This is a genomic window from Chitinimonas lacunae (assembly GCF_042650885.1).
GTDB lineage: Bacteria > Pseudomonadota > Gammaproteobacteria > Burkholderiales > Chitinimonadaceae > Chitinimonas_A > Chitinimonas_A lacunae.
In genome coordinates, this window is sequence record NZ_JBHSBU010000001.1 from 2,183,567 (window position 1) to 2,296,783 (window position 113,217).

The 113,217-nt window shown below is 62.0% G+C and carries 108 protein-coding genes, 5 tRNA genes, 1 pseudogene and 1 CRISPR repeat array (2 of these 115 only partly in view); of the genes and pseudogenes, 39 read left to right on the forward strand and 75 right to left on the reverse strand.

The annotated features are described in order from the left end of the window. A protein-coding gene (locus ACFOW7_RS08910) for an exo-alpha-sialidase (protein ID WP_378163260.1) crosses the window boundary here: on the forward strand, positions 1-770 show its 3' portion. It extends 685 nt beyond the left edge of the window; only the last 770 of its 1,455 coding nucleotides appear in the window; its start codon lies beyond the left edge, outside the window; the stop codon is at positions 768-770. Between the two features lie 209 nt (positions 771-979). Here the strand turns inward: ACFOW7_RS08910 and aspS are convergent, their stop codons facing one another. From aspS to ACFOW7_RS08925, 3 genes are all read right to left on the reverse strand, one after another. Further along, complete coding sequence (gene aspS / locus ACFOW7_RS08915) at positions 980-2,758, reverse strand: aspartate--tRNA ligase (RefSeq protein ID WP_378163262.1); 1,779 nt, start codon at positions 2,756-2,758, stop codon at positions 980-982. A gap of 80 nt (positions 2,759-2,838) precedes the next feature. Next, positions 2,839-3,501 carry a DUF502 domain-containing protein gene (locus ACFOW7_RS08920; RefSeq protein ID WP_378163264.1) on the reverse strand — a complete coding sequence of 221 codons (663 nt, stop codon included), beginning with the start codon at positions 3,499-3,501 and terminating at the stop codon, positions 2,839-2,841. A 14-nt stretch (positions 3,502-3,515) separates the two neighbouring features. Next, positions 3,516-3,785, reverse strand: coding sequence for an FmdB family zinc ribbon protein (locus ACFOW7_RS08925; protein ID WP_378163266.1), 270 nt, complete (start codon positions 3,783-3,785; stop codon positions 3,516-3,518). Positions 3,786-4,081: 296 nt separating this feature from the next. On the opposite strand from ACFOW7_RS08925, the gene ACFOW7_RS08930 reads away from it, so the two are divergent. From ACFOW7_RS08930 to ACFOW7_RS08940, 3 genes are all read left to right on the forward strand, one after another. Then, the gene (locus tag ACFOW7_RS08930; RefSeq protein WP_378163268.1) at positions 4,082-4,762 is read left to right on the forward strand and encodes a TetR/AcrR family transcriptional regulator; all 681 of its coding nucleotides are present in this window, start codon (positions 4,082-4,084) and stop codon (positions 4,760-4,762) included. 60 nt (positions 4,763-4,822) lie between these two features. After that, a complete protein-coding gene (locus ACFOW7_RS08935) occupies positions 4,823-5,587 on the forward strand; it encodes a sulfite exporter TauE/SafE family protein (RefSeq protein ID WP_378163270.1) in 765 nt (254 codons plus the stop codon). 152 nt (positions 5,588-5,739) lie between these two features. Further along, entirely contained in the window at positions 5,740-6,399 is a 660-nt protein-coding gene (locus tag ACFOW7_RS08940; RefSeq protein ID WP_378163272.1) for a DUF2726 domain-containing protein, read from the forward strand. Between the two features lie 277 nt (positions 6,400-6,676). Here ACFOW7_RS08940 and ACFOW7_RS08945 read toward each other — a convergent pair. Together ACFOW7_RS08945 and ACFOW7_RS08950 are read right to left on the reverse strand one after the other, a co-directional pair. Further along, positions 6,677-6,752: transfer RNA gene (locus ACFOW7_RS08945), tRNA-Thr, on the reverse strand. Between the two features lie 61 nt (positions 6,753-6,813). Then, positions 6,814-7,836 carry a CDP-6-deoxy-delta-3,4-glucoseen reductase gene (locus ACFOW7_RS08950; RefSeq protein WP_378163274.1) on the reverse strand — a complete coding sequence of 341 codons (1,023 nt, stop codon included), beginning with the start codon at positions 7,834-7,836 and terminating at the stop codon, positions 6,814-6,816. 53 nt (positions 7,837-7,889) lie between these two features. On the opposite strand from ACFOW7_RS08950, the gene ACFOW7_RS08955 reads away from it, so the two are divergent. Beyond that, positions 7,890-8,765 (forward strand): NAD-dependent epimerase/dehydratase family protein, encoded by an 876-nt coding sequence (locus ACFOW7_RS08955; protein WP_378163276.1) that lies wholly within the window; start codon positions 7,890-7,892, stop codon positions 8,763-8,765. Between the two features lie 511 nt (positions 8,766-9,276). Here the strand turns inward: ACFOW7_RS08955 and ACFOW7_RS08960 are convergent. From ACFOW7_RS08960 to ACFOW7_RS08985, 6 genes are read right to left on the reverse strand one after another with little or no spacing between them, the layout of a single operon-like run. After that, on the reverse strand, positions 9,277-10,044 hold the full coding sequence (locus ACFOW7_RS08960) for a flagellar brake protein (RefSeq protein WP_378163278.1): 768 nt from the start codon (positions 10,042-10,044) through the stop codon (positions 9,277-9,279). A gap of 44 nt (positions 10,045-10,088) precedes the next feature. Continuing rightward, the gene (locus ACFOW7_RS08965) at positions 10,089-10,745 is read right to left on the reverse strand and encodes an SCO family protein (RefSeq protein WP_378163280.1); all 657 of its coding nucleotides are present in this window, start codon (positions 10,743-10,745) and stop codon (positions 10,089-10,091) included. Beyond that, the gene (gene cyoE, locus ACFOW7_RS08970) at positions 10,723-11,637 is read right to left on the reverse strand and encodes a heme o synthase (RefSeq protein ID WP_378163282.1); all 915 of its coding nucleotides are present in this window, start codon (positions 11,635-11,637) and stop codon (positions 10,723-10,725) included. Before cyoE ends, ACFOW7_RS08965 begins: the two co-directional genes overlap by 23 nt. A gap of 25 nt (positions 11,638-11,662) precedes the next feature. Then, complete coding sequence (locus ACFOW7_RS08975; protein ID WP_378163285.1) at positions 11,663-12,634, reverse strand: COX15/CtaA family protein; 972 nt, start codon at positions 12,632-12,634, stop codon at positions 11,663-11,665. Between the two features lie 2 nt (positions 12,635-12,636). Beyond that, positions 12,637-13,221: a hypothetical protein gene (locus ACFOW7_RS08980; RefSeq protein ID WP_378163287.1), complete on the reverse strand. Its 585-nt coding sequence runs from the start codon at positions 13,219-13,221 to the stop codon at positions 12,637-12,639. Next, positions 13,200-13,877, reverse strand: coding sequence for an SURF1 family protein (locus ACFOW7_RS08985; protein ID WP_378163289.1), 678 nt, complete (start codon positions 13,875-13,877; stop codon positions 13,200-13,202). The genes ACFOW7_RS08980 and ACFOW7_RS08985 overlap by 22 nt, the downstream gene beginning before the upstream one ends. A gap of 64 nt (positions 13,878-13,941) precedes the next feature. On the opposite strand from ACFOW7_RS08985, the gene ACFOW7_RS08990 reads away from it, so the two are divergent. Then, positions 13,942-14,142 carry a twin transmembrane helix small protein gene (locus ACFOW7_RS08990; protein ID WP_378163291.1) on the forward strand — a complete coding sequence of 67 codons (201 nt, stop codon included), beginning with the start codon at positions 13,942-13,944 and terminating at the stop codon, positions 14,140-14,142. 90 nt (positions 14,143-14,232) lie between these two features. Here ACFOW7_RS08990 and ACFOW7_RS08995 read toward each other — a convergent pair whose 3' ends face one another. From ACFOW7_RS08995 to ACFOW7_RS09085, 19 genes are all read right to left on the reverse strand, one after another. Then, entirely contained in the window at positions 14,233-15,096 is an 864-nt protein-coding gene (locus ACFOW7_RS08995) for a cytochrome c oxidase subunit 3 (protein ID WP_378163293.1), read from the reverse strand. A 39-nt stretch (positions 15,097-15,135) separates the two neighbouring features. Beyond that, complete coding sequence (locus tag ACFOW7_RS09000; protein WP_378163295.1) at positions 15,136-15,336, reverse strand: DUF2970 domain-containing protein; 201 nt, start codon at positions 15,334-15,336, stop codon at positions 15,136-15,138. Then, positions 15,333-15,884: a cytochrome c oxidase assembly protein gene (locus tag ACFOW7_RS09005; protein WP_378163297.1), complete on the reverse strand. Its 552-nt coding sequence runs from the start codon at positions 15,882-15,884 to the stop codon at positions 15,333-15,335. The genes ACFOW7_RS09000 and ACFOW7_RS09005 overlap by 4 nt, the downstream gene beginning before the upstream one ends. Position 15,885: 1 nt before the next feature. Then, positions 15,886-15,996 (reverse strand): cytochrome oxidase small assembly protein, encoded by a 111-nt coding sequence (locus tag ACFOW7_RS09010; protein ID WP_378163299.1) that lies wholly within the window; start codon positions 15,994-15,996, stop codon positions 15,886-15,888. A gap of 12 nt (positions 15,997-16,008) precedes the next feature. Continuing rightward, entirely contained in the window at positions 16,009-17,655 is a 1,647-nt protein-coding gene (ctaD, locus tag ACFOW7_RS09015) for a cytochrome c oxidase subunit I (protein ID WP_378163301.1), read from the reverse strand. A gap of 17 nt (positions 17,656-17,672) precedes the next feature. After that, the gene (coxB, locus tag ACFOW7_RS09020) at positions 17,673-18,824 is read right to left on the reverse strand and encodes a cytochrome c oxidase subunit II (protein ID WP_378163304.1); all 1,152 of its coding nucleotides are present in this window, start codon (positions 18,822-18,824) and stop codon (positions 17,673-17,675) included. 209 nt (positions 18,825-19,033) lie between these two features. Beyond that, positions 19,034-19,711, reverse strand: coding sequence for a dethiobiotin synthase (gene bioD / locus ACFOW7_RS09025; protein WP_378163307.1), 678 nt, complete (start codon positions 19,709-19,711; stop codon positions 19,034-19,036). A 17-nt stretch (positions 19,712-19,728) separates the two neighbouring features. Continuing rightward, positions 19,729-20,610 (reverse strand): malonyl-ACP O-methyltransferase BioC, encoded by an 882-nt coding sequence (gene bioC, locus ACFOW7_RS09030; protein WP_378163310.1) that lies wholly within the window; start codon positions 20,608-20,610, stop codon positions 19,729-19,731. Further along, positions 20,607-21,248, reverse strand: coding sequence for a DedA family protein (locus ACFOW7_RS09035; RefSeq protein ID WP_378163312.1), 642 nt, complete (start codon positions 21,246-21,248; stop codon positions 20,607-20,609). Before ACFOW7_RS09035 ends, bioC begins: the two co-directional genes overlap by 4 nt. Before the next feature lie 69 nt (positions 21,249-21,317). Continuing rightward, the gene (gene secF, locus ACFOW7_RS09040) at positions 21,318-22,352 is read right to left on the reverse strand and encodes a protein translocase subunit SecF (protein ID WP_378163314.1); all 1,035 of its coding nucleotides are present in this window, start codon (positions 22,350-22,352) and stop codon (positions 21,318-21,320) included. Between the two features lie 22 nt (positions 22,353-22,374). Next, entirely contained in the window at positions 22,375-24,204 is a 1,830-nt protein-coding gene (secD, locus tag ACFOW7_RS09045) for a protein translocase subunit SecD (protein ID WP_378163316.1), read from the reverse strand. A gap of 70 nt (positions 24,205-24,274) precedes the next feature. Further along, complete coding sequence (gene yajC, locus ACFOW7_RS09050; protein WP_378163318.1) at positions 24,275-24,601, reverse strand: preprotein translocase subunit YajC; 327 nt, start codon at positions 24,599-24,601, stop codon at positions 24,275-24,277. A 162-nt stretch (positions 24,602-24,763) separates the two neighbouring features. Further along, complete coding sequence (locus tag ACFOW7_RS09055) at positions 24,764-25,201, reverse strand: hypothetical protein (protein ID WP_378163320.1); 438 nt, start codon at positions 25,199-25,201, stop codon at positions 24,764-24,766. Positions 25,202-25,642: 441 nt separating this feature from the next. After that, the gene (locus ACFOW7_RS09060) at positions 25,643-28,612 is read right to left on the reverse strand and encodes a Tn3 family transposase (RefSeq protein ID WP_378163322.1); all 2,970 of its coding nucleotides are present in this window, start codon (positions 28,610-28,612) and stop codon (positions 25,643-25,645) included. Between the two features lie 2 nt (positions 28,613-28,614). Beyond that, a complete protein-coding gene (locus ACFOW7_RS09065) occupies positions 28,615-29,175 on the reverse strand; it encodes a recombinase family protein (protein WP_378163324.1) in 561 nt (186 codons plus the stop codon). Positions 29,176-29,402: 227 nt separating this feature from the next. After that, complete coding sequence (locus ACFOW7_RS09070) at positions 29,403-29,966, reverse strand: cob(I)yrinic acid a,c-diamide adenosyltransferase (RefSeq protein WP_378163327.1); 564 nt, start codon at positions 29,964-29,966, stop codon at positions 29,403-29,405. A 65-nt stretch (positions 29,967-30,031) separates the two neighbouring features. Next, positions 30,032-30,472, reverse strand: a complete 441-nt coding sequence (locus ACFOW7_RS09075; protein WP_378163330.1) for a hypothetical protein — start codon at positions 30,470-30,472, stop codon at positions 30,032-30,034. 13 nt (positions 30,473-30,485) lie between these two features. Continuing rightward, positions 30,486-30,974: a Cys-tRNA(Pro) deacylase gene (ybaK, locus tag ACFOW7_RS09080; RefSeq protein WP_378163332.1), complete on the reverse strand. Its 489-nt coding sequence runs from the start codon at positions 30,972-30,974 to the stop codon at positions 30,486-30,488. Between the two features lie 49 nt (positions 30,975-31,023). Further along, positions 31,024-31,728 (reverse strand): 4'-phosphopantetheinyl transferase family protein, encoded by a 705-nt coding sequence (locus ACFOW7_RS09085; RefSeq protein ID WP_378163334.1) that lies wholly within the window; start codon positions 31,726-31,728, stop codon positions 31,024-31,026. A 350-nt stretch (positions 31,729-32,078) separates the two neighbouring features. Here ACFOW7_RS09085 and ACFOW7_RS09090 point away from each other — a divergent pair, with 350 nt between their 5' ends. Then, on the forward strand, positions 32,079-33,539 hold the full coding sequence (locus tag ACFOW7_RS09090; protein ID WP_378163336.1) for a protein adenylyltransferase SelO: 1,461 nt from the start codon (positions 32,079-32,081) through the stop codon (positions 33,537-33,539). Between the two features lie 6 nt (positions 33,540-33,545). Here the strand turns inward: ACFOW7_RS09090 and ACFOW7_RS09095 are convergent, their stop codons facing one another. The 5 genes and pseudogenes from ACFOW7_RS09095 to pdxR all read right to left on the reverse strand — a co-directional run bounded on the left by ACFOW7_RS09095 (position 33,546) and on the right by pdxR (position 37,468). Continuing rightward, positions 33,546-34,022, reverse strand: a complete 477-nt coding sequence (locus tag ACFOW7_RS09095; protein ID WP_378163338.1) for a GNAT family N-acetyltransferase — start codon at positions 34,020-34,022, stop codon at positions 33,546-33,548. Positions 34,023-34,352: 330 nt separating this feature from the next. Then, the gene (locus ACFOW7_RS09100) at positions 34,353-35,123 is read right to left on the reverse strand and encodes an EAL domain-containing protein (protein ID WP_378163340.1); all 771 of its coding nucleotides are present in this window, start codon (positions 35,121-35,123) and stop codon (positions 34,353-34,355) included. A 94-nt stretch (positions 35,124-35,217) separates the two neighbouring features. Next, complete coding sequence (locus tag ACFOW7_RS09105) at positions 35,218-35,484, reverse strand: hypothetical protein (protein ID WP_378163342.1); 267 nt, start codon at positions 35,482-35,484, stop codon at positions 35,218-35,220. A gap of 304 nt (positions 35,485-35,788) precedes the next feature. Continuing rightward, positions 35,789-35,905: pseudogene (locus ACFOW7_RS09110) on the reverse strand (IS5/IS1182 family transposase); the annotation flags it as partial. Positions 35,906-35,995: 90 nt separating this feature from the next. After that, positions 35,996-37,468 (reverse strand): MocR-like pyridoxine biosynthesis transcription factor PdxR, encoded by a 1,473-nt coding sequence (gene pdxR, locus ACFOW7_RS09115; protein WP_378163344.1) that lies wholly within the window; start codon positions 37,466-37,468, stop codon positions 35,996-35,998. Positions 37,469-37,549: 81 nt separating this feature from the next. Between pdxR and ACFOW7_RS09120 the strand changes: the two genes are divergently transcribed. The 3 genes from ACFOW7_RS09120 (at position 37,550) to recQ (ending at position 41,123) form a co-directional block, all read left to right on the forward strand. Continuing rightward, positions 37,550-38,164 carry a pyridoxamine 5'-phosphate oxidase family protein gene (locus ACFOW7_RS09120; protein ID WP_378163346.1) on the forward strand — a complete coding sequence of 205 codons (615 nt, stop codon included), beginning with the start codon at positions 37,550-37,552 and terminating at the stop codon, positions 38,162-38,164. A 300-nt stretch (positions 38,165-38,464) separates the two neighbouring features. After that, a complete protein-coding gene (locus tag ACFOW7_RS09125) occupies positions 38,465-39,046 on the forward strand; it encodes a hemerythrin domain-containing protein (protein WP_378163348.1) in 582 nt (193 codons plus the stop codon). A gap of 277 nt (positions 39,047-39,323) precedes the next feature. Further along, positions 39,324-41,123 carry a DNA helicase RecQ gene (gene recQ / locus ACFOW7_RS09130; RefSeq protein WP_378163350.1) on the forward strand — a complete coding sequence of 600 codons (1,800 nt, stop codon included), beginning with the start codon at positions 39,324-39,326 and terminating at the stop codon, positions 41,121-41,123. Positions 41,124-41,145: 22 nt separating this feature from the next. Here recQ and ACFOW7_RS09135 read toward each other — a convergent pair whose 3' ends face one another. Then, complete coding sequence (locus ACFOW7_RS09135; protein ID WP_378163352.1) at positions 41,146-42,552, reverse strand: RtcB family protein; 1,407 nt, start codon at positions 42,550-42,552, stop codon at positions 41,146-41,148. 192 nt (positions 42,553-42,744) lie between these two features. On the opposite strand from ACFOW7_RS09135, the gene ACFOW7_RS09140 reads away from it, so the two are divergent. The 6 genes from ACFOW7_RS09140 (at position 42,745) to ACFOW7_RS09165 (ending at position 48,084) form a co-directional block, all read left to right on the forward strand. Then, positions 42,745-43,290, forward strand: a complete 546-nt coding sequence (locus tag ACFOW7_RS09140; RefSeq protein ID WP_378163354.1) for a riboflavin biosynthesis protein RibA — start codon at positions 42,745-42,747, stop codon at positions 43,288-43,290. 347 nt (positions 43,291-43,637) lie between these two features. Next, positions 43,638-44,111 carry a transcriptional repressor gene (locus ACFOW7_RS09145; protein WP_378163357.1) on the forward strand — a complete coding sequence of 158 codons (474 nt, stop codon included), beginning with the start codon at positions 43,638-43,640 and terminating at the stop codon, positions 44,109-44,111. A gap of 110 nt (positions 44,112-44,221) precedes the next feature. Beyond that, on the forward strand, positions 44,222-45,010 hold the full coding sequence (aztA, locus tag ACFOW7_RS09150) for a zinc ABC transporter ATP-binding protein AztA (protein WP_378163359.1): 789 nt from the start codon (positions 44,222-44,224) through the stop codon (positions 45,008-45,010). An 8-nt stretch (positions 45,011-45,018) separates the two neighbouring features. After that, positions 45,019-45,891, forward strand: coding sequence for a metal ABC transporter permease (locus ACFOW7_RS09155; protein WP_378163361.1), 873 nt, complete (start codon positions 45,019-45,021; stop codon positions 45,889-45,891). Between the two features lie 13 nt (positions 45,892-45,904). Then, positions 45,905-46,786 (forward strand): metal ABC transporter substrate-binding protein, encoded by an 882-nt coding sequence (locus ACFOW7_RS09160; RefSeq protein ID WP_378163363.1) that lies wholly within the window; start codon positions 45,905-45,907, stop codon positions 46,784-46,786. 755 nt (positions 46,787-47,541) lie between these two features. Further along, positions 47,542-48,084 carry a hypothetical protein gene (locus ACFOW7_RS09165; protein WP_378163365.1) on the forward strand — a complete coding sequence of 181 codons (543 nt, stop codon included), beginning with the start codon at positions 47,542-47,544 and terminating at the stop codon, positions 48,082-48,084. Positions 48,085-48,181: 97 nt separating this feature from the next. On the opposite strand, the gene pgeF is transcribed toward ACFOW7_RS09165, so the two are convergent. Beyond that, positions 48,182-48,931 carry a peptidoglycan editing factor PgeF gene (gene pgeF, locus ACFOW7_RS09170; RefSeq protein ID WP_378163367.1) on the reverse strand — a complete coding sequence of 250 codons (750 nt, stop codon included), beginning with the start codon at positions 48,929-48,931 and terminating at the stop codon, positions 48,182-48,184. Between the two features lie 108 nt (positions 48,932-49,039). Further along, on the reverse strand, positions 49,040-50,038 hold the full coding sequence (rluD, locus tag ACFOW7_RS09175) for a 23S rRNA pseudouridine(1911/1915/1917) synthase RluD (RefSeq protein WP_378163369.1): 999 nt from the start codon (positions 50,036-50,038) through the stop codon (positions 49,040-49,042). On the opposite strand from rluD, the gene ACFOW7_RS09180 reads away from it, so the two are divergent. The 6 genes from ACFOW7_RS09180 (at position 50,037) to ACFOW7_RS09205 (ending at position 52,680) form a co-directional block, all read left to right on the forward strand. Further along, positions 50,037-50,822: an outer membrane protein assembly factor BamD gene (locus ACFOW7_RS09180; RefSeq protein WP_378163371.1), complete on the forward strand. Its 786-nt coding sequence runs from the start codon at positions 50,037-50,039 to the stop codon at positions 50,820-50,822. The genes rluD and ACFOW7_RS09180 overlap by 2 nt on opposite strands. 89 nt (positions 50,823-50,911) lie before the next feature. Next, positions 50,912-50,987, forward strand: a tRNA-Ala gene (locus ACFOW7_RS09185). Positions 50,988-51,026: 39 nt separating this feature from the next. Beyond that, positions 51,027-51,102 (forward strand) — tRNA-Glu (locus ACFOW7_RS09190). Between the two features lie 62 nt (positions 51,103-51,164). Beyond that, a tRNA-Ala gene (locus ACFOW7_RS09195) sits at positions 51,165-51,240 on the forward strand. Between the two features lie 39 nt (positions 51,241-51,279). Next, positions 51,280-51,355 (forward strand) — tRNA-Glu (locus tag ACFOW7_RS09200). A 110-nt stretch (positions 51,356-51,465) separates the two neighbouring features. Then, positions 51,466-52,680 carry a hypothetical protein gene (locus tag ACFOW7_RS09205; RefSeq protein ID WP_378163373.1) on the forward strand — a complete coding sequence of 405 codons (1,215 nt, stop codon included), beginning with the start codon at positions 51,466-51,468 and terminating at the stop codon, positions 52,678-52,680. Positions 52,681-52,942: 262 nt separating this feature from the next. On the opposite strand, the gene nfi is transcribed toward ACFOW7_RS09205, so the two are convergent. Beyond that, positions 52,943-53,617, reverse strand: a complete 675-nt coding sequence (gene nfi, locus ACFOW7_RS09210) for a deoxyribonuclease V (protein WP_378163375.1) — start codon at positions 53,615-53,617, stop codon at positions 52,943-52,945. Positions 53,618-54,237: 620 nt separating this feature from the next. Here nfi and ACFOW7_RS09215 point away from each other — a divergent pair. Next, a complete protein-coding gene (locus tag ACFOW7_RS09215) occupies positions 54,238-54,897 on the forward strand; it encodes a hypothetical protein (RefSeq protein ID WP_378163377.1) in 660 nt (219 codons plus the stop codon). A 232-nt stretch (positions 54,898-55,129) separates the two neighbouring features. Here the strand turns inward: ACFOW7_RS09215 and ACFOW7_RS09220 are convergent, their stop codons facing one another. Together ACFOW7_RS09220 and ACFOW7_RS09225 are read right to left on the reverse strand one after the other, a co-directional pair. Continuing rightward, positions 55,130-55,909, reverse strand: a complete 780-nt coding sequence (locus ACFOW7_RS09220) for a ferredoxin--NADP reductase (RefSeq protein ID WP_378163379.1) — start codon at positions 55,907-55,909, stop codon at positions 55,130-55,132. 188 nt (positions 55,910-56,097) lie between these two features. Further along, positions 56,098-57,294, reverse strand: coding sequence for a pyridoxal phosphate-dependent aminotransferase (locus tag ACFOW7_RS09225; RefSeq protein WP_378163381.1), 1,197 nt, complete (start codon positions 57,292-57,294; stop codon positions 56,098-56,100). A 224-nt stretch (positions 57,295-57,518) separates the two neighbouring features. Here ACFOW7_RS09225 and ACFOW7_RS09230 point away from each other — a divergent pair, with 224 nt between their 5' ends. Next, positions 57,519-57,827, forward strand: a complete 309-nt coding sequence (locus ACFOW7_RS09230) for an STAS domain-containing protein (RefSeq protein ID WP_378163383.1) — start codon at positions 57,519-57,521, stop codon at positions 57,825-57,827. A gap of 53 nt (positions 57,828-57,880) precedes the next feature. On the opposite strand, the gene ACFOW7_RS09235 is transcribed toward ACFOW7_RS09230, so the two are convergent. Both ACFOW7_RS09235 and uvrA read right to left on the reverse strand, forming a co-directional pair. Further along, positions 57,881-58,372: a hypothetical protein gene (locus ACFOW7_RS09235; protein ID WP_378163385.1), complete on the reverse strand. Its 492-nt coding sequence runs from the start codon at positions 58,370-58,372 to the stop codon at positions 57,881-57,883. Between the two features lie 64 nt (positions 58,373-58,436). Next, positions 58,437-61,283, reverse strand: coding sequence for an excinuclease ABC subunit UvrA (gene uvrA / locus ACFOW7_RS09240; protein ID WP_378163387.1), 2,847 nt, complete (start codon positions 61,281-61,283; stop codon positions 58,437-58,439). A gap of 353 nt (positions 61,284-61,636) precedes the next feature. On the opposite strand from uvrA, the gene ACFOW7_RS09245 reads away from it, so the two are divergent. Together ACFOW7_RS09245 and ssb are read left to right on the forward strand one after the other, a co-directional pair. Further along, positions 61,637-63,001, forward strand: a complete 1,365-nt coding sequence (locus ACFOW7_RS09245; RefSeq protein ID WP_378163390.1) for an MFS transporter — start codon at positions 61,637-61,639, stop codon at positions 62,999-63,001. A gap of 122 nt (positions 63,002-63,123) precedes the next feature. After that, on the forward strand, positions 63,124-63,636 hold the full coding sequence (gene ssb, locus ACFOW7_RS09250; RefSeq protein ID WP_378163392.1) for a single-stranded DNA-binding protein: 513 nt from the start codon (positions 63,124-63,126) through the stop codon (positions 63,634-63,636). Between the two features lie 318 nt (positions 63,637-63,954). On the opposite strand, the gene hemB is transcribed toward ssb, so the two are convergent. Beyond that, positions 63,955-64,986, reverse strand: coding sequence for a porphobilinogen synthase (hemB, locus tag ACFOW7_RS09255; RefSeq protein WP_378163394.1), 1,032 nt, complete (start codon positions 64,984-64,986; stop codon positions 63,955-63,957). 222 nt (positions 64,987-65,208) lie between these two features. Between hemB and ACFOW7_RS09260 the strand changes: the two genes are divergently transcribed. After that, positions 65,209-67,674, forward strand: coding sequence for an alpha/beta hydrolase family protein (locus ACFOW7_RS09260; protein WP_378163396.1), 2,466 nt, complete (start codon positions 65,209-65,211; stop codon positions 67,672-67,674). 163 nt (positions 67,675-67,837) lie between these two features. Here ACFOW7_RS09260 and moaC read toward each other — a convergent pair whose 3' ends face one another. From moaC to ACFOW7_RS09280, 4 genes are all read right to left on the reverse strand, one after another. After that, positions 67,838-68,326 carry a cyclic pyranopterin monophosphate synthase MoaC gene (gene moaC, locus ACFOW7_RS09265; RefSeq protein ID WP_378163398.1) on the reverse strand — a complete coding sequence of 163 codons (489 nt, stop codon included), beginning with the start codon at positions 68,324-68,326 and terminating at the stop codon, positions 67,838-67,840. A gap of 103 nt (positions 68,327-68,429) precedes the next feature. After that, a complete protein-coding gene (gene moaE / locus ACFOW7_RS09270) occupies positions 68,430-68,948 on the reverse strand; it encodes a molybdopterin synthase catalytic subunit MoaE (RefSeq protein WP_378163400.1) in 519 nt (172 codons plus the stop codon). Between the two features lie 2 nt (positions 68,949-68,950). Then, the gene (locus ACFOW7_RS09275) at positions 68,951-69,205 is read right to left on the reverse strand and encodes a MoaD/ThiS family protein (protein WP_378163402.1); all 255 of its coding nucleotides are present in this window, start codon (positions 69,203-69,205) and stop codon (positions 68,951-68,953) included. A 34-nt stretch (positions 69,206-69,239) separates the two neighbouring features. Next, the gene (locus ACFOW7_RS09280; RefSeq protein ID WP_378163404.1) at positions 69,240-69,575 is read right to left on the reverse strand and encodes a hypothetical protein; all 336 of its coding nucleotides are present in this window, start codon (positions 69,573-69,575) and stop codon (positions 69,240-69,242) included. A 160-nt stretch (positions 69,576-69,735) separates the two neighbouring features. Here ACFOW7_RS09280 and ACFOW7_RS09285 point away from each other — a divergent pair, with 160 nt between their 5' ends. After that, positions 69,736-70,848, forward strand: a complete 1,113-nt coding sequence (locus tag ACFOW7_RS09285) for a GGDEF domain-containing response regulator (protein ID WP_378163406.1) — start codon at positions 69,736-69,738, stop codon at positions 70,846-70,848. 254 nt (positions 70,849-71,102) lie between these two features. Next, entirely contained in the window at positions 71,103-73,688 is a 2,586-nt protein-coding gene (locus ACFOW7_RS09290) for a TonB-dependent receptor (RefSeq protein WP_378163408.1), read from the forward strand. 157 nt (positions 73,689-73,845) lie between these two features. On the opposite strand, the gene ACFOW7_RS09295 is transcribed toward ACFOW7_RS09290, so the two are convergent. From ACFOW7_RS09295 to ACFOW7_RS09305, 3 genes are all read right to left on the reverse strand, one after another. After that, positions 73,846-75,459: an NAD+ synthase gene (locus ACFOW7_RS09295; protein WP_378163410.1), complete on the reverse strand. Its 1,614-nt coding sequence runs from the start codon at positions 75,457-75,459 to the stop codon at positions 73,846-73,848. A 229-nt stretch (positions 75,460-75,688) separates the two neighbouring features. Then, positions 75,689-76,408, reverse strand: a complete 720-nt coding sequence (locus tag ACFOW7_RS09300; RefSeq protein ID WP_378163413.1) for an SAM-dependent methyltransferase — start codon at positions 76,406-76,408, stop codon at positions 75,689-75,691. Next, positions 76,405-76,995, reverse strand: coding sequence for a Maf family nucleotide pyrophosphatase (locus ACFOW7_RS09305; RefSeq protein ID WP_378163415.1), 591 nt, complete (start codon positions 76,993-76,995; stop codon positions 76,405-76,407). Before ACFOW7_RS09305 ends, ACFOW7_RS09300 begins: the two co-directional genes overlap by 4 nt. A gap of 54 nt (positions 76,996-77,049) precedes the next feature. Here ACFOW7_RS09305 and ACFOW7_RS09310 point away from each other — a divergent pair, with 54 nt between their 5' ends. The 6 genes from ACFOW7_RS09310 (at position 77,050) to ACFOW7_RS09335 (ending at position 82,752) form a co-directional block, all read left to right on the forward strand. Continuing rightward, positions 77,050-77,565 carry a YceD family protein gene (locus ACFOW7_RS09310; protein ID WP_378163417.1) on the forward strand — a complete coding sequence of 172 codons (516 nt, stop codon included), beginning with the start codon at positions 77,050-77,052 and terminating at the stop codon, positions 77,563-77,565. Positions 77,566-77,626: 61 nt separating this feature from the next. Beyond that, positions 77,627-77,806, forward strand: a complete 180-nt coding sequence (gene rpmF / locus ACFOW7_RS09315) for a 50S ribosomal protein L32 (RefSeq protein WP_378163419.1) — start codon at positions 77,627-77,629, stop codon at positions 77,804-77,806. A 123-nt stretch (positions 77,807-77,929) separates the two neighbouring features. Further along, positions 77,930-78,979: a phosphate acyltransferase PlsX gene (gene plsX, locus ACFOW7_RS09320; RefSeq protein ID WP_378163421.1), complete on the forward strand. Its 1,050-nt coding sequence runs from the start codon at positions 77,930-77,932 to the stop codon at positions 78,977-78,979. A gap of 135 nt (positions 78,980-79,114) precedes the next feature. Then, positions 79,115-80,074, forward strand: a complete 960-nt coding sequence (locus ACFOW7_RS09325) for a beta-ketoacyl-ACP synthase III (RefSeq protein WP_378163423.1) — start codon at positions 79,115-79,117, stop codon at positions 80,072-80,074. A gap of 394 nt (positions 80,075-80,468) precedes the next feature. Continuing rightward, positions 80,469-81,419, forward strand: a complete 951-nt coding sequence (locus ACFOW7_RS09330; RefSeq protein ID WP_378163425.1) for a ParB/RepB/Spo0J family partition protein — start codon at positions 80,469-80,471, stop codon at positions 81,417-81,419. Between the two features lie 343 nt (positions 81,420-81,762). Further along, a complete protein-coding gene (locus ACFOW7_RS09335) occupies positions 81,763-82,752 on the forward strand; it encodes a hypothetical protein (protein WP_378163427.1) in 990 nt (329 codons plus the stop codon). 513 nt (positions 82,753-83,265) lie between these two features. Here the strand turns inward: ACFOW7_RS09335 and ACFOW7_RS09340 are convergent. The 11 genes from ACFOW7_RS09340 to ACFOW7_RS09390 form a co-directional block, all read right to left on the reverse strand. Continuing rightward, on the reverse strand, positions 83,266-84,498 hold the full coding sequence (locus ACFOW7_RS09340; RefSeq protein WP_378163429.1) for an EAL domain-containing response regulator: 1,233 nt from the start codon (positions 84,496-84,498) through the stop codon (positions 83,266-83,268). A 10-nt stretch (positions 84,499-84,508) separates the two neighbouring features. Continuing rightward, entirely contained in the window at positions 84,509-85,642 is a 1,134-nt protein-coding gene (locus tag ACFOW7_RS09345) for a protein-glutamate methylesterase/protein-glutamine glutaminase (RefSeq protein ID WP_449252220.1), read from the reverse strand. A gap of 32 nt (positions 85,643-85,674) precedes the next feature. Further along, complete coding sequence (locus ACFOW7_RS09350; RefSeq protein ID WP_378163432.1) at positions 85,675-86,172, reverse strand: chemotaxis protein CheD; 498 nt, start codon at positions 86,170-86,172, stop codon at positions 85,675-85,677. After that, positions 86,169-86,990, reverse strand: a complete 822-nt coding sequence (locus ACFOW7_RS09355) for a CheR family methyltransferase (protein WP_378163434.1) — start codon at positions 86,988-86,990, stop codon at positions 86,169-86,171. Before ACFOW7_RS09355 ends, ACFOW7_RS09350 begins: the two co-directional genes overlap by 4 nt. Continuing rightward, positions 86,987-87,529, reverse strand: a complete 543-nt coding sequence (locus tag ACFOW7_RS09360) for a chemotaxis protein CheW (protein WP_378163436.1) — start codon at positions 87,527-87,529, stop codon at positions 86,987-86,989. Before ACFOW7_RS09360 ends, ACFOW7_RS09355 begins: the two co-directional genes overlap by 4 nt. A 44-nt stretch (positions 87,530-87,573) precedes the next feature. Next, positions 87,574-89,286, reverse strand: coding sequence for a methyl-accepting chemotaxis protein (locus tag ACFOW7_RS09365; RefSeq protein ID WP_378163438.1), 1,713 nt, complete (start codon positions 89,284-89,286; stop codon positions 87,574-87,576). Beyond that, on the reverse strand, positions 89,283-91,523 hold the full coding sequence (locus ACFOW7_RS09370) for a chemotaxis protein CheA (protein ID WP_378163440.1): 2,241 nt from the start codon (positions 91,521-91,523) through the stop codon (positions 89,283-89,285). Before ACFOW7_RS09370 ends, ACFOW7_RS09365 begins: the two co-directional genes overlap by 4 nt. Continuing rightward, complete coding sequence (locus ACFOW7_RS09375; protein ID WP_378163442.1) at positions 91,520-91,846, reverse strand: STAS domain-containing protein; 327 nt, start codon at positions 91,844-91,846, stop codon at positions 91,520-91,522. The genes ACFOW7_RS09370 and ACFOW7_RS09375 overlap by 4 nt, the downstream gene beginning before the upstream one ends. Positions 91,847-91,851: 5 nt before the next feature. Further along, the gene (locus ACFOW7_RS09380; protein WP_378163444.1) at positions 91,852-92,223 is read right to left on the reverse strand and encodes a response regulator; all 372 of its coding nucleotides are present in this window, start codon (positions 92,221-92,223) and stop codon (positions 91,852-91,854) included. A gap of 377 nt (positions 92,224-92,600) precedes the next feature. Next, positions 92,601-93,092: a hypothetical protein gene (locus ACFOW7_RS09385; protein WP_378163446.1), complete on the reverse strand. Its 492-nt coding sequence runs from the start codon at positions 93,090-93,092 to the stop codon at positions 92,601-92,603. Beyond that, entirely contained in the window at positions 93,070-93,660 is a 591-nt protein-coding gene (locus ACFOW7_RS09390) for a hypothetical protein (RefSeq protein ID WP_378163448.1), read from the reverse strand. Before ACFOW7_RS09390 ends, ACFOW7_RS09385 begins: the two co-directional genes overlap by 23 nt. Before the next feature lie 192 nt (positions 93,661-93,852). On the opposite strand from ACFOW7_RS09390, the gene ompR reads away from it, so the two are divergent. Beyond that, positions 93,853-94,578: an osmolarity response regulator transcription factor OmpR gene (gene ompR / locus ACFOW7_RS09395; RefSeq protein WP_378163451.1), complete on the forward strand. Its 726-nt coding sequence runs from the start codon at positions 93,853-93,855 to the stop codon at positions 94,576-94,578. A gap of 83 nt (positions 94,579-94,661) precedes the next feature. Here the strand turns inward: ompR and gspK are convergent, their stop codons facing one another. The 12 genes from gspK to ACFOW7_RS09455 form a co-directional block, all read right to left on the reverse strand. Next, positions 94,662-95,594, reverse strand: coding sequence for a type II secretion system minor pseudopilin GspK (gspK, locus tag ACFOW7_RS09400; RefSeq protein ID WP_378163453.1), 933 nt, complete (start codon positions 95,592-95,594; stop codon positions 94,662-94,664). After that, complete coding sequence (gene gspJ, locus ACFOW7_RS09405; protein ID WP_378163455.1) at positions 95,591-96,178, reverse strand: type II secretion system minor pseudopilin GspJ; 588 nt, start codon at positions 96,176-96,178, stop codon at positions 95,591-95,593. The genes gspK and gspJ overlap by 4 nt, the downstream gene beginning before the upstream one ends. After that, positions 96,168-96,563: a type II secretion system minor pseudopilin GspI gene (gene gspI, locus ACFOW7_RS09410; protein WP_378163457.1), complete on the reverse strand. Its 396-nt coding sequence runs from the start codon at positions 96,561-96,563 to the stop codon at positions 96,168-96,170. The genes gspJ and gspI overlap by 11 nt, the downstream gene beginning before the upstream one ends. Continuing rightward, the gene (gspH, locus tag ACFOW7_RS09415) at positions 96,544-97,038 is read right to left on the reverse strand and encodes a type II secretion system minor pseudopilin GspH (protein ID WP_378163459.1); all 495 of its coding nucleotides are present in this window, start codon (positions 97,036-97,038) and stop codon (positions 96,544-96,546) included. Before gspH ends, gspI begins: the two co-directional genes overlap by 20 nt. Then, positions 97,035-97,466, reverse strand: coding sequence for a type II secretion system major pseudopilin GspG (gspG, locus tag ACFOW7_RS09420; protein ID WP_378163461.1), 432 nt, complete (start codon positions 97,464-97,466; stop codon positions 97,035-97,037). The genes gspH and gspG overlap by 4 nt, the downstream gene beginning before the upstream one ends. Next, complete coding sequence (locus ACFOW7_RS09425) at positions 97,466-97,813, reverse strand: nucleotide pyrophosphohydrolase (RefSeq protein WP_378163464.1); 348 nt, start codon at positions 97,811-97,813, stop codon at positions 97,466-97,468. Before ACFOW7_RS09425 ends, gspG begins: the two co-directional genes overlap by 1 nt. 6 nt (positions 97,814-97,819) lie before the next feature. Continuing rightward, the gene (gene gspF / locus ACFOW7_RS09430) at positions 97,820-99,028 is read right to left on the reverse strand and encodes a type II secretion system inner membrane protein GspF (protein ID WP_378163466.1); all 1,209 of its coding nucleotides are present in this window, start codon (positions 99,026-99,028) and stop codon (positions 97,820-97,822) included. A 1-nt stretch (position 99,029) separates the two neighbouring features. Beyond that, the gene (locus ACFOW7_RS09435) at positions 99,030-99,626 is read right to left on the reverse strand and encodes a hypothetical protein (protein ID WP_378163468.1); all 597 of its coding nucleotides are present in this window, start codon (positions 99,624-99,626) and stop codon (positions 99,030-99,032) included. A 22-nt stretch (positions 99,627-99,648) separates the two neighbouring features. Next, positions 99,649-100,029: a hypothetical protein gene (locus tag ACFOW7_RS09440; protein WP_378163470.1), complete on the reverse strand. Its 381-nt coding sequence runs from the start codon at positions 100,027-100,029 to the stop codon at positions 99,649-99,651. Positions 100,030-100,307: 278 nt separating this feature from the next. Continuing rightward, positions 100,308-101,477: a GGDEF domain-containing protein gene (locus tag ACFOW7_RS09445; RefSeq protein ID WP_378163472.1), complete on the reverse strand. Its 1,170-nt coding sequence runs from the start codon at positions 101,475-101,477 to the stop codon at positions 100,308-100,310. 18 nt (positions 101,478-101,495) lie between these two features. Further along, positions 101,496-102,350, reverse strand: a complete 855-nt coding sequence (purU, locus tag ACFOW7_RS09450) for a formyltetrahydrofolate deformylase (RefSeq protein WP_378163475.1) — start codon at positions 102,348-102,350, stop codon at positions 101,496-101,498. A 201-nt stretch (positions 102,351-102,551) separates the two neighbouring features. Beyond that, positions 102,552-102,968: a MaoC family dehydratase gene (locus ACFOW7_RS09455; protein ID WP_378163477.1), complete on the reverse strand. Its 417-nt coding sequence runs from the start codon at positions 102,966-102,968 to the stop codon at positions 102,552-102,554. Between the two features lie 360 nt (positions 102,969-103,328). Here ACFOW7_RS09455 and ACFOW7_RS09460 point away from each other — a divergent pair, with 360 nt between their 5' ends. From ACFOW7_RS09460 to ACFOW7_RS09470, 3 genes are all read left to right on the forward strand, one after another. Further along, positions 103,329-104,078 carry an electron transfer flavoprotein subunit beta/FixA family protein gene (locus ACFOW7_RS09460; protein ID WP_378163479.1) on the forward strand — a complete coding sequence of 250 codons (750 nt, stop codon included), beginning with the start codon at positions 103,329-103,331 and terminating at the stop codon, positions 104,076-104,078. Then, positions 104,079-105,017 (forward strand): electron transfer flavoprotein subunit alpha/FixB family protein, encoded by a 939-nt coding sequence (locus ACFOW7_RS09465; RefSeq protein WP_378163481.1) that lies wholly within the window; start codon positions 104,079-104,081, stop codon positions 105,015-105,017. It begins immediately after the preceding gene. Between the two features lie 141 nt (positions 105,018-105,158). Then, positions 105,159-106,943 (forward strand): acyl-CoA dehydrogenase, encoded by a 1,785-nt coding sequence (locus ACFOW7_RS09470; protein ID WP_378163483.1) that lies wholly within the window; start codon positions 105,159-105,161, stop codon positions 106,941-106,943. A 188-nt stretch (positions 106,944-107,131) separates the two neighbouring features. Next, a CRISPR array of direct repeats spans positions 107,132-112,800; the repeat unit is 28 nt; unit sequence GTTCACTGCCGAATAGGCAGCTCAGAAA. 46 nt (positions 112,801-112,846) lie between these two features. Here ACFOW7_RS09470 and ACFOW7_RS09475 read toward each other — a convergent pair. Next, positions 112,847-113,217: the final stretch of an IS5 family transposase gene (locus tag ACFOW7_RS09475; RefSeq protein ID WP_378163485.1), read on the reverse strand. It continues 583 nt past the right edge of the window; only the last 371 of its 954 coding nucleotides appear in the window; its start codon lies beyond the right edge, outside the window — the gene reads right to left on this strand; the stop codon is at positions 112,847-112,849.

Below are 113,217 nucleotides of genomic sequence, written 5' to 3' on the forward strand. Positions count from 1 at the left end.
GCGATGGCGGCGTCAGCTTTGTGCGCGATGGCGTGGTGCTGTCGGATCAGGCCAATGTGCCCGATCTGCTGCTCGACGACGAAGGCCGATTGTTTGCCTTCTATACCGGCTGGACCGTGGGGCGTCTGCAAAACACCAATGCGGTGATGGTGTCGGACGATTGGGGCCGGACCTGGGCCTTCAAATACCTCAAGCGTATCGGCGCCGAAACGGTATTCAATTTTGTCGATCCCGATGTGGTCAAACTGGCCGGTGGTGGCTATCGGATGTACTACACCGGCAACCTCCACGGCACCACGGCCGATGCACGGCGAATCCGCATCTTCTATGCCGACAGTCCCGACGGCATCCACTGGACCCAGGGCGGCATCGCTTATGAAGACAGCAGCCGCGATATTCGTGACTCGACCACCGCGCTGATCGGCAATACCTGGCATATGTATGTGCTCGAAGGCGATCACGCCGTCTCAAGCGACGGCAAGACCTTCACCAAGCAAGGCATGGCCTCGGTCACGGCCGATGGCAAGCCCTATGTGCTATCGAACGAGCTGACGGCGGGCAGCCAGTGGCGCTACTACGGCTTTCAGCTTGCCAATCGTGACATCCGCTCGTTCCTGACCAGCGACGGCGTCAGCTTCACGGCCGAGAGCGGGACGCGGCTGCGCTGGGAAAGCAGCCACAGCAGTGAGGGAAGCTATATCAAGGACCCGGCGCTACAGCGTCTGCCGGATGGGACGGTATTGATGCTCTACGTGAGCGTTATTCCTTAGTTGGAGGAAATGAATATTTCCAGCATAGTTGGTGTCAATAACAAATCTGGAAATAAAAGGAAATCATATAAAAGTGCCAAAACCCTATCATCCTGGAGAGCATTGGCCGCAACGCCGTGTTACTCCTCCTCTCCCCGAGGCACAGAATCGACCCCATGAAACGACAACGGGACGCCGCAGCGTCCCGTTGAGTCAGACAGCACAGACGATCAATCGACCTTGATCGGGTTGCGCAGCTTGATATGGAGTTCGCGCAACTGGCGCTCGTCCACCAGGTTCGGTGCCTGGGTCAGCATGCACTGGGCACGCTGGGTCTTGGGGAAGGCGATCACGTCGCGGATCGACTCGGCACCGGTCATCAGCATCACCAGACGGTCGAGACCGAAGGCCAGGCCGCCGTGGGGCGGTGCGCCGTACTGGAGGTTTTCCAGCAGGAAGCCGAACTTGTTCTGGGCTTCTTCGGGCGAAATGCCCAGTGCATCGAACACGGTCGACTGCATATCGGCGCGGTGGATACGTACCGAACCACCACCGATTTCCACCCCGTTCAGCACCATATCGTAGGCGCGTGCGCGGCACTTGCCCGGATCGGTCTTGAGCAGCTCGATATGCTCGACCTTGGGACTGGTGAACGGATGGTGGCAGGCGACCCAGCGCTTGCCTTCATCGTCGTATTCGAACATCGGGAAGTCGACCACCCACAGCGGCTTCCACTGGCCTTCGGCATGGCCCTTCTCATGGCCGATCTTGATGCGCAGTGCACCGATGGCGTCGTTGACCACCTTGGCGCGGTCGGCGCCGAAGAAGATCAGGTCGCCGTTCTGGGCACCGGTACGCTCGATCACGGCCTTCAGTGCCGCTTCGGTCAGGTTCTTGACGATCGGCGATTGCAGACCTTCTTCGTTGATCTGGCTGACATCGTTGACCTTGATATAGGCCAGACCCTTGGCGCCGTAGATCGCCACGAATTGGGTATAGGCATCGATTTCCGAACGGCTGAGGCTGGCACCGCCCGGCACGCGCAGACCGACCACCCGGCCATCGGCCATATTGGCCGCGCCCGAGAACACCTTGAAGGGCACATCCTTCATCACATCGGTGAGTTCGGTGAATTCGAGCTTGACGCGCAGATCGGGCTTATCGGAACCGTAGCGGAACATCGCCTCGTCGTAGCTCATGCGCGGGAATTTGCCGAGATCGACGCCGATCGCTTCCTTGAAGACGTGGAGCGCCATGTCTTCCATGATATTCATGATCTCTTCTTCGCCGAGGAAGGAGGTCTCGATATCGATCTGGGTGAATTCGGGCTGACGATCGGCGCGCAGGTCCTCGTCGCGGAAGCACTTGGTAATCTGGTAGTAGCGGTCGAAGCCGGCCACCATCAGAAGCTGCTTGAACAGCTGGGGCGACTGCGGCAGGGCGAAGAAGTGGCCGTCGTGCACCCGGCTCGGCACCAGATAGTCGCGGGCGCCTTCGGGGGTCGAACGGGTCAGCATCGGGGTCTCGATATCGATGAAACCACGGCTGTCGAGGAAGTTTCGGGTCAGCAGCGCCACCTTGTAGCGCAGCATCAGGTTCTTTTGCATCTGCGGACGACGCAGATCGAGCACGCGGTGTTGCAGACGGGTGGTTTCCGACAGGTTGTCGTCGTCCATCTGGAACGGCGGGGTGGCCGAGGCGTTCAGCACCACGATTTCCTTGGCCAGCAGCTCGATCTCGCCCGAGCGCAGATCGGCGTTGACCGTGCCTTCGGGACGGGCACGCACGATGCCGGTGATTTGCAGCACATATTCGCTGCGGACCGAATCGGCGATGGCAAAGGCGTCCTTGGTGTCGTTATCGACCACCACCTGAAGCAGACCTTCGCGGTCGCGCAGGTCGATGAAGATCACGCCGCCGTGGTCACGACGACGATGGGCCCAGCCTTGCACGGTGACGGTCTGGGAGAGATAGCGCTTGTCGATCAAGCCGCAGTAATCGGTACGCATTGCGAATGTCCCTCGTTGGGATGGCGTTATTCAGTGGAAATCGGAAGGAAAAAACGGGTTGGGCTAAGCCGGGTGGCGGCTTAGCCCATCTGATTTCGGTCGTTCTTGCTGGCTGCCGCAGCGGCTGCGGCGATGGCTGCCGGCCGGGGCCCGGGGGCGACGACCCCCATGGAGATCACATATTTGAGCGCTTCATCGACGCTCATGTCCAACTCCACCGTGCTCGCGCGCGGCACCACGATGAAATAGCCGGAAGTGGGGTTGGGCGTGGTCGGTACGTAGACCGAGACATATTCGCCGTCGAGATGGCGTGCCAGCTCAGGGGCCGGGTTACCGGTGAGGAAGGCGACGGTCCAGGAATCGGGATGCGGATAGCGCACCAGCAGCGCTTTACGGAACGCCTGGCCTGAATCGGACAGTACCGTATCGGAAACCTGCTTGACGCTGCCGTAGATCGATTTCACCACCGGGATGCGGTGCAGCAGGTCTTCCCAGAAGCGCAACAGGCGCTGACCCAGGATATTGGCGGCAAACAGGCCGGTGCTGAGCACCGTGGCCACCACCAGGATCACGCCAAGGCCAGGAATATGAAAGCCGATCAGATCGATCGGCCTGCTGCCTTGCGGCAGCAGGTTGAGCAGACTATCCATGGCCCCGACCAGGGTGCTGATCACCCACAGGGTGATGCCCAGCGGCACCCAGATCAGCAGGCCGGTAACAAAATAACGTCGGATCAGGAGCATCAAGCGGCTCGTCTTCAGGCGCAGCTACCGCAGCCGCCGGTGCCACAGGCGTGGGCCGGGGCTTCGGACTTGCTCTCGGTCGGTGCAGGGCTGCTGCTCGAGCCGCCTTTGAAATCGGTGGCATACCAGCCCGAACCCTTGAGCTGGAAGCCCGCGGCCGACAACTGCTTGCTGAACGCTTCGGCGTGGCAATGCGGGCAGTTGGTCAGTGGAGCGTCGGAGATCTTCTGCAATACATCGGCACGATGGCCGCAGGCCGAGCAATGATATTCGTAGATCGGCATGATGGAACTCCTGCGTCAAAGAGGCGGACCGAGGGTCGCGCGCTGGTTTCACACGTTCAAAGCTGTCCATTATAACAGGGTGGCACGGCGCTTTGCTTGGCGTAAGATGACGGCTGTGACAACGCGTTTCAAGTCCTTATCGGATAACAGAAGCGCCGCGATCACGGAGGAGGGATGGGTAACAAACTGGTTGTTGACCCGAGTCTGTGTGAAAGTTACCCTTGATTTTCTAATAACTTAGAAAAAACACACGGACAAACAAGAAGGTAGATAAGAAAGTGGTTTCAGAAGCAGTGATGATCGAGCCTGTTGAAGAGGTGGTGGAACCCCGGCGTCGCAAGATTCGGCCCAAAGGAGAGCGCTCCCGCCAAGCCATTCTGGACGCCACCCTGGTCGTGATAGCCAAGCGCGGCCTCCATAGCGTCACACACCGGGCCATCGCGGCCCAGGCCAATGTGCCGCTATCGCTCACTACCTATTTCTTTAAGAACCTGAACGACCTCATTGGCCAGGCGTTCGATTACTTTGCCGAGCGCGCCCAATCCGACAACAGTCGGATGCTGCTGGAAATCGCCGACTACGTTGGCGGCATCCTGCCCGATACGCTCAGCAGGATGGAAAACCGGATCGCCATTCGCGACGAACTCGCAAACCGGCTGACCGATTTCATCGTCTTCATGGCTGTCGAACACTCAATCGGTGTGGCAGTGGAAGTCAACTTCCTCTACCTCTACCGACTTGAGCCCGAACTACGACAGAAGGTCGTCGCCTACCGCGATGCCATGACGGCCAGCATCGCAGCCTTGATCCGACCGCTCGCCCCCGATCCGGAAAGCGCCGATGTAGACGCTGCCCTGATTCTGGGTCTGGTTCACCGGTTGGAATTCGAGTGCATGAACCATCCGGAAAAGTTGCCGCGCGACCAGGTTTACGCGGAAGTTTCGCGTCAAGTCGGATATATTCTTGCGCTACGGTAAACTTGCCCGCCTGGGATATCGACGCCTCCCCCTCGGGAGGCGTTTTTCATTGCAAGCGCCATGACACTCGACCTGCTTTCCCTGATCGGCATCGCCTTCACTGCCGGCCTGATCGATGCCGCCGTCGGCGGTGGCGGACTGATCCAGCTTCCCGGCCTGTTCGCCACCCTGCCCCAGCACGCGCCGGCCACGCTGTTTGGCACCAATAAGTTCTCTTCGCTGTTCGGCACCGTGGTTGCCGCCTGGCGCTACGGCCGCCAGATCGATATGGCCTGGAAGCTGGTGCTGCCGGCCGCGGCTACCGCCTTCGTCTTCTCCTTTCTGGGCGCCTCGGTTGTCAGCCATATCCCCAAGGATGCGATGCGGCCGCTGGTGCTGATTCTTTTACTGCTGATGCTGGGCTATACGCTGTGGAAGAAGGATTTCGGCGCTCTGCACCGTCCAAGCACGCTGGGCCGGCGCGAGCTGGTCATCGCTTTGCTGATCGGCGGCGCGATCGGCTTCTATGACGGCTTTTTCGGGCCGGGCACCGGCAGCTTCTTGATCTTTCTGTTTATCCGCTGCTTCGGCTTTGACTTCCTGCGCGCCTCGGCCGCTGCCAAGGTAGTCAATGTCGCTACCAACTGCGCGGCGCTGGCCTTCTTTATTCCGACCGGCCAGGTGCTGTACGGCTTTGCCGTGCCGATGGCCGCCGCCAATATCGTCGGCAGCCTGGTCGGCGCCCGGCTCGCCATGCAGGGTGGGGCGCGGCTGGTGCGGATTCTGTTCGTCCTGCTGGTCAGCGCGCTGATTGCCAAGATGGCCTACGACATGGGCTTTGCCTAAGTTCGACCCACTGGCCCCCTGGCGACATAAATCAAATATCCAGCCAACCGTCTGCAAGACTAGTTGCACCGTATATCCATAAAGTACAATAACAAGACTTTTATATAACAACGCCGGCGCCCGGTTCGGAACGCTGGCGTCAATGATTTCCTATGCCGACTGCCATCCTGTTATCGCTCAGCCTGGTGCTGGCCCCCGCTCCCGCTCTGGCCGAGCACTCGCTGACCCCTCTCACCACCCTCGTCTCCCCCACGTCTCCGCCCGCGGCCTCGCGCGCCCTGCCCTGCAAGACTTCGATCTCCACAGAACCCGCCCCGGTTGTTCAGGACAGTTGGATTGCCCGACTCAAATCAAGCTGGCTGGGCATCGTGCTGGTATTGCTGCTGCTGGGCAGCGCCGTATTGCTGCTGCGGTATATGGCGCAGCGACGCGAACCGTTCCTGACCCAGCGCCCTTTGCTGACGGCGCGCGAACAGAAGATGTACTGGCGAATTCAGGAAGCGCTGGCGGGTCAGTATGTGATTCTGGCCCAGGTGGCTTTCAGTCAGATGGTGCAAGCCAAGGGCGGCACGGCCAAGGAGCGTTTCGCCCTGTTTGCCCGGGTACGGCAGAAGGTCGCCGACTATGTGATTTGCCGCAGCGACTTTTCGATCGTTGCGGTGATCGAACTCGACGACAGCAGCCACGACCATAAGCTCGACAAGGATGCCGAACGCGACGCCTGCCTGCGCGAAGCCGGGATCCCGACCCTGCGTTGGCGCAGCCTGCCCAGCGCGGCCGAAATTGCCAAACAGGTGAAGGCGCTTGATTGAGGAGGCAGATATAGCAACGAGGACTGTGGAGGGATGAGGTTGGAGCGGTTGAATAAGCGCTCCCGCTCCGCCTCACCTCTCGTCAAAAGCGCCCTGACTTGTACAGGCAAGGAAGCCATTACCGGGCTTGCCGAAGTTGGCGGAATGAGCGTCGATTGAGAGGGTACAGCGCCATGCCCGCCTGTCAGCCGACCCTCTGCTTGAGTGCACCGCGATGACAGACTTCCGGTACAGACAAAACAAAGCCCGCCAGAAGGCGGGCTAGGTCATTGATTCTTGGTGCCGGCGATCCGAATCGAACGGACGACCTGCTGATTACAAGGCAGCTGCTCTACCGACTGAGCTACACCGGCGAAGGTGCGGGATTATACAAGCATCTGCTTGTCTTGCCACCCCCTACAGCAATTTTCTTACCTAGGCCTTGCCGACATCCTTCGAGGTGAAGAAGGCGTCGGAATAGAAGGCTTCGCTGGGCAGGCCACGGCCGGTGAAGGTGCCGTGGGCGGCTTCGACCATCACCGGGGCGCCGCAGGCGTAGACCTCGTAGCCCGACAGGTCGGCAAAGTCATGCAGCACGGCTTCGTGTACCAGACCGGTGCGGCCTTGCCACTGGTCTTCGGGCTTGGGTTCGGACAGCACCGGGATAAAGGTGAAGTTCGGATTCTCCTGCTGCCACTGCGACGGCAACTGCGGCATATACAGATCGCCCAGGCTGCGGCAGCCCCAGTACAGCACCATCTCGCGCTGGATACCCTTCTTCAGTGCATGCTCGACGATGCTCTTGATCGGCGCAAAACCCGTGCCGCTGGCCAGGAAGATGATCGGCTTATCGCTGTCTTCGCGCAGGAAAAACGAACCCAGCGGGCCGGTGAAGCGCAGGATCTCGCGCTCGCGCATCTGGTGGTAGACGTATTCGGAAAACGCCCCACCCGGCACCAGCCGGACATGCAGTTGCAGGAAATCCTCCTGATGCGGCGGGTTGGCCAGCGAGAAACTGCGCTTCTTGCCGTCCTTGGTATGGATATCGATATATTGGCCAGCCAGGAAATGCAGCCGCTCATTGGTCGGCAGCTTGAGCGACAGGACCGCCACATCGTGCGATACCCGGTCGATCTTCTCGACCCGGCAGGGCATGGTGCGGATCTGGATATCCTTGGTCGCGGTGATTTCACGGCATTCGATGGTGACATCGCCTTCGGGTTCGGCGCAGCAGAACAGGGCCAGGCCCGAAGCCATTTCGGTCATATTGAGCGCGGAGGTCGAATGCTCGCGATGCTTGACCGAGCCTTCCAGCACCTTGCCTTTGCAAGCGCCACAGGCGCCGTTGCGGCAGCCGTAGGGCATATTGAAACCGGCGCGCAAGGCGGCGTCGAGCAAGGTTTCACCGGCTTCGACGGCGATTTCCTGATGGCTCGGTTCGATGGTGAGCTTGGACATGCGGAATTTCCTGCTGCTGGCGATAAACGGCGCGGCCGAACTAGAATCGCGCCATGCAAAGACTATTGATCGTGGGGTGCGGCGACGTGATGCGTCGGGCGCTGCCCTGGCTATGCCGCCGGTTTCGGGTCTATGCGCTTGCGCGCTCGGCTGAACAGGCGGCGATTCTGCGCAGTCTCGGTGCGATCCCGCTGCAAGGCGACCTCGATCGAGCCACCAGTCTCAGGCGTCTTGCCGGGCTGGCTCATCGGGTGATCCACAGCGCTCCGCCTGCCGCAAGCGGCAATGACGACCCGCGTACCCGCCGCCTGCTGGCGGCGCTGGCGCGCGGCGCGATTCTACCACGCACACTCGTCTATATCAGTACCACAGGCGTCTACGGTAACAGTGCCGGCGCCTGGATCGACGAAAGCGCCCCACTTCGCCCCGAATCCCCCCGAGCCCTGCGCCGCGTGGCCGCTGAACAGCGTTTGCGCCAGTTCGGCCGCCGTCACCGCTGCCGCGTCGCGCTGCTGCGCGCGCCCGGGATCTATGCCGAGGAAAGACTGCCCTTGGCCCGTCTGCGCGCCGGAACGCCGGCGCTGATCGAGGCCGATGACGGTTACAGCAACCATATCCACGCCGACGATCTGGCCCGGGCGGCCTGCCTTGCCCTGTTCCGTGGCCGCGGTGGCCGGGCGTTCAATATCGTCGATGACAGCCGCTGGAAAATGGGCGAGTGGTTCGACCAGGTCGCCGATGCCGCCGGATTGCCGCATCCACCCCGCCTGCCGCGCGAAGCGGCACAACAGGCGGTCGATCCGGCGCTATGGTCCTTTATGCGCGAATCGCGCCGCCTGCGAAATGGTCGAATGAAGCGGGAATTGAAGCTGCGGCTTGCCCACCCTACCCCCACCGCCACGCTGCAACGGCTACGCGCAGCCCGCTGAAGCGGACTTCAACCAACATGGCATCGGGCCCGGAGATCGTGAAGACAGCGCTCAACTCAGCGTCCAGGCCGCCATCCTCCAGACCCAAAACGCATAAGCCACCAGGGTCTCCACTGTCCTCTTCCGGACCGCTGGAGACCGCAGTGCATCACACCACCTCCGCGAGTCAGGCTGAGGTGGCCGGTCAAATCCGAGCCAAGCGCAGAGACGATCAAATCGAGAGGCCGGCTCTGCTACCTCGCCTCATCGAGCACCCCGGTATCCGAATCGACCAATCGGTAGGGTGCCGTCAGAGCATTGCCAGCCCATTCGGCGTCAGCGTGTCCGGACCGCAACGCCCAGGCACGTCACAATCAAGCAGGCTTGGCGGCAGCTCCGGTTTAAGCGGAAATGCGCCAGGCAGTGGGGAACAGAGAAGCCGGGGAAAGATCTTGGACGTTATTTTTTAAAAATTGCTCATTTTCTGCCATACATCTTGTATGCATATTGCAGATTTTTTACAAACCAAGATCTACTTACGCAGCAACTGATGCCGTTCACGCTCCAGTTGCGCCATATAGCGTTGCAGGATGTTTTCGGTCTGGCGGGGCAGATTGACGAAGCGGCAGCCCAGCATGGTGAGGGTGGAGCCGTTGCGTTGGGTGACGCGGCGCTTGGCGCGGATTTCGAGCGAGACGCTGATCAGGCCGAAGGTGGCCAGATCAATCTGGCAGTTGTGGAAGATATCGAGGATCTCGACATTGGGGGCATTGCCCGGATACCACAGGCCAATGCCGCCAATCGAGATATCGTGCAGGGTCAGATCGAGCGCGCGGCCGCTTGGGTGGGGCAGCTTGCAGACCAGCGGCTTGCCGACCGGGGTTTCGAGGCGGAAGAATTCGCGCCGTTGCAGCTTGATCATATCGGCCGGGAAATCGGCCACGAAGGCTTTCTGGCCTTCAAACTCGTCGAATTCGATATTGCCGTCGAGAACGAACTGCACCTTGACACCTTCGGGTGCTGCGGCGAATACCACCCGGTCGGCTCGCAGCAGCGAACGGTTGATGGCATCGCTGCTGCTGACATCGAACCAGAAGCGCATCGCCTTGCTGTCGGCATCGAGCAAGGTGGTCAGCATCGAATTGTGGCCGTGGTCGAAGTAGACGGTGAACAGCTCCGACTTCTGCGCCATGGTACGCAGCACATAGCCGATTTCGAGCGGGGTACGTAACAGATAGGCGCTGACATCCACGCCTTCGGGAATCAGGGCGATCGCCTGTTGATCGTTGGTGTCTGCCACAGTTCTCGTCGCGCTCCGCAGTCTAGGCTTGATCCGGGGATGGGCTAGCTTTTCAGTAGCAGCCCGATATCGTGCGCGAATACCTTGGCTCCCGCACCATAGCTGACGAAAAGCCGCAGTTTGCCGGTCTTGTCGAAAATATAGCTGCCGGCGCTGTGATCGACCGTGTAATTTTTCTCATCGCTACCGTTGACCTTCTGATAGACGATCTTGAAGCGATCGGCCACCGACTTCACCTCGGCCGGGCTGCCGGTCAGACCGATGAAACTCGGGTCGAAGGCCGGCACATAGCGTGCCAGCAGCTCAGGCGGATCGCGCTCGGGGTCAACGCTGACAAACAACACCTGAACCTCGCGCGCCTGCGGGCCAAGCTGCTTCATCGCACTGGCCAGCTCCGACATGGTGGTCGGGCAGACATCGGGACAGTGGGTATAGCCAAAGAACAGCACCACGACCTTGCCGCGGAAATCCGCCAGCGAACGCGGCTTGCCGTGGTGGTCGGTCAGGGTCAGGAAAGGCGACGATGCACTGCCTTGAGCGGGATCGCTGCCAATCGGCGCCCCGGTGATATCGGTCGATTGGAAAGGCGTGGGAGCCGCGCCGGAGCTGCCCGACACCTGGCCGTTGTCACCGCAGGCGGCCAGCATCAGGGCAAGAAACAGGGTGCCCAGGCTGCGCCTAGGCCAGAGGAATACGGACATAGTGGTCAACCAGAAGCGCTGCAAACAGCAGCGACAGATAAAGAATCGAATAGCGGAAGGCACGACGCGCCAGCTCGTCACTGTACTGCCGCCACAGCCGCCAGGCATAGCCCAGGAAAACCGCATCGAGCAGCAAGGCCGCCACCAGATAGATCGCCCCGGCCATCGAGGTGGCAGCCGGCAGCAAGGTGATGGCACACAGGATCAGCGTATAGAACAGCACATGGAGCCGGGTGAACGCGTCGCCATGGGTGACCGGCAACATCGGCAGACCAGCCCGGGCGTAATCGGCCTTGCGGTAGAGCGCCAGTGCCCAGAAATGCGGCGGAGTCCAGGCGAAGATGATCAGAAACAGCAGCATCGCATCGTGGCTGACCTCACCGGTGACGGCGGCCCAGCCCAGGATAGGCGGCATCGCGCCTGAAGCGCCGCCGATCACGATGTTCTGCGGGGTGGCGGGCTTGAGCACCACGGTATAGATAATTGCGTAGCCGACAAAGGTCGCCAGCGTCAGCCACATGGTCAGCGCATTGACCTGCCAGTAGAGCAAGGCCAGCCCGGCGCCGCCCACCACCAGTGCAAACCCCAGCGTCTGTCCCGAGGTCACCTGCCCGCGCGGCAGCGGCCGGGCGCGGGTGCGGGCCATCAGGGCATCGATCTTCTGCTCCACCAGACAGTTGATCGCGGCAGCCGCGCCCGCCACCAAGGCAATACCGAGCGTGGCGGCGGCCACCGTCACCGCATCAGGCAGCGCTGGCGTTGCCAGGAACATGCCGATCACGGCACAGAACACGATCAGCGCGACCACGCGCGGCTTGGCCAGGGCCAGGAATTCGCGCAGCCGGGCATTCAGGCCCGCTGGCGGTTTGGCCAGGGTGGTGACGGTCGTCATAAAGCCTCCTCGGATATCGCTCGCGTCAGGTCTGAGCCAGACGGTAATTGAGGGCCACCGCCACGCACAGCAGCAGCGCGGCACCGGCGTTATGGGCCACCGCCAGTCCCAGCGGCAGTTGCAGCAGCACATTGGCCACCCCAAGCAGCAGTTGCAGCAGCAGGGCCCCCATCAGCAGCAGGGTCAAGCCGGGCAGCAGACGGGCCCGCCACAGGCGCCAGCTCAACCAGCTCAGATAACAGAAAGTCAGCAGCGCCCCGACCCGGTGCAGCCAGTGAATCGCCGTCAGATTGGCCATGCTGAGCAGCTGGCCATCGGGTGTCTGCCCAAGTTCGCGCACCAGATGGAAGGCATCACGGAAATCCATCTGCGGCAGCCACGCCCCCTGGCAGGTCGGAAAATCGCTACAGACTGCCGCGGCGTAGTTGGTGCTGACCCAGCCGCCCAGAATGATCTGGCACGACACCACCGCCAGTCCGAGCAAGGCCCACGGCCGCAGCGCAGCGGCAGCACGGCCCGGCGACGGCCAGCGCTGCTGGCGCATCGCCAGCCAGACCAGCAGTCCCAGCGTGGTCAGACCGCCGATCAGATGGCTGGTGACGATGGCCGGCTTGAGCAACATGGTGACCGTGAGCGCCCCCAGCGCCCCCTGGATGCAGACCACCACCACCAGACCCAGCGGCAATGCCGGCGACTGATCCAGGCGGCGGCGCCACACCACCGCGAGGACCGCCAGACCGATCAGCAGCAGGCCCAGCAGGCTGGCGGCGTAGCGATGGACCATTTCCTTCCACGCCTTGGCCATGCTGACATTGCCATGCGGCGCCTCGGCATGGGCGGCGCTGATCTCCTCGATCGCATGCAAGGGTGTCGGCTTGCCATAGCAGCCGGGCCAGTCGGGACAGCCAAGTCCGGCGTCGGACAGTCGTACATAAGCGCCCAGGACGATCAGACCGAAGGTCCACAGCAAGGCAAGCAGGGTAAGTTTCTTGAACACGGCTAACCCAACGATTCGTTGTTCTTCAGGAAACGGACCAATTCCTTGATCACCCGCCCGGTTTCGGCGTCGCGCGGATAACGGACCACCTGGTTGCCAAGCGGATCGATCAGATAGATGCCGCGCTGGAGTTCACCGGGCAACGGCACCGGGGCCAGTGCGCGGCGGATCGCCGCACCATCGGCCTGCCGCAGCGCCGCCGCGGACGGCTGGCCCTCGCCCGTCACCAGCCATAGCCGCTCGATCCGATGCATTTCCTTGCCTTGGGACAGACGGTATTGGCGCAGCGCGAACAGGGCGTCCATGCAGTCCTTGCCGCAGGCGGCATCGTCGACCATCACCAGCAGCCATTTGCGGCGGAATTCATCGAGCCTGGCCGGTTTGCCGTCCAGGCTCGCCAGCGGGAAATCGGGCAGCGGCCGGACTTCGAGCAGCTGGCCATAGCTGCGGCCGCCAGAAGGTTTCCAGACGTAGTAGGCCAGATAGGACAGCACCACCGGTGCCAGGGCGACCGCGATCAGGGCGATCAGGGTCAGACGGTTGCGGCCGGGCTGGACCGGCGGCTTCAGTTGGGCTTGCGCTTCCAATGCATCACTCCGAACAGCACGATGGCCAGACCGGCGAACAGAAACCATTGGCCGGCATAGCTGTAATGTTTGTCGACCCCCGAGCCGGGCTCGGGCCACTCGCGGACCAGACTGTCGTGGCCGTCGAGCTGGTAGGCCAGCGCGGCCACGGGGGTGGTCCTGACCAGTTCGCCATAACGGCGCCAGTCGAGGTTCTGCCAGACGGGGCCGGCCGTATCCGGCCCCAGTTCGATATAGCGTTGCTCAGGCGCCGTCAGCCGCACCGTGAGCCGTACCGGCGCTGTCGGCAGCGACTGCGCCGGCGGCTGGGCCGACCAGAGCAGCCAGCCACGGTTGACCAGCAACAGGCGCCCGTCGTCGAGCCTGAGCGGGGCCAGCGCATGAAAGCCTGGCCGGCCACGCTGCACCCGATTGGCCAGCAGAATGGCGCCCTCGGGCTGCCAGCGGCCGGTCACCACAAAGCGCCGATCCCAGGCCAGCTCGCCCAATTCGCCGCGCCAGGGCTGCGGCGGCAGTGCCAGACGGGCGTCGCGCTGCTGCTGCGCGGCCGCCTTGCTGCGGCCGCGTTCGAGCTGCCACCAGCCAAGCCGCAGCGTGACCGCCACCAGCAGCAGGGTCAGCAAACACGGAATCAGACGGGGTCGTTGGAAGGGCATACGGACGGTGACGAGGCGGGGACGGCTCGGCTAGACTGGGTTTTTTTCGCGAACGCCGTCGCTTATGAAACTTCTGGTCCTGATCCTTATCATCGCCATCCTTGCCGCCCTCGGCAGCGCCATGCTGGCGCTGATCCGGCATCGCGGCGCCAGCGACCGGGTGGTACGGGCGCTGACCCTGCGTGTGGCGCTGTCGATCGGTCTGTTCCTGTTGCTGATGCTGGCTTACTGGCTGGGGTGGATCCAACCGCACGGCCTTCATTAAAGAACGGCAGTTTTGTTTTTATTATTTTTAAAACCGGCAATGCTTCTTGCGAGCATTTTGCCGGTTTTTTTATTAAGACTGCAACGGCGATTAGAGCCAGTAGACGAAGACGAACAGAATCAGCCACACCACGTCCACAAAGTGCCAGTACCAGGCGGCAGCTTCGAAGGCGAAATGGTGGTCGGCATTGAAATGGCCACGCGCCGAGCGCAGCAGCATCACGGTCAGCATGATGGCGCCGATCATCACATGGAGGCCGTGAAAGCCAGTCATCATGTAGAAGGTGGCGCCATAGACGCCTGAGGCGAGCGTCAGATTCATCTCGTCGATGGCGTGGTGGTATTCATACATCTGCAGGCCCAGGAACAGAAAGCCCAGCGCCACCGTGACGGTCAGGCCCAGCACCAGATGCTTGCGCAGATTCTTGACCAGCCCCCAGTGCGCCCAGGTCAGGGTGGCGCCCGAGGTCAGCAGGATGATGGTGTTGATGGCCGGTAAGCCCCAGGCACCCATGGCCTGATAGGGCTCGACTTCACCGGGTGCCACGCGCAGCGGCCAGCTCGGGATGAAGTCCTGCCACAGCAGCTTGTGGGTCATGTCACCAAGTTCGGGCACCGAAATCATCCGCACATAGAACAGCGTGCCGAAGAAGGCGCCGAAGAACATCACTTCCGAGAAGATGAACCAGCCCATCCCCCAACGGAACGAAATATCGACCCGCTTGGAATAGACGCCCTTCTGCGATTCGCGGATCACATCGCCAAACCAGCCGAACAGCATATAGAGCAGGATGGCCACCCCCAGCGCCAGGGCACCGTAGCCCAGGCCGACCTGGTTGATGCTGAGCGCAGCCCCGAGGCCAATGAAGAACAGCGCAAACGCCCCCACCAGCGGCCATTTCGATGGCTCGGGCACGAAGTAGTCGGGTTGATCAGTCGCCATATGCGTTGCCATGATGGTCTACTCCCTTCTCTTTCTTGTGTTCTGTTTCCGTCAATTGACGATGCTGCGCACCAAGGTCAGCAGACCGCCGATCAGCAGGGCTGCGCACAGCAGCCCTGCGATAATGATCTGATAGGGCCGCAGCCGGCTCAGATCAGACTGGGAATCCTTACCGCGACGAATACCGCTGAAAGCCGACAGCACGGCGCCGATGGCCTGCAAGATGCCTCGTACACCGTGCCGCTCGCTCATGAGGAACGCTCCGCCGGGGTTTTCGGGGCCGTACCGGCCACTTCAAAGAAGCTGTAGGACAGGGTGACGGTATTGACGTCGGCCGGCAGCTTCGGGTCGATCACGAACACCACCGGCATCCGCCGCGTCTCGCCGGCCTTGAAGGTCTGCTGGCTGAAGCAGAAGCAGTCGAGCTTGTTGAAGTAGGCGCCGGCGAGCCCCGGGGCATAGCTCGGGATCGCCTGGCCCACCACGCTGCGCGGCGCCAGGTTTTCGATGTCGTAGTAGACCTGCACCAATTGGCCCGGATGCACCTGCATCCGGGTCCGCTCGGGCGTGAAGCGCCAGGGCAGGCCACCACGCACATTGGCGTCGAACTCGATGGTGAGGGTGCGGTTGCTCACCACCTGGGTATTGCCGACGCTGTCGGCCTTGAGCAGGTTATTGATGCCGGTGACTTCGCAGATCTTCTTGTAGAACGGCACCAGGGCAAAACCGAAGCCGAACATCAATAAGGCGATCACCACCAGCTTGTGCAGGGTACGGCGGTTGTCGCTGCGCATATCCATATCAGCCACCGAACAGGCCAAGCCGGATCATCACCCCGACAAAGAATGCCAGGGCGATCGATCCCAGGATCAGGCCAAGACGGCGGTTGCTGCGGCGGGTATTGGCATCCATCGCAAGCTCCGCTCAGTGCAGCTTCTGCTGGGCCGACAGTTCATCGACCAGGGCTTTGGGCGGCGGGGTTTCCCAGGTATGGAACGGCGCGGGCGACGGCACTTCCCATTCGAGCGTATTGCCGCCTTCCCACGGCCGCTGCGGCGCCGGGCCCGTGCCGCCCCGGATCGTGCGGATCACGTTGTAGAGGAAGATCAGTTGACCAAGGCCGAAGCAGAAGGCACCGATCGAGGCAATGGTATTGAACTCGGTGAACTGGACGGCGTAGTCGGGAATCCGCCGGGGCATCCCGGCCAGGCCGAGGAAGTGCATCGGGAAGAAGGTGACGTTGAACCAGATCATCGACCACCAGAAGTGGAATTTACCCATCTTCTCGTCGTACATATAACCGGTCCACTTGGGCAGCCAGTAGTAGGCGGCGGCAAACAGCGAGAACAGCGCGCCCGCCACCAGCACATAGTGGAAATGGGCCACCACATAGTAGGTATCGTGGAGCTGGATATCGACGGCGGCAATCGACAGGATCACGCCCGACAGGCCACCCACGGTAAACAGGCAGACAAAGCCGACCGCGAACAGCATCGGCGTCTCGAAACTCATCGCGCCGCGCCACATGGTGGCAATCCAGTTGAACACCTTGACCCCGGTCGGCACCGCAATCAGCGCCGTGGCGTACATGAAGAACAGCTGGGCGGTGGCCGGCATGCCGACCGAGAACATATGGTGGGCCCACACCATAAAGGACAGGATGGCGATCGAGCTGGTGGCATACACCATCGAGTGGTAGCCGAACAGCGGCTTGCGCGAGAAGGTCGGGATCACCTGACTCACCACGCCGAAGGCGGGCAAGGCCATGATATAGACCTCGGGGTGGCCGAAGAACCAGAAGATATGCTGGTACAGCACCGGGTCGCCACCGCCTTCGGCATTGAAGAAGTTGGTGCCGAAATGGCGGTCGGTCAGCACCATCGTCACGGCCCCGGCGAGCACCGGCATCACGGCGATCAGCAGGTAGGCGGTGATCAGCGACGTCCAGACAAACATCGGCATGCGCATCAGGGTCATGCCGGGCGCACGCATATTGAGAATCGTGGTGATGATATTGATCGCGCCCATGATGGACGAGATACCCATGATATGGATGGCGAAGATGGTCAGGTCCATCCCCATCCCCATCTGGGTCGACAGCGGCGCGTAGAGCGTCCAGCCTGCCGCAGCCGCCCCGCCCGGCACGGCGAACGAGATCAGCAGCAGCAGGGCTGCCGGCGGCAGCAGCCAGAACGACCAGTTGTTCATCCGGGCAAACGCCATATCGGGTGCGCCGATCATCAGCGGGATCATCCAGTTGGCCAGACCCGTGAAGGCCGGCATGATGGCGCCGAACACCATGATCAGACCGTGCAGCGTGGTGAACTGGTTGAACAGATCAGGCCGGAAGAATTGCAGGCCCGGGCTGAACAGTTCAAGCCGGATACACAGCGCCAGCACCCCGCCCGAGATGAACATCACAAAGGCAAACCACATATAGAGGGTGCCGATGTCTTTGTGGTTGGTGGCGGTCAGCCAGCGGCCCAGGCCGGTGGGCGCGTGATGATGATGGTCGTCGTGCCCGCCGTGAGCCGGCTGCTCGGCGTGCTCGGGAGTATGGATAGTGGTCATGTCAGCTCCTCACCTGCTTATTTGGCCGTCCGGGCGGCCTTGATCTGCGCCGGCTGGACCAGTTGTCCGGTCTTGTTGCCCCAGGCATTGCGCTCATAGGTGACGACGGCCGCGATTTCGGTGTCGTTGAGCTGCTTGCCCCAGGCCTGCATGGCCGGATTCTTCTTGCTGCCATTGAGCACCATATCGATATGGGCTGGCAGTTGGCCGGCTTCGATCGCCATCTTGGAGCCGTCGAGTGCCGGGAAATTGCCCGGGATACCCTTGCCCTCGGCACCGTGGCAAGCCACGCAGTTGGCCTTGTAGACGGCCTCGCCGCGCTTCATCAGATCGGCCAGCGTCCATTGCTTGGTCGGGTCGTCCTGATTGGCGGCCGCTTCCTTCTTTTTCTGTTCGACCCAGGCGGCATATTTCTCCTGGCTTACCACCTCGACCACGATGGGCATAAAGCCATGGTCCTTGCCGCACAGCTCGACACACTGGCCGCGATAGATGCCTTCCTTCTCGGCACGGAACCAGGTATCGCGAATAAAGCCGGGAATGGCGTCCTGCTTGACGCCAAAGGCGGGTACGCCCCAGGAGTGGATCACGTCGTTGGCAGTCAGCAGCACCCGGATCTTCTTGTTGACCGGTACCACCATGCGCTTGTCGACTTCGAGCAGATAGTCGGGATTCTTCTTCTCGCGCTGCTCGGCCGGGATGCCGTAGTTCTCATATTGAGTCTGCGGGGTGGCCAGGCGGCTGTAGAAACCGATGCCTTCACCAAGGTAGTCGTAGCCCCACTGCCATTGGTAGCCGGTCACTTTGATGGTGATATCGGCGCCGCGCGTGTCTTTCTGCTCCAGCACCATCCGGGTGGCAGGCCAGGCCATGGCGATCAGGATCAGCAACGGAATGATGGTCCAGACCAGCTCGACCGTCGTGCTCTCATGAAAGTTGGCAGCTTTATGTCCGACCGATTTTCGATGTTTGAAAATCGAATAGAACATCAGGCCGAACACCACGATAAAGATAATGGCGCAGACAAACAGCAGGTAATCGTGCAACCCGTAGATATCGCGGGCGATTTGCGTGACGGGTGGTTGTAGATTGGTCTTGTAATCGGCGAGACAGGCGCTGCTCGCGACGAGCGAGAGCGCAGCAAGGTATTGCTGTGCGCTTCTTTTCATAGTGTCCCCTTCACGATACGCAGGTGCGTTGCCAACCTGCGCCGTTTCCCTCTGCGCCGAATTGTTACCGGCGTCGTTAGTGGTCGCTCGTCAAATAGCCCTGAAAGTAGCCCAGAACCGGTTTGCGGCGATTTGTCGCAGCGAATGGTATCAGACCGAACAGGAAAAATTCAACTGAAGGGAAAACTTTGAAAATCGTCTTTAAATCATTAATTAATAATGGATTTTAGTGCAATATCGAGTCTTTGCTCGAACAGCGGTTCGAGTTTTTGCTCTGGGCTGTGGAAATAGGGCAACACCCCAAGGCAAGGTCCGGGTAAGCAGCGTGTCAGATAGTCGATATTTTCCTCGGCAGCGGCCATTGCCGGGTCGATCCGGTTGCCGATCCAGCCGGCGAAACGACAACCGGCTGCCTCGATCGCGGCCGCACTCAAACGGGCGTGGTTGAGACAGCCGAGTCGCAGGCCAACCACCAGGATCACCGGCAGATCGAGCAAACGGGCCAGATCGGCCATACTGCGCGTTTCATCGAGCGGTGCCAGCCAGCCGCCCGCTCCTTCGACCAGCACCAGATCGGTCTGACTACGCAAGCCATCATACGCCTCGACCAGCCGCGCCGGCTCGACCGTCACCCCGGCCGCCCGGGCCGCCAGATGGGGCGACAGCGGCAGTTCGAAGGCGTAAGGATTGGTCCAGTGCGCCGGTGCCGCCACGCTGGCGGCACGATGGGCGGCCACATCCTCGTTGTAGAGCGAGCCGTCGGCCAGCCGTTCGCAGCCCGAGGCCACCGGCTTCATCCCGACTGCCCGCAGCCCGAGCCGGGCGGCACTGCGCAACAGGGCGACCGTTGCCACGGTCTTGCCGACCGATGTGTCGGTCCCGGTCATGAAAAAACCGTGTCCGCTCACCGATCGGTCCTCTTGGGCTGGAACTGGATCACCTGGCGACCATCGTCGCGCCGCTCGACGGGCGTCGGCTTCCAGGCATGGCCGTACACCACCTCATAGCTTGCCGGCAGCCGGCCGTCGCGGCGCAACTGCTCATAAGTGGCCATCGCCCGGCTCCAGGCCGACTTGCCCATCAGGCCGGTGCGCCGGCCCAGGGTCACGTTATGGGCACCCAGGGCTTTGAGGTCGCTCATCACGGCGCGCATGTCTTCATAGGTCAGCACGATCTTTTCCATATCCATCACCGGTGAGGCAAAGCCAGCGCGGCTGAGCGCATCGCCCAGATCGTGCATATCGATAAAGCGGTTGACGTGGGTATGGTTATCGACGCCGGCAAACGCGGCACGCAGCTCCTGTAGCGTATCGGGGCCAAACGTGCTGAACATCAGCAGACCTTCGGGTCGCAGAACCCGATGGAATTCGCGGAACGCCGCATCGGGCTCATTGACCCATTGCAGCGCCAAGCTTGACCACACCAGATCGAGCGAACCGCTGGCCAGCGGCAGCGCCTCGATATCGCCGCACACCTGCCAGGGCGCCCGGCCGAACCAGCGTCCCAGCAGCCCCACCCGCTCGCGTGCCACCGCCAGCATCGCCGGGGCCAGATCGAGTTCGAGCAGCCGGGCACCTTCATAGCGCTGGCGCAGACGCGGTCCGGCATAACCGGTGCCGCAGCCGGCGTCGAGGATATGGCGTGGTGCCAGCTTGACCCATTGCAGCCGGTCCAGCATCCGCTCGGCCACTTCGCGTTGCAGCACAGCCGCGCCGTCGTAACTGCGGGCAGCCCGGTCGAACGAGCGCCGTACTGCCTGCTTATCGGTGTAGAACGCCTCGCTCATGCCGCTCTCCGTCGCTGGCGCCAGATCTCGATCACGCCGGGCAGGATCGACAGCACGATAATCAGCAGAATCAGCTTGGAAAGATTGTCACGCACCAGCGGCAGATTGCCGAACAGATAGCCGGCATAAAGAAATCCGACAACCCAAGCCAAGGCCCCAATTACGTTGTAAGCAAAAAATCTTGAATACTGCATCTCCCCTACCCCAGCCACAAATGGGGCGAAAGTGCGCACGATGGGAACGAAACGAGCGAACACGATGGTCTTGCCGCCATGGCGCTCGTAAAAGGCATGGGTACGGTCAAGGTATTCACGCCGGAAGATGCGCGACTGAGGATTGGCAAACAGCCGCATGCCGATCCGGCGCCCGATCAGATAATTGAGCGCGTCGCCGCTGATCGCCGCGATCAGCAACAACAGGGCCAGCAGATGGACATTGAGTTCGTTGCCAGGCTGTGCAGCCAGCGCCCCCGCGACAAACAGCAGCGAATCGCCGGGCAGGAAAGGCATCACCACCAGCCCGGTCTCACAGAAGATCACCGCAAACAGCAAGGGATAGAGCCAGACACCATAGTCGCTGGCCAGTTGGGCCAGCAGGCGGTCGAGATGGAAGAACAGGTCGAGCAGGGAGAAATCCACGGGGTCTCCTTATGACTGCGGCCGGCACAAGGCCGGCCGCACGGGGAATGGTCAGGACGGCCAGGCCGCTCAGACGACGGCTTCCTCCTTGTTCTTGATCGGCTTGACCATGCTTTCGCGGGTAAGGCCGAACAGCAGCAGCAGCGGACTGGCCACCAGCACCGAGGAGTAGATGCCGAACACGATGCCGATGGTCAGCGCCAGCGCAAAGTTATGCAGCGCCGGACCGCCGAACAGCAGCATGGCCAGCACCATCATCTCGGTCGAGGTGTGGGTGATGATGGTCCGGCTCATCGTGGTGGTAATGGCGTTGTCGATGATCTCGGGCACGCTGCGGCCGCGCATCGCGCCTTTGCGGAAGTTCTCGCGGATCCGGTCGAACACCACCACCGATTCGTTGACCGAGTAACCGAGCACTGCCAGCACCCCGGCCAGCACCGCCAGGTTGAACTCCCAGCGGAAGAAGGCGAAGAAGCCCAGGATGATCACCACGTCGTGCAGGTTGGCGATGATGGCCGACAGGGCGAAGCGCCATTCGAAGCGGAAAGCCAGGTAGACGATGATGAACAGCACGGTCAGCAGCAGCGCAGTCAGACCGTGCTCGACCAGTTCGTCACCGACCGAGGGGCCGACGAAATCGACCTTGCGCAATTCGACGCAGCGGTTTTCCGGCAAGGGCTTGACCAGCGAAGGATCGGTCACGGCCTGATTGGCCTGCCGCACGGCAAGGCACTCGGCCGGCTCGCCGGCCTTGGCCACCAGCTCGGCGTAGACCTTGTTCGACAGGTCGGCACTGCTCATCCCCCGCACGGTGGGCAGCCGCACCATCACTTCGCGGGTATTGCCCAGCGCCTGGACCTGGACTTCCTTATGCTGGCCCCCAAGGTTCATCGCCTCGACCGTATGGCGCACCGACTCGACATTGGCCACCGTCGGGTAGCGCAGTTCGAGCACCGTACCGCCGGTGAACTCGATCGACAGATTGAGGCCACGCGTCACCAGGAAGAACACCGCGAGCAGGAAAGTCACGAGCGAAATGGTCGTCGTGAGCTTCCCGTAGCTCATGAACGGGATGTCTTTTTTGAAATGGAACAGTTCAAGCATGATCGGATCGGTCCTTGTCGCGTTACACCGCCAGCGACTTGAGGCCGCGACGATAACCGTAGACGAGATTGACGATAGCGCGCGACACGAACACGGCCGACACCATCGAGGTCAGGATGCCGAGGCAATGCACCCAGGCAAAGCCGCGCACCGCACCAGAACCGAACACCAACAGTGCCACACCGGCGATCAGGGTGGTGATATTGGAGTCGAGAATCGTGGCCCAGGCGTGCTCGTAACCGGACTTGATCGCCGTCTGCGGCGGCAGGCCGGCGCGGATTTCCTCACGGATGCGTTCGTTGATCAGCACGTTGGAGTCGATGGCCATACCGAGCGTCAGCGCGATGGCCGCGATACCGGGCAGGGTCAGCGTCACCCCGAGTGCCGACAGCAGCGACAGCAGGAACAGCAGGTTCACGCCCAGCGCCACGGTCGAGATCACGCCGAACACGCGGTAGTAGACCATCATGAACACGGCCACGGCGAGGAAGCCGAACAGGGTGGCCTTGAAGCCACGTTCGATATTCTCCTTGCCCAGGCTCGGGCCGATCACGCGCTCTTCGACGATATTCATCGGCGCCGCCAGCGCACCGGCGCGCAGCAGCAGGGCGGTATCGCGGGCGTCGGTACTGCTCATGGCGCCACTGATCTGCACCTGACCGCCGCCGATCTCGGAACGGATCACCGGAGCCGTCACCACCTGGCCCTTGCCTTTTTCCACCAGGATCATTGCCACGCGACGGCCGATGTTTTCCTTGCTCAGCACACGGAAGATCTCGGCACCGGCCGAATCGAGCCGGATATTGACCGCAGGCTGACCCTGGTCATCGAAGCCCTGCTGGGCGTCGTTGATATTGTCACCAGTCAGTTCGACTTCACGCCGCACCAGGATGGGCTGCACCTGGCCGTTGGGACCCAGGTCTTCCATCAATTCGGTATTGGGCGGCACATTGCCGTTGATGGCTTCTTGCAACTTGGCCGGATCTTCTTCGACTACCCGCATTTCCAGCGAGGCAGTACGGCCAACGATGTCCTTGGCCTTGGCAGTGTCCTGCACACCCGGCAATTGCACCACGATGCGCTCGGCACCTTGTTGCTGGATGGTCGGTTCGGCCACGCCCAGTTCGTTCACCCGGTTATGCAGGGTGGCCACGTTCTGCTTGACCGCATCGGTCTGGATACGGCGCAGCTCTTCGGGACGGAAGGTCAGACGCAGGCGGTTGGTGCCCGAGTCGGTGATCTGCATTGCCGGCAGCACACGTTCCAGCTCAGTGCGGGCCAGACGCAGCTTTTCCGGATCGCGCAGTTGAATTTCGATTGCGTCACCGACCCGCTTGACCGCACCCGAGCCGGAATGGGCCAGCTTCTTCTCGCGCAGGGCACGCCGGGCATCGGCAGCGGCGGTATCGAAGGCCTTGTTCACCGCCGCCTTCATATCGATTTCAAGCAGGAAGTGCACACCACCGCGCAAGTCCAGCCCCAGGGCCATCGGCTGGGCGCCCGGGACTTTCTTGAGCCAGTCGGGCACGTTGGTGACGAGATTGAGGGCGACCACATAGTTGTCGCCCAGCGCCTTTTGAATTTCTTCCTTGGCCTTGATCTGGCTGTCGGTATCTTTGAAACGGACGATCAGGCTGCCGTTTTCCAGTACGCTTCGCGTCAGCGGCAGTTTGCGTTCGGCCAGCAGTTTTTCGACCCGGGCGGTAACGGTCGGATCAACGACGATCGAGGAGCGGGCGCCCGAGATCTGCACGGCCGGACTTTGACCGTAGAGATTGGGCAGCGTGTAGAACATGCCCAGCAAGACGAGCAAGGCAATGATCAGGTATTTCCAGAGTGGGTAACGATTCATGGCGAGGTGGTATGTGCTGGCCCGCTTCGGCCAATGCGAAAACGGGGCAGCTGCTGCCACCCCGCACGAATCAGCGGTTTGCCTTGATGGTGCCCTTTTCGAGCTTGGTGGCAATGGCGCCGCGCTGCACGAGAATCTCGACGCCGTCGGCCACCTCGATGGTCAGATACTGTTCGCTGGCTTTGACCACGCGACCGAGTTCGCCGCCATTCGTCACCACCTCGTCACCCTTGGCCAGTGCATCGAGCATGGCCTTGTGTTGCTTCATACGGGTCTGCTGCGGCCGGATCATCATAAAGTAGAACAGCACGACGATAACAATCATCGGCCCGAGCTGCATCAGCAGACTGGGTTCAGCTTGGGCAGGGGCGGCCGCGTAGGCGGTACTGATGAACATGGGCTAACTTCCGAAAAACGTGGACAAAACGCGAACGGCGCATTCTAGCCGCTCACCCGGTCAAAATCCACCAAGCCGACGGCCGGGCGGAGCTGCACCCATATGCGGGCATGGCACACGAATCACAAGAGAGGAAAACAGGAAAGTCGGCGATCACACCGTTCAAGTCGCCGGCGGCTCAGGTGGGCTCGGTTCGTCGTCGGCGCGGCGATCATACACCTGGGCAAAGGTCAGGATCACTTCGCGCACCACCTTCCGCTGTGGGGCCGGTAGACGCAGAAATGCATCCAGAGTTTCACGCTCACCATAACTGAGTTCGCGTTCCCAGCGATCATGCCGTTCTTCGACCTGCTGGGACGGATCGGTACCGAAACGCAGTTGCTGCGGTGTCACCTGGAGCCATTCGGCCAATACCAGCAATTTATCCTGCGAAGGCAGCGTTTCGCCGAGCAGCCAGCGTCTCACCCCATGCAAGGTGACGCCTTTGCCCCAGTAACGCTGGTTGAACTCGCGCTCCAGCACCGAGGGCTTGGGCTCGTAGCCCATCGCCTGCATCGCTTCCCGTAATCGTTGCGCAAATTCGAGCTTGACGTTTTTCATGCCGGCAAAGTACCGACACGTCGACATCACGGCGTAACCCAAGCCAGCCGCTGGTTACGACCGCTGTTTTACTTACGCTCAACCCGGCAGGATAGCAGATCGGCCCTGTTGGGAAGAAAAGTATTAAGTAAATTTTTCTGCAAAATCTATACAAGATATGTAGCCATATATATAAGTTTTAGAAAAATTCCCTTCACACCCACTTCCCCTCCACCACTCCAGTACGACCGGACGCCCAGCCCCCACCTCCAACCCCACGTCCGCTTCAACAAGATTCCGCGCCCTCTCCCAAGCTCGATCAGCTCCATTTTCCTTGAAGAAGTCGGAAATACCGCTTGAAGCGGCTGCGGCATCGCTGTGTCCGTGGACCGACCGGCGAGGCTGAAGCGGCGCCGCTTCTAACGATAAGGGGTCAGCTCACGAAACGGAAAAAATCGTACGCTAAGCCTCGCCTGGTATTCGTAGCGGCCGGAATTTGCCTTGCTCAACCTGCTTGTTCTGCCGCCAGATGTAGTCGCCGGTCAGGTTGATGTGCTCCCAGCCCAGCGGCGAAAGATGCGGTAGCAGGCGCTCGTCGATGTTCTTTCCCGTGTCGCGCAGCGCCTGGACTGCCCGTTCCAGGTAGACCGTGTTCCAAAGGATGATTGCCGCCACCACCAGGTTGAGGCCGCTCGCGCGGTAGCGTTGGTTCTCGAAACTGCGGTCACGGATTTCGCCGAGCCGGTTCAGGAACACAGCGCGAGCCAGCGCATTCTTGGCTTCACCCTTGTTCAAGCCAATCTGCACGCGACGGCGCAATTCGACATTCTGCATCCAGTCGAGCGCAAACAGCGTGCGCTCGATGCGTCCCAACTCGCGCAAGGCTACCGCCAGGCCATTCTGGCGCGGGTAGCTGCCGAGTTTCCTGAGCATCAGCGAGGCCGTGACCGTGCCCTGCTTGATTGAGGCGGCTAGCCGCAGGATTTCGTCCCAATGGGCGCGGATGTGCTTCACGTTGACGTTGCCGCCGATCAGGCCGGCGAGCGTCGGGTACTGTTTGGCGTCGCCGTGGATATACAGGCGCTTGTCGGCCAAGTCGCGGATGCGCGGAGCGAAGCGAAAGCCCAGCAGGTACATCAGCGCAAACAGGTGATCGGTGAAACCGGCCGTGTCGGTGTAGTGCTCCTCGATGCGCAGGTCGGATTCGTGATACAGCAGCCCGTCCAGGACGTGGGTGGCATCGCGCACCGTGGCATTGATGACCTTGGTGTGAAACGGCGCGTACTGGTCGGAGATGTGGGTATAGAACTGCACGCCCGGTTCCTGACCGTACTTCAGGTTCACCTGGCCGGCAGCTTGGCCACGGCCGCCGGCCTTGAAGTTCTGGCCGTCCGATGACGACGTGGTACCGTCTCCCCAGTAGGCGGCGAAGGGTTGGCGGAACTGGGCATTGACCAGCTCGGCCAGACCCGCCGAATAGGTGTCGTCGCGGATGTGCCACGCTTGCAACCACGTCAGTTTGGCGTAGGTCACACCGGGGCAGGACTCGGCCATCTTGGAGAGGCCCAGATTGATGGCATCGGCCAGGATGGTCGTCAGCAGCAGATGCTGGTCTTCGGTTGGTGCGTCACTCTTGAGGTGCTTGAAATGGCGGCTGAAGCCGGTCCAGCCATCGACTTCCAAAAGCAGGTCGGTGATCTTCAGATGCGGCAGCAGGTTGTACGCCTGCTGCATCAGCGCCTCGGCCTCGTCGGGCACGGCGTTGTCCAGCGGAGAAATCTTGATTCGCCCGGTGCTGGTGATGGCCGCACTGGGTAATTCGTTAGCGGCGGCCAGCCGCTCGACTGTCGCCAGTTGCTCTTGTAGCACCGCAAGCCGGGCTTCCAGAAAGCGTTCGCAGTCGGTATCGACGGCCAAGCCCAATTCACGTTGGTCGCGCTGCACCGCGAAACGCGGCGGCGGCAACAGGTAGTCCTCGAAATCCTTGAACTGGCGCGATCCCTGCACCCAGATGTCGCCGGAGCGCAGTGAGTTCTTCAACTCGGACAGCACGCACAGCTCATAGAAACGCCGGTCAAATCCATCTTCCGTGCGCACCAGGCTTTCCCAGCGCTTGCGAACGAACGACGTGGGCGCGTCGTCAGGCACTTTGCGCGCCTGACGGTCGTTCATTCCTTTGAGCACTTCGACGCCGGCCAGCAGTTCGCGCGCTGCCGGCGCGGCCTTCATGGTTAGCGCTTCCAGCAGGGTCGGCGTGTAGCGCCGGAGCTGGGTGAAGCCGTCGCCGACCAGGGACAGAAAATCGAAGTCTTCCGGCCGGGCCAGCGTTTCCGCTTCAGAAATACTTTCGCTGAACGCATCCCAGGGGATGATCGCCTCGATGGCGGCGAACGGATCGTCGCCCGACTGCTTCGCTTCTAGCAGGGCGCGACCGATGCGCGAGTACAGCCGCACCTTGTCGTTGATCGCCTTGCCGGACTGCTGGAAACGGTCGGCATGGTTGCGTTTGGCCTTGCTGAACAGCGTACCCATGAAACGGTCGTGCAAGTCGATGATCTCATCGATCAGCGTGGCACGGGTATCGAGGATCACCGCGACCAGGGTCGCAAAGCGACGGCTCGGCTCTAGGTCGCGCAGGTGCTGGGCTGTCATCTGTCCGCCTTCGCGGGCGAGCTTCAGCAGGCGGTTTTGGTGAATGACGTGTTCTAGGCCGCCTGGCAGCGCCAGGTCGCGGATGGTCTTCAGCCGTTCCAGGTGGGCCAATACATGCTTGGGCTTCGGCGGGCCGGGCGGCTGGCATAGCCAGATTAGCCCGCTGCCCTTGGTGCCCTCGCGGATCGACAGCAGCCCGTCAAGCGCACCGCGGTGGAAATCAGCGAGCGGCGCGGTGAGCGCCTCATAGACCCGGCGCGTGCCGCGTGTCAGCGCCTCGCTGCACACGCGCTCGATGACATCGACGGTCGGAAGGATGATGCGTGCCTGCCGCAGCAGCTCGACCAGCGCTTCGGCCAGCACGATACCCCGGTCGGTCTGCTGGGCCAGATCAGCGAGCTGGTGGACGAAGTGCCGATAGTCCGCGACAGCGAACGGCTTCAGCTTTAGCCACGCCTGCAATTCCAACAGATGCTCGCGCCTCGTTTCCGGCCGCTGCGCGTATTGCGGCCAGATGTCCGGCTCGATGCGCAATTGGCGACTGACGATGTTCAGCAGGGAGGCGGGGGGATCTGCGTCAGTCGGCAGGGCAAAGCCTGGATAGCGTAGGTAGCACAACTGCACCGCGAAGCCGAGGCGGTTGTGACTGCCGCGCCGCTGGTGAATCACAGACAGGTCGGGTTCGGCAAAGGTGTAATGCTGGATGAGTTCGTCGTCGGTGGCCGGGAAAGCGAGCAGGCCAATACGCTCGGCGGGCGTCAGCAGATTGCGGCGCGGCATGGTCAGTCGTCCGTTTTCAGGTACTGGTAGAGGGTTTCGCGGCTGATGCCGAACTCGCGGGCGAGCTGCGCCTTCTTCTCGCCGGCAGCGGTGCGACGGCGCAGTTCGGCCACCCGCTCCGGCGCGAGCGCCTTCTTGCGACCCCGGTAGGCTCCGCGCTGCCTAGCGAGCGCGATGCCCTCGCGCTGCCGTTCGCGGATCAGGGCGCGCTCGAACTCGGCGAACGCGCCCATCACCGACAGCATCAGATTCGCTATCGGCGAGTCCTCCCCGGTGAAGGTCAGGTGCTCCTTGACGAATTCGATGCGCACGCCGCGCTGAGTGAGACCCTGCACCAGGCAGCGCAGGTCATCGAGGTTGCGCGCGAGACGATCCATGCTGTGCACCACCACCGTGTCGCCTTCGCGCACGAACCCGAGCAGCGCATCGAGCTGTGTACGCTGCGTGTCCTTGCCCGATGCCTTATCGGTGAACACCTTGTCTACCTGGACGTGTTCGAGCTGCCGTTCCGGGTTCTGGTCGAAACTGCTGACGCGAACGTAGCCGATGCGATGCCCCTGCAAGATGCCTCCCGAGCTGAAAGTGTCAGGCAGAAATCTATGGCCTTGCGCGGCATGCGTCAAGAAATTGAAAAATCGGCTCTATCCTGACGTTTTCGACTGGGTCGGCCTGACATCAAGTTAGGGTGTACCTCAGCCGGACATGGCTTAGCGTACGATTTTTTCCGTTTCGTGAGCTGACCCCGATAAGGGGATAGGGTAGCGAGGCAGGCCGATGGTCTGGCTGGCGCTTACAACGCGGCATCACGCCCAGGCCGCCAGCACACATCGGGCTGACCGGCCGCCCGGTTGGCGCAGCGGGCCAGGACGAATAACAGGTCGGAGAGACGGTTGAGATAGGGGGTGGCCAGCGGGCCGACCGGACCGGCATCGCTATGGGCCAGCCCGACCAGCGCCCGCTCGGCACGGCGGCAGACCGTCCGCGCCACATGCAGAAGCGCCGCAGCGCGGCAGCCGCCCGGCAGGATGAATTCGCGCAGTGGCGGCAACTCGGCGTTGAATTCGGCCACCGCCGCTTCGAGCCTTTGCAGATGCACTTCGCCGATCGCCTCGCGACCCGGGATGCACAATTCACCGCCCAGATCGAACAGATCGTGCTGGACCGAAGTCAGGCAGGCGCGGATGGGCTCAGGCAGGGTTTCCGCCAGGACCAGACCAAGCTGGCTATTGAGTTCATCGATATCGCCCAGCGCGGCGATACGCGGAGCGGACTTGCCGATCCGGCTGCCGTCGCCAAGGCCGGTGCTGCCGTCGTCGCCGGTGCGGGTGGTGATCTTGCTGAGCCGGTAGCCCATGACGCTGCATCCTTGCTGGAATAAGAAGCCGGCAAGTTAGCAAAAAGCCCGGCGGCGACCAAATCTCAGGCTGACGGCGGTTCGGGCTGGGCGTCGAGCAGGCTCAAGGCACGGCGGTATTTCTCCAGCCTGACCCAATCATGTGGACCTGGCTCGGCGATCCGCGACAGATCACTGTTGTCTTCGAGATCAGCCCGCTTGACCCGGCGGCCGATCGGGTCGGCGGCGGCGCGGATAATGAAATCCTCGTAGCTTTCGCCTTCGCGCCGGGTGACGGCGTCAAGCGCAGCGATCACCGCCTCGGAAAAGCCTTCGGCGCGTAGGCTGTCAAAGCTGATGCCGCAGTCTTCGACCGTGTCGTGCAAAACGGCCACGATGCGGCCCGCCTCGTCGGGCAGACGCAGCATCAGCCGCAGCGGATGAAGGATATAAGGCGCACCGGCCTTGTCGACCTGCCCGGCATGCAAGGTGGCGGCGAGTGCGATGGCGCGTTCCAAGGTGGCCATGATCGGCTCCGGCTCAGTCGGCGATGGCAACATCGACGGCAATGGGATTGAGGATGGGCAGCAGCGCTTGCGGATCGAGCCCGATCAGAAAACCGCGCTTGCCACCATTGAGATAGATACGGTCGAGTTCGAGCACACTGCGTTCTATATAGACCGGCATCGGCTTGCGGGTGCCAAGCGGGCTGGTGCCGCCGACCAGATAGCCCGAATGCCGGTTGGCCACCTCAGGCGCACACGGCTCGATATGGCGGCGTCCGGTCTGACGGGCCAGATTGCGGGTCGAGACCTGACGATCGCCGTGCATCAGCACAATCAGCGGTTGCCGGTCCTGATCCTGCATCACCAGCGTCTTGACCACGGCATGCTCGGGAACGCCAAGCTGGCGCGACGACTCGGCCGTGCCGCCATGCTCGACGTAGTCATAAAGATGTTCGGTATAGGCGACCCGGTGCTGACGCAGCACCCGCACCGCCGCCGTAACGGGGGCTTTTTCCTGGCTCATGGCGGCGGATTCTAGCTTGCTGTCCGGCTTTGGGGCAGACGCGGATTATTTATATTCCGTACGCCGGTCCAGGCGCCACGGGCAACGGACGCCAACACGGCTGGCAGTCCGTATCGGCAGCCAGCGTCGCCACCAGGCCAGGCCCAACCTCGAGCGACCACAGCCGCCACGACGACTCTTCCAATAAACGCAGCGGCCGGCGCGGGTCGAGATCGACGGCTACCGTGCGCGGATCCTGGCCAAATCCCACCCCCAACGCTTTCAACACCGCTTCCTTGACCGTCCAGGCCCGCCAGAATGCAGCAAGCCGCAGTTCGGCCGGCAGCGCATGAAACTGGGCCAGCTCGGCCTCGGCTGCCACCATCTCCAGCATCCCGTCGATATCGTCGAGTAGCCGCACCGTTTCAATATCGATCCCGACCCGTGCCCCGCTTGCCACGGCCACGGCAGCATGGCTACTGCAATGCGACAGATTGAAATCAGGCGGATCGGGATGAAAAGGAAGCTGCAACCTGGGCTTACCCCGCTCCTGCCGCACCATGCGGACTTCGGTTGGCAGACAGCCAAGCCGCCAGGCCAGAATCCGCCGCAGTCCCAGATGGGCGGCCAGATAGGCCGACCGGTCGCGCTCGAAATAGAATGCCCGGTAGCGCTCCTGCTCCGCCTCATCCAATTGGGCCGGATCGCCCTTCACCTCGGTAAAGGCGAAACACCACCAATCGACACAGGGCACAGGGAGCAAGGGCGAGGACATACGGCAAGGGAAGGATCGATAGTGGCCCGATCATAAAGCATGGGCCAGGCGGCCGGGATGGAATTCGCGGTCATGACAGCGAAGACTGCGGTGCGTCCGTTTCTTGCTGGAACAGAAATAGGTGCAGCATCGCTTGGCAATCTGCCCGGTTGTCCGCCTCGACCACGAGGTTGCTGCTGGCCTTCGCGGTTTCGCCGCCACCTCGCCTTTGTGCCGCGACGGACAAACCGGGACCTGGCTTGGCAGTTTCAATAGCTCACCGCTGAAAATTTTTACTTTTTGAATATATACCGCCCCAGGTCTTGCAGTTGTTTTGCGGGATATTTTCCAAATTAACCCGGACACCAATTATGCCTTATTGGGACGAAATAGATTTCCATCAACCGCTGACCGAACTTGGCATGGCCGTCACCCGCAAGGTGCCGCCGACGCCGGTCGCCGAACCGCGTCTGGTGGCCTGGAATACCGATCTGGCCGAGCAACTGGGCTTGCCGGCTGAACTTGCTGACGACCCCGATACCGCCCTGGTGCTCGGTGGCAACCGGATACCTGCCCGCGTCGAACCGATTGCCACGGCCTACGCCGGTCATCAGTTCGGCGTCTTTGCCGGTCAGCTTGGTGACGGCCGCGCGCTGCTGCTGGGCGAGATCGATACCCCAGGCGGCGTCCGGGCCGAGCTTCAGCTCAAGGGGGCGGGCGAGACTCCGTTCTCGCGCATGGGCGACGGCCGCGCGGTGCTGCGCTCGACCATTCGTGAATACCTGTGTTCAGAAGCGATGCATGGGCTGGGCATTCCGACCACCCGGGCACTGGCCATCGTGGCCAGTCCGCAGCCCGTCTGGCGAGAAACCATGGAGACGGCGGCTGTGCTGACCCGGGTCGCCGAGAGCCATCTGCGCTTTGGCCATTTCGAGCAGCAGTTCTACCGCCGTCAGTACGCCCAGCTGCATGAACTGGCCGATTACGCCATCGACCGCTATTTCCCGACCTGCCGGGCGGCCGGGAATCCTTATCAGGCCATGCTGGAAACCGTGATCGAGCGCACCGCCGAGCTGATTGCCCAGTGGCAGGGGGTGGGCTTCTGCCATGGGGTGATGAATTCGGACAATATGTCGCTGCTTGGCCTGACCATCGATTACGGCCCCTACGGTTTTCTCGACGGCTGCAATCTGGGCCATATCTGCAACCATTCCGATGAGGCCGGCCGTTACGCCTACGACCAGCAGCCCGAGGCGGCACTGTTCAATCTGCAGTGTCTGGCCCAGGCTTTGTTGCCGCTGCTTGAGCGCGATGAGGCCGTCGCGGCGCTGCAAGGCTATCAGCCACGCTATGAAGCGGCGCTGGAACGGGTATTCCGCGCCAAGCTGGGGCTTGCCAGCGAACGGGAGGGGGATTGGGAGCTGACCCTGCGCCTGTTGGAACTGATGCAGGGTAGCGGCAGCGACTGGACCCTGACCTGGCGCCGGCTGGCCGAATTCGATCAGGAAAACCCGGCTGCACCGCTGCGCGATCTCTTCCTTGATCGGCCCGGCTTCGATGCCTGGGCCGAAGACTATCGGGCGCGGCTGGCCTGGGAAAACAGCCTCACGCCCGAGCGGGCAGCGGCAATGCGGCGGGTCAATCCGAAATATATCCTGCGCAACTATCTGGCCGAGCAGGCCATCCGGGCGGCCCAGCAGGGCGACTTCAGCGAGATCAGCCGCTTGCAGCAGCTATTGAAGCGGCCATTCGACGAACAGCCGGAATATGAGGCCTATACGGCGCTGCCGCCCGACTGGGCGGCGCAGATCGAAGTCAGTTGTTCTTCCTGAAGCTCGTCACAGGTCGAGATGCATCCGCAGCTCGCCTTCCTCGACTTCACCCGTGGTGTAGACGAAACCGAGCCGTTCGTAGAACGGGCCGGGATGGCCATCCTGCGGAATGCAGAACAGCGAGATACGCCGCGCCCCAGGCTGCTTGCGTACATGCTCGATCACCTGTTCCACGGCACGCGAGCCAAAGGCGGCGCCCTGGAAGCGATAATCGACCATCAGGCGCCACAGGCCATAGACCGCTGGCTCGGGGCTGGACTTGAGCATCAGGAAACCCACCGGCCGTTCATCGGCGTAAATCGCTCGGACCCAGGTGTGCGCCTTATGCAGAAACGCCTCGGCCAGCGAGACGGCGTTGGGTTCAACAAATACCTCCTGATCGGGCGCAACTTGCAGCCCGATAATCTGTTCCAGATTGTCTGGCGTGACTTCACGCAGCGAAACGACGGCGTTCCTGCCCGGCGAATCGAAGATTGGTTTCATCGTTTTTCTCGTGGTTTGAAGCGTACCGCGCGACGGTCGCGAAAAATGCCTTGATACAAATCCGTCCCGGGTCGAGCCAGGGCACGAAACGATTCGTCAGCAGTAAACGCCGGCAGCCAGAACTGCCCAGCCGCCGGCGCGGCGAGAGGGTAGGCGTTCCGCAGAAAGGATGCAAATTCAAGTAGCTGCGTGCAGGCAGGAGTGTGGGTTCGCCAATACAGGCCCTGCAACACGGCCGTTTGGCGAACTGAAAGCAGGCGGAAAGACAGGGGAAACCCAGTAGAAAGCACAGGGCAGCCGGCCACGAAAACCATCGTGGGCGGCAGCACCTCAACAATCAGGCAAGCTCTCCACCATCGGCCGGGCGAAGTAGTAGCCCTGCTGTAGGTAGATACCGATCCGATGCAGAAAATCCGATTCGCGCCGGGTTTCGATGCCTTCGGCGATAAGTTGGATATCGAGCCTGAGACAAACCAGACGCACCGCCTCGGCAATGGCCTGCCGTACCGGGTCGTGGTCGATGCCACGGGTCAATTCCATATCGAGCTTGAGATAGTGCGGCTGAAACTGCGCCAGCAGATTGAGCCCGGCATAGCCGGCGCCGAAATCGTCGATTGCCGTCAGCAACCCTTGACGGCGATATTCGGCAAAGATCGATTGCAGATGGTTGCTGTCGCGGACCTTCTCCCCTTCGGTTACCTCGAACATGATCCGATGATGGGGAAAATTGTAGCGGGCTGCTGCTTCGATCGTGGCACGGATGCAGGTCTCAGGCCGATAGACAGCGTTGGGCAGGAAATTGATGCTGAGACGGCAGTCCGGAATATTGAGCAGACCAAGCCGGCTGGCCAGTTCGATGGCCTTGACCCGACAGGCCTGGTCGAAACGGTAGCGATTATCGTCGTCGACCCAGGAGAGAACGGTCGCAGCCGACTCCCCATTCACCCCACGCACCAAGGCCTCGTAGGCCGCCGGGCGGCCGCGTTCCAGATCGATGATCGGCTGGAACGCCATGGTGAAGTCAAAAGGCAGCAAGCGCCGGTCACGGCAGGCTTCGCAGCCGATCGGGCTGAAAGGTTGGGGGAATCGGGTAACGGGCATAGCCGAACTCCACTGGCGGAAAAGCAAATCGCTCAGCCAACCATAGCAGAACGGCGCACCGGTCGCGGTACCCGCTCCCCGGGCAAAGCAGCCGTCAGTCTTGCAGACCCTTGTTCAGCAGCTCGGCCACCAGCTCATTGAGACTGACCTGCCGGCTTTGCGCCAGCTCGTGCAGTTGCTTGACCAGCTCGCCATTGAGCTTGACCGCAAACGGCACCAGCCCAGCCGCCTGATCAAGCCGCCGCTGCTCACGCCGATCGATCAGCTCAGCACCTTGGCCGAAGCGGTCAGGCACTCCAGCCTGCTTCATCTTGCCCATCAGCTTCAGACCCTTGTTTTTTTCCAGATCGGTTTTTTTCATCGGTGAAAGTTCTATGTAGAAGAGGGAACCGGCGCATTGTACGCGGGCTGGAGGGGGGGTCGGTTCTTCATGGGGGGTGTACTGAATCTCATCCTAAGTAATCACGCGAAATTAGAATTGAATGTAGTTCCGACTTGATCGAGCATAGCAGTCAGCGCGGACTCGATTTCGGCAGCGGACCATTTAGCGAAGCGTCGCCAGTGATACTTGGCTTGTTTCCACAAGATCTCAATGAGGTTGAGTTCGGGACGGCTTTGTTGCACAACGCAGCTGAAGGTTGAGTCTCCCCAAACCCCCGACGGATTTATGCCACACGCACCGTCTGCGGCGTGCCCAGTTGGGTAAAACGGTTCAGCAGTGCGGCGCGAATCTGCAACTCCGCCCCCTGCCGTTCAAAGGTACGCGCCTTCACCCGCTCCCCCGACTCTTCTTCCTGACTTCCCTTTCTCTGGGGAAAGACCTTCTCTCAGCTGTCTTCTGGTCCGAAAATTTCAGGGCAGGTCAGCTCACTTTAGAGCATGTTATACAGCCCATCCGCTAACCGATGCGCCGCCAATCGCAACGTCGCATCCTCGACCGCGCCATACCCCAACAACAATCCAGGAAACGGTGGCTTACACAGCGCGTAGTCCGATAGCGGCGGCGTGGTCAGTCCAGCAGCCGCAAGCCGGTGGGCAACCTCGACATCGTTGCAATGCCCTGGCAAGCGCAGCACCAAATGCATGCCGGCCTCGGCGCCATAAAATCTCGCCTCGGTACCGAGCCGCTGTTGTAGCGTATCCAGGAGCTTGTCGCGCCGGTTGGCGTAGAGGCCGCGCATCCGCCGCAAATGGGCGCCGAAATGGCCGGCGCTGATGAATTCGGCCAGCGCCGCCTGGGTCACGCGGCAGGGCTTACGGTAGAGCCGAGCTTGCAGCAAGGCGATATCGCGGGCCAGTTGCAGCGGTACCACCATATAAGCCAGCGCCAGCGCCGGAAACATCACCTTGCTGAAAGTCCCCAGATAAACCGTGCGCCCGCCACGATCCAACCCTTGCAAGGCCGCCAGTGGCCGGCCGTCGTGACGAAACTCCCCATCGTAGTCATCCTCCACAATCCATGCCCCGTGCTGCGCCGCCTCGCGCAGCAGCGCCTGACGCCTAGCCATGCTCAGCACGCTGCCGAGCGGATACTGGTGCGAAGGCGTGACATAGATCAGCCGGGGTGGCGGGTAGTCTGCGTCCTGCCATGCCATCCCATGCTCATCGACCGGAATCGGATTAAGCGTGAGCCCTGCCGCCGTAAAAGCCGCCTGGGCGCCTGGATAGCCCGGCTCCTCGATCCAGGCCACATCGCCCGGATCGGCCAGCGTCCGCGCCAGCAGATCGAGCGCCTGCTGCATGCCGGCCGTGACGATGATCTGTTCCGGTCGACACACCACTCCGCGCGCCAGGGTCAGATGGTCAACCAGCGCCGTCCGCAATGCAGGGTGGGCAGCCTCATGGCCGTAGTCCCAGTCGGCAGGTTTCGCAGCCCGTTGCTGCCGCGCCAGCAGCTTGAACCACAATGGCCATGGAAACGTCGCCAGATCCGGCACCCCAGGCATGAAAGCCCGGGTTTCGCCTTCCTCCCGTTCCGAGACCCAGGTCAACAGCCCTCGCGCTCGCGCTGATAAACCTGGCTCCTTGCCCACTTCGCTATTCACAAGCCACTGACTTGGACGACTCGGCATCGGGTCGGGCAAGGCAACCGACACATAAGTCCCCGCCCCTACCCGTGCCGTCAGATAGCCTTCGGCCTGCAACTGCTCGACCGCGGCAAGCGCGGTATTGCGCCCGACTCCCCACTCAGCCGCCAACGCCCGCGTAGAAGGCAGACGCGCGCCCGGCCGCAGCCGCCCATCGATGATGGCCTGCCGCAGACGGCGATAGAGCTGGCGATACAGCGGCTCATCAGCCGTCGGCGACAGTGCAGGGGTGGGCGGCAAAGTGGTTCTATCAACCATCAGGGAATTGGTGCTTATGAAGGAGCCACTAGGCTTTTAAGCTGATGACTTTCCCCCGTCAACCGTCAGAGCCGAATCATCATGAGCCAGCTTCCCCAAACGCCCCTGACCCGTGTCCGCCGCGCCGCCAAGCGGGCTGACTACGACCGTGAAACCGTCCACGCGATTCTTGATGAAGCGCATGCCTGCCATATCGCCTTCAGCGTTGACGGCCAGCCGCATTGCATTCCGACGGCTCACTGGCGGGTCGATGACGTTCTCTATATTCATGGCAGCAATGGCAGTCGTTTGTTGCGAGAGCTGGCGAAAGGCATTCCGGCCTCGGTATGCGTGACCCTGGTCGATGGCCTGGTGATGGCCCGCTCGGCGTTCAGCCATTCGATGAACTATCGCTCGGTGGTCCTGTATGGTCAGTTTCTGCCGGTCGAGGATGAGGCCGAAGCCTGGGCTTCGCTCGAAGCCTTTATGGAGCATCTGGCACCGGGCCGCTGGAAGGAAGTCCGCCAGCCTTCGCCCCAGGAAATGGCGGCGACAACCTTGCTTGCCCTGCCGATCGAACAAGCGGTAGCCAAAGTCCGCAGTGGCCCGCCGGTCGATGATGAAGCCGATCTGGACTGGCCGGTCTGGGCCGGTGTCTGGCCGCTGGAGACGCGCCTGGGTACGCCGCAGCCGCATCAGGTCGAGACCGCTGTGTAAAGCGTTTACAAAGATTACGGCGCCGTCCCTCCATTGAGGAGGAAGGACAGCGCCATATAGAAATAAATATTTAAGCTAAACCACTGCAATATATTTAGCCAATATTATTTCTTTTATATAAAAATCTGACAAACCTTACCTCAAGATCCTTCCAGCCCTCTGAAAAGGCTTCCCTCCGGCAGAAATTCTCTCCTGTAGCGATTGAACCTGCTTTAACGACGCGGCATGTCGATTGCTGTTTCGCTATTCAAGTCAACCGCTTGTCGTTGATGGTTCCGTTCAGACTTCAGGAGAACAACCATGACTGCTACCACCCCCGATCGCAGCCGTTCCACCAGCACCAAGATCAGCAAGAGCGCCCAGCAACAGGTTATCGCCCTGCTCAAGGACGACCACAAACGGGTCAAAAAGGCCTTCCGCGAGTTCGAGAAGGCCGATGAACAGGGCGATATGGAAAGCTGTGCCAAGCTGGTCAAGCAGGTGTGCGACGAGCTGGAAGTCCACGCCAAGCTCGAAGAAGAACTGTTCTACCCGCAGGCGCGCGAAGCGCTGAAAGAGGAGGAACTGATCGATGAAGCCGAGGTGGAACACAAGAGCCTCAAGCGTCTGATTGCCGACCTCAAGGCCGGCAGCCCCGATGATCCGCGCTGGAAAGCCTCGTTCACCGTGCTGGCCGAGTATGTCAAACACCATGTGCGGGAAGAGGAAAACGAGATTTTCCCGCAGCTGGAAAAAGCCAAGCTCGATTGGGAAGGCATGCTGGAAGCCTTGCAGACCCGCAAGGCCGAATTGATGAAACGTAAGGGCATGACGTCCGAAACGGCCCAGGCCAGCCCCCACAGCAAGACCTCCCGCAGCGCCAGCCGCAGCCGGCCACACTAGCTCAATCAGACAGCCGGACTGATTACCAATGGCGAGAGGGTTTGGCGCGGACCTGTCCGTCCGCGCCAAACCCTCCCAGCCAGCGCCAGCACCTCATCCCTCGCCCTTTTGACGGCCAAATGCCGCCCGAAGCGGCTGTTGATCGGCTCGTTCCGGGCCGCTCAAGCACGATGCGCTCACGCATGTTGTTGTTCTCGTTTTGGTTTCCGTGCTCAAGCAACGCGGTTGCGGCGGGTAGCCCATGTAAAATGGCGCTTTCTCTTCAGTAGAACCGGCGATGTCGCGCGCTCTCCATCTTCTTCGCACCACTTTTGGTTACGACGCTTTCCGAGGCGAGCAGGCGGCCATCGTTGAGCATGTCGCAGCCGGCGGGGATGCCCTGGTCTTGATGCCGACCGGCGGCGGCAAATCGCTGTGTTATCAGGTGCCGGCGCTGTTGCGGCCGGGGTGCGGGGTGGTGGTGTCGCCGCTGATTGCTTTGATGCAGGATCAGGTCGAAGGACTGCACCAGTTGGGCATCGAAGCGGCCTTCCTCAACTCCACGCTCGATCTTGAAGAAGCCCGCGAAGTCGAGCGGCGCTTTCTACAAGGTGAATTGAAATTGCTTTACGTCGCACCCGAGCGACTGCTGACGCCACGTTTTCTGTCCCTGCTCGAACGGGCGCCACTGGCGTTGTTTGCCATCGATGAAGCCCATTGCGTCAGCCAGTGGGGACACGATTTCCGGCCTGAATATATCGAGCTGTCGATCCTGCACCAGCGCTTTCCCCAGGTGCCGCGCATCGCGCTCACCGCCACGGCCGACCATGCCACCCGGCGCGAGATCGCAGAAAAGCTGGGCTTGCAGGAAGCGCCGGAATTCCTTTCCAGCTTCGACCGTCCCAATATCCGCTACACCATCGTCGAGAAGAACAACGCCCGCCAGCAGTTGTTCGACCTGATCCAGCGCGAACACAAGGGCGAGGCCGGTATCGTCTATTGCCTGAGCCGACGTCGGGTCGAGGAAACCGCCGTGTGGTTGCAGGAGCGCGGTATCGCTGCCCTGCCCTACCATGCCGGCCTCGACGCCGGTGTGCGCGCCCGTCACCAGACCCGTTTCCTGCGCGACGAGGGAGTGGTGATGGTGGCCACCATCGCCTTTGGCATGGGGATCGATAAACCCGATGTCCGCTTTGTCGCCCATCTCGATCTGCCCAAGAGCCTCGAAGGCTATTACCAGGAAACCGGCCGCGCCGGCCGCGATGGCCTGCCGTCGAATGCCTGGCTGGCTTATGGGCTCAATGATGTGATGCAGATCAAGGAGATGATCGAGTCGTCCAACGCGCCCGAATCGCAGAAACATATCGAGCGGCAAAAGCTCAGCGCCATGCTGGGGCTGGCCGAAACGACGCAGTGCCGCCGTCAGGTGATCCTCAGCTATTTCGGCGAGTCCTCGCAGCCTTGCGGCAATTGCGACAACTGCCTCAATCCGCCCTCGACCTGGAATGCCACCGAAGCCGCCCGCAAGGCACTGTCCTGCGTCTACCGCACCGGCCAGCGCTACGGTGCCGGTCATCTGATCGATGTTCTGCTCGGGCGCAGCAATGAGCGGGTGAAGCAGAATTTCCATGACCGGCTCAGCACCTTCGGCATCGGCCGCGAGCTGGCCGAAGACGCCTGGCGCGCCCTGTTCCGCCAGTTGCTGGCAGGGGGCTATCTACAGATCGACGCCGAAGGCCATGGCTCGCTCCAGCTCACCGACGCCGCCCGCCCCCTGCTGCGCGGCGAGGTCGAACTCAAAGTACGCAGCCACCAGAAACGGATCAAGGCCAGCAGCGACCGCAGCAGCAGCCGGCCCAGCCATGACGATATTTCCGCCGGCGACCGGCCGACCTGGGAAAGGCTGCGGGCCCTGCGCAAACAACTGGCCGATGCGCAGAATGTGCCGGCCTATCTGATCTTCACCGATGCCACCTTGCGAGCCATGCTGGAAGCCCGCCCCACCACACTGACCGAGATGCGGCAGGTGTCGGGGGTGGGTCAGCAGAAGCTCGAACGCTACGGCGAACAGTTTCTCGAAGTGCTGATGGCCGATTAGGCCGGGCCTCCCTCCGCCCGGCTCACGCCTTGAACGTCACCCAGGGCCGCAGCCGTGCAATCGGGGCAATCAAGCCGGCGCTTTCCTGCGCCTCGATCACCGGACCGATCGGCTTATAGGCGCCCGGGGCTTCTTCGATCCGCCGCTCCTCGCGGCGAGTGACACAGTGCCAAGGCAACTCCGCTGCGGTCTGCGGACGCTGGGCGCGTACCGCCTGCCGCCGCATGGCCCGCCCCGAACCATGGCTGCACGACCACAGCCACTCGGGATTGCCGAGGCCGTTTGCCAGATAGGAGTAATCCCCCATCGAGCCCGGAATCAGCGCCAGCTCGCCGGCATCGGCCGGCGTTGCGCCTTTGCGGTGGATATTCAAGCCGTACTGGCGCATCACCACATTGTGCGGAACATCCACCACCAGCGCGCTGTCGTCCTGACCAAACACCTTGACCAGGGCATCGCGCACCAGCTCGGCCAGCACCACCCGGTTGGCCCAGGCATAGCGTGCGGCGCTGCCCATGGCGTCGAGATAGTCGTCCGCCAGCTCACCGCTCAGCCCATACAGGCCCGACTGCGGATGACGCCGCCCGGCGGGCCAGGCCGCGCGGGCGCGGTCCATCCAGCGCTGGCCGACAAAGAAGCCGACTTCGCGCGAGCCCGAATGAATCATCACCACGATCTCGTCGGCTCTAAGACCACAGGCGTAGGCCGTGTGGCGATCGAGTACCCGATCGACGATTTGCAGTTCGACAAAATGGTTGCCGGCGCCAACGGTGCCGAGATTCGGATCGCGGACGATATCGCGGCTGGACGGCATCAAGGCCGAGGGCGCATGACGCGCCGCACCAGTGAAACCGGCGAGCCCGACGGCCAGCTCAACTTCGCGGACCAGTCGCTCACGATCGACCCGGCACCATAGGCCGTCCTGATGCAAGGTGTCGATCCAGGCAAGCGGGCCGGCGTCAAACAAGGCAGTAAAGGCACTGGCGCGCAGCGGCACATCTCGACCGTTGTCGAGCAGCGTGCGCGCCAGGGCAGCCAGCAAAGGCTCGCGTTTGGCTTCGACCTGTTGCAGGGTCAGGCCGGTACGCAGCAGACGCATGCCGCAGTTGATGTCGGTGCCGATCGCGGCGGGGATCACCAGATCGGGCGTGGTCGCCACGACGCTGCCCACGGGCGCAATACTGCCGGGGTGGAAATCCGGCGTGGCGCAGGCGCGGCAGACATGACCGTCGCCTTCCGCAGCCCTTACGGCGGCGAAATCGAGCAGTTGGCGGATGGCTTTTTGTTCAAGCGGCAGACGCTCGGGCAGCAAGACGCTGGCGCGGCTGCCGTCGGCCTGGCGTTCCAGCCGGACGATGCCGCCCTCACGGGCGATCTGGATACCTTGCCGCTGCAAGGCACGTTGTAGACGGGGGAAATGACAGGACATACACAAGGCTCTGATAAGGCGCAAAAGAACCGCCGCGCATAGCGCGGGGGTGAATGCGTCCGTTCAGCAGCCTTGCCAACGAACGGGGGCGACTATAACCGAGTGGACCTGGACAGGTAAATCTTCTTTTGCCGTAGGCACGCCACTTGCGGCTCAGCGGGAAAAGGCGGCCTGCCGCCCAAGGAGACGATCATGAAACTCAAATACCTGCTGTTCGGTGAGCGTTCCCTGACCAAGGTGGCAGCACTGTTCAACAGCCCCACGACCGCCCAGGAAGCGGCCAACCGGGTGCGTACGATCTGTCATATGGCCGATTCCCAGGTCAAGATCGTCAGCCCGGCCGACCAGCCGTCCGGCACGGCTTTTTCCACCAAGATCGAACCGGAACTCAAGGGAATCTGGCATACACTGGTGCGGGCCCATCTATGGATGGGGATCGCTGGTATGCTCGCGGGTGCCCTGCTGTTTGTGCTGCTCTATGCGCTCGACAATATCTCGATACGCAGCACGCCGCTGCTGAGCCTCCTGGCCTTCCTCGGCTTTGGTCTGATGTTCGGCCTGATGCTGGGCGGCCTGTTCACGCTGCGCCCCGATCACGGTCATGTCATCACCGTGGTGCGCCAGGCCGTGGAACAGGGACGCTGGGCCGTGGTAGCCCACCCGACCGATCCCGCCCAGGTCGATTCAGTGATCAAGGCCCTGGCGCGCGGGTCGGAACGGGTAGTCAAAACCTTCTAGATCTGCCCCGCCAAACCACCGGCCGCGTCACAACGCGGCCGTTTCTGTTTGAGAAGCGGAACCGCTTCGTCTGCAAGACTTCGCCTTTCTCCTATTCAGAGGCAAAGCGGGTTCATGCCATTTAGAAAAGATAGTGCATATTTTCCGCAACATGCACAGTAAAGAATATAGAAAAATGAATATTTCCAACAGAAGCCAGATGGCTATCGCTCTAACTCGGGAAAGCCTGATGGGCGTCCGGTGACATATCTGGACAGTGAAGATCAGACGTTAGATGTTATGTTATAACTTGCCGCCTCCGCCGTTACGTTATAACATTTTTAGTCTTCCTGCCTTCTCCGCCGCCCATGACCGACCCTCAGCACGACCTTGAGCAGCAACTCAACGATGCCGCCCAATGGTGCCTCACGCGTGGTGAACGCCTGACCGACCAGCGTCGTGAAGTGCTGTCGCTGCTGCTGGCGGCGCCGGGTTCGCTGAAGGCTTACGATATTCTGGCCCAGATCCAGAAACAGAAACCCAATGCCGCACCGCCCACGGTCTACCGGGCGCTCGATTTTCTGATTGCCGTCGGTCTGATCCACAAGCTCGATTCGATGAATGCCTTTGTCGCCTGCCGCGATTTCAGCAGCCATCTGCACCGCCATGGCCTGATGCTGATCTGTGACCGCTGCAACAATGTGGTCGAGCTGTGCGATGAGGCCTTGGCCGAAAGGCTGACTGCGGTAGCTGCCGCGGCCGGCTTCACCGTCAAGCCGCAGGACATCGAAGTCAAAGGCCTGTGTGCCACCTGCCGCGAGGCCGAAGAACATGGCGCCTAACCGCCGCACTGCCTTGCTTGCCCTGTCGGCCTGGCAAAGGCTGTTGCTGACCCTGCCGCTGCTGCTGTTGCTCTGGCTGGCCGTCTATTGGGCACTGGGGGACTAGGCCGATGGAAGACGCCATCCGTCTGCACAATCTCACCCTGACCTACCACCGCCATCCGGTGGTCCACCATGTCTCGGGCAGTTTTCGCGCCGGCGAAGCCACTGCCATCGTCGGCCCCAACGGCGCCGGCAAAAGCACCTTGCTCAAAGCCATGGTCGGCCTGCTTACCCCGCACGAGGGCCGGATCGAACTGTGCAAGCTGCGCCAGCGCGATATCGCCTATCTGCCGCAACAAGCGGCCATCGACCGCAGTCTGCCGCTGACCGTTGCCGATGTGGTGCGACTGGGTGACTGGCGCACCTCAGGCTGGTTCGGCCGTGTATCCCGCCAGGCGCGTGCGCGGGCCGATACGGCCCTGGCCGAGGTCGGGCTCGCCGGTTTCGGCCAACGCCCGATCGACGAACTCTCCAGCGGCCAATTCCAGCGGGCGCTGTTTGCCCGTCTGTTATTGCAGGACGCACCGATCGTTCTGCTCGACGAGCCCTTTACCGCGCTCGACCACAAGACCACCGTCGATCTGCTGCGGCTGATCCAGCGCTGGCGCAGCGAAGGACGCACCGTGATTGCGGTGCTGCACGACTTTGCCCAGGTACGCGAGCATTTCCCGCACACCCTGCTGCTTGCCAAGGAATGCATAGCCTGGGGCGACACGGCCAGCGTACTGACCCCCGAACGGCTGCGCCGCGCCAATGCCATGGAAGAAGAGTGGGACGAAACGGCCGAAGTCTGCCGCCGTGACACGGCGCCGGTGGCGCCTGTCCATGATCATTCCGCCCATCCGCATCAACACTAGGGATCGTCATGACCTTGCACGAACTGTTCTGGCAGCCGTTCGCCGAATTCGCCATGATGCGCCGCGCCCTGGTCGGCTGTCTGGCGCTGGCACTCGGCTGCGCCCCGATCGGGCTGTTTCTGGTGCTGCGCCGGATGAGCCTGGTGGGCGATGCCATGAGCCACGCCATCCTGCCTGGCGCCGCGATTGCCTTTATCGCCTATGGCCTGTCGCTCACGGCCATGAGCTTGGGCGGTCTGGTGGCCGGAATGGTGGTGGTGCTGGCAGCGGGTCTGGTGAGCCGCGCCACCCAACTCAAGGAAGACGCCAGCTTTGCCGCCTTCTACCTGGTGTCGCTGGCCAGCGGCGTGCTGCTGGTGTCGAAATGGGGCAATAACGTCGATTTGATGCATATCCTGTTCGGCGGCGTGCTGGCCGTCGATGATCAGGCGCTGCTGTTTCTCGCTTCGGTGGCCACCATCACCCTGGTCACGCTGGCCCTGATCTACCGGCCGCTGGTCGTCGAGAGTTTTGACCCCGAATTCATGCGCAGCATGGGCGGTGGGGGCGCCTGGGTACATTTTCTGTTTCTGATCCTGGTCGTGCTCAATCTGGTGGCGGGATTCCAGGCACTGGGCACCCTGATGTCGGTTGGGCTGATGATGCTGCCGGCCGCCGCCGCCCGGCTCTGGACCAAATCGCTATCGGTCATGCTGGCCATTGCGCTGGCGCTGGCCCTGTTATCGGGCTTCAGCGGGCTGTTGCTGTCCTATCACGCCAACCTGCCCTCGGGCCCGACGATTATCCTGACCGCCGGCCTCGCCTATTTCATCTCGCTGGCGCTGGGTCGCCAGGGCGGCGTGCTCTGGCGCTGGATCAAGGGCCGCCATCTCGAAGCCTGAACGGAGAATTTCCATGCTGTTACGCCGGCTGGCCGCCCTGGGCGCCGCTCTGCTCTCCCTGACCGCCTCGGCCGAACGGCTGCCGGTCGTCGCAAGCTTCAGTCTGCTTGCCGATCTGACCCAGGCGGTCGGCGGCGAACATATCGAACTCAAGACCCTGGTCGGCCCCGATGGCGATGCCCATGTCTACCAGCCGACCCCGCGCGATGTGCAGGCGGTAGCCAAGGCACGCGTCCTGGTGGTCAACGGCCTGGGCTTTGAAGGCTGGATCGGCCGCCTGCGCCAGGCCAGCCGCTTCAAAGGGATCGAAGTCGTCGCCAGCCAAGGCTTGACTCCGCTCGCCGGCGACCACCACGGCCACCCTCATGCCGATCCGCATGCCTGGCAGAATCCGGCCAATGTGCACCGCTATGTCGACAATATCGCCACGGGCCTTGCCCAGGCCGATCCGGCCAATGCCACCTACTACCGCCAGCGCGCCGGCGACTACCGGCGCCGCCTGAGCGAGTTCGAACGCTGGGCCGACGCCGAGATGGCCAGCATCCCGCTGGCCAAGCGCCAGGTCATCACCAGCCACGACGCCTTTGCCTATCTGGGCCAGCGCTTTGCGATCCGCTTCCAGGCGCCGCAGGGGCGCGGCACCGACAGCGAAGCCTCGGTCCAGGATGTGGTCAAGCTGATCCGCCAGATTCGCCAATCGCGCATCCAGGCAGTCTTCGTCGAAAACATCAGCAACCCCCGACTGCTTGAACAGATCGGCCGCGAAACCGGCGTCGCCCCAGGCGGCCGGCTCTACTCCGACGCCTTGTCGACCGCCAACGGCCCGGCGCCCGATTACCTGGCCATGATGCGTCACAATATTTCCCAGTTGGTTGCGGGGATGCGGCGCAACTGAGGGCTGGGTTTCGAGACAAAAATAAATTTTCCGGAAAAATTTTCGCAAGTAATACGGCATATTTTAGAAATAAATAAACGATTTCTCCAAATCGCCCATGGTTGCGTATTGCCTGTTAACGGCGGCTCCGGACAAAGCCGTGACAGCGCTCTACCGGCGAAACAGCACCATCCGGCTCGCCAGGCTGATCTGGACCTCGGTTCGCCCTGATCGACTGCCTTGTCCATCACCGATTTCTGATGGTTTTCCTGGCCTCCGAGCACCTCGACAACCCTCTGTCTCACCACGCTGGGATCCAGTCTGGACAACGGTTCCAGCCCATGCCCTCACCCTTGGCGCTCAGACCAAAAAAAGTAATCACGGCAACGGCTTATCGTCGTAAAATAACCGGTCTGATGTCGCTGCCGACTGTCCAGTTGGTCCGCCACTTGACCGGTTGGCCGTGCAGCAGAATCAAGGCAGATGCCTCAGTCAGGATCGATGACGAATGCCGCGTGTAAGCGCTTTGTTCGATCGGCAGAAAAACGATCCGCTGAGGCTGAATTACCGCCTGAACGATGCCAAACTAGATAAAGTGAAACGCCCCGGGGGGCTTCCCCGATCCGGGCGATAAAGAAGAAGAACTGAGAAGTCGCTTTCCTCATCCCGCTTGGCTGTAACAGTTAAAATTCCCCGGCTTTGACGGCATTCCTTACATGCCCGCCGCCATTGCCGCATGACATGATGAATACCGTCAGCCGTATCCAGAGACGACCATGGAAACCCGTCACGCCCCCACCGCTTTAGGCTTCGTCGCCCAGCACGGCGATCTGGAAGCCGCCTTTGCCGCCACCCGCGCCCAACTGGCCGAACTGCATGTCGATATGGATGTCGGCCTGTCGCGCAGTCAGGAAATCTCCGCCGAAATGCTGGCCCGTCTTGCCGCCCTGCAAGAACGCCAGGGCGACCTTGAAGGCGCTTACCGTTCCATCCGCGCCGCCGCTTTGTGGGGCCAGCGCGAAGAGGAATATGTCTTCCAGGCCGGCCGCCTGGCCATCGCCTGCGGCCGTTATGAAGAAGCTGGCCTGCTGTGGAACCGCAATGCGATCAGCCAGTTCTCCAGCGCGACTTGCGCCCGCATCGGCGCTGCCTGCCGTCAGTTCATGGCCGAGCACGCCGACGAAACCGGCGCCGCCTTTACGCTGGCCCGTATCTGCCGTGATGTCCTGCGCGGTGCCAGCCTCGGCGGCCAAAGCCTGATGAGCGCGCTGCGCCCCAACCGGCGCGACGACGGCCAGAACGAAAGCCTGGCCTGTTGAGTGCCACGTCGGCGCCGGTGTGCTGACCACCACCGCCAGGACATAAAAAAAGCGCCGCTGGGCTTCTGCCCCGGCGCTTTTTCCATGCCATCTTCAGCTATTCCAGCCACACCAGACAGGCCATCCGCCCGGTCCGGCCGTCACGACGATAGGAAAAATACCGTTCAGCCTCACTGACGGTACACGCCCCGCCACCGTAAACCCTTTCCACACCCAGGGCCGCGAGCCGCAGACGGGCCAATCGATACAGATCAGCCCACCATTTGCCCGGTAGGCCGGTTGGCCGAAACGCCATTTCAGCCGCCGCATCGTGGGCAAGAAACGCTTCCCTTACCTCCGCTCCCACCTCAAACGCCTCGGGGCCGATCGCCGGTCCCAACCAGGCCGACAACCCGGCCGCCCCGCCCAGCTTCTCAACCGTGGCTTCCAGTACTCCCCCGGCCAGGCCACGCCAACCTGCATGGGCCGCACCGACAGCGCTGCCGTCGTCCCGGGCAAACAGCACAGGCAGACAATCGGCGGTCAGGACAGCACAGACCCGACCTGGAGCGAACGCCACAGCGGCATCGGCTTCAGGAGCCTCCTGCGCCACCTGGGCCACATCGATCACCTCGAGGCCATGGACCTGCCGCAACCAGACCGGCTGGCCCGGCAAGGACCGACGCAGCAAGGACCGATTGGCCGCCACCGCCGCCGGATCGTCACCGACATGGTCACCCAGATTCAGACTTCGATAAGGCGGCAGACTGACGCCACCGTCACGCGTGCTATAGAGCGCGCCCACCCCGGGCGGCAGCGGCCAATCCGGCCGCAGCAATCCGGGAGTTTTGCCGGGTTCGGGTGCCACGTTTTCTCCTTGAGGAAAGCCTCTGCTTGAAATTAAAGAAATAGGAATAAATTCTGCAAGATAAGTAGCCGTATATACATAAAAATACATATATACGGCTCTACCACTTCAATCTTCGGCTTCCAGGTCGGCCTGCAACGCTGCCAGCAAAGTCACCATGTCGGTCGGCAATTCGGCCTTCCAGCCAAGCAGCCGTCCATCGTCAGGATGAAGCAAGGCCAACTCTGCAGCGTGCAGGGCCTGCCGGTTGAATTGTTGCAGCACAGTGGCCAGCGCCGACGTGACAGCAGGCGGGCGGCCGCCGTAGACCGGATCGGCCGCCAGGGCATGGCCGATTGACTGCATATGCACCCGGATCTGATGGGTACGGCCGGTTTCGAGCTTGCATTGCACCAGGGTATGGTTGCGGTAGCGCATCAGCACGCGGTAATGGGTGATGGCCGGTTTGCCGTGTTCCACCACCGCCATCTTGAGCCGGTCGCGCGGATGACGGCCGATCGGCCGGTCGATGGTAGCGTCGGTATTGAGGCGTCCCTGCGCCACCGCCAGATAGAGCCGCGTCACGCTGCGCGCCTGGAGTTGGCGCACCAGATGGGTCTGGGCGGTCAGCGTGCGCGCCACCACCATCAGGCCGCTGGTGTCCTTGTCGAGCCGATGCACAATGCCGGCGCGCGGCAGCTGGGCCAGATCGGGATAGCGGTAAAGCAAGCCATTGAGTAAGGTGCCGGACCAGTTTCCGGCCGCCGGATGAACCACCAGGCCCGCCGGCTTGTCGATGACCACGAGACTTGCATCCTCGTAGATCACCGGAAAGTCGACCGGCTCGGGCTGAAAAGCCTGGACCTGCGGATCAGTCTCGATCTCGACCGTCACGGATTCGCCACCCCAGACCTTGGTCTTGGGCGCGACCACCCGACCGTCGAGCAGGACACGCCCACTCTCGATCCAGCGCACCAAGCGGCTGCGCGAATAGTCGGTCAACAGACTGGCCAGGGCGGCATCAAAACGAATTCCGGCCGCAGAGGCCGGAATGTCGAGGTTTAGGCGTTCGCCCGAATCGCTATAATCTTCGGTTTCTAGACCGGATTCCAAAATGGGGTCGTTCATGACACGTATTTTACCCGCTCTTGTCGCCGGCCTGCTGCTCGCTGGTTGCAGCACCATCGGCAAGCCCGAGGAACCCAAGACCGCCAGTGCGGAAGAAATGTACCGCGAGGCCCAGCAGGAACTGAGCGAAGGCAACTATGCCTCAGCGGTCAAGCGGTTCGAAGCCCTGTCGGCCCGTTACCCTTATGGTCGCTATGCCCAGCAAGCCGAACTGGAAATCGCCTACGCCAACTACAAGGACCAGGAACCCACCCTGGCATTGGCGGCAGTCGATCGCTTTATCAAGCAGTATCCGGCCCATCCGAGCGTGGACTACGCCTACTATCTCAAGGGCCTGATCAACTTCCTGGAAGACCGCACCCTGTTTGCAGCGATCTCGCGGCAGGATCTGTCGGAACGCGACCCGCGCGCCGCCCGCGAGTCGTTCGAAGCCTTCCGCGATCTGATTACCCGTTTCCCCAACAGCCGCTACGCCGAAGACGCACGTGACCGCCTGGCCTTTCTGGTGACGGCGCTCGCTGACCATGAGCTCCATGTCGCCCGCTATTACTATAAGCGCGGCGCCTATCTGGCGGCGGCCAACCGGGCCAAGGTGGTGCTGGAGAACTATTCTCATACCGACCGGGTCGAGCGGGCGCTGGTCATGATGTCTGCCGCTTACGACAAACTCGGCATGAACGAGCTGCGCGACGACAGCCGCCGCGTTTTGGAAAAGAACTATCCAAACAGCAAGTTAACTGCCGAAATCGTCTTCGCTGACGAAAGCTGGTGGAAACTTTGGTAGAAATTTTACAAAAGGGGTTTACAAACCAGAAAAAGCCCCTTAATATGCGCGTCTCTTCGCTGCTGAACGACGAAACAGCGAAGCAGTTTGGGGGTATAGCTCAGCTGGGAGAGCGCTTGCATGGCATGCAAGAGGTCATCGGTTCGATCCCGTTTACCTCCACCAAATTGAGATGATTTGACATTGTCAGGTTGTCGAGATTAAGTCCCCATCGTCTAGAGGCCTAGGACACCGCCCTTTCACGGCGATAACCGGGGTTCGAATCCCCGTGGGGACGCCAACAAAGCCCATCCGACAAGGGGCTTGACCGAGCGAAGTGATTCGTCAGGAATGTCGGAATTTGGGGGTATAGCTCAGCTGGGAGAGCGCTTGCATGGCATGCAAGAGGTCATCGGTTCGATCCCGTTTACCTCCACCAAATTGAGATGATTTGACATTGTCAGGTTGTCGAGATTAAGTCCCCATCGTCTAGAGGCCTAGGACACCGCCCTTTCACGGCGATAACCGGGGTTCGAATCCCCGTGGGGACGCCACTTAAAAACGGCCGCGTGCAAACGCGGCCGTTTTGCTATGCTTCAGCCGAATCAGCACGCCTATCTACCGCTCTTGCTCGATAGCTCGCCACTGCTACGGAAGTTCACACATGGCTCCTTTGTTGCAACAGCAGTTCGATCACTGGATGGATGTGGCCAATACCGCCATGGAAGACCAGGATCTCGAAGAAGCCCTCAGCGCCATCGACAGCGCCGCCGCCACCCTGACTGCAGCGGCCGAACAGGGTATCGAATACTGGGCCTGGATCTACGACTATCGCCGCTACCTGCTGCTCGAACTCGGCCGCAACGACGAAGGCATCGCCGCCAGCCGTGAAGCCATTGCCCGGATCAATCCCTCCCAGCTTTTCCCCTACGTCGCCGAACATCGGCATCTGCGCACCACGCTGCGGGCGGCCCACCATGCCGTGGCGCGCCATCTCTACCACCACGCCGATAACGATGAGCAGCTCGAACAAGCACTGGCGCATGCCGAACAGAGCCTGACCATCAGCTCCCCGATCGATGAGGAGCCTTCCCGTCCACTGTTTCTGGCCACCCAGGCACTGATTCTGGCCGATCTGTCCGAGCGCCAGCCTGCCCTGCGGCCCCAATTGTGGTTGCTGCTCAAAACCATGCAGCAGGCAGCCAATCCGTATTTGCAGGAAGAGGAAGAGCTGGCCGAACAGATCAACGACGCCGATTTCCAGCGCTATCTGGCCGACGACCCGCTGGAGAAAAGCCGCCACGGCCCCGAAGGCGAAAGCGCCGCCGCAGCGCTCGTGCGCTACGAAACCTTTATTGCCGCCCTGGCCGAAGTCGATCCCACCCGGGCCTCGTTCCACGAACTCGAACGCGCCGGCCCGCTGCCTGAGCTGGCCGACCCGACCCTGCCCACCGAACTGGTGAGCTTTCTGCGGGAAGTCGGCCCCGTCTCGGCCGGCGAAGACTGGTCGGCCTTCTGGCTACGCGCCCCGGCCGATCTGGAAGCGAGCGGCCTGGTCGACTTCATCAAATGGATCTGGGGTTCACGCGACGAAATCGACGAGTCCTACGATTCGGAAGATATCGAGCAGCTGAACCGCTCGTACCGGGTGTTCGGGATGCAGTATTACGACGACAATCAGCACAGCTATCTGTACTTCGACGAAGCCGGCCGCTTCGGTTCGATCTATTACGACCAGGACAATTTCGATGCCCTCTGTCGTGATTATCTCGACCCGATGTTGAACGCCAGCCCCGCCGACTGCACACTCGATGAACTGGTCAGCGCGCTGATCGACGAGACCATTGAAGACGTCCACGAATCGTTCAGCGAAGAGTGAGACAGCGCTTCATGCCGTCGACCTTGGCCTGGGCGGAAAGCATTTACGTGCCGGGACAGGCCAGAAGTAACGACTAGCGCATTTCCATTTAGATCAGCATCGCCGCTAAGCCTGGTGGAACACTGTACGCCTGCGCTTTGAGGTCCGGACACGCTGCCGCCGAATTGGCTGGAAAGGCGCTAGCTCACCTCCCAAGAACTCGGCGTCGGCGGATCTGCACACAGCGCATCACAACCAACGCGCCGCTTGAAGGGGAAATGCGCTAACCCAAGGCCGCCAGCCGCCGCCTGACCCGCTGATCGGCCTGCCGGGTGGTTTCCGGCAGACGGTAACGCGGTGTCAGGCGCAGTATCCAGTCGCAGGCCGCATCGAGCGTTATCCGGTGGCCTATCGATACGTCAACGGGTTTCACCCCATCCTGGGTCCGCAATACCCGTCCCACCACCGCTTCTCCATCGACCAGCTCGCTTGCCGACCCACGCGCCGATGCCGGCTCGGCCGCCTCGCCCACCAGCCGCGTCTTGGCACAACCCAGCGTCGGCAGGTCGTACAGCACACCCAGATGACAAGCCAGACCGAAACGGCGCGGATGGGCCAAGCCCTGCCCGTCGCAGACCACCAGATCGGGCCGCCGCGATAATTTCTCCAGCGCCGCCATGATCGCCGGCAACTCACGAAACGAAAACAGACCCGGCACATAGGGAAACTGCACCGCCGCCTCGGCCTCGGCAGCCTCGACCACCTCCAGCGTCATCGCATCGAGCAGCACCACGCTGGCCACCAGTACCATCTCATCCTTGGCATAGGCCACATCGACCCCTGCCACGGTCGCTATCGGTCCAGGCTCAACACAGCGCACCTTGGCTGCCAGCTCGCGCTGCAATGCCCAGGCGGCATCGATATCGAGTTGCCAGGGATGGTCGATCACCGGTTTCATCAGTTCTCCAGAAAAAAACCAGGCTTGTCGGGTCTACGGCAGGTCTGCCTGTCCCCTCCTGCTCCGCAAGCAAGCTGCTGGGCTGGTTGGGCGCTTGGCTAAGTGACGCCCTAGCGCATTTCCAGTCAATTCGGCATCAGCGGGGCCGAACCTCAAAGCGCAAGCGTGCAGCGCTCCGCCAGGCTTAGCGGCGACGCCGATCGAAATGGAAATGCTCTAGCGTATGTCCGAAAAACTCGGAGGCAGCGGGTCCGGGCACAGCGCATCAGATTGGGGTCGATCAACCAGCGTGGCTGGCGAGCTCGATTTGAACGGAAATGTCCTCCTGTCCGCGCCGGCTCCCAGGGTCTGGCGGAGTGGATACAGACGCCACGGAACAGCACGCTTTCCAGCTCGTCCGCCGCTTCCACTAAACCTCCTGCCGTCTCGCTGGACTGCCCACTGAAAAGCCCTTTCACCACTTGGCCCGCTGCGCATGGGTAGATCATAAGTTACTGAACCATCGTGCTTATTCGGGCCTATTCTGGTAATAATTTCGCCCTTGATCGACTGCCGGTGGTGCAGCGGTGCGTCTTCTTCGTTTTTCAGTCCATGCCTGCAGTGCTGCCTTACGCGCGCTGTTGGCGTTCGGATTGCTGTCGTGGGCCTGGGCACTCGACACCGTGACTATCGCCCGACCGGGCCTGCCGCGTATCTCGAGCACCCTGGCCCGGGTGGAAACCCGTCTGACCGCCGCCTACAGCGCGCTTGGCATCACCCCGCGCTTTATCGACCTGCCACCCCTGCGCGCCACGCTGTATGCCGCCACCGGCCAGATCGACGGTGAAATGGTCCGGGTAGCGATTCCGCCTGAATACCAGGACCGCTTTGTCCGGGTCAACGTCGTGGTAGCCCATTTCAACGTGGTGGTCATCACTGCCAATGCCGCCTTACGGGTCGAGCGGCCGGAAGACCTGGGGCGGCTGCGGGTCGGGGTGGTGCGCGGCATCTACGCCGCCGAGGAAACCGCCCGCTACGCCGCCCGGATCGAAGCGGCTGAGAGCTATGAAGCGCTCTATCAGATGCTGCGCCTAGGCCGGATCGATGCCGTGCTGTCGGTGCATTTCGAGGATACCGGTCCGCGCCGCGGCCCGTATCTGCGCCATGACGTGCTGGTAGGCCATGTGGTCAACGAAGCCGTTACCCGCTGGCCGGGCTACCATTTCCTGAATAGCCGCCATCTGGAATTGGCCAAACGGCTGACCCAGCAACTCAGGAAACCGGCACACGCACAGAAATAAAATTATCTGCAAAACCACTGCAAGACAGTGGAAAGAAAAAAAACAAAAAATAAAAAACCCGCTTAGGCGGGTTTTTTATCGTCCTTGCCGGCCGGCGAATGCCGATGTGCTTCCGAGCAGCGATCCGAAGCCGCCCTGCTATCCCTCCCCAACCGTGGACGGACAGCGTAGTGCATGACGCCACTTAGCTAAGGCAGCTTGCCTTGGGACGGACCGGGATGCCGGCGAGGCATTACTTCTCGACGAAGGCGCGCTCGATCACATAGTCGCCCGGCTCGCCCACCCGCGGCGACACCTTAAAGCCACGCTCGTCGAGCAGGGCGGCGGTCTCCTTCAACATGCTGGGACTGCCGCACAACATGGCGCGGTCGGTTTCCGGATTGAGCGGCGGCAGGCCGATATCCTTGCACAGCTTGCCGATCTTGATCAGATCGGTCAGCCGGCCCTGGTTACGGAACGGCTCGCGGGTCACGCTGGGGTAGTAGATCAGCTTTTCACGCACGGCTTCGCCGAAGAATTCGTTCTCCGGCAGCTCCTTGGTGATGAAGTCGGCATAGGCCAGTTCGCTGATATAGCGCACCCCGTGGAACAGAATCACCTTGTCGAAGCGTTCGTAGGTTTCCGGGTCCTTGATCACGCTCATAAACGGCGCGAGACCGGTGCCGGTGCCGAACAGGAACAGATGGCGGCCGGGCTTCAGATCATGCAGCACCAGCGTGCCGGTGGGCTTGCGGCTGACCAGGATCGGGTCGCCGACCTGGAGATGCTGCAAGCGCGAGGTCAGCGGACCATTGGGCACCTTGATGCTGAAGAATTCCAGATGCTCATCGTAGTTGGCACTGGCGATGCTATAGGCGCGCATCAGCGGCCGACCCTGCACTTCCAGGCCGATCATCACGAAATGGCCGTTCTCGAAACGCAGGCCGGGGTCACGGGTGGTGGTGAAGCTAAACAGGGTGTCGTTCCAGTGGTGGACGCTCAGAACACGTTCGGTAACGAAATTTGAGGACATGGCAGACTCGACAGACGGGGAGTTTCAAACGCCGCTTCGGGAAGCACGGGCTAGGCAGGCATAACGGCAACGGATTTTGCGCGATCTGGGCGGGTGACGCACCCGCTTTATCGCCATATGCATATGAATTCGATGAAATCAAGAGGGCAACCGGACGCCTGCCCGGGCAGGCGTCCGTTTCAGCCCGTTCAGGCCAGCGCTTTCTCGATGCGATCGAGCGCCTTTTCCAGATTGCTCATGCTGGTGGCAAAGCTGATCCGGAAATAACCTTCGGCGCCGAAGGCCGAACCGGGCACCACGGCGACATCCTGGGCTTCGAGCAGATAGTTGCCCAGCGCCAGATCAGTCGGTTCGGCCAGCTTTCCTTCTTCATACAGATTGCGGATCGCTTCGCGCGCATCGACAAAGGCGTAGAAGGCACCGCCGGCCGACAGGCATTTGAGGCCACGGGTGGCATTGAAGCGGCGTACCACGAACTCGTGCCGCTCGTTGAAAGCCTTGAGCATCGGGGCAAAGCATTCCTGCTGCGGGCCATTAAGCGCGGCTTCGGCCGCTACCTGGGCGATCGAGGTCGGGTTGGAGGTCGATTGCGACTGGATATTCTCCATCGCCTTGATCAGCTTCTCCGGACCTGCCGCGTAGCCGATACGCCAGCCGGTCATCGAATAGGCCTTGGAGACGCCGTTGAGCAGGATGGTCTGCGGATACAGCTCGGGGCAGGCATTGAGGATGTTGGCGAAACGGGTATCGCCCAGCATCACATGCTCATACATATCGTCCGAAGCGATCAGCACGCCCGGATGGCGTTTGAGCACTTCGCCCAGCGCCTTGAGTTCTTCGAGGCTGTAGACCGCGCCAGTCGGATTGGACGGCGAGTTGATCACCAGCATCTTGGTCTTGGGCGTAATGGCCGCTTCGAGTTGGGCCGGGCTCAGCTTATAGCCTTGCTCGATCCCGCACTCGACGATCACCGGGCGGCCTTCGGCCAGGATCACCATATCGGGGTAGGACACCCAGTACGGCGCCGGAATGATCACTTCATCGCCGGCATTGAGATAAGCCTGGCACAGATTGTAGAAGCTCTGCTTGCCGCCGACCGACACCAGGATCTGCTTGGCGGTGTAGTCGAGCCCCTGATCGCGCTTGAATTTGGCGATCACGGCATTCTTGAGGCCGGGCGTGCCCGATACCGGGGTGTATTTAGTGAAACCGTTCTGGATCGCTGCGATAGCCGCCGCCTTGATATGGTCGGGGGTATCGAAATCCGGTTCGCCAGCTGCCAGCGCGACCACATCGCGCCCTTCAGCTTTGAGACGTTGCGCCTTGGCGGTGATGGCGAGGGTGGGCGATTCCTTGATGGCTTGGACGCGATGCGAGAGTTCCACGGAGGCTCCTTGGGGGCGGCAGAGAAAATCTGCGCCATTATACCCCCGTCTCGCCGGCACGGCGCTTGACTAGCGAGCGTTTGCCCAAGCCCTGACATCACCTATGGTAAGTAAGGTCGCAACGACCTCCTTGGCGGATAGCACCCCTACGTCGACTTTTCCCTTGTTGCAGATGGCAGGGTCGGCAGCGGCGTCATTCCCTTATTGCTCAGGAGGAAAACACTATGGGCCCTATCGTCAAGATCCACGGCGAAACCGGACGGTTGATCGTGCTCGGTCAATTTGACGTCAATCTCTATCGCGCTTTTCGCGGCAGCTCGCAGCAATTGCTCGATAACGCGACCGTGCGGGAAATCCTGATCGACCTTGAGCAGGTACACAGCATGGACAGCTCGGCCATCGGCATGATGCTGCTGCTACAGGAGCGGGCGTCGCTATCTGACAAGTCGATGTATCTGATCAACTGCAGGGACGCGGTCCGACAGACGCTGGCAGGTAGCGGGGCGGGCCGGCATTTCAAGTTCCGCCATTGAACCGGCAGCAAAACGGCCCGCAGAGCGGGCCGTTTCGTTGGGTAGCCGGGCAATCAGAACAGGAAGTTCCACACCCAGGTGCCGGCCGGGAATTCGGTGCCGTCGACAATCACCGAGCCCGAGGAATTGACCGCGTTGACGCTGGCGCCGACCGATACATCCACGCGCAGGTTGTTGTAGGTGACGTTGAACTTCTGACCCTGGATGGTATAGGCGACCGGGCCGCCGTTATAGGTCAGCGAAGCACTCGACGTCGCGGCATCGAACTGCATGCCGAAGTTGAGCGAACCATGGGCGGTAAAGCCGCCGGCATTGGCCGGGGCGAAATTATTGAAATTCAGCGTGCCATCGATCTTCATGGCCGAGAACTGGCCGGTGCTGAAGTCGATATCGGTACAGCTATTGCCCGTCACCGACATCTGGCCCTTGCTCATCATCGAGAACAGATCGGTGGCTGGGGTGATCGGGGTGCAGATCTCCTGGGCCGATACGCCGCTGGCCAGCAGGCTCAGTCCCAGCGCGGCTGCGTAAAGCGATTTCTTCATGGTCGACTCCCTACACAGAAAAATGCGAATAGCCTAGCAAAACCTGACTATTCAAGCGAGCAGATTATGACGCCAGCAATTTTGCCAGATAATGGCCGGTATGGCTGGCCGGGTTTGCCGCAACATCCTCTGGTGTACCGGTAGCCAGGATCTGCCCGCCGCCGGCGCCGCCCTCGGGGCCGAGATCGACCAGCCAGTCGGCGGTCTTGATCACATCGAGGTTGTGTTCGATCACCACCACAGTATTGCCGTGCTCGCGCAGGCGATGCAGCACCTGCAGCAGCAGATCGATGTCATGGAAATGCAGGCCGGTGGTCGGCTCATCGAGGATATACAAGGTACGGCCGGTATCGCGCTTTGACAGCTCCAGCGCCAGCTTGACCCGCTGTGCCTCGCCGCCCGACAGCGTGGTGGCCGACTGGCCCAGCCGGATATAGGACAGGCCCACATCCATCAGTGTCTTGAGCTTGCGCGCCACCGCCGGCACGGGCTCGAAGAATTCATAGGCCTGCTCGACCGTCATCTCCAGGACTTCATGGATATTGCGTCCCTTGTACTGGACCTCCAGCGTCTCGCGGTTGTAGCGCTTGCCATGGCAGACGTCGCACGCCACATAGACATCGGGCAGGAAGTGCATCTCGACCTTGATCACCCCATCGCCCTGACAGGCCTCGCAGCGGCCGCCCTTGACGTTGAAGGAGAAGCGGCCGGCGCTATAGCCGCGCTCGCGTGCCGCCGGCACGCCGGCAAACAGTTCGCGGATCGGGGTGAACACCCCGGTATAGGTAGCTGGGTTGGAGCGCGGCGTGCGGCCGATCGGGCTTTGGTCGACATTGATGACCTTGTCGAACTGCTCAAGTCCGACCACCGCATCGTGCGGCGCCGGTTCCTCGTTGCTGCCGTAGAGCGCGCGCGCCACGGCGTGATAGAGGGTGTCGTTGATCAGCGTGCTCTTGCCCGAACCCGATACGCCAGTGACACAGACCAGCAGCCCGAGCGGCAGTGCCAGATCGACCCCCTTGAGGTTATTGCCGCGCGCCCCTTTCAGCGTCAGCCAGCGTTCGGGATCGGGCGCCCGCCGCTTGGCCGGTACCTCGATACGGCGCCGTCCCGACAGGAATTGGCCGGTGATCGAGCGCTCCTCGGCCATGATCTGCTCGGGCGTGCCGACTGCCAGCACCTCACCGCCATGCTCGCCCGCTCCTGGACCCATATCGACCAGACAATCGGCGGCACGGATCGCATCCTCGTCGTGTTCCACCACGATCACCGAATTGCCCAGATCGCGCAGCCGCATCAGCGTGGCCAGCAGACGGTCGTTATCGCGCTGGTGCAGACCGATCGACGGCTCGTCGAGCACATACATCACCCCGGTCAGGCCCGAACCGATCTGGCTGGCCAGCCGGATCCGCTGTGCCTCACCGCCCGACAGGGTATCGGCCGAACGCTCCAGCGACAGGTAATCGAGTCCGACATTGACCAGAAAGCCCAGCCGGTCGTCGATTTCCTTGACGATCTTCTCTGCAATGCGCGCCTTGGCGCCGCTCAGTTCGAGCTCGGTGAAAAAGCGGCTGGTATCACGCAGCGCCAGCTGGTTGATCTCGTGCAGGCTGCGACCGCCGACCCGCACATGACGGGCCTCGAGCCGCAGACGGGCGCCGTTGCAGCTCGGGCAGGGCTGGTTGTTCTGGTATTTGGCCAATTCCTCGCGCACCGTGCTCGAATCGGTTTCGCGATAGCGCCGCTCCAGATTGGGAATGATGCCCTCGAACGGATGGGAGCGATCAAAGCGCGTGCCCTTCTCGTTGAGATAGGTGAAACGGATCGCCTCACGCCCCGAGCCATACAGCACCGACTTCTGCACCGCATCGGGCAGGTTGCGCCAGGGTGTCTCGACGCTGAAACCGTAATGGTCGGCAAGACTGGTCAGCATCTGGAAATAGAACTGGTTGCGCTGATCCCAGCCCTTGACCGCCCCGGCCGCCAGACTGAGTTCAGGCTGCGCCACCACCCGGCGCGGGTCGAAGAACTGGATCGCGCCCAGGCCATCGCACTTGGGGCAGGCGCCCATCGGGTTATTGAACGAGAACAGCCGGGGTTCGAGTTCAGGCAGGCTGTAGCTGCACACCGGACAGGCGAACTTGGCCGAGAACCAGTGCTCGCGCCCGCTTTCCATCTCGACGGCGATGGCGCGGCCATCGGCATGACGCAAAGCGGTTTCAAACGATTCGGCCAGCCGCTGCTTGAGATCGGCGCGGACCTTGAGCCTGTCCACCACCACTTCGATGGTGTGTTTCTTGTTCTTGTCGAGCTTGGGCACCTGATCGATCTCGAATACTTCGCCATCGACCCGCACCCGCACAAAGCCCTGGGCGCGCAATTCCTCGAACAGCTCGACATTCTCGCCCTTGCGCCCGACGATCAGCGGCGACAGCACCATCAGACGGGTGTCTTCAGGCAGCGCCAGCACATGGTCCACCATCTGGCTCACCGTCTGCGACTCGAGCGCCTGGCCGTGGTCGGGGCAGTAGGGCGTGCCGATGCGGGCAAACAGCAGGCGCAGATAGTCATGGATTTCGGTAACGGTGCCCACGGTCGAGCGCGGGTTGTGGCTGGTGGCTTTCTGCTCGATCGAAATGGCCGGACTCAGGCCCTCGATCAGGTCCACGTCGGGTTTCTCCATCAATTGCAGGAACTGGCGCGCATAGGCCGACAGCGACTCGACATAGCGACGCTGGCCTTCGGCATACAGGGTGTCGAAGGCCAGCGAGGATTTGCCTGAACCCGATAAACCGGTGATCACGATCAGTTGATGACGCGGCAGATCGAGGTTGATGTTCTTGAGATTGTGGGTGCGGGCGCCACGGATGCGGATCAGGGCATTGGGATCGACGGGACGGTAGCTGCTCATAGCGGTCTCGACAAAAAGGAAACCGGGCAGTTGCGGCACAGAACCGGCGCTGACCCGGGTTGCGGTTAACGTTTGTTCACCATCATACTGCAAAAACCGGCGCTGGTCGGACTCGTGTGCCGACCGGGACAGGCAGTTGGACATCGTCGCACAGCATATGGAGATTATTTTTTATTTACTTAATAAATACAGCCACATGCCTTGCAACGATTTTACCTTTTATTTTAATTTTTTAATCGACCCACTGTCCGGCGCCCGCCACATGGGCGTGGCCGCTGCCGCCTTGCCGGGCCATGCCGGCGATGGACGGCGCAGTCTGCTAAAATCGCGCGTTTCGCTTTTCTCGGCCTGCCATGTCCCCGCTCGAACTCCGTGCCAGTCTCGGCCTCTCCGGCCTTTATGCCCTGCGCATGCTGGGCATGTTTCTGGTGCTGCCGGTCTTTGCGGTCTATGCCCGCGCCCTGCCCGGCGGCGACAACCATGCGCTGGTCGGTGTGGCGCTCGGCGCCTATGGCCTGACCCAGGCGCTGTTGCAGTTGCCGCTGGGAATGCTGTCCGACCGGATCGGCCGCAAACCGGTGATCTATCTGGGCTTGACCTTGTTCGCCCTGGGCAGCCTGCTGGCCGCCCTGGCCGACAGCCTGATCTGGATCGCCGTCGGCCGCGCCCTCCAGGGCAGCGGTGCCATTTCCGCCGCGATCACCGCCCTGCTGGCCGATCTGACCCGCGAAGAACATCGCACCAAGGCCATGGCGATTGTCGGCGGCACGATAGGCGCCACGTTTGCCGCCTCCCTGGTCATCGCCCCGCCGCTGGCGCAGTGGGTGGGCCTGCCCGGCATCTTCCTGCTGACCGGTGCCCTGGCGGTGGCTGCCATGCTGGGCACCTGGCGCATCATTCCCGACCCGTCGAAAAGCAGTTTCCACTCCGACGCCGAGGCCAATCCGCAGCGCCTGCCCATGGTGCTCAAGGACCCGCAATTACTGCGCCTGAACTACGGCGTATTTGCTTTACATGCCGCCCAGATGGCGATGTTCGTCACCATGCCACTGGCGCTGACCCAGGCGGCCGGCCTGCCGGTCGACCAGCACTGGAAAGTCTATCTGCCGGTGATGGGAATGGGTTTCCTGCTGATGGTGCCCGCAGTCATCGTGGGCGAGACGCGCAATCGGCTCAAGCAGGTCTTTCTGGCGGCCGTGGCCCTGATGCTGGTGGCCCAGCTTGGCATGAGCGCTGGTGGCCTCGACAGCCTCGGACCTATCGTGCTGTGGCTCGGGCTCTATTTCGTGGCCTTCAATATCCTCGAAGCCACCCAGCCCAGCCTGATCTCCAAGCTGGCGCCGGCCGAGGCCAAGGGCACGGCCATGGGGGTCTACAACACCACCCAGTCGCTGGGCTTTTTCGTCGGCTCGGCCGGCGGCGGATGGCTGTACCACCACAGTGGCGCCAGTCCGGTCTATGCGCTGTGTGCGGTACTGATCGGCATCTGGCTGGTCCTGAGTCTTGGTCTGCGTCCACCGTTACCGGTGCGGACCATGATGTACCATATCGACGACGACCGGCTGGGCGACGCCCCGGGTCTGGCGCGCCAGCTGGCCGCGCTCGACGGCGTCAAGGAAGCCGTGGTGATCGCCGAAGAAGGCGTGGCCTATCTCAAGGTGATGCGCGAAGGCTGGGACGAAGCGGGCGCCCGCCAATTGCTGTTCGGCCACGCCTAGTCGGCCACGCCTCGTCGGCCACACCTACTTATCCAACGGGTTGCAGTGGCAACCCGTTTCCTCGAACCCTTTATCGAAGCGGGCCCCCGGCCCCTCCCCAGGATCAACGGAGAACCCCACCCATGGCATCACTGAATAAAGTCCTGCTGATCGGCAACCTCGGCCGCGATCCGGAAGTGCGCTATATGCCCAATGGCGAAGCCGTCGCCAATTTCAGCATCGCCACCACGGAAAAATGGAAAGATAAAAGTTCCGGCCAAATGCAGGAAAAGACCGAGTGGCACAATATCGTGATGTATCGGCGCCTGGCTGAAATCGCCGGCCAATATCTGAAAAAAGGCAGCCAGGTCTATATCGAAGGTCGCCTACAGACCCGCAAGTGGCAGGACAAGAACACCAACCAGGACCGCTACACCACCGAAATCATCGCCGATGAAATGAAGATGCTGGGCGGCCGTGCCGGCGGCGGCATGGGCGGCGCCGATTTCGACCAGACCCCGCGCTACGACGAAGGTCCGCGCGGCGGTAACGGCGGCGGTATGCAGCAAGGCGGCCAGGCCGCTCCGGCCCCGACCCCGCGTCAGGCAGCCCAGCCCAAGAACTTTGATGATTTCGAGGACGATATTCCGTTCTGAGCGCCCTCTGCGCATGGCCGGAAAACTCGGCATCAGCGGGTCCGGACCTGAAGGTGCGAAGGCATAGCCTCCAACGAGTTTCAGGACCGAGTCCGATTCAACCGGCAATGCGCTGACGGCCAAAAAATCCCGGCAGAGATAAGTCTGCCGGGATTTTTTATGGCGCTTGCCCGAACCGTTCAACAACGACGGATACAGCAGCAAAAAACTATCCTCCAATTACAACAAGCTCAGTGCAAATACAGTCTTTGCACCGGATGCATTGAAATCGAAGGATAGTTATTTACGTCTCCTGCCTCTTCGGGGCAGTCCCCTCACTCAGCGCTTCACCAGCACCTGCGCCGCATCGAGCGCGCCGTAGGTAAAGATCCCCTTGGCCCCTGCCCGCTTGAACGACAGCAGCGTTTCGAGCAGCAGCCCTTCATAGTTGGCCCACCCCGCCTCCGCCGCCATCTGCAACATGGCGTACTCGCCGCTGACCTGATAGGCAAAGATCGGCAGATGGCTGTTCTGGCTCAGGGTCAGGATCACATCGAGGAACGGGCCGCCTGGCTTGACCATCAGGATATCGGCACCTTCCTGCTCGTCGAGCCGGGCTTCGCGGATCGCTTCCTCGCGGTTGCGCACATCGAGGAAATAGGTCTTCTTGCCGTCGGGACCGGGGCCCTTGCTCAGGCCGGCGCTGCTGCGCACCGCATCGCGGAACGGACCGTAGAACTGCGAAGCGTATTTGGCGGTATAGGAGAGGATGGAGACATGCTGATAACCCGCGCCATCGAGTGTGCGGCGGATGGCGCCGACGCGGCCGTCCATCATATCGGAGGGTGCCACCACATCGGCGCCGGCGCGGGCGTGAGCGAGCGCCATTTCAGCCAGGATGGCCACCGATTCGTCGTTGAGAATCCGGCCATCGCGCACCAGACCGTCCTGGCCGTGGCTGGTATAGCGGTCAATGGCCACATCGGTGATCACTCCGATATTGGCCTGGGCCGCCTTGATGGCGGCAATCGCCTCGCAGGCGAGTTCGTCGGTGCGGGCATAGTCGGCATCCTCACTGCGCCGGCTCGGGTCGATCACCGGAAACAGCGCAATCGCCGGAATGCCGAGCGCCTGAGCTTCCTGTGCCACCTCGGCGAGTTCGGCGACGGTATAGCGCACCACGCCCTTCATCGAGGTTTCCCGCGCCTGGGACGGCGACTCGCGCACGAAGACCGGCAGGATCAGATCGCGCGGGCTCAGATCGACTTCGGCCACCATATCGCGCATCCACGGGCTGGTCCGGCCCCGACGCGGCCGGACCAGCATGGTCGAGAGGTCGGTTTGGAAAACGCTAGGGTCGAATTGGGTCATCGCAGATCCTTCCGCAGCTCGGCTGCACGAAATTAGGGGCGGGCGTGATTGTAGCAGCTGGGACCACCACGCCGCGGCAGGTGGGCGCGTGCCTTGCTCATCGCAGCAAAGTACCGTCCTTCGTCCCGCTGCTGCACGATGACCATTGACGCCATCTACTCGTAAAGAGACATTATTCGATTTCTGCTATTTCGAAATAAGTCGTCCGGGAGATTCCAGCCTATGTTGCCCACTCATCGCCTCCTGCTCGCGCCCATTGGTGCAGCGCTGCTCGCCACCTCAGGCTTCAGCGCCGACCAGGGCTATCAGCTACCGCCGCCCGAATTGCAGGCGCTGGTCGACGCCCCGCGTACTCCCGGCTTCTCACTGGGCAGTCAGCGCACCAAGGCGATGATCATCAACCGGCCCGGCATGCCCGGTATCCGCGAAGTGGCGGCACCGGAACTCAAGCTTGCCGGCATCCGGCTCAACCCGACCATGCGGGCGATGACCCGCTACAGCTTCGGCGACCGCCTGACCCTGATCGATATTGCCAGCGGCCAGGAGCGAGTGGTCAGCGGCCTGCCGCCCAAACCGCGTATCGCCGACTATGCCTGGTCGGCCGACGAGCGCTGGTTTGCCTTCAGCCACTGGGGCGAACAGGGCGTCGAGCTGTGGCTGGTCGACACCCAAAGCGCCAGCGCCCGCCGACTGCTCCATGAGCCGCTCAACGCCACGTCGAGCGGCGGCTTTGCCTGGCTTGGCAGCAGCCATCGCCTGCTGGTGAAACTGCCGCCCAAAGGTCAGCCGCCACAGCCCCAGGCACCGACCGTGCCGACCGGCCCGAAAATCCAGGAAAGCCGTGGCGGCCCGGTATCGCAGCTGCGTACCTACCCCGATATGCTCAAGACCGCCTACGACGCCGACCTGCTCGAATGGCAGCTCGACAGCCAACTGGGCCTGGTCTCGCTCGATGGCAAGCTCGAACGTTTCGGTCCGAACGCCCGCATTATCGGCGCCCAGCCTTCGCCCGACGGCCAGCGTGTGCTGGTGACCACCCTGCATCGGCCCTATTCCACCCTGGTGCCGCTGTGGCTGTTCCCGCAGAAGGTCGAGATCTGGGATCTGGCCGGCAATAAGCAGGTCACGCTGTCCGAGCGGCCGCTGACCGAGCGGATTCCCCCGGGCAACGATGCCGTGCTGCCCGGCCGGCGCGACTTCGGCTGGCGTGCCGATGCGCCGGCCACGGTCTACTGGGCCGAAGCGCAGGACGAAGGCGATCCGTCGCGTCCAGCCAAGATCCGCGATGCACTGTTCATGCTGGCTGCCCCGTTCACTGCCGCGCCGCAGAAACTGATCGAAGTCGGCTTCCGCTTGCAGGAAGTCGAATGGAGCAGCGGCGAGCTGGCCCTGGTGACGGAAGACTGGTGGAAGAGCCGCGATACCCGCACCTGGCGCATCCAGCCCGATCGGCCCGCCCAGGCGCCCGAGCTGCTGGTCGAGCGCAAGCGCGAGGACCGCTATGCCGACCCGGGTCATCCGATGTTTGCCCGCAATCAATATGGTCAGCCGGTGGTGCGGCTGTCGGCCGACGGCAAATCGTTCTTCCTGAGCGGCGAAGGCGCCAGCCCCGAAGGCGACCGGCCGTTTGTCGACCGCTACGAGATCAGCAGCCATAAAACCACCCGGCTGTGGCGCTCGGAAGCGCCCCATTACGAGATCGCCGTCGCCATGGTCGACGACGAGCGCATCGTCACCAGCCGCGAGTCGAACCAGGAGCGGCCCAACTACTATCTGCGCCACCTGGGCCAGGCCAAGTCGCCGATGGCGCTGACCCGCTTCCCCCATCCGACCCCGCAGCTGGTCGGGGTGCAGAAACAGTTGCTGCGTTATAAACGCGCCGACGGGGTCGATCTGACCGGCACGCTGTATCTGCCGCCGGGCTATGAGGCCAAGCGCGATGGTCCGCTGCCTTTGCTGATGTGGGCCTATCCGCAGGAATTCAAAACCGCCCAGGCCGCCTCGCAGGTCACCGACTCGCCCTACCGCTTCAACTGGATCAGCGTGATGGGCCCGCAAGCGATGCTGGCGCGCGGTTATGCCGTACTCGACGACCCGACCATGCCCATCATCGGCGAAGGCAATAAAGAGCCGAACGACTCCTATGTCGAACAACTGACTGCCAGCGCCAAGGCAGCCGTCGATGAAGTGGTGCGGCTGGGCGTGGCCGACCGCGACCGGATCGCCATCGGCGGCCACAGCTACGGCGCCTTCATGACCGCCAATCTGCTGGCCCATACCCGGCTGTTCCGCGCCGGCATCGCACGCTCGGGTGCCTATAACCGCACGCTGACCCCGTTTGGCTTCCAGGCCGAAGACCGCAATTTCTGGCAGGCCCAGACGACCTATCAGGTGATGTCGCCGTTCAACCATGCCGACAAGATCAAGGACCCGCTGTTGCTGATCCATGGCGAGACCGACAGCAATCCCGGCACCTTCCCGGTGCAGAGCGAGCGCTTCTTCCAGGCTCTGCAGGGGCTGGGCGCCACGGCACGGCTGGTGATGTTGCCCAGCGAACTGCACGGCTATAACGCACGCGAGTCGGTGATGCATATGCTGTGGGAACAGGACCGCTGGCTCGATCAGTACCTCAAGCAGGCCAAGCCGCGTGAGTCCGAAACGGCCCAGCCGCCGGCCAAACCCGCTTGAGGCATTGCAGAGAATTAGGCAGATTTAGGTATTTTTTTAATATATCCCGCCTGGTGTCTAGCACACACCAGGCGGGATTTATTCTATTTGCAGGCTCGTCCATCGTGTCCAAGCGAGCGGGACACGACAGGCAAGCAGAAGGGGGCAAAGAGGAGGAAAGGTTTCAAACAGCCGGATCGGCCAGCCAGCTACCCGATTTGCCGCCGTGCTTTTCGAGCAGGCGGACCTCGGAGATGGTCATGGCGCGATCCACTGCCTTGCACATATCGTAGATGGTGAGCAGCGCGACCGTCGCGGCGGTCAGTGCCTCCATCTCGACCCCGGTCCGGCCGACGGTCTCGGTGGTGGCCCGGCAGCACACGGCATTGGCGGCCTCGTCGACCATGAATTCGACCGTCACCCGGGTCAGCGGCAGCGGATGGCAGAGCGGGATCAGCTCGCCGGTCCGCTTGGCCGCCATAATGCCGGCCAGGCGCGCCACCCCGAATACATCACCCTTGCGGTGGGCACCATCGCGGATCATGGCCAGCGTCTCGGGCTGCATGGTGATCTGCCCGGCCGCCACCCCGATCCGATGGGTTTCCGGCTTGGCCGAGACATCGACCATATGGGCGTCGCCCCGGGCGTCGAAATGGGTCAGCGTCTGGCTCATGGTGAATAGTTCCGTTCGATCTGTTTTTTAGGAAATCAGGGGAAAGCGCATCTGGTATTGCAGTGCAATATCAGATATTTTTCCGGCGACGAAATCAGCCCGCCTAGTCGTGGTCGGTCGCGCCATAGCGCTCACTGACCACCTGATGCCAGCGCTCGGCGGCCGACTGGTCGCTATGGCGGGCATCGACCCAGCGGGCACCCGTGCCGGTCCATTCCTTTTTCCAGAACGGGGCGCGGGTCTTGAGATAGTCCATGATAAAGGCGTTGGCCTCGTAGGCGCTGTGGCGGTGGGCGCTGGCGGTCAGCACCATCACGATGCGATCGCCCGGCTCGAGCCGGCCGACCCGGTGCCAGATCCGTACCGCCCGCAGCGGCCAGCGCAGCGCAGCTTCTTCGGCGATCCGGGTCAGCGACTTTTCGGTCATGCCGGGATAGTGTTCGAGTTCAAGGGCGTTGACGTCGCTATCGAGGTTGAGGTCGCGCACCAGACCCACAAAGCTGGCTACGGCGCCAATGCCACGGTCATCGTGGATCAGGGCGTTGAATTCGCGGCCAAGGTCGAAATCCTCGGCGCTGACGGTAATCTCGATACGGGCATTGACCGGTACATCGTCAAGCATATTCAGCCTCCGGTCACAGGGGGAAAGATCGCCACTTCGGCGCCGTCGCACAGCGGGGCGTCGGGCGCGACCAGATCGTGGTCGATGGCGATACGGAAAGGTCGGCCGCTGGCCAGTTCTTCGCGCCAGGCACCGCCTCGGGCGATCAGACGGTCGATCAGTTCGGCGGCCGTACCGTCATTGCAGCGGACGGTTTCGCGTTCCAGGCCAAAGCGTTCGCGCAGCCTGGCGAAGTAGAGCAGATGTAGGGTTTTCATGGCGTGGACCGGAAAGGATCGGACCGTTCCGGATTTAGTGGACTCGCATCAGTTTGAGGTAGTCGCGTTCGGCCAATTCGCGGCGCTGGCATTCGTCCGAGTCGTCGCTGGCGATATCGACCACCACCTTGACGTAGCGGCCGAGCCGCTGCCAGATGGCGATCGATAGACGTTCGGAGAACAGCGACTGGGTTTCGCCCGGACGGAAAGGCGCTTCGGCAGAGGCTTGCACAAACCAGGCACCGCCCCGATCTTCGCGCCGCACCCAGGCCGGTCCAACCCAGGCTGCGCGGATGGCGGCCAATACCTTGGCTGGTTCACTGCTGCCCAGCGGATAGACCGACAGATGCACGCGATAGGGCTTTGACATGCCGACCTCTGTGCCATAGATAAATGCAAAGTGCTCGATTTCGTTCTACCAAATCGGCCGCCGCGTCGCAACGTGACAGATTCACGGCATGTGTTAGAGTTTCGGTTGCGCGGTCGGTTATGACAATGGACTGACTGCACACTCCAATCGAGGGGCCATTATGTCGCAAACGGATTTCGCCGGCACCCAGCCGCGCGTGCTGGTCGTCGACGATTCGCGTATCGTCCGTGCCACGGTCAAGAAGCATCTTTCAGGCAGCTTCGACATCATTGAGGAAGCCGACGGCGAAGCCGGCTGGCAGCGGCTGAGTGCCGACAGCACGGTACAGGTGATGATCAGCGATCTCACCATGCCACGACTCGACGGCTTCGGCCTGCTTGAGCGGGTACGCAAGGCGGCCGATCACCGTGTCCGCACCACCCCCGTGATCATCATCTCCGGCGAAGAAGACGCCGAAACCAAGCAGATGGCAGTCGAAAAGGGTGCCAACGATTTCATCACCAAATCCACCGACCGGGCCGAGATGGTGGCCCGGGTCGCCGCCGCCGTGCAGCTCGCCAAGGCCGCACGCGAACTGAAGACGGCCGAGGAAGTCCAGGCCAAGACCACCACCACCGACACCAAGACCGGCCTCGCCACCCAGCATCTGCTCGAAATCGAAGCCGAGAAGGCGCTGGCCCACGCCATGCGCCATCAGACCGAAGTCACCCTGCTGCTGTTCGAACTCGACGAGTTCGCCGCGCTGCGTCAGCGGCTGGGCGACGGTATCGCCGACCAGCTGATGGGCATGATCTCGAAGCTCCTGGCCGGCAAGCTGCGCAAGGAGGAAACCCTGGCCCGGCTCGACGGTCCGTGCTTCGGCCTGGTGCTGCCCTCGCCGCTCAACGGCAGCCTGGTGCTGGCCGACCGGCTGCGCCAGACCATCGCGGGCGCCAAGGTCAATTTCCGTGGCGAACAGATCAAGCTCACCGCCAGTGTCGGCGTCGCCAGCAGCGACCGCGACGGCAGCTATGCCTATGGCGCGCTGTTCGAAGCCGCCCGCGCCCGCAGCCGGCTGGCCAGCCAGGCCGGCGGCAACCGGGTGCAGGCGCCGAGTGACACCCCGCCTCACCATGTCGATATCGCCGCCGCCCTGGGCCTACTCCAGAGTGGCAATCAGGCGGCTGTCCTGCCCCATCTGCGCAAGCTGCTGCACGAACTGACCCCGCTGCTGCAACTGGCCGAACGCGAACTCGGTCCGGACTGGCAAGCCCGTCTGGTCAGCGAACGCTGAGCCTCAACCGGCACCGTCTGCCCAGCGGTGCCGGTTTCCTGTTGTACACATACGACACGACAACCGTCCCAGGCTTCAGTTCCCGGGACAAAAGTGCCTGACTCCGGCTAAGGTCTAGCCTGATTCGACGCTGCAATATCCCGTCACGCACGTCGCAATAAAGCAACAATAACGCTCGACCAGGGAAAGCCCACTGAGGCAATGCTTCCGTCGCTCAGCGAAGCAGGTCGGCGTTTCTACTCCGGAGATTCCATATGAAGCTGAAACACCTCGCCCAGGCCATTGCCCTGATCGGCGCCGTTGGCAGCCTGCCTGCCTTTGCCGCTGAGACGGTCGAAAAGATCGAAGTTACCGGCACCAATATCAAACGTATCTCCAAGGAAGGTCCGTCCCCGGTTCAGGTGATCCGCCGCGAGGATATCCAGCGCACTGGCGTCTCCAGCACCGGTGAGCTGCTGCGCAGCCTCACCGCCAACAGCGGCCTGTCGCTTGACGACAACGCCACCAATTCGTTTGCCAAGGGCACCTCGGGCGTCAGCCTGCGTGGCCTTGGCCAGAAAGCCACGCTGACCCTGGTCAACGGCCGCCGGATGGCCAGCTATGGCTTTGCCCAGAACATCACCAATTCCTTCGTCGACCTCAACAGCATCCCGGTCGGCGCCATCGAGCGTATCGATGTGCTCAAGGGCGGCGCCTCGGCCATCTACGGCTCGGACGCCATTGCCGGCGTGATCAATGTGGTGCTGCGCCGCGACTATCAAGGCGCTGAAGTAGGCGCGGCCTATGGCAGCAGCGAAAAAGGCGATGGTGAGGAAATCACCATCAATGCCACCGGCGGCTACGGCAGTCTGAGCGAAGACCGCTTCAACGTGATGGGTACCTTCGACTACTTCAAGCGCGAACCGGTGTTCCTGCGTGACCGCGGCCTGAGCAGCTCGTCCGATGCACGCGCCTATGGCGGTGGCGACAAGCGTTCCACCTCGGGCAACCCGGGCACCTACTACAACCCGGGCGGCGCCACGGCGGCCACCGATCTGCGCGGCACCGCCCCGATGCCCACCTGCCCGCCCGACCGCATGGTCAGCGGCTACTGCCGGTACGACTTCAACCGCGATGTGGTGGCGATTCCGGAAACCGAACGCGCCGGCTTCTTTGGCCGCGCCACCTTCTCGGTCAACGAGAACCTGTCGCTGTTCGGCGAAGCGGCCTATTCGCGCAACGACACGCTGACCATCGCCGCACCCAGCCCCAACAATACTGGCGACATCATTCTGCGCCGTGGTCACCCGAACAATCCGTACAACGGCGACGTCGGTCTGCTGTATCGCTTCGTCGAAGCCGGCAACCGGATGAACGATATCACCACCGATGCCTACCGCGCCCTGTTCGGCGTCAAGGGTAACTTCGCTAAGTTCGACTACGAGGCCGGCGTCAGCTATGCCCGCAGCGAAACCGAAGAGCTGGGCTACAACTACATCAACGCCATGCGGGTGCGTGAAGTCACTGCCAACGGCAGCTACAACTATCTGAACCCATACAGCAATCCGGCCAGCCTGATCGACAGCCTGAAGACCGTTACCAGCCGCAACGGCCTGTCGACCATGAAGACCTTCGACGCCAAGATTTCGGGCGAGCTGGTCGAACTGCCGGCCGGTCCGCTGGCCATGGCCGCCGGTGTCGACTACCGGCGCGAGACCGCCAACGACAGCCGCGACCCGCTGTCGGCAGCGGGCCAGATCATCGGTTCAGGCGGCAGCAGCGCCAAGGGCGAACGCAACGTCAAGGCCGCCTTCCTTGAATTCAACGTGCCGCTGCACAGCACGCTGGAACTGCAACTGGCCGCCCGCTACGACAAGTACTCCAATATCGCCAACGGTGCCGAGACCTCGCCCAAGGTGGCCCTGCGCTGGCAGCCGGACAAGACCATGCTGTTCCGCGCCTCCTACGCCGAAGGCTTCCGCGCCCCGTCCTTGCAGGAGCAGTACCTCGGCGCCACCACCTCGTTCAACAGCGGCCAGCGCGATCCGGTCCGTTGCCCGGTCACCAATGATGCCGGCACCGACTGCGCGGCCCAGTACAAGGTCATCAGCGGCGGCAACCTGAACCTCAAGCCCGAGTCGTCGAAGAGCACCAATGTGGGCTTTGTGCTGGAGCCGACCAACAATATCTCGTTCGGCATGGAGTACTACCGGATCGACTACAAGGACGAGATCAGCTCGATCCCGGTGGTCGATATCCTGGCCAAGCCCGAGACCTACGGCCATCTGATCCACCGTCTGGCCCCGACGCCCGAAGATATCGCGCGCGGTCTGCCGGGCCGGATCGACTATATCAGCCGCGAATACATCAACACTGCCAGCACCAAGACCCGTGGCCTCGACTTCGACCTGACCCTGCGCTTTGACCTCGGCTCGGCCGGCCGTCTGACCTTCAAGGACAGCGCCACCTATGTGCTGAGCCATAAGACCCGCACCACGATCACTTCTCAGGAAACCGAGGATCTGGGCACCCACAACCTGCCGCGCCTGCATAACAGCGCCGAACTGTCGTGGGACAAGGGCGATCTGCAGAGCACCGTGCGCATCAACACGGTCGGCAACTTCGCCCAGCTGAAGAATTCGGTACCGGCCTCGCAACCGAACCAGAATATCGCCAGCTGGACCACGGTCGATGCCCAGGTCGGCTACCGGGTGATCAAGCCGCTCAAGCTCACCTTCGGCATCAAGAACCTGTTCGACCGCGACCCGCCGCTCGACTACAGCGACAGCAGCAACTACAACATCTCGCAGCACAATATCCGCGGCCGTTACTACTACGGCAGAATCAACTATCAGTTCTGATCCTGCTGGAAACAAGAAAAGGGGCTTTCGCCCCTTTTTTATTTTTTATCTATATCCAGCATCAGTTCTAACGCCTGTTTTGCATAAATTATGCAAATCCCAGGTATCTGGACACAGGAAAGGGGCCGCGGCCCCTTTCTCGTCCTATCGGCCCGCTTCAGCGGAAAAAGCCATTGGTGATCGGATAACGCCAATCCTTGCCAAAGCCGCGCGGCGTGATGCGGGCGCCGACGGCCGCCTGGCGGCGTTTGTATTCGTTGACCTTGAGCAGCTTCACCACCCGCAGCACATCGGCTTCGCTGAAACCGGCGGCGATGATGTCGGCGATCGACTCGTTGCGCTCGACATAGCGCTCCATGATGGCGTCGAGGATTTCATAGGGCGGCAGCGAATCCTGATCGACCTGATCGGCGCGCAATTCGGCCGACGGCGGCCGGGTGATGATGCGTTCGGGGATCACCTCGCCCAGGCTGTTACGGTAATGGGCGAGCCGGTACACCAGGGTCTTGGCAATATCCTTGAGCACTGCATAGCCGCCCGCCATATCGCCGTACAGCGTGGCATAGCCAGTGGTCATCTCGGACTTGTTGCCCGTGGTCAGCACCAGACGACCGGTCTTGTTCGACAGCGCCATCAGCAGCACGCCACGGATGCGGCTTTGCAGATTCTCTTCGGTCGCATCGACCGGCAGACCGGCAAAATGCGGCGCCAGCGCGCTGCTGAACGCCGCGAACATCGGCTCGATATCGATCTCGTCGTACTGGACACCCAGCCGCTTCACCATCTCGCGCGAATCATCAAGGCTGATCGACGCGGTATAGCGCGACGGCATCATCACTGCCCGTACCCGCTCAGCGCCCAGCGCATCGACCGCAATCGCCAGCGTCAGGGCCGAATCGATGCCGCCGGAGAGGCCGATGATCGCGCCGGGGAAACGGTTCTTGTCGATATAGTCGCGGGTCGCCAGCGTCAGCGCCCGATAGACGGCCGCCTCGTGCTCGAGCGCCGGGGCAATGGCGCCGGGCAGCAGATCGCCGTTCTGGAATTCCACCATCTCCAGTGCCGGCTCGAATGCCGGCAAGCGGGCCGCCAGGCTGCCGTCGCGGGCCAGGGCAAACGAGCTGCCGTCAAAGACCAGTTCGTCCTGACCGCCCACCCAGTTGCAGTAGATCAGCGGCAGACCGGTTTCCTCGACCCGGTTGCGCACGATGGCGCTGCGCACCCCTTCCTTGCCCAGATGATAGGGCGAGGCATTGGGCACCAGCAGCAGCTCGGCGCCCTGCTCGGCGGCTTCGGCCGCGGGCTCGAGATGCCATACATCCTCACAGATCAACACCCCGACCCGCACGGTCGAGCCATCGTGACAGCGCTGCTCGAACACCCCCGCCCCGGCACCCGGCGTGAAATAGCGGCATTCGTCGAACACTTCGTTATTGGGCAGCACCATTTTCTGGTAGCGCAAAACGATATGACCGTCGCGCATCACGGTCACGGCATTGAACCGTTCCTCGCCCAGCCACTGCGGATGACCGACCACCAGGGTGATATCGTCGGCCGCGTCGAGCAGTCGGTCGAGCTGCTCGTTGCACGCGGCGTAGAAGCTCGGGCGCAGCAGCAGATCCTCAGGCGGATAGCCGGCCAGGGTCAGTTCGGGGCAGAGCAGGATATCGGCGCCCTGCTGACGGGCCAGCGCCAGCTGGGCCAGCACCTGATCGGTATTGCCGGCGAGGTCGCCGACCGTGGCGTTGAACTGGGCAATCGCAATTTTCATGGTGGATTCCTGACGGAGCGCCGCGCGCCAGCGCGGCCAGTGGGACGGCAGCATTTTGCCACGGCCAGGGCTGCATGGCCGTGCAAGTAGATGCGCCGGGTCGGCCGCATGCGGTGGCGGCTCGATAAATTGTAGGCATGTATCAGTTATTTATTTATATACAGCTGACCCTGTCTTGCAGATATATTTCCTGTTTTTTATTATTAGAGGCAATCGGCGTCCGGACGACTCAGCGGCCGGCATAAAGCACGAACATCGCCGGCCGCTTCTTCAATAGTGGTCGCTCGAGCTTTTTCCAGTCAGTCAGTGGCCGCGACAGCACCAGTTCTTCCGGACAGGCCAGATCGCGCGCCACGGTCAGCCAGGTGCTGTCGCGGCAGGCTTGCAGCACGGCATCGACCATGGCGTCGTTGCGGTACGGCGTCTCGATAAACAACTGCGCCTCGTCGAAACGGGCCGAATCGCGTTCGAGTTCGCGCAGCCGCTCGAGCCGCGGACCGGCGTCAACGGGCAGATAGCCATGAAAACGGAAACGCTGGCCTGACGCCCCGGCCGCCATCAAGGCCAGCAGGATCGAGGAGGGTCCGACCAAGGGCGCGACCCGGATACCGTGGCGATGCGCCAGCCGCACCAGGTCGGCGCCAGGGTCGGCAATGCCTGGGCAACCGGCTTCGGACATCAGGCCGACATCGTGACCGGCCAGCAGTGGCTCGAGCAGCGGAGCCAGATCCTGGGCGCGCGTGTGTTCATTGAGTTCGCGCATGGCCAGTTCGGACATCTGCCGCTCGGGGCCGTAGCGCTTGAGAATCTGCCGGGCGGTCTTGGGATGCTCGACGATCCAGTGATCGATCCGGTTGGCGATCTGCCGCACATCGTCCGGCAGAAAACCTGTGAGCGGCGCCTCGCCCAGCGGCGCCGGAATCAGATAGAGCGTGCCGGTACGGTTCATAGCAGCGGAAAACCTTCGCGACGCAGCATATTGCACAGTTCGATCAACGGCAGACCAACGATGGCGGTCGGGTCGGAGCCCTGCATCGCGGCGATCATGGCGATCCCCAGACCTTCCGTCTTGGCGCTGCCGGCACAGTCGTAGGGCTGCTCCTTATGCAGATAGGCATCGATCTCGGCGTCGCTATAGTCGCGCATGGTGACGTGGTAGGGCACCACGGCTTCCTGCAGGGTGCCGCTGGCGCTATTGATCAGGCAGAGCGCGGTATGGAACACCAGCGTCTGGCCACGCATCGCCTGAAGTTGCAGCCGGGCGCGTTCGAAATCGCCGGGCTTGCCGAGCTGGCGGCCATCGAGCAGGGCAACCTGGTCGGAACCGATGATCAGGGCTGCCGGATGGCTGGCAACCAGGGACTGTGCCTTGAGCCGGGCCAGCCGGTTGGCGGTGGCGGCGGCCGATTCGCCGGGCAGTGGCGTTTCATCACAATCGGGGCGGGCGACCTCGAACGGCACCTGTAGCCGCTCCAGCAGTTCACGCCGATAAGGCGAGGTCGAGCCAAGAATCAGGGGGAGTGGGGAAAGGGCCATAAGTGCCAGATTTCTTTGACTTGCGGGGGGCGGGAAGTATATCATTCCGCGTTTATGTCCGACCTCATCTTCGACAACGGCGAATTCGCCAGGCTGGAAAAAGCGCGTAGCGGCGAGCTGACGCTCGACAAGCTGCCGCGCCTTGCGAGCGATGTACTGGGCGGTGGCCCGGTGGTATTCGAACTCGTGGGCGGCAGCGACCGACGCCGTCGCTATACCCTAGATCTGCGCCTGCAAGGTGCCCTGCGAATCAGATGCCAGCGTTGCCTGGGCGAGATGCCGTTCGATCTCGACGTGGCGACCCGTTTCACGTTGTTCAGCGACGAAGCCCGGCTCGATGCCGCCGAAGCGGAAGACGAAGACATCGACGGCCTGCTGATCGAGCGCGAGTTCGATCTGAAGGCCTTGATCGAGGACGAGATTTTGCTGACGCTGCCCTACGCCCCGGTGCACGAACAGTGCGCGCCGACGGCCCAGGCGGTGGAGGACGCGGCCAAGCCGCAAAAGCCCAACCCCTTCGCCGTACTGGCCGGCCTCAAAGGCCGGCTCAAGTCGGATGATGGGGCCTGATTGCCGCGCCAAAGCTGCGCAGTGTTGAGTTAAAACGTGATTTGATCCAAGGAGCTTCACCATGGCCGTTCAACAAAACAAAAAGTCCCCCTCGAAGCGTGGCATGCACCGCGCTCACGACTTCCTGACCCCGCCCGCACTGGCCATCGAGCCCAGCACCGGCGAAGCCCATCTGCGTCACCATATCAGCCCGAACGGTTTCTACCGTGGCCGGCGCGTGATCAAGGCCAAGGGCGAGTAATTCCTCCCCTAGACCGGACCATCCAAAAGGCGTGCCCCACCAGGCGCGCCTTTTGCACAATTGCTCCGGTAAACTCCCTCCCATCGTATTTCCCGTAGCGCCCGCTTCAGCGCGCCAAGCCTTATGGATATCACGGTCGCAGTCGACGCCATGGGCGGGGATCACGGTGCCCATGTCACCGTGCCGGCCGCCCTCGAATTTCTGAAAACCCACAACGAGGTCAATATCGTGCTGGTCGGCCTGCGCGATGTGATCGAAGCCGAACTGCGGCAACATCGAGCCGAACCCGGCACTCGCTTGCGCATCCACCATGCCTCGGAAGTCGTCACCATGGACGAACCGGTGCAATCGGCGCTGCGCAACAAAAAAGATTCCTCAATGCGGGTGGCCATCAATCTGGTCAAGACCGGCGAAGCCCATGCCTGCGTCTCGGCAGGCAATACCGGTGCCCTGATGGCCACCGCCCGTTTCGTTCTCAAAACCCTGCCGGGGATCGAGCGCCCTGCCATCGCCAAGATGCTGCCGACCAGCAAAGGCGCCACCTGCATGCTGGACCTCGGCGCCAATGTCGATTGCAGCGCCGAGCAGCTCTACCAGTTCGGCGTGATGGGCGCGATGCTCTATAGCGCCCTCGGTCACCGCGAACACCCCTCGGTCGGACTGCTCAATATCGGTTCGGAAGACATCAAAGGCAACGAGGTGGTCAAACGCGCCGGCGAGCTGCTCAAAGCCTCGCAGCTCAATTTCTACGGCAATGTCGAGGGCAACGATATTTATAAGGGCACGGTCGATGTGGTGGTCTGCGACGGCTTTATCGGCAATGTCGCCCTGAAAGCCTCGGAAGGACTGGCACGGATGATGGGCGATTTTCTACGCCAGGAATTCTCCGGCAGCTGGTCGCGCCCGACCACCTGGTGGCGGCCACTGATCGGTCTGCTGTCCCTGCCGGTACTCAGCAGTTTCAAGCATCGGGTCGATACCCGGCGCTACAACGGCGCCAGCCTGCTCGGCCTGCGCGGCATCGTGGTCAAGAGCCACGGTGGCGCCGACCGTTTCGGCTTTGAGTGCGCGCTCGAACAGGCGCTCGAAGAAGCGCGCTCGGGCGTGCTGCATAAGATTTCCGATATGTTGGCGGGCCACAGCGCCAACACCACCGACCCGCTCGATGCCTGAGCGGCGGTCAGGCTCTAATAAAAAAACCCAACAATAACAAACCCCTGGCGTCCGGTACGCTCCTGCCGGAACGCCCAACCCAAGCGCAGCCGGCCGGAGCCCCACGCCCTGGCCTGGCGATGGAGAGACAGCATCGTGCCTTATTCCCGTATCGCCGGAACGGGCGGCTATCTGCCGACCCGTATCCTGACCAATGCCGAACTGGCCACCCGGGTCGATACCAGCGACGAATGGATCGTCAGCCGTACCGGCATCCGCGAACGTCGGATCGCCGCCGACAATGAACTGACCAGCGATCTGGCGCTGAAAGCCAGTCTCGCGGCACTCGAGAATGCCGGCTGTAGCCCGGCCGATATCGACCTGATCATCGTGGCCACCGCCACGCCTGATGTGGTCTTTCCCAGTACGGCCTGTATCCTGCAAGACAAGCTCGGCCTGCATGGCTTTGCTGCCTTTGATGTCCAGGCCGTCTGCGCCGGTTTCGTCTATGCGCTTGCCACGGCCGACCAGTTTATCCGCAGCGGCATGAATAAGCGGGCACTGGTGGTGGGTGCCGAAGTGTTCTCGCGCTTGCTTGACTGGAATGACCGCACGACCTGCGTGCTGTTCGGTGACGGTGCAGGCGCCGTGGTGCTCGAAGCCAGCGAGAAGCCGGGCCTGCGCACGGTGAAGCTCAAGGCCGACGGCCGCTACCGCCATATCCTGACCACCCCGGCCTCGATCGCCAACGGCAATCTGAGCGGCCAGCCTTTTCTGCATATGGATGGCCAGGCAGTCTTCAAATTCGCCGTCAAGGCCCTGGCTGAACTCGCCAGCGAAACCCTGACCGAAGCCGGGCTTGCCCCTGACCAGCTCGACTGGCTGGTGCCGCACCAGGCCAATGTGCGGATCATCGAATCGACCGCCCGCCATTTGGGTCTGCCGATGGACAAGGTGGTGCTGACGCTGGCCAACCATGGCAATACCTCGGCTGCTTCGATCCCCCTGGCGCTTGACGAGGCCAACCGGGCCGGTCGTTTCCGGCCCGGTGATCGGATTCTGCTCGAAGGCATCGGCGGCGGTTTCGCCTGGGGCGCGGCACTGATCGATTGGTAAAACCACCACGGCGCGGCGGAGTTTTTCGCCGCGCCATCAATTCGATCAACTCCCATATAAATTAACTGTCAAGCAAGCAGCAATCTATTCCAATAAAAACCAGGCCTTTCCATTGGCATCGGTTTCTGTTTTCTCCTTTCTCCTCGCGCTTTTCTTCGGTTCTCGCGTTCCCTGCTTCCACAACTCTTTTGCCTTGTCACTTCGGTATTCTTAAATACCGCTATGTTTCCCATATATCTTTCCTAATTGACCGGCAACAAAAGCAAAAAATATACTTTTCCGACCTTGACCGGCGTCCGAGCCGGTGACTTATCAGGATCGCAGCATGACCATGCTTTGCCGATCCGTACTCTCCGGCGCAGGTGCAATACCACAATACCGCGAGGAGAAATACATGACGTCCCTTAAAAAACTCTGCCAAGAGTCGGTCGATATTAAGCGGCGCGATGCCTATTCGGTCCCGCCCGAGAAGATCACGGTCGAAACCGGTTTCAATCTGCGTATCGATGGCACGCCCGAGTTGCAGGCCCATATCGACAGCATCAAAGGCGCCATCCGCAGCAATGGCATTGGCTGTATCCCGCCGCTCAAGGTCCAGGTTGGCCATAACGGCGCGATCGTGGTGCGCGACGGCCATTGCCGGCTCAGCGCCATCCGGTCACTGATTGCCGAGGGTTTGCCGATCGAGGCGGTGCCGGTCGAAGAATGGCTGGGCAATGAGGTCGACAATCTGTTTCTGGTGCTCAATACCGGCCAGGGCAAGCCGCTGACCCAGTTCGAGCGGGCCGTCGGCTTCAAGCGCCTGCATCAGATGGGGGTGAGTCCGAGCGAAATCGCCCGCCGTATCGCCCGGCGCCCGGTCTATATCGAGCGCATGTTGCGGGTGGTCTATTCACATAGCGAAATCCAGGAGCTGTGCCGCGACGGCGTGGTATCGATGGAGCTGGCCCACGATCTGATCGAGGAGCACGGCGATCTGGCCGCACTTGAGTTGCTGCAATCGGCCCAGCAACAGGCCCAGCGGGCCGGCCGGCAGCGCGTGATGCCAAAGAATGTGCGCTGTGCGCCGCGACTGCCTTCCGAGCTGGTCAAGCGGCTCGGCAATGCGGTGGAAAACTACTATCTGGCCGTCGACCCGGAGCTGCGCCGCCTGTTCAGCCGGATTGCCGAGCGCAAGGTAGGCCAGATCGACCGTGAGCGCTTTACCATTTCGGGTCAGGTACTGCGTTCGCTGGCGCTGCTCTATGAAGCCGGTATCCAACTCAATCAGGTCAAAGGCCGTCGTCACGCCCAGGTCGCCCGCCGTGCCGCCCCCGAGCCGGCGCAACCGGAAGCTCAACAATAACAATCCCCCAGTACCTTTATTTGAAGTTTAAATAGAAATACACGGCATTAAGGGGCGCAAAAGTCCTAAAATTTTAATTAGATAAAAAGCTATTTTTTCAGTGACAACGGCTGCTTCGAAGTGGATATTCGAAGCAGCCGTTGAATTCTATGGCGTGCTACAGCACCTAAACTGAGGAGACAGACGGAGCGGGGTTTTTCCTTAAGCTCGGGCTGAATAAGACGATAAGCGGACAAATCCGGCTTTCCGACCCAGCCCGGCCGGACCGATGTCCTGCGGGCAACAATATATATTAGAATCTTCCAATTTATTTGCCGGCGCGACCGGACTACGCGGAGCCTCCATGACCCCGACCATCTGTAGCGATGCCGAGCTGTACCCGCGTCTGGCCAGCAAGATTCTGGAGTTCTGGAATGCCCGCCGCGAGGATGACGCATTGCGCGCACTGGAGCGGGCCATCTCCACCGCCGAGCACGACGGCGAAAAAGCCCGTCTGACCCTGTTTATCGCCCTGCTGGAACACCGGATCGGCCGTTCACCGCGCGCCATGCTGCGCTGGCTCGAAATCGTGCTGCAACGCTTTCAACTCAACGAAGCCGAACTGCCTGCCGCCTATCGGGCCGGGGTATCGGCCTATGTCTCGGTCCATCTCGACCGCTACGGCAATTTCGCCGAACACGGCACCATCGAGCGGGTCCACCCCGATGTCGATCCCGAACGTTTCGACCCCAACTGGGGCGCAGTCGATTTCCGTCGTTTCGGTGACCGCGACCTGCGCGGCCGGCTGGCGGTGGTCAATCTGTTCAACGAGGATGGTCTGGCCATCCTTAATAATCAGCTCGATGGTCTGGGCGGCGATCAGGTCGCTGCCGATCTGGTCCATGGTCTCGCCATGCCGCAGAGCTGGCGTCAGATCGACCCAGCCGCCCTGCCCCAGGACGAACGGCTCGAACATCTGGTCGACCAGGCGCTCGACCGCCTGATCGCTGCCGCCGCCCAGCTCGAGACCGAGCCGCTTGGCATGACCGAACAAGCCAAGAACCGACCGGGGCGCTTTACCCTGTTCGTCAAGTTTATCGCCCTGACCTGGCTCACCGACCCCAAACGCTACGAAGCGGCCAAAGCCGCCTGTCCGCCGCAGCTATTTTGGCCAGCCCTGGCCGCGGCCAGCCATCTGCGCAGCGATATTGCCTGGCTCAATGAAGTGCTGCGCGAGGTCGGCCGCACTGCCGCCGCCCCCTTGCTGCTCAAGGGCTGCGACCCGCGCAAAGCGTTCAACTTCAGCCGCGATATCAAGATCGAGGCACCACCGCTTAAAAAGCCGCTGCGCTAAGCCGCTTGGGTCCGGCAGGCAGGGCGCGCGATTCGTTCGAAAATTAAAAATTTATGCAAATCCTCCGCAATACTCGTATTTGCACTTAAATAAAATAGAAAAATTTCGCTCTCCCCATACTTCGGCCTGTCCCCTCTATCTTCTCCCACCTCTCGGACGCCTCGACTCTCCAGCGCGTCCAGCCCACCCCAATAGCAAGCACATCAACGTATCGCAGTCAGGAACGACAGTAGGTCCGGCAGATATGGACCCCACCAAAAATAAAAAATCCAGCAATAAATCTGCAAGACCCTTATTCATTTTTAAACGAAATAGAAAAATTCCTCCACAATTTACTTCGGCTTGTCCTATCTCTCGCCTCCAGTCGCTCGGACGCCCCAACTCTCCATCGCGTCCGGGCCGCCCACCAATGGAAAAGGCGCCAGCCTATAAACTGGCGCCTCAGGACACGGCCTTTCTTCCTGCAGACCTATACGGTGCGTGAGCCGCAAAGCGACGCTATATGAGTCCTGCTCAGCTCGGCGACGGTGGCCGCAACATGCGCAGATGGGTCAGTCCCTGCTTGAGCCAGCCTGCCAGCTCCTCGCCCGGCATCGGTCGGGCCACATAGAAACCCTGTCCGACATCGCAGCCAAGCAGCCGTATCAGTTGCCAGTCGGCCGGGTTTTCCACCCCTTCCGCGACCGTGGTCAGATGAAGTTTCTTGCTCATCTCGATCGTGCTTTGCAGCATCACATGCAGATGCGGCTTTTCGGCCGCGCCGTGGACCAGAGAACGGTCGATCTTGAGTTCGGTGAACGGGATACGCGACAACTGCTGCATCGAGGAAAAACCGGTGCCGAAATCGTCGATCGACAGACCAAAGCCCTTGAGGCGCAGCCGGGCCAGGGTGCCCAGCGACAGGGCCAGGTCGGACATCACGGCAGTTTCGGTGATTTCCAGCATCAGGTATTTGGGCTCAACCCCGATCCGGCTGGCCATGGTGGCGATCCGGTCGGCCAGATCGGGCACGGCCAGCGACTTGGCCGACAGATTGACCGCCACCACGATGGTCAGGCCGCGCGCATGCCAGGCATGCACCTGGCGCAGGGCGCTTTCCAGCACCCAGTCGGTCAGGTCGTCGATCAGCCCCCCCTGCTCGGCCACCGGCACGAAATCGAGCGGCGCGACCAGGCCGTATTGCGGATGATTCCAGCGCACCAGCGCCTCGGCACCGCGCATCACCCCGGAAAAGGTGGTCACCTTGGGTTGGTAGTGCAGCACCAGTTGATGCGTTTCGAGCCCGGTACGAATCTCGTCGAGGCTGAAATGGGGCAGCACCGACCCGCTGCGGCCCGCCGCCACCGGACTGCCCCGGTAGCGCTCGATCAATTCGGCCAGATGTTCGAACGACAAGGGCTTCTGTGCCACCCCGATCACTTCGAGCCCGTGTTCGAGCGCCATGGTCTCGACCGTGGCCAGCAGCGTGGTTTCGCGGCTCGAGACCACGATCAGCGCCGTGGCGAGCTTCTGCTCGGCGATATGGCGGATCAGGTCGACCCCGTCCATGCCGGGCATTTCCAGATCGGTAATCAGGATATCGGGCCGCTCGGGGCTCACGGCGAGCACATCGAGCGCCTGCTGGCCGTCGGCGGCTTCGAGCCGGCGGGTGATGCCAAGGCTGGCCAGCAGATCGAGCGCATGAAGCCGCTGTACGGTGCTGTCCTCGACCACCATGACACACAGATGGGGATAGCTGACCGTCATTCCTGGCCTCCTAGCGGTTGTTCTGTTCGATCAGCCGGGCGATATCGCTCAGCGGCGCCACCGAATCGGCCGCGCCGATCCGGATCGCTTCCTTGGGCATGCCGAACACCACGCAGCTCTCCTCGTCCTGGGCCACGGTGCGAGCGCCCGAGTCACGCAACTCCTTGAGCCCTCGCGCCCCGTCGTCGCCCATACCGGTCATCAGGATGCCCATGGCGTTCTTGCCGGCGCATTTGGCGACCGAACGAAATAGCACATCGACCGAGGGCCGGTGCCGGCTGACCAGCGGACCATCGATCACTTCGACGTAGTAGTGGCCCTGGCCACGCTTGACCAGCATATGGCGCCCACCGGGCGCGATCAGCGCCCGGCCGCGCTGGAGCCGGTCGTTGTTCTGGGCTTCGCGGACTTCGATCCGACAGATCTGGTTGAGCCGTTCGGCAAAACTGGCGGTAAACCGCTCGGGCATATGCTGGACGATGGCCAGCGCCGAGCAGGACGGCGACAAGGCCGGCAGCACCGTTTCGAGCGCCTGCACGCCCCCGGTCGATACGCCCACCACCACCAGCCGCTCGGTCAGGCCGACCATCGGAACACCGCTGGGCTTTTCCAGTACGGCATCGGCCGAGAGCTTGGGGGATTGCATCTTTTCGGTGACGAAATTGCTGGCGGAGGAAGTGGCGGAAGTCGTGCTGGCCGCGGGGGGTGGCGCGGGGACATGGCGACGCAGCCGACCGGCAGCCGCCGCAGCGGCACGGATCGCACAGACCAGATCGGCCGAACTGTCTTGCAGAAAGCCGCGCACCCCGAGCGAGGGCTTGGTGATAATGCCGAGCGCGCCAGCGGCCAGCGCATCGATCGTCACGCGGGCGCCGCGCTCGGTCAGGCTGGAGCAGATCACCACCGGAGTCGGCCGCTCGACCATCAGCTGGCGCAGAAAGGTCAGCCCATCCATGCGTGGCATCTCGATATCGAGCACGATCACATCGGGCCACTGCAGTTTCATCCGCTCACGCGCATAGATCGGGTCGGCCGCGCTGCCCAGTACCTGGATATCGACCTCCTTCGACAGCTCCTCGGTCATCACCTGACGTACCACGGCGGAGTCATCGACGATCAATACCTTGATCTGCTGGATAGCCAATAGCCGTCCCCCCGTTCAATCCGATAGGTTTATCAGCCGCCGTTGCCGGCTTGCGGTTGGAACTTGACCCAGACATCGCCGGTGGCGATATCGAAGATGATATTGCGATGCCCTTGGCCGGCCAGATGCTCGCGGCTCAGACGAAAGCCATGCTGGGCGAGCCAGGTCTTGCCGAATTCGATATTGCGCTCGCCAACGCTGGGCTGGCGGCCATCGAGGCTGCTCAGCATATTGCCACCGCCGAACATCTTGACCTGATACTCAGCCGGCAGCGTGCCGGCCGTTTGAATATAGTCGAGCATCAGGGACAATGCCTCTTCGGCATAGCGGCCATCGCGGCCGTTGTCCTCGCGTGGCTGGCTAAGCGGCCGGCCGGGCAGCAGGTAGTGGCACATTCCGCCCAGCCGCCGTTTCGGATGCCATAGCGTGATCGCCACACAGGAGCCGAGCAAGGTGCGGATGCGGGTCTCGCTGTCGCCGAAATACACCTCGCCCGGCTGCAGAAAGATATCGATGCAAAAGCCGCTCATGCGCCTCCCTTGCGATAGACCGTCGGCAGCACCTGACCCAGGCCCGGCGGCACATCGATCAGCGATTCGGCATGGCCGACCACCAGCCAGCCACCCGGACGCAGCCGCGAGGCCACGCTGCCGACCACCCGCCGCTTGGTGTCGGCGTCGAAATAGATAATCACATTGCGCAGAAAGATCAGATCGAAGCGGCCGATCTCGGGCAAGGGCTCGATCAGATTGAGCCGGGCAAACTGGGTATGGCGGCGCAATGCTCGCTCGACCAGCAAGGTGCCGGCGTATTCGCCCGTCCCGCGCAGACAGTAGCGACGCAAATAGTCGAGCGGCAACTCGCGCGCCCGGTCGAGCGGATACAGCGCCCGCCGCGCCATCTGCAACATGCGCAGACTGACATCGGAGCCGAACACCTCCCAGGCCGCCTCCTCGCCCAATACATCGGCCATCACCATGGCGATGCTGTAGGCTTCCTCGCCACTCGAGCAAGCAGCGCTCCAGACCCTGAGCGTCTTGCTGTCGAGCGAGGGCAGCAGACGCTGCTTCAATAGCTCGAAATGCTTGGGTTCACGGAAAAAATGGGTTTCATTGGTCGTCACCAGGTCGATCGCCACCTGGCGCTCGGCCGCGTCACCCCCATCGTCGATCAGGCGGAAATAGTCACCGAAGCTGGCCACTCCCAGCTCGCGCAGCCGCCGCGACAGCCGGCCCGACACCATGGCCCGCTTGAGCGGGGTCAGGTGGATTCCCACCAACCGTTCGATCAGACCGCTGTAGGCCTCGAACTCGCGGTCGTTCATCGGCTCGAAGGGCCACTGCGTCATCCGCCCTCCAGCCGGCTTGCCACGCCGCCATCGACCAGTTCGGCCATCTCATTCATCGACAACACATGCTCCAGGGCCAGCACCACCACAAAACGGTTGCCGAGCTTGCCCATGCCACGGATGAATTCCGAGCGCAGTCCGGCACCGAAGGCCGGGGTCGGCTCGATATCGCCCGGGGCAAGTTCGAGCACCTCGTTGACCGCATCGACGATCACCCCCAGGTCATGCCAGCCACCGCCGTATTCCACTTCGACGATGACGATGCAACTGCGCTTGCTGATGGTGGTGGCGGCGCGGCCAAAGCGCACCGAGAGATCGATCACCGGTACCACACTGCCGCGCAGATTGATCACCCCGCGCAGAAACGGCGGCATCAGCGGCACTTCGGTCAGACCACCGTATTCGATGATTTCCTTGATATGGCGAATCTCCAGCGCGTAGGTCTCACCCCCCAGATGGAAGGTCAGATACTGCGGCAGCTCCACCGTCTCGACGACGGGAGCGGTCTGACGACGCAATGGTCCGATGGCTTGGCTCATTGGCGACTCCTGGTGAACGCGCCGCGCCGAGGGGGCGGGCGCCGTCAAAAGCGGACGAACTGGCTCTCGTCCACATCACGGCCGGCCAGATGGTTGGGCAGGGCCATCGGCAAGGAGCCGGGCGCCTTGGGCGGCGGCGCTGCCGCCGGGTCGGGATGGGCCACGGGCGGCGCCGGCGGCCGCGCCACCGTTCTGGCCAGCACGGCCGACGGGGCCATCCCCTTGAACCGTTGCAGCAGCTCAGCCAGACGGCATGCCTGACCATGCAGTTCCTCTGCGGTGGCGAGCAATTGCTGCGCAGCGCCGGCATTGCCCTGGATCGACAGGCCAAACAGGCCGAGCGCCTTGTTGATCTGGGCAATGCCCTCGGCCTGGCCACGGGTCGAGGTATCGATATCGCGCACCAGTTCGGCGGTGCGCTGGATCGCCGGCACCACCTCGGCCAGCAGCGTGCCGGCACGCTGGGCCAGCCGGTCCGAACCCTCGGCCAGCTCGCCGATCTCGCGTGCTGCCGCCTGACTGCGTTCGGCGAGCTTGCGTACTTCGGACGCCACCACCGCAAAGCCCTTGCCGTGCGAACCGGCGCGGGCGGCTTCGATGGCGGCATTGAGCGCCAGCAGATTGGTCTGGTAGGCAATATCGTCGATGATGCCGATCTTGCGGGCGATCATCCGCATCGCACCGACCGTCTCGGCCACCACCTGGCCGCCCTCGGTGGCGGCCGCTGCCGTGGTCGCCGCCAGTTCATTGGTTTGCGCGGCATTACTGGCACTATGCGCCACCATATCGACCAGATGGCTGATCGCGGCATTGGTCTGCTCGATCCCCGACGCCTGCTGATTGGCGCCGCTCGACAGCGACTGGGCCGAGGCTTCGAGCTGGCTGGCACCGCGGCTGCCCGCCTCGGCCACGTCGCGGATTTCCGCCAGCGTGCGCCGCAGCCGCTCGGCACTGTCAACCAATTGCGCCAGAATCGCGTCATGGGGTGCCAGAAGCGGCAAAGGTTCGGGCTCGGTGCCGCTGGCCAATGCCTGGGCTGCCTGCTCGACCCTTTCGAGCGAGCCGCCCAGCCGGCGGCGCAGACGGTAGGGACCCAGCCAGGCCAGCAGCAGCACCAGCAGAACGGCAGTCCCGGCCAGACCGATTCCCCACCATTGGTCATTCACGATCTCGGCCACTTGGTTGCGATTGGGCGACATCAAAGGTGACGGGGCTGGCTGGCCAGTATCGGCGACGGGCGGTGGCGCAGGCGGTTCGAGCACCGCGATGGCTGCTTCGTGCCAGCGATAGCCATCGCCATCGAGCACCCCCCAGGCCGGCTCGGCGGCCCCCGACGCCGTCAGTTGCTCGACCCGGCCGACCACGCCGAGATAACGGCGCCAGTGCGCTTCAAAGGTATCGATGCGGACGCGGTCATTGCCGGCGCTATGGGTGCGCACCGTCAGCATGAAACGGTCGATCGCTGCTTCGATCTCGCGCAACTCGGTCTGCATCAAGCGACGCCTGACCGGGTCGGGCAGCCGCGGCAGCCGCTGCAACACCACCAGATGGCGCACGGCCTCGCTGCGCGCCTGGCTCCAGCCGGCCTGACGGATATCGGCCTCATGGCTGCCCACCGCCAGCGCCGCCTGCTCAAGCCCGTGCCAGCCCATCCAGGCCAATCCGCCCAACACAGCGAGCAGCAAGGCCAGCGCAAACAGCCACAGCCGGATAAACGACAGCTTGGGCATCCATTGGCCGAGACCTTGGGTTTTCATCGACTGCCCTCTCTCACTCGCGCCGTGACGCTGGCCATTACCCGCTGTCGTTCGGCCTGGGCGGCACGGCTGATCAGCTCCGGCACATCGAGTACCAGCGCCACCTCGCCGCTGCCGAGAATGGTCGAGCCGCCCAGCCCCCGCATGCCGCGGAACAGCAGGCCAAGCGGCTTGATCACGGCCTGCAGCTCGCCGACCAGATGATCGACCACCAGGCCGGCCCGCTCGCTGCCGTACTGCACGACCACCAGATTCTCGCGGCTGGGCGGCGGCGCCTCGATCTCGAATACCTCGCGCAGCCGCAGATAAGGCAGCACCTCGCCGCGCAGATTGATATAGCGCCGCTCGTGATCGGCCTCGCGGCCCAGGTCGAGGCATTCGATCACCAGATCGAGCGGAATCACAAAGGTCGAGTGACCGACCTCGACCTGGAAGCCATCGATGATCGCCAGGGTCAGCGGCAGCCGCAGCCGCACCACGGTGCCGACACCCAGGGTTGAATCGAGCTCGATATGACCCTTGAGCGCTTCGATATTGCGCTTGACCACATCCATGCCGACGCCACGGCCCGACAGATCGGTAATGGTCTCGGCCGTCGAGAAGCCCGGCTCGAACACCAGTTGCAGAATCTCCTGATCGCTCAGGAGCGCATCGGCCGCGATCAGGCCGCGCTCGATCGCCCGCTGCTGGATGCGCTGCCGGTCCATGCCGCCGCCGTCATCCCCAACCTCGATCACCACGCTGCCCGACTCGTGGTAGGCATTGAGCCAGACCAGTCCATATTCGGTCTTGCCAGCGGCACGGCGCTTCTCGACCGATTCGATGCCATGGTCGAGCGCATTGCGCACCAGATGAGTCAGCGGGTCGCCCAGTTTATCCACCATCGATTTGTCGAGTTCGGTCTCGGCGCCGGCGATCTCGAGTTCAATCGACTTGGCGAGCGCTTTGGCGGTATCGCGCACCACCCGGGGAAAACGGCTGAATATCTCGCCGATCGGCACCATGCGCAGCGACAGCGCCTCGTCGCGGATTCGTTCGACCAGACCCGACAGGGTCGTCACCGCCTCCACCAGCGGACTGTGGCCGCTGCGCTGGGCAGCCAGCTGGGTGGCAGCCCCGGCGATCACCAATTCACCCACCAGGGTGATCAGCTCATCGAGCCGGGTCGCATCGACCCGGACCACCTTGTGTTCACGGCCGCGCTGTTCGTCGGTCCGTTTCTGCCGCTCCAGCGCGGCCATCACCGCCTGGGCCGGCACCAGATTCTCCTCGACCAGCAAGGCGCCCAGCGGCTTGGCATCGCCGTCGCGTGCCCGCTCACGTTGCAGATCGAGCACTTCAGCCAGCTCCTGCCGGCTGAGCGCCCCGCCCTGCACCAGAATCTCGCCCAGCCGGGCCGCCCCTTCGGGCAGCTCGTTGATCAGGCGGATATATTCATTGATCAGCGAATGCGGCGGCAGGATGCGGATACGGCTGTCTTCGCGCACGAAATCGAACACGCTCTCGATCGCCTGACGCTCGGCCTGCGAGTCGAATTCAAGCTCGAAGCCGAGATAGCAGGCTTCGGGGTCCATCTCCTCGGCAGGCGGCAGCGCATCGTAGAGGGTGGTCAGATAGACGATACGGCCCAGGGTGCTCAGATAGCGCAGGAAGGACAGCGGGTCCATGCCATTGCGCAGCACATCGCGGCCAAAGCGCAGCGACAGATGCCAATGTTCGGACGACACCATATGGCCGCCCGGCTCGGCCACTTCGACCACCGGCCGCTCGGGCGATGGGGGGCTGAGGCTGGGCGGGACGGGCGTCGGCTCCACCAGCAGCGGTGGCGGCGCCGGGGCTGGTTTGGGCGGAGGCTGGCCGCGCCGATAGGCATGCAGCCGGGCTTCGAGCTCGGGATCGGGCGCCCGCGGGGTTTTGAGCCGGACCGAGTCGAGCAGGACCGCGATATGGTCGCGGCAGGCCAGCATCAGCTGGATCAGATCCTCGTCAAAGTTCAGTTCCCTGTCGCGAACCCGGCCCAGCACACTCTCGACCAGATGGGTAAAGGCCACCACATTGCCGAAGTCGAACAGACCGGCCGAGCCCTTGATGGTATGGGCGGCGCGGAACATGGCATTGACGTGCTCGGTCCGCTCGTCCTCGCCGGCCTGCTCCAGCGCCAGCAGCGACGCCTCCATCGCTGCCAGCATCTCTTCCGATTCGCTGTAGAAGACCCGTTCGGCCTCTTCGAAATTCATGGCCGCTCCCCATCGCTGAGCACCAGGGGATCGCCGAAGACACCGGCCATATTGTAGAGATCGATCACCTGCAAGACGGCACGGCTATGGCCGTGAAAGCCGATCGCCTTGCCATGGCGCGCCGCCTCGCGCTTGAGCAGCAGCAGCAGCTGCACTCCGGCGGTATCGAATTCACTCACCCCGGCCAGATCGACCTCCATCTCGCGCGCCAGGCCCAGCTCCTGCAATAGATGCGCCTTGCTCTCATTGGCCTCGTAGATGGTCAGCGGGCCATCGATGCGCAATTGGCAGCGTTCGCCCTGGAAGTAGGAGGAAATCGGCATGGCGTTCAGTCGGGTAACACCAGCTTGGCCACTGCCTTGAGCATCTGCTCAGGCTGGAACGGCTTGACCACCCAGGCGCGGGCGCCGGCCATCTGACCTTCGCGCTTGCGGTCCTCCTGCGCCTCGGTGGTCAGCATCACGATCGGGGTGAAACGATAATCCGGATGCTGCCGTACCGCCCGGACGAAGGAGATGCCGTCCATATTGGGCATATTGACGTCGGAAATGATCAGATGGATACGGCGGCCGTCGAGCTTGGCCAGGCCGTCCAGCCCGTCGCAGGCTTCGATCACCTCGTAACCGGCCTGGGTCAGGGCGATATGGACGACCTGGCGCAGACTGGCGGAGTCGTCGACGATCAGGATGGTCTTGGACATAGTCCCGCTATTCAGCATCGTGGGCAGTTGCCCGGTTCCGTTCCCGCTCGGGTGGCGGGCCTGACGTTCCCATCCGACGCGACCCCATGTCGACGCCAGCGCCCGGCAGCCTCGCCGGACTTCCACGGGTAGGGCAGTCACGGTTGCCAGCCGGCACCGCCGCCCGAGCCGCCCAGCCGGCCGACCGGCGCGGCGGTCCATCCCATTCTAGTTGCTGGAAATCCGGGCTGCGGGGAAAAGGCGGCAGGCGCCGGGTCCGCTGCCGTTTGGCATGGGCACCCAGTAATTTCCGCATTTATTTTTTATTTAGTTTTTTTAACAGCAACAACGCTTGCTATTATTTTGCCGAATTTTTTATTTCAGCCAAAAAACAGCACTCAGCGATCGCGTGGCGGAGGGGGAGTCGGCGTGGGGCTGGCCTGCGGGGCCGCCCGGCTGGCCTCAAGCAGCGCGCGACGGGCACGCAGCCGCTCGATGGCTTCGAGTTGTTCGGCATGGAGCCGCTGGCGTTGCTGGCGCAATTCGGCTTGTTCGAGCGGCGACAGATTGCCCTGCTGCAAGGCGCTGTCGATCTCTCTCAGCCGGCGCAGCCGCTCGAGCCGTTCGGCGCGACGCTCCTGGCGCTGCCGGCGGATTTCGGCGGCTTCTTCGGGCGTGATGTCGCCATTGCGCAAGGCTTCGCGCAACCGCAGTTCACGATGTTTGAACGAGGGATGACCTGGGCCTTCGACAGGCTCGGGCGGACGGGGCGGCGGCCCGCCCGCAGGATGGACGGACCCGGCCAGGGCAGCGGGCGCCAGCACTGCCAGCAGGCAGAACCAGCGGCACAGGCGCCCGGGCACGGCTTCAGGCTTTCTCGAAACGGCCATGGTGTGGCTTGATCGGCTCGCCGCGTTCGCTATTGGCAATCAGCGCCTTGGCGTGTTCGCGCAGCGCTTCGCGGGCGCGCTTGAGTTCGGCCTTTTCCTGCTCGTCCAGTTGGCCGTCAGCGCGGAAAGTGCTCAGCTTGGCACGGATCGCCTCGCGTTCGCGCTTTAAGGTGTCGAGTTCGCTGCGGGTCAGCAGTCCTTCGGCCATGGCTTTGCGCAGGGCCATCCGGTCTTCATGATGGGGCGGCATGATCGGCGCACCACGGTCGGCATTGGCGATCAGCGCTTTGGCATGCTCGTGCAGCGCCCGGCGCTCGCGCTTCAGGATGGCTTTTTCCTCATCGTCGAGCTGGCCGTCGCTGCGAAACGACTGCATCTTGCTCTTGAGGGCGTCACGCTCATGTTTCAAGGTGGCCAGTTCAGCCTCGGTCAGCAGTCCTTCGCGCATCGCCTGATGGATGGCGGCACGCTCGCCATGATGCGGATGGCGTTCGGCCTCGGACTGGGCCAGCGCGGCCGGGGTCAGCAGGGTGGCAAACAGGGCGGCCAGGGTCAGCGGTTTTTTCATCGGTGTCACTCCGTCAGTGGGGAACAGGTGTTGAACTGTCCGCCACTTTAGTCCGCAGACGTTTCCCAACCATGCGGCGCAGGCGGCCAATTGTAAACGGCGGTAGCGCCAGTGCACGCCGGTAAACCTTATTTACATTTGCCCGGCCATTTGCCGCGCCGGCCGGGCACGCCAGGCACTACACTGCCTGCCATGAACGCCAACAAGAAAATCCTGCTGATCGACGACGACCCGCGCCTGCGTGAGCTGGTGCAACGTTATCTCAATGAACAGGGCTTTTCGGTCGAAGCCTTCGAAGACGCCAGCCGGCTGGAAACCCGGCTGCAACGCAACCGGCCCAGCCTGCTGCTGCTCGATCTGATGCTGCCCGGCGAAGACGGTCTGGCCGTCTGCCGCCGGCTGCGTGCCCAGGGCGACAGCATCCCGGTCATCATGCTGACCGCGCGCGGCGACGATATCGACCGCATCATCGGCCTTGAAATGGGGGCCGATGACTATCTACCCAAACCCTTCAATCCACGCGAACTGCTGGCCCGCATCAATGCGGTGCTGCGCCGGCATAAGGAGCCGTCGGCGCTGGCCGCTCCGTTGACGGAAGGCGAGATTTACGAATTCGGCGACGGCTTCCGGCTCGAAGTCGCCAACCGGCGCCTGAGCCGCCATGGCGAGCCGATTGCACTGACCAACGCCGAATTCGCCCTGTTGCGCGTCCTCGCCTCGCATCCGCGCCAGCCACTCTCGCGCGAACGCCTGATGGAATTGGCTCGCGGCCGCGAACACGAGGCATTCGACCGCAGTATCGATGTGCAGGTGTCGCGGCTCAGAAAGCTGATCGAAGACGCCAGCAGCGAGCCGCGCTATATCCAGACCGTCTGGGGCTTTGGCTATGTGTTCGTGCCCGATGGCGGTAAGCGCTGACAGCGCAGTCGATGAAAAAATAAAATAACCGGAAAATTTACCGCAAGAAATGAAGCGCTATATAAGGATTTCTTAAAAAATTCCTATTTACGTTTCATCCATACTATCCGCGGCACCTGATCGTTGAAACGCTCGACCAGCGCCCGATACGACAGACTGACCCGGCCAAAGCGGGCATCGGCGTCGGTATAAAAATAGCGCGTCGTCACCGACAGCTTGTCCGCCGTCACCAGATCGGCCAGTGCCGGCGGCAAGGCAGCGGTGAATTGGGACAGTTGCAGAAACGGCTCGGTCTCGCGCTGCCGCACCAGCGACTGGGCGGTCGGCAGATCGAGTCCGGGCAGCAGCGCCATCAGCACCTCGGCCGGAGCGAAGTTCACATTGACCGTGGTTGCCTGCGGCAAGGCCGTGACAAACGGTTCGAGCCGCTCCACCACTTCGGGGGTATAGCCCTGTACCCGGGCCAGCTCGGCCAGATCGAACAGTTCACGGTTGCTGGTGCGGTAGGGGTTGTCGCGGGACAGGTACTCCTGATCCTCCGCCCCGCCGGGAAAGTGGGTGCGATCGTCGGCATCGATCCAATCGACCAGGGCCATGGCCAGCTCTTCGCGCAGTCCCAGCTGGGCCAGCAGCCGCTGATAGGCTTCGAGGTCGGGACCGCTGACCACTCCGCTGCGCACCAGATTATTGAGATTGAAACGGCCCTGGGCATCGAGGATTCGCCCGCCCACGGTGCCTTTTTCAACGGGCAGGCTGGGGATGGGCATGGCCCAGGTTTCGCCGGCATGGTCGACGATATCGTTGCGGCGGGCGTCGCTCTGGAGCATCAGCCGCGCCAGATTGACCGCCGCCCGGGCCACGATGCGCGCCTGGGCCATATCGTGCTGGTTGTCGACCTGACGCAGCCACAGGCCAAAGCGCCAGGCCATGAAAGACGCCAGAGCGGCCACCAGGGCCGCGACGGCGACGGCGGTGACGATGGCCATGCCGCGCTGGCGGCGACGCGAGGGCTTCATGGCAGCGCCACCAGTCTTTGCACGGTACGACCGTCGCTCAGGGTCAGCTTGACTTCGACCGCACGCGGCGGCGTCCTGGCGCTGACCCCTTGCGGCCAGCTCAACTGCCACTGGCCCCGGTCGTCGAAAAAGCGCAGGTCCATGCGCTCGACCCCGTCGAGCAGCTTGAGCACCTGCGGCTCGGTACGCGGCGCCAGATCGAGGCTGTCCCACAGCAGCATTTCGAGCCGTCCCTGGCGCAGCCGGTAACCCAGATGGACCAGCTTGCCGCCATCGAAACGCACCAGTTCGAGCTGGGCGCCGTTGGCATCGACGCCACCGGCAGCGCCGCGCAAGGGCGGCTGGGTCAGCCCGCCTTCATCGCGCCAGTGCCGGTTGGCGACCTGACCGATATCTTCCTCGAACCGCCCCATCACCAGGGTCAGCTCACGCCAGCGCCGGTTGTCGGCATCGAGCGCCTGTTTGGTCAGCGCCATCCGCTCCACCCCTTTGTAAGCGACCACGGCCAGTACGCTGAATACCGCCATCGCCACCAACAGTTCGATCAGGGTAAAGCCACGATTGCGGCGCGCTTTACGGGACATTGGCGATAAACCCCACCAGCACCGCATCGGCGTGGTCGAACCGGTCTTGCGGAAACACCTGGATTTCCACCCGGCGAAAAGCCCGATTGGGCGTCTCCGACACCGTGGCGCGCCAGGTAAACGCCATGCCGGCCTGGCTTTCATTGCCTTCGCTGCTGCCCACGTCGGGAAATTCACTGCGCGCCAGATAAAGGTTGAGCCGGTTCTGCGCCACCCAGCCCGCGGCGACATGGCGCTTCAAGGCCATCGAGCCGTCAACCACGCCCATGGTGGCACGCACGGCCGCGGCGAGCGCAATGCCGATCACGGCGAGCGCGACCAGCACTTCGATCAGGGTAAAACCGCGCCCGCTCAGACGCCTGGGCTTAAGAGGCCGGCGCGACACTGGCGGTCTCCTCGATCCGGCCCACGGCATCGGCCTGGAGCCGGCGTTCGCCGCCCGGCCCACGCAGACGCAGGCTGAACGGCGCATTGACGCCGGACGGGGCGAACGCCACCCGTTCCTCGTCGGCAAGCGGCACCAGATTGACCCGGACCTCGTCGATCAGCATCCCTTCAGGCAGTTCGCGCGGCCGCAGGGTTTCGTTATCGTCGAGCGGCAGCCAGGTGTTGCCCTGACGTTTCCAGAACCGGTAACCACGCCCATCGGGACGCCACCCGAGGGTAGTGCCGCTGGCGATGGCCTCGTCGCTGGCGACTTCAAGCAAGGCGGCCAGCCGTTCGGCCTCACGGCCGAGCCGGCTGCCGTCGCTTTCGCCAAAGCGCACCGCCGCCAGCGTCACGATCACGCCGACAATCACCAGCACCACCAGCACCTCGATCAGGGTAAAGCCCGCCGGGCCGCGCCGCCTGGGGTTCACAGCATCCAGGACCCGATATCGGCGTTATACCCTTCGCCGCCCGACTGACGGTCGGCGCCATAGCTCATCACATCGATCTCGCCTTTCAGACCGGGGTTGAGGTAGAGATAATCGTGGCCCCACGGGTCTTGCGGCAGCTTGTCGAGATAGGCTTTCCAGTTGGTCGGAATCTGGCCGGTGGTCGGCTTCTCGACCAGCGCTTTCAGACCCTGTTCGGTCGTGGGATAGACACCGTTGTCGAGCTTGTAGAGCTTGAGCGACTGCACCAGCGCCTGGATATCGAGTCTGGCGGCGCTGACCCGCGCCTCGTCGGGCCGGCTCATGATGCGCGGCACGATCAAGGCGCCCAGGATGGCCAGAATGGCCACCACCACCAGGATTTCGATCAGGGTAAAGCCGCGGGCGCGGCGACGGGACGGACGGTTCATCAGGACTCCTCGCTAAGTTGGCTGGCTGCCCCCGCAATCGGGAAACGGACTTCGTTCTTGGCTACCTTGGCAGCAATGGCCGCGGCCAGGTCGATCCCCAGCCGGTTACAGAAACTCAGGGTGTAGATCGCCACATCGGCCACTTCCTCGGCAATCGCCGCCCGCTCGGCGGGATCGAGCCCGGCGTCGTTGCTGTGCCATTGGAAGTGCTCCATCAGCTCGGCCGCTTCGATGGCGATGCTCATGGCCAGATTCTTGCCCTGATGGGCGCTTTCCCAGTGACGGGCAGCCACAAAGCGGCGCACCAGTTCGCGCAGCTCGGCCAGCGTGGTATCGGCGTCGTTCATCGAGGCTTATTTCACCAGTTGGTTCATTTCAAATACCGGCAGCAGGATCGCCAGCACGATCAGCAGCACCGACACGCCCATGATCAGCACCATGGCCGGGCCAAGCAGGCTGGTGAAGGTGGCGACGCGCTGTTCGAGTTCGCCGGTCTGCTGCTGCGCCGCCTTGTCGAGCATCGCCTCAAGCCGGCCGCTTGCCTCGCCGCTGGCGATCAGATGGACCAGCACGGGCGGAAACAGCTTGCTGCGGCCAAGCGCCGTGGACAGCGCCGCGCCTTCGCGCACATCGCGCAGCGCATCGGACACCGCCTCGCGCAGCACGCGGTTGCCGACCACCCCGGCGGCGGCGTTCATCGCCGTCAACAGCGGCACGCCGCTGCCGACCAGGATGGACAGGGTACTGGCCAGCCGCGCGGTATTGCCGGCCCGGTTGAGCCGGCCCAGCAAGGGCAGCCGCAACAGCAGCGCATCGAGGGCGCGGCGAAAGCCCTCGTTACGCCAGGCGAAATGCAGCGCCACGCCGGCGCCGGTCAGGGCGATCAGCCATAGATAGCCATACTGGCGCAGCCCCGCCGACAGCCACAGCAGCGCCCGGGTCAACAGCGGCAGCGTCTGCTTGGCGCTCTGGAATACCGTCACCATCTGCGGCACCACCCAGGTCAGCATGCCGACGATCACCAGCACCGACACGGCCAGCACCACGGCCGGATAGACGAAGGCCACCCCGACCTTGGCCGCCAGCGCCTGGCGTGCTTCGATATAGTCGGCCAACCGGCGCATCACGGCGGCGGCACGGCCCGACTCTTCGCCGGCGCGGACGATGGTGCGGTAGAGCTCGGGAAAAACACGGGGAAAACGGGCCAGCGCCGCCGACAGCGGCGAGCCGGCCAGAATATCGGAGCGCACCGCAGCGAGCACATCGCGCACCCGATTGACTTCGGCCTGCTCGATCAGCACGGTCAGCACCTGTTCGATGGTGAGACCGGCGTCGAGCAAAGTGGCGAATTGCCGGGTGATCAGCGCCAGATCGGTGGTGGACAGGCTGACCCGGCTGTTCTTGCGCTCGCCGGCTTCGCCACCGCTCAATTCGGCCAGCTCGGATACCCATAGACCGCGCTCGCGCAACTGGGTCCGGGCCAGCTTCAGGGTGTCGGCCTCGACCACCCCTTCTATGGTGCGCCCGCGCTCGTCGAGCGCCTGGAAACGGAAACCGGCCATCTCAGCGCGCCTCCGGCGTGGGCGGCTGCGGCCGCCCGCTCTGGCGGGCCGCTTCGACCTCGGCCGCCATACGGTTCAGGGTGGGACTCCAGCCCGACTGGAGCAGAAACTGCTGCGAAATCAGCAGCACCAGCAAGATGGTCGGCGCCGACGCCAGCAGACCAATCGCCACATGGCCACGCGTCACCCCGGTGGCCCGGCTGAGCGCCACCACCAGCAGCACCACCTGATAGATCGACAAGGCCGCCTTGAACAACAGAAAGGCGCCCGTTTCCAGGACGGGCGCCAGCACCAGCAGCAGGGCCGAGCTATGGCAGAGCACCGTCAGCGGGAACAGGCTGCCTTCTCCCTTCCAACGCTGGCCCAGCCGCAGCCACCACGACAGGAAGATCGTCAACAGCAGCACCTGGGCCCAGCCCAGCAGCTCGAAAAACAGCAGGCGCTCGGGCAGTGATGCCTGCAAGGCACCGGTCAGCACCGGTACGGCGGAGATCAGGCTCAACCACAGCATCGGTTGCCAGAACGGATAGACGTAGTGGTCGAGCGGACGGATACGGAAACAGGCGATCTCGAAGGCGTCGGTAAGCAGTTTGCGCATGCGGTGGAGTCAGTGGCCGGGATCAGGGCGCCTGGGTGTCGCAGCCCGCCAGCGGCTCGACATCCTGCACCACCAGCTCGAAATCCTGTTGCAGGGGACTATCTCGTCTGGCGGCGAGATAGTAGCGCTTGCAAGGCGCTATGGTAAACGGCACCACCTTCTCGGGCGGCAGATAAAACCCCCCCACCGGGGCCGTGATCAGCTTCAGACGACGCTCACCGGCCTCGGCACGCACCGGGTCGTCGCTGATCACCGATTTACCGTCAATCGCTACCACTTTGACGGGATAAAGATGCATATCGGCTCGGCCGAACTCACGCCGACCATCGAGCAGACTCTCGTTATGCAGATTGGCACAGCCGCCCAGCAAGGCGGCACCCAGCAGCAGGGACAGGGTTTTCATGGCGTTTCTCCGAACAAGACAGACCAGGCAGGCATACCGCCCCCCCAGCTTAGACGGCCAACACGGCGCCCCGCTCCGTCCGCTCGCGCGATTTACACAGTCTTACATTGTTCAGTGCAACGACCGCTCCAGCCGCTCCAGAGGCTTTGCGTCCGGACGCCAACGGCACCGCTCCGATTGACCTGTCCCAAACCACCCTCTGGGTCAGTGTGGCTCGCTCAGGATCGTGGACGAGCCGGGAATCGCGCTTTTCCACTGCATTGGCGAGCAGCGGTCCCTCAGGTCACTACGGTGCCATAGTCGGTCGCCACCACCACCCGGTCGCGCCCATCGCGCTTGGCGCTATAGAGGGCCAGATCGGCTGCCCGATACAGCCGCTCCAGCAGCACCGGTTCGACCGTGGCGGCGACGCCCACGCTGATCGTCACCGTGATCGACTGGGCGCCATAGCCGACCGGGCTGGAGCGTACTGCCTGCCGCAAGCGCTCGGCCACTTCGATCGCTTCGGCGGCGGAGGTCGCCGGCAGCAGCACCACGAATTCCTCGCCGCCATAGCGCCCCAACAGATCGCCGACGCGCAGTTGGGCGCGCAGCCGCTCGGCGGTCTGGCGCAGCACCGCATCGCCGGCGGCATGGCCGTGGCGGTCGTTGACTTGCTTGAAATGGTCGAGATCGAGCATCAGCAGCGCCAGCCCCTCGTGTTCGCGCCCCAGCCGGGCGAGCGAGGCTTGCGCCACCGTATCGAAGGCAAAGCGGTTATAGGTATCGGTCAGACCATCGAAGGTGGCGCGGCGGTCGAGTTCGAGCAGCAGCCGCTCGCGCGACACCAGCGGAAAGCCGTAGGTCACACCGATCTCGGTGGCGAACACCGTCAGGAACAACAAGGCCGAGCCCAGACGCGGCGCAAACAGATCCTGTTGCGGCTCGACCAGAAAGATCGCCAGACGCAGCCAGTGCAGCGTGGCGCAGCCCAGATACCACAAGCCCAGCGCCCGCCGCGCCGGCTGAGGCGGGTTGCGGCTGTCGGCCAGCATCAGGCGGGCGGTGATGCCGGTCAGCAGTGCCGTGCACATCGCCAGAAAGGCCGCCCGTTGCCCCAGTTCGGCGCCGGCCAGATAGACCAGCAGAAACACCAGCGCACAGCCGACCGCCACCCAGCGGATCGCCACGACCAGCCGGCGTGTCCCGAGCAGCGCAGCGAGCGAGCCATGCATCAGGACATGGGCGCAAAAGAAGCAGACATTGGCCACATAGATGCTGAGCCAGTCGGCAATCGTGCCGCGCAGCAGCAACAGGCTCCAGCCCACCACCATGGCCGCGGCACTGGCAAGCCACTGCCAGGAACCCGGCTGACGCGCCACCCCACGACTGGCCAGCAGAAACAAGGCGCTGGTGAACAGCGGCGTCAGCAGCAGCAATAGCGCCAGCGTGCGGATATCGATGGTCATGGTGGGCGGCCAAGGCCGCTAGTCGAAGATCACCGTCTTCTTGCCGCAGACCAGGATGCGGTGGTCCAGGTGCCAGCGCAGCGAGCGACTCAGCACCATGCGCTCGAGATCGCGTCCTTTCTGGATCAGGTCATCGATGGTGTCGCGGTGCGAGACCCGGATCACCCCCTGTTCGATGATCGGACCGTCGTCGAGCACCTCGGTGACATAGTGGCCGGTGGCACCGATCAGTTTGACGCCGCGCTCATGGGCACGGTGGTAGGGCTTGGCGCCGTCGAAGGCGGGCAGGAAGCTGTGGTGGATATTGATGATCCGCCGCGGATAGGCCGCACAGAATTCGGCCGACAGCACCTGCATATAGCGCGCCAGCACGATCAGATCGACGCCGTGCTCCTCGAGCAGGGCCCGCTGCTGGGCTTCGGCCTCGCGCTTATTGTTGCCGCCGACCGGAATCACATAGTAGGGAATGCCGTAGAAGTCGGCATGGCGGCGGCAGTCTTCGTGGTTGGAGATGATCAGCGGGATGTCGCACTGCAATTCACCGGACTGCCAGCGGTGCAGCAGATCGACCAGACAGTGGTCGTAGCGCGACACGAAAATCGCCATCCGGAATTTGCGGCTCGACAGCTTGATGCGCCAATCCATGCAGAACCGCTCGGCGATGGGCTGGAACGCAGCCGAAAAGGCGTTCATATCGAGTTTGAAATCGGCCAGATCCCACTCCACCCGCATCAGGAACAGATTTTCGGCCTCGTCCTGGTGCTGGTCGGCATGCAGGATATTGGCGTCATAGGTGTAGAGAAAATTGGCAATCGCTGCCACCAGACCTTTGCGGTCTGGGCAGGAAATCAGCAGTGTGGCGGTGTTTGTCATGTGTTGGTTGTTTGGCGAGGGTGGGCGCCGGCGGCGCCGCATTTGTCCTCATTCTAATATGCTCGGACGGCTGTCCGGCCCAATAAAAACGCGAGACTGTCCCTCCTCCACCTCACTTTGGAAAAATATTTATTTTTCTTTTTTATCCAGCCAACTGTCTTGCAAGTAGTTGTCCTGATTATTTATTCAATAAGACCCTGCTCACCCTCGCCGGGGCGCGATCACCACGGCCTCGCCTTCGAGCACCGTGGTGTCGGCAACCGAGCAGCGGATCGCCAGCGTAACCCGGTGCCGTACCGGATCGAGCGTGGTCACCCGCACACTGGCGGTGACCGTGTCGCCGATATGCACCGGCGCGGTAAAGCGCATGATCTGGGAAACATAGATGGTGCCGGGTCCCGGCAATTGATTGCCCAGCACAGTGGACACCAGACTCGCAGTCAGCAGGCCATGGGCGATGCGGCCTTTGAACGGTGTCTCACGGGCGTATTCCTCGTCGGTGTGGACCGGGTTATGGTCGCCGGTGATGCCGGCGAACAGCACCACATCGGCTTCGGTGACTGTCTTGCGGAACTGAGCGGTCTGGCCGAGCGTGATGTCCTCGAAATAGATCGTCATACCTTCCCCCTGTACTGGTCGGATACGACCCGGCGGGTCGTCGCTTTATTGTTGCAGGGCAACATCAGTGTCGCAACGCAAGTCCGGTGTGTTTTTCCCGTCAAGTCATAGATCAAACGCTTGTTTAAATGAAAGCGGCGGTGCTAGCCTTGCGTTCGAATCCAGTCCGGGCGCGCCGGGCGAAGCCCGGCCCGGGCAAGACGGTCGGGGGCCGCCGGTGCTATGCTTGCGCGTTGAGCGCGCCCTGGCGCGGCGTAGGCAAAGCGGTGTTCGACACCGCGTGCTGCAACGCCCGGTGCTCCGGCGCCCGGTTATGCCCATAACCGATTCCCCGATTTATCCGACCCCTGCGGAGGAAGCGTGAAAGTCTTAGTCGCAGTCAAACGCGTTGTCGATTACAACGTGAAGGTGCGGTGCAAGGCGGACGGCAGCGATGTCGATGTCGCCAACGCCAAGATGTCGATGAACCCGTTCGACGAGATCGCCGTCGAAGAGGCAGTCCGCCTCAAGGAAGCCGGCAAGGCCAGCGAAGTGGTGGTAGTGAGCCTCGGCCTCAAGCAGTGCGAAGAAACCCTCCGTACCGCGCTGGCCATGGGTGCCGACCGTGCCATCCACGTCGAGACCGATGCCCAGTTGCAGCCGCTGGCCGTCGCCAAGCTGCTCAAGGTCGTGGCTGAACGCGAACAGCCGCAGCTGTTTATCCTCGGCAAGCAGGCGATCGACGACGACGCCAACCAGACCGGTCAGATGCTCGCCGCCCTGCTGGGCTGGCCGCAGGGCACCTTCGCCTCCAAAGTGGCGCTCGATGCCGCCTCGGTAGAAGTCACCCGCGAAATCGACGGTGGCCTGGAAACCGTGGCCCTGAAGCTGCCTGCCGTGGTGACGACCGATCTGCGCCTCAACGAGCCGCGCTACGTCAAGCTGCCCAATATCATGGCCGCCAAGAAGAAACCGCTCGACAAGCTGACCCCGGCCGAACTCGGTGTCGATCCGAGCCCGCGCCTCAAGCAGCTCAAGGTGTCCGATCCGCCGTCGCGCAAGGCCGGCATCAAAGTGGCTTCGGTGGCCGAACTCGTCGCCAAGCTCAAGAACGAAGCGAAGGTGATCTAAATGACCGTTCTCGTCATCGCCGAACACGATAACGCGACGCTCAAGGCGTCCACCCTCAACACCGTCGCCGCCGCGCAGAAGCTCGGCAGCGATATCCATCTGCTGGTGGCCGGCCATCAGTGCAGCGGCGCCGCCCAGGCAGCCGCAGCCGTCGCCGGCGTCGCCAAGGTCCTGGTCGCCGATGCCCCGCATCTGGCCCACCAACTGGCGGAAAACATCACCCCGGTGGTGGTCAATCTGGCCAAGTCCTACAGCCATGTGCTGGCCCCCGCCACCACCTCCGGCAAGAACTTCCTGCCACGCGTGGCGGCCCTGCTCGATGTGGCCCAGCTGTCCGATGTGACGGCCGTCGTCTCGGCCGATACCTTCGAGCGCCCCATCTACGCCGGTAACGTGATCGCCACGGTGCAGTCGATCGACCCGATCAAGGTGATGACCGTGCGTACCACCGCCTTCGACGCCGTGGCCGCCACTGGCGGCAGCGCCCCCGTCGAAGCGATCGATGCGGGCAGCGACACGGGCCTGGCCAGCTTCAAGGGCCAGGAACTGACCAAGTCCGACCGGCCGGAGCTGACTGCCGCCAAGATCATCGTCTCGGGCGGCCGGGCACTCGGTTCGAGCGAACAGTTCCACGCCGTGCTGGAGCCGTTGGCCGACAAGCTCGGCGCTGCCGTGGGCGCCAGCCGCGCCGCCGTCGATGCCGGCTATGCCCCCAACGACTACCAGGTCGGTCAGACCGGCAAGATCGTCGCCCCCTCGCTCTATGTGGCGGTCGGCATCTCGGGGGCGATCCAGCATCTGGCCGGGATGAAGGACGCCAAGGTGATCGTCGCCATCAACAAGGACGAGGAAGCCCCGATCTTCCAGGTGGCCGACTACGGTCTGGTGGGCGATCTGTTCAGCGTGGTGCCCGAACTGATCAAGGAACTGGACAAATAATCATCGGGCCACCGCCCTCCCGAACCGGCTGGCCGCCATGCGGCGCCTGCCGCCCGGTTCGGTCTCGACTGCAACGGCCGCCGCGACGCGGCCGTTTTTTCTGCAAGCGCTATCGATCAATCGCTCGCTAGGAGAATCCTCATGAGCTATCAAGCCCCCGTCAACGATATCCGTTTCGTTCTGAACGAACTCGCGGGACTGAGCGAGGTCGCCGCCCTGCCCGGCTATGAAGACGCCAATCCCGAACTGGTCGACGCCATCCTCGAAGAAGCGGCCAAACTGGCCCAGGACGTGGTAGCCCCGCTCAACAGCGTGGGCGATCGCCACGGCAACCGGCTCGACAACGGCACGGTCACGACCGCCCCGGGCTTCAAGGAAGCCTATCGCCAGTTCTGTGAAAACGGCTGGATCGGCCTGCGCGTACCGACCGAGCACGGCGGCCAGGGCATGCCGGCGCTGGTGGCGATGGCCACCGAAGAAATGTGGTGTGCCGCCAATGTGGCCTTCAGCCTGTGTCCGCTGCTGACACTGGGCGCCATCGAAGCGCTCGACCATCATGCCTCGCCGGAAATGAAGGCGCTGTACCTGCCGCGGATGGCCTCGGGCGAATGGCCGGGCACGATGAACCTGACCGAGCCGCAAGCCGGTTCCGACCTGGCCCAGGTCCGCACCCGCGCCGTGCCGGTCGGTGACGGCAGCTACAAGATCAGCGGCCAGAAGATCTTCATTACCTGGGGTGAGCACGATATGGCCGACAATATCGTCCATCTGGTGCTGGCCCGCCTGCCCGATGCGCCGGCCGGGGTGAAAGGAATTTCGCTGTTCGTGGTGCCGAAGTTCCTGGTCGACACCGAAGGCCGGCTGGGCCAGCGCAACGATGTGCGCTGTGTCTCGCTGGAACATAAGCTCGGCATTCACGGCAGCCCGACTTGCGTGATGAGCTATGGCGATGAAGGCGGAGCCATCGGTTACCTGGTGGGCGAGCCCAACCGTGGCCTGGCTTATATGTTCACCATGATGAACCACGCCCGTCTGGGCGTCGGCGTCGAAGGGATGGCGATTTCCGAGCGTGCCTACCAGCAGGCCGTCTCCTACGCCCGTGACCGGGTACAGAGCCGCGAACTGGGCTCGGACGACCCGGCCCCGGCCCCGATCATCCGCCATCCCGATGTACGGCGGATGCTGATGACCATGCGCGCCCAGATCGAAGCCCAACGCGCCCTGACCTACTACACGGGCGCCGCCCTCGACCGTGCCGCCTGCCATCCTGACCGGGCCGAGCAGCAGCGCTGGCAGGCAGTGGTCAATTTCCTGATTCCGGTCGTCAAGGGCTGGAATACCGAGCAGGTCAATGAAGTGACCAGTCTCGGTGTGCAGATCCACGGTGGTATGGGCTTTATCGAGGAGACGGGTGCAGCCCAGCATCTGCGCGATGCGCGGATTACCGCGATCTATGAAGGCACCACGGGCATCCAGGCCATGGACCTGGTGGGCCGCAAGACGGCCAGCGAACAGGGCGCCACCGCCTACGCCCTGCTCGGCGAAGCCGAAGCTACGGCGGCCAAGCTCGAAGCGGCTGGCTATCCTGAAATGGCTGCCCCGCTGCACCGGGCGATTGCTGATGCCAAGGCATGCGTAAAATTCATCGTTGAATCGTTCAATGATAATCCCAAGGCGGTAGCAGCAGGTTCGGTGCCATTCCTGAAAATCATGGGTCTGGTACTGGGCGGCTGGCAGATGGGCCGGGCTGTGCTGGTAGCCAAGCAGAAGCTGCACGAGGTGGACGCCGATCAATCCTTCCTGCAAGCCAAGCTGATCACCGCCCGCTTCTTCGCCCAACACCTGCTCCCCCAGGTCAGCGGTCTCGCCGAAGCCGTGCTCCAAGGCTCTGACAGCGTGCTGGCGCTGGATGAAGCAGCGTTCTAAAGCCAGAGGGGAGCGGGAAGCTCCCCTTTTTGCTATCTAAAGAACAGGAAGGAAAAAACCCTTTTTTCCGACCACGGCATGGAATCTTTAAAAATCAATAAGTTACAAAGTCAGCTTCAAGGAGGGGTGAGAGGAGCTAACTGTAATATTTTTCTGTAGGAACAAGTAGTTAGCTGAGAGAGTGGCTAGTTCACTGCCGAATAGGCAGCTCAGAAAGTCTCTGAATGCCGCGCTCGACCTGTTCAAGAGTTCACTGCCGAATAGGCAGCTCAGAAATGAGCGACGACAATCCGAGCTTCGGGGCTGGTGTTCACTGCCGAATAGGCAGCTCAGAAAAAGGCTACAACGCCTTGGTCTACTCCGCCTACGTTCACTGCCGAATAGGCAGCTCAGAAAGGATATCATCAGCGTTTTCTGAAATGAATTAAGTTCACTGCCGAATAGGCAGCTCAGAAATGTATCAGGACTTCGCCGCATACGCTTGCGCGGTTCACTGCCGAATAGGCAGCTCAGAAATGCCGCTGGTCCAGGTCATAGCGCTGGCCCACGTTCACTGCCGAATAGGCAGCTCAGAAACGGACAAGGCACGCCCCGCTGCTGGACCGCCAGTTCACTGCCGAATAGGCAGCTCAGAAAACGACGTCGAAGATGAAGCGTCGAAGCCTCCTGTTCACTGCCGAATAGGCAGCTCAGAAACGGCCATTGCAGCTCGGGGGCTTTATCATTCGGTTCACTGCCGAATAGGCAGCTCAGAAAAATTGCGGCTGAAGGGGCTGCCCCAGCTCCCGGTTCACTGCCGAATAGGCAGCTCAGAAATCAATCATGCTGGCCGGCGTGGGCAATTCTGCGTTCACTGCCGAATAGGCAGCTCAGAAATATTGAAAAACTCAAACAATTAGGATCTGAGGGTTCACTGCCGAATAGGCAGCTCAGAAATTTGCGACGATAAGGCTGCCGCAGCGAGTCAAGTTCACTGCCGAATAGGCAGCTCAGAAAAGTGCGTCGGCTCATTTTTCCAGCCCGACCGCGTTCACTGCCGAATAGGCAGCTCAGAAAACCAGCTCGGCCCGTGCACTATTTCGTGAAACGTTCACTGCCGAATAGGCAGCTCAGAAAGCTGGAATCCAGTCGCCGAAGCGCACATGGATAGTTCACTGCCGAATAGGCAGCTCAGAAAACCGTCAGCCGGTACAATAACCGGTTCTATAGGTTCACTGCCGAATAGGCAGCTCAGAAATGCTGCTCGGTTGCGCGGGCGTTGGCCATGGCGTTCACTGCCGAATAGGCAGCTCAGAAACTGCTGAGAAACAAGCTCCAGGGGACCACGGTGTTCACTGCCGAATAGGCAGCTCAGAAATACATGATCGGGATACCAACGCTGCCTTAAACGTTCACTGCCGAATAGGCAGCTCAGAAATTGTACTTCCAAGCCGGTTCCAGTTTTTCAGAGTTCACTGCCGAATAGGCAGCTCAGAAAATGGGCTGTACGGCTTCCCGAAGTTGGGCGGCGTTCACTGCCGAATAGGCAGCTCAGAAAAGATCGGGGCATGGCCTTACTATGGAGGCTCAGTTCACTGCCGAATAGGCAGCTCAGAAACTTGCCATTCTCTGGCAATCTGAGCCATTTGCGTTCACTGCCGAATAGGCAGCTCAGAAAATCAAATGGATTGCGTGTGAAGGATAATAAGCGTTCACTGCCGAATAGGCAGCTCAGAAATGATCCCACCAACCACATGACCGCCGCTTATCGTTCACTGCCGAATAGGCAGCTCAGAAAGGCAACCAAAATGGTAACCGTATCGCCCTCAGGTTCACTGCCGAATAGGCAGCTCAGAAAATTTCTCCGGCAAAAGGTTTGCATTACGCAGTGTTCACTGCCGAATAGGCAGCTCAGAAAAAGGCATTCGCCGCAGTACTGATCCACTTCGCGTTCACTGCCGAATAGGCAGCTCAGAAAATGCTCACCCTTTCTTTTCGTCAGAAACCTAGGTTCACTGCCGAATAGGCAGCTCAGAAAAATCCCTCAAATATGTTGGCAGCGGCAACTACGTTCACTGCCGAATAGGCAGCTCAGAAATCAGCTCGAGCGGCTTGTCAACTACTTCGTATGTTCACTGCCGAATAGGCAGCTCAGAAAAATGTCTATATGAGTAATCAACGCATAAAATTGTTCACTGCCGAATAGGCAGCTCAGAAAGCCAACCTGATCCAAGTACATGACTTTTTTGCGTTCACTGCCGAATAGGCAGCTCAGAAAACTGAACACCATCACAGCATGATTCACTGCTTGTTCACTGCCGAATAGGCAGCTCAGAAATTGACGAATCCGAAGAAGTTCCTACGTTCCAAGGTTCACTGCCGAATAGGCAGCTCAGAAAAGTGCTTCAGGCGATACCACGTATACCACGCCGTTCACTGCCGAATAGGCAGCTCAGAAAGCAATCTGAGCCGTTCAATTCGAGAGTCTGTCGTTCACTGCCGAATAGGCAGCTCAGAAAACGAGAAAAATATTCCTGGAAGATAAACCAAAGTTCACTGCCGAATAGGCAGCTCAGAAAGACGTATTTCCCGGCTACACTCCCCAAGCCAGGTTCACTGCCGAATAGGCAGCTCAGAAAACGGCGCCATCTTCTCTTCTTCGGTGCCGGGAGTTCACTGCCGAATAGGCAGCTCAGAAAATCCCCTATTTCCCATTTCACGACCCATTAGCGTTCACTGCCGAATAGGCAGCTCAGAAAACTACATCGAATAACCCAGCTAAACGCTTCTGGTTCACTGCCGAATAGGCAGCTCAGAAACGGGCATTTTTGCCGGCTGGTGATTCGATCCCGTTCACTGCCGAATAGGCAGCTCAGAAAATATCGTCTAGTGCAGCCTGGGCATCGCGGACGTTCACTGCCGAATAGGCAGCTCAGAAAACCGGCAAGATCGTCGGTGCCGGGTTTGAAGGGTTCACTGCCGAATAGGCAGCTCAGAAACTTCAGCGGCCAGCCACAAAACGACCACTTCCGTTCACTGCCGAATAGGCAGCTCAGAAAAGGAACAGGGCCGGTGTTCGGGTCTGGCTTGAGTTCACTGCCGAATAGGCAGCTCAGAAAATACTCGATCAGGTCGATCCGCGCATTGGCGAGTTCACTGCCGAATAGGCAGCTCAGAAAATCGACCGCAATCGTAGAGCAGCCGGTTAACAGTTCACTGCCGAATAGGCAGCTCAGAAAGACGCGATCGAATAGCGGCGGCATGAATCATCGTTCACTGCCGAATAGGCAGCTCAGAAAGGGTCTATCTCAAGATTATTTGATTGATTGGGGTTCACTGCCGAATAGGCAGCTCAGAAAGCGCCCACGCCGCCGAGCACGCCGGTAACTATGTTCACTGCCGAATAGGCAGCTCAGAAAATTGCCGCACTGCGGATCTGCGGGATTCACATGTTCACTGCCGAATAGGCAGCTCAGAAAGGCCGATCGCTTCATCAACGGTTGCACGGCTAGTTCACTGCCGAATAGGCAGCTCAGAAATGCGCGCCGCAAACCTTTTGCCGGAGAAATGGGTTCACTGCCGAATAGGCAGCTCAGAAAAGAAACCCCAATCATCATTGCCGTTAGCCATTGTTCACTGCCGAATAGGCAGCTCAGAAATGGCCCAGCGCCCGAACTTTCACCTTCGGATCGTTCACTGCCGAATAGGCAGCTCAGAAAAGGCCGGCTGCCACGGCTTCTTCCCCGAAATAGTTCACTGCCGAATAGGCAGCTCAGAAATTGAGCAGCGCCACGCAACATCTGACGGGGATGTTCACTGCCGAATAGGCAGCTCAGAAACGGATCACCCGGGCACCCGCCGCCATCGCTTTGTTCACTGCCGAATAGGCAGCTCAGAAAGCATTACCGGCTGAAAGGCGCAGATTGCGCCGGTTCACTGCCGAATAGGCAGCTCAGAAATAAGTGTAAGCACGGCAACAAAATCGACTTGTGTTCACTGCCGAATAGGCAGCTCAGAAAATGCCGACAATAAATCTTGACGATATACAAGAGTTCACTGCCGAATAGGCAGCTCAGAAAAGAAGTGGGAAGACCATCACGTCCTTTGCGACGTTCACTGCCGAATAGGCAGCTCAGAAATATTTCCGGATAGTGAACGCTTAACAGATTCAGTTCACTGCCGAATAGGCAGCTCAGAAAAGTCGACTTTAAAGGCCAATCTTGGTGGATTCGTTCACTGCCGAATAGGCAGCTCAGAAATTCCAGTTAATCGGCTAGGGCGCGCAAGCTGTGTTCACTGCCGAATAGGCAGCTCAGAAAAGCTTGACGCCCGGCACGCGCGCAACGATATCGTTCACTGCCGAATAGGCAGCTCAGAAAATTCCGGATCAGGACTTTCTGAGTCAGGCATTGTTCACTGCCGAATAGGCAGCTCAGAAACGTCGTATTCTTCAACGCACAGCCAATAATCCGTTCACTGCCGAATAGGCAGCTCAGAAATGAAGCAGCATCGGCAGCCCGGTAATGTCTTCGTTCACTGCCGAATAGGCAGCTCAGAAAAAGGGGACGGACGATTTACAGGGCTTCTTTTTGTTCACTGCCGAATAGGCAGCTCAGAAATTTCCAGAATCAACAACGCATCACCGCTCAGTGTTCACTGCCGAATAGGCAGCTCAGAAATTGCCAAGAAAACCTTGTGGTTACCAACAGGCGTTCACTGCCGAATAGGCAGCTCAGAAAAGCACCAGGGCCTCCAAGGAAGAGCGCTGAGCGTTCACTGCCGAATAGGCAGCTCAGAAACCAGGTCGAGGCGCTCGAATTGACCGGCTCAGGTTCACTGCCGAATAGGCAGCTCAGAAATTGTCTGGTTGCTGTTTCGCTGCGCGTGAATTGTTCACTGCCGAATAGGCAGCTCAGAAAAGGCCCTTACACGGCTCACCAGTCGAACGAGTGTTCACTGCCGAATAGGCAGCTCAGAAATCTGCGCTAAGCGTTCCGCATCTGCGTTTCCCGTTCACTGCCGAATAGGCAGCTCAGAAAACTAGTGGTCGAGCCGGCCTTATGCAGCGTGTGTTCACTGCCGAATAGGCAGCTCAGAAAAGCATAACACGGTACTTTTTTAGTTCGTTATGGTTCACTGCCGAATAGGCAGCTCAGAAACGGGCGCGAGCCCTGGCAGTTCCGGCCGTACCGTTCACTGCCGAATAGGCAGCTCAGAAATGAACAGCTCAGCCCGGCGCTTTCCTAGCACTGTTCACTGCCGAATAGGCAGCTCAGAAATGGGGAACCGGCATCGAACAGCAGATGATCGCGTTCACTGCCGAATAGGCAGCTCAGAAATCATCGAAATATCCGATCTTCGGGCCGTCCTCGTTCACTGCCGAATAGGCAGCTCAGAAAGTACGCACCTAAACGGCCGGCCGCCTATCATGTTCACTGCCGAATAGGCAGCTCAGAAAGAATGCGTGCAGGCCATCGACGATCAGGCCGGGTTCACTGCCGAATAGGCAGCTCAGAAATCTGCCTCATAGTTCAAATTTATCGGCTGCTTGTTCACTGCCGAATAGGCAGCTCAGAAACAGACGTCGCAGCCGGGCAGGGTCTTGTAGACGTTCACTGCCGAATAGGCAGCTCAGAAATCGCGCGCCCACTCGAACTGATCGTGCAGGTAGTTCACTGCCGAATAGGCAGCTCAGAAAATCTCCACCCATGGCCCGATTAGTTATGAGCGGTTCACTGCCGAATAGGCAGCTCAGAAAGCAACGTGGAAGCAGAGGCAGACGCCATTGAAGTTCACTGCCGAATAGGCAGCTCAGAAAGCATGATTGGCGTGGATACAGCGAAATCGACCGTTCACTGCCGAATAGGCAGCTCAAAAAGATACGAGTCCCGCGGCTTTGTCGCATAACCCAATCTCAGATCGAGTCACCTCTTTCCCGGACGGAATTCAGGTGTGAGCCACCGTGGTGGGTATGCCAGCAGCACGAAGCGATTCAAGATCGCACAGCATACGTGGATTTCGGCGACCTGCCGTTCAGGGTGTCGGGCCGGCAGTCGCTCGCCAAGCCGCTTGAAGCGATGCATTGCGGTTTCTACCAGGCTGCGCCGAGGGTAGCCGCTCCAGCGCTTCCAGATCGCCCGCCCCACGCGCTTGATCGCGGCCAGTTTGTCGTTGCGGTGGGCTGCCCAGTCGGTCTGCTCTCGCCAAGGCTGGGCATCCCGGCGAGGGGGAACCAGCCATTCGGCCCTCCACGCCTGAACGGCGCGATAGACCCGCCGGCTGTCATAAGCTCCGT

Bases quoted from the DNA above. Each gene is read 5' to 3' on its own strand.
- ACFOW7_RS09090 (WP_378163336.1), top strand. From the start codon at position 32,079: ATGCCTTATTGGGACGAAATAGATTTCCATCAACCGCTGACCGAACTT.
- ACFOW7_RS09205 (WP_378163373.1), top strand. From the start codon at position 51,466: ATGGCTCCTTTGTTGCAACAGCAGTTCGATCACTGGATGGATGTGGCC.
- rpmF (WP_378163419.1), top strand. From the start codon at position 77,627: ATGGCCGTTCAACAAAACAAAAAGTCCCCCTCGAAGCGTGGCATGCAC.
- aspS (WP_378163262.1), bottom strand. From the start codon at position 2,758: ATGCGTACCGATTACTGCGGCTTGATCGACAAGCGCTATCTCTCCCAG.
- ACFOW7_RS09335 (WP_378163427.1), top strand. From the start codon at position 81,763: ATGACCCCGACCATCTGTAGCGATGCCGAGCTGTACCCGCGTCTGGCC.
- moaC (WP_378163398.1), bottom strand. From the start codon at position 68,326: ATGAGCCAGACGCTGACCCATTTCGACGCCCGGGGCGACGCCCATATG.
- ACFOW7_RS09360 (WP_378163436.1), bottom strand. From the start codon at position 87,529: ATGAGCCAAGCCATCGGACCATTGCGTCGTCAGACCGCTCCCGTCGTC.
- ACFOW7_RS09380 (WP_378163444.1), bottom strand. From the start codon at position 92,223: ATGTCCAAGACCATCCTGATCGTCGACGACTCCGCCAGTCTGCGCCAG.
- uvrA (WP_378163387.1), bottom strand. From the start codon at position 61,283: ATGAGCAGCTACCGTCCCGTCGATCCCAATGCCCTGATCCGCATCCGT.
- ACFOW7_RS09105 (WP_378163342.1), bottom strand. From the start codon at position 35,484: ATGAAAAAAACCGATCTGGAAAAAAACAAGGGTCTGAAGCTGATGGGC.
- ACFOW7_RS09010 (WP_378163299.1), bottom strand. From the start codon at position 15,996: ATGGATGCCAATACCCGCCGCAGCAACCGCCGTCTTGGCCTGATCCTG.
- ACFOW7_RS09390 (WP_378163448.1), bottom strand. From the start codon at position 93,660: ATGAAAAAACCGCTGACCCTGGCCGCCCTGTTTGCCACCCTGCTGACC.
- moaE (WP_378163400.1), bottom strand. From the start codon at position 68,948: ATGCTTGACGATGTACCGGTCAATGCCCGTATCGAGATTACCGTCAGC.
- ACFOW7_RS09260 (WP_378163396.1), top strand. From the start codon at position 65,209: ATGTTGCCCACTCATCGCCTCCTGCTCGCGCCCATTGGTGCAGCGCTG.
- ACFOW7_RS09310 (WP_378163417.1), top strand. From the start codon at position 77,050: ATGTCCGACCTCATCTTCGACAACGGCGAATTCGCCAGGCTGGAAAAA.
- ACFOW7_RS09330 (WP_378163425.1), top strand. From the start codon at position 80,469: ATGACGTCCCTTAAAAAACTCTGCCAAGAGTCGGTCGATATTAAGCGG.
- ACFOW7_RS09280 (WP_378163404.1), bottom strand. From the start codon at position 69,575: ATGTCAAAGCCCTATCGCGTGCATCTGTCGGTCTATCCGCTGGGCAGC.
- pdxR (WP_378163344.1), bottom strand. From the start codon at position 37,468: ATGGTTGATAGAACCACTTTGCCGCCCACCCCTGCACTGTCGCCGACG.
- gspJ (WP_378163455.1), bottom strand. From the start codon at position 96,178: ATGTCCCGTAAAGCGCGCCGCAATCGTGGCTTTACCCTGATCGAACTG.
- cyoE (WP_378163282.1), bottom strand. From the start codon at position 11,637: ATGACGACCGTCACCACCCTGGCCAAACCGCCAGCGGGCCTGAATGCC.
- secF (WP_378163314.1), bottom strand. From the start codon at position 22,352: ATGCTTGAACTGTTCCATTTCAAAAAAGACATCCCGTTCATGAGCTAC.
- ACFOW7_RS09375 (WP_378163442.1), bottom strand. From the start codon at position 91,846: ATGCCGATTTCCTCCTACTTCCAGGGCGAACGCTGCCAATTGCGCATC.
- ACFOW7_RS09145 (WP_378163357.1), top strand. From the start codon at position 43,638: ATGACCGACCCTCAGCACGACCTTGAGCAGCAACTCAACGATGCCGCC.
- rluD (WP_378163369.1), bottom strand. From the start codon at position 50,038: ATGAACGACCCCATTTTGGAATCCGGTCTAGAAACCGAAGATTATAGC.
- ACFOW7_RS08965 (WP_378163280.1), bottom strand. From the start codon at position 10,745: ATGTCCGTATTCCTCTGGCCTAGGCGCAGCCTGGGCACCCTGTTTCTT.
- ACFOW7_RS09220 (WP_378163379.1), bottom strand. From the start codon at position 55,909: ATGTCCTCAAATTTCGTTACCGAACGTGTTCTGAGCGTCCACCACTGG.
- ACFOW7_RS09230 (WP_378163383.1), top strand. From the start codon at position 57,519: ATGGGCCCTATCGTCAAGATCCACGGCGAAACCGGACGGTTGATCGTG.
- ACFOW7_RS09160 (WP_378163363.1), top strand. From the start codon at position 45,905: ATGCTGTTACGCCGGCTGGCCGCCCTGGGCGCCGCTCTGCTCTCCCTG.
- ompR (WP_378163451.1), top strand. From the start codon at position 93,853: ATGAACGCCAACAAGAAAATCCTGCTGATCGACGACGACCCGCGCCTG.
- ACFOW7_RS09350 (WP_378163432.1), bottom strand. From the start codon at position 86,172: ATGAGCGGCTTTTGCATCGATATCTTTCTGCAGCCGGGCGAGGTGTAT.
- gspF (WP_378163466.1), bottom strand. From the start codon at position 99,028: ATGGCCGGTTTCCGTTTCCAGGCGCTCGACGAGCGCGGGCGCACCATA.
- ACFOW7_RS09425 (WP_378163464.1), bottom strand. From the start codon at position 97,813: ATGAACGACGCCGATACCACGCTGGCCGAGCTGCGCGAACTGGTGCGC.
- recQ (WP_378163350.1), top strand. From the start codon at position 39,324: ATGTCGCGCGCTCTCCATCTTCTTCGCACCACTTTTGGTTACGACGCT.
- ybaK (WP_378163332.1), bottom strand. From the start codon at position 30,974: ATGAGCCAGGAAAAAGCCCCCGTTACGGCGGCGGTGCGGGTGCTGCGT.
- ACFOW7_RS09275 (WP_378163402.1), bottom strand. From the start codon at position 69,205: ATGAAAACCCTACATCTGCTCTACTTCGCCAGGCTGCGCGAACGCTTT.
- ACFOW7_RS09370 (WP_378163440.1), bottom strand. From the start codon at position 91,523: ATGAATTTCGAAGAGGCCGAACGGGTCTTCTACAGCGAATCGGAAGAG.
- ACFOW7_RS08955 (WP_378163276.1), top strand. From the start codon at position 7,890: ATGCAAAGACTATTGATCGTGGGGTGCGGCGACGTGATGCGTCGGGCG.
- ACFOW7_RS09125 (WP_378163348.1), top strand. From the start codon at position 38,465: ATGACTGCTACCACCCCCGATCGCAGCCGTTCCACCAGCACCAAGATC.
- ACFOW7_RS08930 (WP_378163268.1), top strand. From the start codon at position 4,082: ATGATCGAGCCTGTTGAAGAGGTGGTGGAACCCCGGCGTCGCAAGATT.
- ACFOW7_RS09300 (WP_378163413.1), bottom strand. From the start codon at position 76,408: ATGAACCGTACCGGCACGCTCTATCTGATTCCGGCGCCGCTGGGCGAG.
- ssb (WP_378163392.1), top strand. From the start codon at position 63,124: ATGGCATCACTGAATAAAGTCCTGCTGATCGGCAACCTCGGCCGCGAT.
- ACFOW7_RS09445 (WP_378163472.1), bottom strand. From the start codon at position 101,477: ATGACCATCGATATCCGCACGCTGGCGCTATTGCTGCTGCTGACGCCG.
- ACFOW7_RS09435 (WP_378163468.1), bottom strand. From the start codon at position 99,626: ATGCGCAAACTGCTTACCGACGCCTTCGAGATCGCCTGTTTCCGTATC.
- secD (WP_378163316.1), bottom strand. From the start codon at position 24,204: ATGAATCGTTACCCACTCTGGAAATACCTGATCATTGCCTTGCTCGTC.
- ACFOW7_RS09385 (WP_378163446.1), bottom strand. From the start codon at position 93,092: ATGGCCGTTTCGAGAAAGCCTGAAGCCGTGCCCGGGCGCCTGTGCCGC.
- ACFOW7_RS08950 (WP_378163274.1), bottom strand. From the start codon at position 7,836: ATGTCCAAGCTCACCATCGAACCGAGCCATCAGGAAATCGCCGTCGAA.
- ACFOW7_RS09075 (WP_378163330.1), bottom strand. From the start codon at position 30,472: ATGGCCACCTTGGAACGCGCCATCGCACTCGCCGCCACCTTGCATGCC.
- ACFOW7_RS09440 (WP_378163470.1), bottom strand. From the start codon at position 100,029: ATGAAAACCCTGTCCCTGCTGCTGGGTGCCGCCTTGCTGGGCGGCTGT.
- ACFOW7_RS08935 (WP_378163270.1), top strand. From the start codon at position 4,823: ATGACACTCGACCTGCTTTCCCTGATCGGCATCGCCTTCACTGCCGGC.
- hemB (WP_378163394.1), bottom strand. From the start codon at position 64,986: ATGACCCAATTCGACCCTAGCGTTTTCCAAACCGACCTCTCGACCATG.
- ACFOW7_RS08985 (WP_378163289.1), bottom strand. From the start codon at position 13,877: ATGCCCTTCCAACGACCCCGTCTGATTCCGTGTTTGCTGACCCTGCTG.
- yajC (WP_378163318.1), bottom strand. From the start codon at position 24,601: ATGTTCATCAGTACCGCCTACGCGGCCGCCCCTGCCCAAGCTGAACCC.
- ACFOW7_RS09085 (WP_378163334.1), bottom strand. From the start codon at position 31,728: ATGTCCTCGCCCTTGCTCCCTGTGCCCTGTGTCGATTGGTGGTGTTTC.
- ctaD (WP_378163301.1), bottom strand. From the start codon at position 17,655: ATGACCACTATCCATACTCCCGAGCACGCCGAGCAGCCGGCTCACGGC.
- ACFOW7_RS08990 (WP_378163291.1), top strand. From the start codon at position 13,942: ATGAAACTTCTGGTCCTGATCCTTATCATCGCCATCCTTGCCGCCCTC.
- ACFOW7_RS09235 (WP_378163385.1), bottom strand. From the start codon at position 58,372: ATGAAGAAATCGCTTTACGCAGCCGCGCTGGGACTGAGCCTGCTGGCC.
- ACFOW7_RS09100 (WP_378163340.1), bottom strand. From the start codon at position 35,123: ATGCCCGTTACCCGATTCCCCCAACCTTTCAGCCCGATCGGCTGCGAA.
- ACFOW7_RS09290 (WP_378163408.1), top strand. From the start codon at position 71,103: ATGAAGCTGAAACACCTCGCCCAGGCCATTGCCCTGATCGGCGCCGTT.
- ACFOW7_RS09285 (WP_378163406.1), top strand. From the start codon at position 69,736: ATGTCGCAAACGGATTTCGCCGGCACCCAGCCGCGCGTGCTGGTCGTC.
- ACFOW7_RS08925 (WP_378163266.1), bottom strand. From the start codon at position 3,785: ATGCCGATCTACGAATATCATTGCTCGGCCTGCGGCCATCGTGCCGAT.
- purU (WP_378163475.1), bottom strand. From the start codon at position 102,350: ATGACAAACACCGCCACACTGCTGATTTCCTGCCCAGACCGCAAAGGT.
- ACFOW7_RS09005 (WP_378163297.1), bottom strand. From the start codon at position 15,884: ATGGATATGCGCAGCGACAACCGCCGTACCCTGCACAAGCTGGTGGTG.
- coxB (WP_378163304.1), bottom strand. From the start codon at position 18,824: ATGAAAAGAAGCGCACAGCAATACCTTGCTGCGCTCTCGCTCGTCGCG.
- ACFOW7_RS09180 (WP_378163371.1), top strand. From the start codon at position 50,037: ATGACACGTATTTTACCCGCTCTTGTCGCCGGCCTGCTGCTCGCTGGT.
- ACFOW7_RS09060 (WP_378163322.1), bottom strand. From the start codon at position 28,612: ATGCCGCGCCGCAATCTGCTGACGCCCGCCGAGCGTATTGGCCTGCTC.
- ACFOW7_RS09365 (WP_378163438.1), bottom strand. From the start codon at position 89,286: ATGAAAACCCAAGGTCTCGGCCAATGGATGCCCAAGCTGTCGTTTATC.
- ACFOW7_RS09305 (WP_378163415.1), bottom strand. From the start codon at position 76,995: ATGGCCCTTTCCCCACTCCCCCTGATTCTTGGCTCGACCTCGCCTTAT.
- gspK (WP_378163453.1), bottom strand. From the start codon at position 95,594: ATGAAGCCCTCGCGTCGCCGCCAGCGCGGCATGGCCATCGTCACCGCC.
- ACFOW7_RS09155 (WP_378163361.1), top strand. From the start codon at position 45,019: ATGACCTTGCACGAACTGTTCTGGCAGCCGTTCGCCGAATTCGCCATG.
- ACFOW7_RS09095 (WP_378163338.1), bottom strand. From the start codon at position 34,022: ATGAAACCAATCTTCGATTCGCCGGGCAGGAACGCCGTCGTTTCGCTG.
- bioC (WP_378163310.1), bottom strand. From the start codon at position 20,610: ATGAGCGAGGCGTTCTACACCGATAAGCAGGCAGTACGGCGCTCGTTC.
- ACFOW7_RS09295 (WP_378163410.1), bottom strand. From the start codon at position 75,459: ATGAAAATTGCGATTGCCCAGTTCAACGCCACGGTCGGCGACCTCGCC.
- ACFOW7_RS09470 (WP_378163483.1), top strand. From the start codon at position 105,159: ATGAGCTATCAAGCCCCCGTCAACGATATCCGTTTCGTTCTGAACGAA.
- ACFOW7_RS09120 (WP_378163346.1), top strand. From the start codon at position 37,550: ATGAGCCAGCTTCCCCAAACGCCCCTGACCCGTGTCCGCCGCGCCGCC.
- ACFOW7_RS09355 (WP_378163434.1), bottom strand. From the start codon at position 86,990: ATGACGCAGTGGCCCTTCGAGCCGATGAACGACCGCGAGTTCGAGGCC.
- aztA (WP_378163359.1), top strand. From the start codon at position 44,222: ATGGAAGACGCCATCCGTCTGCACAATCTCACCCTGACCTACCACCGC.
- ACFOW7_RS09165 (WP_378163365.1), top strand. From the start codon at position 47,542: ATGGAAACCCGTCACGCCCCCACCGCTTTAGGCTTCGTCGCCCAGCAC.
- nfi (WP_378163375.1), bottom strand. From the start codon at position 53,617: ATGAAACCGGTGATCGACCATCCCTGGCAACTCGATATCGATGCCGCC.
- ACFOW7_RS09135 (WP_378163352.1), bottom strand. From the start codon at position 42,552: ATGTCCTGTCATTTCCCCCGTCTACAACGTGCCTTGCAGCGGCAAGGT.
- ACFOW7_RS09245 (WP_378163390.1), top strand. From the start codon at position 61,637: ATGTCCCCGCTCGAACTCCGTGCCAGTCTCGGCCTCTCCGGCCTTTAT.
- ACFOW7_RS09465 (WP_378163481.1), top strand. From the start codon at position 104,079: ATGACCGTTCTCGTCATCGCCGAACACGATAACGCGACGCTCAAGGCG.
- ACFOW7_RS08940 (WP_378163272.1), top strand. From the start codon at position 5,740: ATGCCGACTGCCATCCTGTTATCGCTCAGCCTGGTGCTGGCCCCCGCT.
- ACFOW7_RS09140 (WP_378163354.1), top strand. From the start codon at position 42,745: ATGAAACTCAAATACCTGCTGTTCGGTGAGCGTTCCCTGACCAAGGTG.
- ACFOW7_RS09070 (WP_378163327.1), bottom strand. From the start codon at position 29,966: ATGGGCTACCGGCTCAGCAAGATCACCACCCGCACCGGCGACGACGGC.
- plsX (WP_378163421.1), top strand. From the start codon at position 77,930: ATGGATATCACGGTCGCAGTCGACGCCATGGGCGGGGATCACGGTGCC.
- ACFOW7_RS08920 (WP_378163264.1), bottom strand. From the start codon at position 3,501: ATGCTCCTGATCCGACGTTATTTTGTTACCGGCCTGCTGATCTGGGTG.
- ACFOW7_RS09055 (WP_378163320.1), bottom strand. From the start codon at position 25,201: ATGAAAAACGTCAAGCTCGAATTTGCGCAACGATTACGGGAAGCGATG.
- ACFOW7_RS09340 (WP_378163429.1), bottom strand. From the start codon at position 84,498: ATGACGGTCAGCTATCCCCATCTGTGTGTCATGGTGGTCGAGGACAGC.
- bioD (WP_378163307.1), bottom strand. From the start codon at position 19,711: ATGACCGGGACCGACACATCGGTCGGCAAGACCGTGGCAACGGTCGCC.
- ACFOW7_RS08995 (WP_378163293.1), bottom strand. From the start codon at position 15,096: ATGGCAACGCATATGGCGACTGATCAACCCGACTACTTCGTGCCCGAG.
- ACFOW7_RS09000 (WP_378163295.1), bottom strand. From the start codon at position 15,336: ATGAGCGAGCGGCACGGTGTACGAGGCATCTTGCAGGCCATCGGCGCC.
- gspG (WP_378163461.1), bottom strand. From the start codon at position 97,466: ATGAACCGTCCGTCCCGTCGCCGCGCCCGCGGCTTTACCCTGATCGAA.
- ACFOW7_RS09455 (WP_378163477.1), bottom strand. From the start codon at position 102,968: ATGACGATCTATTTCGAGGACATCACGCTCGGCCAGACCGCTCAGTTC.